We start from the raw sequence: 114,209 nt of genomic DNA on the forward strand, positions 1-114,209 counted from the left end.
GCGCCACAGCGCTTGCCGCGAGGTTTCGCCGGAGCGGGCTATGGTCTCAGTTGCTTCCTGTGGCGACACGGTCTCGTCGAGCGAGAGCACGGTTGGAGCCGGCACGGCTTCGACGGAGAAGGGGCCGCAGATTCGCAGCTTGGATCGATCGATGCGTGGCTTGTCGTAGAGCGTTTCCTGTTCTGCATGGTCGGTTATCGACTCGTCCATGCGGCGCTGCATCGCCAACCTTGCACCATGGAAGGCTGAGAAACACTGGCGAGCGGATTCTGGCCAGTTGTCACCGGCCTCAAGGCCAGGCCAGTCGAAGGGTACCTCCCATTCGTAGAGCGTGTCGCCATTTGAAAAGTTGACTAGTTCGCCCTTGCGGATCCCTTGCGGGGATTTCAGCGGTCTAGGCGGAGCGGCAAGCAATACCCGGTTCAGATCTCCGAGAGCGACGTCGATCTTCGAATGGTCCTCCTCATAGATTGTGTCGATGTCCGGATTGTTGGCGATGCTCTTCAATGTGATGTGAGAAACAGTTTCATAGTCAAAGCCGCCTTTGAGCCCCTCATGTGGATAACGCAATGCGTAGTAATCGAACGAGGCGGTCATAAGTCGCTGTTTGGTGAGCGTAATGGCTACACGAGAGGTGTCGCAGGTGATCCACCGTCGTCCCCATCTCTCAGCGACGAACGCGGTAGTGCCGGAGCCGCAAGTGGGATCGAGCACTAGATCACCAGGGTCAGTGGTCATAAGGAGGCATCGTTCCACGACTTTTTCGGATGTCTCGACAACGTACCGCTTATTAGACGCAAATCCTGCCACTCCGGTATCGCTCCAATAGTTTGTTACTGGGAACACAGGGAAGTCCTCATGAAATCGAACATAATATATCATGGCCGAAGATGCTTCTATTCGACGAGCTTGTGCTAATCGCCGAAATCCTTCTAGGTGAGTCTTCCAGTATCCTTTTGTTGGTGTGTACTCCTTTCCACGAAATGGAACGGGGAAAAAACCGGGTGGTTTCTGACTAGTGAAATCACTTATGCGGTATACTTTCGATCCTGATGGAATTTCCATCTCACCGAATTTTTCATTTCGGAATAGTGTGCGATCTGATCCATCAGAAACTCGAAGTTTGGAGTATGCTCCGCCGCCCGCACCGCCGACGACCTTGTCCGAATACAGAGTTCGAAATTTGATTTGCGACTTATCCTTTGCATACCAAACGATGTAGTCAGCTACATTCGAAACGAGCTCACTTGTTTGGCCAGAGGTTTTCGCGAACGCTATGTTCGAGACAAAATTTGCAGTGCCAAATACCTCATCCATAAGCTCTCGGACGTGGTGGAGGTTCTCGTCCGAAATCTGTACAAACACCGAGCCGCTCTCGGTCAGCAATTCCCGCGCCAGCACCAGACGGTCGCGCAGGTAGGTCATGTAGGAGTGGATTCCGAGCTCCCAGGTGTCGCGGAAGGCCTTGATCATCTCCGGTTCCTGGGTCAGATCCTCGTCGGACCGATCCTTGACGTCACGCTTGCTGGTGAAGGGCTGGAAGTTCGAGCCGTATTTGATGCCATATGGTGGGTCGATGTAGATCATCTGGACCTTGCCGGCCATGCTCTCCTTGGTCAGCAGCGAGTTCATGACGAGCAGGCTGTCGCCGGCGACCAGGCGGTTCGACCAGCCCTTTTCGTGGTGATAGAAATCCAGCGCCTGACGCAGAGGAAGATTCTCGAAGGGCGCGGCGAAGAGGTCGGGCTGGCGCCATTGGCTCGGCCCATCCTTGCCCTTCAGGCGTCTTGCAACATTGGCCAGAATGGTTGCCGGGTCTACCCGTTCGTGGACGTGCAGCGAGACGGTGTCGACCTCGAAGGATGTGCGTTCGGCCTTGCCGGTCCAGTTCAGATAGGGAGCCTGCAGCCGCTTCAGTTCCTCCAGCGCATCCTTCATGCGTTCAGGGTCGCCACTTTCGAGCGCATCGTCGATCAGGTTTTCGATACCGGCGCGGGCGCTATCGAAATTCAGGACCGGATCGAGATGCGGATCATAGGCCCAACGGGTCTTCGCGCCATCCGGGTCGGTGCCGGCATGGACCATGCCGACTTCCGGATTGTTGACGCGGGTCTCGCCATGGCGGTAACTGAGGATCTCGGCCGGTTCGCCTGACCGACGCGGGCTTGCCGAACGGGTGGTCCTTGCGCGCCTTGCGCCTTGCTGTTGCGGCTCTTCTTCCTCCTGCATTTCCAGGGTTAGGTCGGCTATGTCAGCCCTGTAGATCGAGCCGCCGCGGCCCTTGCCTCTGGCCAGCAGACCTTCGTCGACCAGCGCATCGCGTGCCGAGGCATAGTCTTCCTCGGTGAGGTCAGGCAATTGATCGAGTAGCCTTGCCAGGATTGCCGCATTCCCAATGGAAGAGCCGTCTTCAGGGGTCAAGGACAGGATCAGTTCGGAGAGGCTGTCGGACATGCGGCTCTATTCCCATGGTAGTTGAAGAATCTCATCGGACAAAGCCATAACGCGAGGAGACCGGCTTTGCACGTTTCAATCTTCAAACGGCGGATCGCGGCAGGTTGACCTGCCAATGAACTCAATCCCGTTGCGGCAGTAGGCTGATGTACTGCTACATATCTGTCGCAGATACCTTAGGCACAAACCCAACTCCGAACCCGAACAGCCGCCCGATCTTTTCCAATGTTTCAAGCGTGGGGTTCGCTGTCCCAGCTTCGATCTCGGCAACTTGCCGCCTTGTAAGCGACAGTGTCTTGGCAAACTCATCCTGCGTCATGCCGAAACCCTTTCTGATTTCCGCCACAGCGCCGGGGAGCCTTAGATCGCCATCGCGTGCACGCTCGGCTAGCGTTCTACGGTTTTCGAGAATCTCGTCTTTTGTGGGTTTCTTCCAACGAGCCATTTAGCTCTCCTCCGGCATCACTTGCACCCCGCCAGAACGCTGTCCGTTATCGCCATGCAGCGTCCGATCGCATGGTCTAGAATGTCGGGAGACGCCCCAAAATCTTTCATCGTCGCCGGCGCCTTTCGCAGGTGTTTGGCGAACTCGCAGAGGGCCGCTGCGAGGGCTTTATGCTCTTCAGGATCATGCATCAGTTCGGCGCAAATCTGCTTCCAATCGGGAAGATGATCGCGACCACCGTCACGCATCATCGCCCATCGGGTGGAGCGAACGATCCCCTCTTTGGCGAGCCGCATTGGTGCGAAATCAAAGAGCGGAGATAGGCGGATCGTGCCGTCCTGATGCTTGCTGAGTGCGGAATTTCGGCCGTGATTGTCGGGATTGCCGAGCGCCAGGTTGGCGATGTCCCGCTTCAGGTATTCAACAACGTCCGAGAAAGGTTCGGCCGAATATTGGCGCAGAACGTCGATATAGGCCTCATGCGTGCCGACATGGCCGAAATCAGCTACCCCGATCGCTGACACCAGGCTTTCTTGGCCCAGCCGCACGGTTCCGCCGCCTTCTTTCTTCTTCCGATCGAAACGGGGAATGATCAGGACGCCTTCGGCATAGGTCGATGGTTCGCTGACATTCAGACCGATCCCTTGAGCGATCCGCGAATAGAGGGCTTCGCCTTCGAGTATAAGGCGGTCCACGGGCTCGTTGCTGCGTACCAGCTTGACGATGACGTGGCGCACAGCCTCATCGTCGGTCACGAAACTGTCGGGATAATAGAGCCCGTCATTCGCCTGGGTCATCGAGACCTTCGGCCATTCGCCTTGCAGGCCGCTTGAGCCGGAGGCTAGCATTCCAAAGCGGTCGGCGACTTCCATGAAGCGATCTGACCGTTCAAGGATTTCCGCTTCTGTCACCCCTTGGCGCTCAACACCGCGCAGCCGTTCCGTTTCGGCCTCGGCCGCTTCTTTTATCCGGATATTGCCTATGCCCCCAGTCGCCGATCGCAGGAGCAGCGGGAGATCAGAAGCGCGCGAGCCTTCCGCAAGGCCGAGGTGATCGGCAAGCTTTCGCCGTGCATGTCCCTGTGGCATAAGATCCAAAAGGAACGGCGGCCAGCTGCGACTATATCGATTTTCGAGATCAACGGGATAACGGACCGACAAGGCGCGATGGTCGCGGACCGTTTTTCCGGCCGCGAATTCCGCCGATGCGACAGTGACGAAATAGTCGAGATCGTAATCGACGATGGAGGCGCCCTGGAAGCCGGCCGCGTCGTCCTTGAGTTCTAGCGTCGCGGCGTGATGCCAGTTGCTATCAAAATGAGTTTGAAGCGTCAGTCGCATCTATTGACCCCTTTAATGGATCAATTATACCGAAAATTGAAGATATTCAACCCATTAAAGTGGGCTGTAATAGTGCATACCGATCGCACCCCATCTAGTGAGACGCTTATGAGGATAGGAAAACGGGCTACCCTCGCCGAGATGGAGGCAGATGGTCGCGAAGGAGGCAGATATCGGCTTTCCTCTGCTTCGTCGTCGCATCACCCGAGCTTTGCGATAGCGCGCTGGAATTGGCTGGAAACGTGGCGGAAACGCTGGCTCACTCGTCTACCGATCCTACGGCAATTTCTGATATCGCCGATATTGGTAAAGGACCGGGCAAAGCTTGTCAGCTAAATATAAACGAACGCCAGGAATAATCGCAGAGCCGCATTGACCGGAATGTCGCAATTTGCTACATCATTTGATGAAGAAATTTGGGACATGGATATGGAAGCGGCAATCGTAGCGGACCAGCATGACGTCGATAATCATCTTGCCCATATGGGCCTAACTCGTGACGAACTTGTCCGGTCTATCCGATTCGCAGAGAGTGAGAGAGCGCTTTGCACTGACAACGATCCTGTCGGTTTCGCAAATATGATGGTGTACGCTCGTGCAGGACGTAAACTTCGGGAAATTCTCGTGCCAAAAGGCTGGGAGAAGGACGATACCAATAACCAGTGTGCCGTGAAAAACCCTAAGGCCAAGGTCAGAATTGTGCCATGCAATTTCGATGATGGCGCCGGCAATCGGTTGCAAACCCCGTCGAACAAATCCCCGAAAGGCGAAGTCAGCAGACGCAAGTCGCTGTGCAATCGTACCGCTTGGCTTCCCGGCTTGGTGCCGATTGAGGCTCCTGTAGATGCAGACGGATATGAAACCTGGCTACTTGGCATACGTATTGACGATAATTTGCCCACTGGTGCCGAACTGTCTCTCCCTGTCGATTTCGACGGAAGCTATTTCACCCAGTTTGGGAAACGCATTATCCTGTTGGATGGCTCAGAGGAGAAAATTTCTGAGCGCGCTGATGACGACGCGTTCGAGATTATCGACATCACCGTAAAACGAAAATAGCCATGCCTAATCCAGAGAGAATTGATTTGGTCAGACTGAGGCTCGGTCTGACCAAAATGGCGTTTGCCGAACGCCTAGGCGTTGATCGCAAAACAGTACAGAGAATGGAGCAAGGGGGCGAAATTAGTGAACAGCTAATGGATCGCCTGTGCGCGATCTCAGGATATAGCCGTTCGTTTTTCGAAAAGCCGGGCGTTGATTACCCATCGCCTGACGGTGTGAGCTTTCGTTCATTGCGCTCTTTAACTGCGGGCCCGCGTGACGCGGCCTTGGCGGCCGGTGCGCTTGCTTTCGAAATTGATGACTGGATTCGACACCGCTTCGAGCTTCCCGAACATTCTATTCCCCAATTAAATAATCAAACTCCGGTGGCGGCCGCTGCGGCCGTTCGTGCCGCATGGGGAATTGGTGAAAAGCCAATTGCCAACATGGTGAATCTGCTGGAAGCTCATGGGGTAAGAGTCTTCTCTCTTGTCGAGGAAACACGCCACCTCGACGCCTATTCATTTTGGAGAAATGAAAAGCCGTATGTCTTCCTAAATACGCTCAAGACCGCTGAGCACAGTCGGTTTGATGCCGCTCACGAGCTTGGTCACCTAGTTATGCATCGGCACACGGGTTCGAACCACAAAACTGCCGAAGATGAGGCAAACGCATTTGCGTCTGCCCTCCTAATTCCACCAAATGATCTGGTAGCTAAGCTCCCGCGAGCCCAGTCTTTGCGGCAGATCATCCAATGGAAAAAGCGATGGGGAGTTTCGGCGGCGGCGCTAAATTATGCACTTCGTAAAAACGAACTGATTTCCGAATGGCATTATCGCGGCAATTATATCCAACTAAACAAACTCGGCAGGGAAAACGAACCCGACGCAATGGAACGGGAAACATCTCAGGTCTGGAGAAAAATCCTTACGGCGCTTTGGTCTGAAGGAATATCAACGTCCCACATTGCGAGGGAACTTGCTATTCCTGAAAGGGAAATTTCGAATCTGCTGTTTGGAATTGCTGCGACTATTGCCACTCCCAATACTTCTGGTGGCACGCAAATGTTGTACCTTGTCAAGGGCTAACACAGCGAACGCCCTCGCATTCGATGACCGCAAAACATGACACCGGTAGTAAAAGAATAAGGAATGAATTTTAAGCGGCGATGCTTCTTTCGACGCGTGCCGGATGACCTGCTTTGCGTACCACATCAGCAATGTGGCTGGTAAGACCAATATCTCCCACGATAACTAATCCAGCTCCATCTTCAACCTGAAGCACTAGATCGCGAATGTCTTCCAATGGCAATACAGCTTCAATTCTCGTCCATTTATACGCATCCCCGGGCACAAGAACTCCAGTTATAGTTTCGGTGCCGCCACGATGCAATTGGACAACCCATGTTGTTAAGCCGTCAAAAACCCACTCGAAACGCACAGGACCAAGCAACTCGTGCAGCTTATCGAATGTAGATCTCACTTCTTCAAAGACGTTGTCAGGGAGTTTCTGAGGTAAGTCGAGACCGAGCATGAAGCGGTCTCCCTCTCCCTCCGTGCCCTCAATAATTACGCTGTTGTCACCACCCGCAATAGCTGCACCCGAATAAGTAGCCGGAACGGCTGCTTGACATAGCACAGAAGCAATAAACTCCCCGGAAGGGTCTTCTTTTGCGAGGAGCTTAAAGGGATCGATCCAACCCTTTACCGTTGTAAACCGGCCAGGTTGAGGCTCTGTTGGAGCGGTTCTAACCCACACTTCGCCACTGCGCGTTTCACTTCCGAATACGAAAGGTGCTAGTCGACGACTAATAACTGTCGTTCTCGGAACCCGAAGCCCCAATTTATGTGCGATGAGCAATCCAAATGCTTTGTCGCCAATATGCCGGCTAAACCGATTTGGCCAAGAACTCTTGGCTGTAGCTTCACCAACGACCCCAACCTCTCGTTCCCATATGAGAGTGTGAGTCTTCATCCAGCCTTGCGGGCGAGGATGTATACTGAACTCGATCCTCTCACCACGCACCGATTGAAGCTGGGGCCGGAACCCGTAAACAGTCTCCAGTACATCCATTCCCAATGTAAATGGCAGCGACGCTGTGCCTGGCTTCTCGACGCAACGGGGAGTGTCATCTGGAGCGAACTCAATGACGTCGCTCTGTACAACGCCCGATACACCACCGTCCCCGACATCGATGGTCTCATTGACGATTAGGAATAGTCCAGATGCTGAGAGCCGTCGCATCTCGGCTAGAACGGTATCGACTCTCGTCAGGCCGTATACGAATTCCTTGCTACGAGGGTCGTCAGGCAAAAAGCTCCGAATATTTACGGATCCGTCAACGCTCGTTGTAAGGAGAACCTTGATGGCGTTTTCCAGTGTCGGGAACACGTAATTTGGCTCATAACCTGCAACTCGGCAAAAACGTTGCTTGAGTGAGCCTTTAGAAGCAGGTGCAAAGCTTACGAATTGCGCGACATTACGATCGAGCGCGAGCTCATTGAGAGATTCGTCTTTATAAAAAGCCATGAAATCCTCCTCGCTCTCGTTGCCCATTTGGGCTTTTTAGACTCTTCTCCGGCAGCTTAAACGAAGTTTGCCAGATAGTGGTTATCAAGCTTCTAATATCCCCACCTTTCGCGAGAGGAATCTCCAAGCCTCTTATCCAAGACGATGCTGCGCAGCCAAGTTTGAGAGCGCCATCTCTATAGCTTGATAGAGAGGCTTAAGCCGCGGATGCTGCTGATCAGGAGCTAACCCGATACGAGCTGAGTCCAACAGTCTAAAAGCGGCTACGCTGGTTAGTTCAGTACCGTCAATGTTCTCGGTTCTCATCCCGAGCGACTTGGCAAAACTAAACTCCGTAACGCAACCGACACTATACTCCCAATCGGACATAAACATGACAATCCGCGCATGCTTCTTGATGCACTCCCTCCAAAGGTCGAGATATTCAACCTGTCCCCAACCGGTAACATGCAGGCTCGCAGGCTCCAGAACTATTTCATTCAATCGAGTACGCAGGTCATTTGCAGCCTGAATTAGCGATTCAGAATTCTTGCGGATTAGCGCTTCGCGATGGGGTGTCTTACCGAGACGAAGCGACTCGACAAATGCGCGACCCGTCGTTATCGGGCCGCTAAGGTAGATTACTTTTTTCGGACCTAACGCACAGTCCCATGCCTGGAGAACGGCGGAATGCACCGCGTTTAGATTATCAACCGTCGGTTTTACCGCGTAGACCATTGAGCCTGACCTTCAAATCGGAATAGTCGTTGTCCAGAAGACTGAGTTCTGCTTCGGCTAGTTTCTCTAGTTCGAGACACCCGCCTGCGTCCTCGGCCAGCCTAAGCAAATCAGCGAACTCTTCCACAGGAAAGTCTGCTGCGTCGTTCTTTAGGCGCCTCAGGTAAGACTTGAAACTTGTCGCTTTCGCCGCGTCTTTGAGACTTTCGATAATTTGGCTAGGATCGCCTTTTTCGGATCGGGCGGCATTCTTCAAGTCACCAAAACCAAACAACACGGAGGCCTTTTTTAACTCCGTCGAAAAAGCACCTTGAGCGAGGCCGAACTTCCCAAGTGTTAGTTCCCGTCGCTTGGAATCAGGGAGCGGCAGCAGATATCTTTTATCAATGCGGCCGGTCCGCTTAATCGCTGGATCAATTCGGTTGTCGTAGTTCGTCGCGACTATGAAGATGCAGCGCTCTGCAGCTCGCAAGTTGTTGAACTTGGGCAACATACCAGGTGTCAAAAACTGGAAGAGGCTATCCTGCTTCTTGTAGAATTCACTATCTCGGTCAAGGAGAAAACTATCGATCTCATCGAACAGAATTACCGCACGTCTTTGATGCGTTAGTGTCTGGAATATTGCCTTTGCGCGACTTTCGACATTCGCTCCGCCATCGCCAAGAAAATCACTCACGGTGACAGTTATTTGCCGCATGCCCAAATATTCGCAGAGCTTATCAGCCACGCTGGTCTTACCCGTTCCAGGAGGGCCATAAAGCATCATTGAAAAATTATTCGGTTTTTCATCTGCCCAGCCTTGAACAAAATCCTCTCCAATGCGGCGATAAACCTGGATTTTCTGCTCCCCGCCAATTGAAGGGTCCATTTCTTCTATGACTTCACTCCAATTGGAGTATTTCTTAGCGCCTGTGAGAGAAGGCATGTATTTCCATTGCAGGCCGGACAAAATTAGAGTTGTATTCTGGATTTCCCGATCTAAAAGCTCGTGGTAATTGATCATAAATTCAACTACCAAGCTGGTATCCCATGGATGTACGACCTCAGGGGAGTTGATGTGCTCAGAGTGCCAGCCGAGGCAGTCTTCACCAGCAATCTGCAGACGTACTGCTCTCGCTTGGAGCCAGCTCCAGAAGCGCTTGAGCAATGGTGCGCCTTTGGATGTGTAGGTGTCGTGGAAGCGCCCACTATCCATGATCGCTATGGAGCGCATCAGCGAATTTGCTACTTCCACACTTAGCGGAAGAAAAATCTCGCCGGTTTTTGCAGCAAGAAATGGCTTGCTTGGCCGCCAGTGGGCGCTCGTGTTCTGCTTTTCTCCCAGCACTTCCAAAACGCGATAGAATAGCTTTTCATCGACAGCTTCGCGTGCGCAAAGAACAAGCCCCTCTAGACTGAAAACGAGTTCAGCCGCATCGAATCTGCTGTCGGGAATAGCGCTAAATGACAATTGCTCATGCAACATCACTTCGAAAAAATTTCGGAGAAGTGGAAGGCGTTTATTGAGATCATCCAGCTTGCCAAGACCCGCAAAGCCTATCGCCGCGCGAACCGCGCGCATTGGCACAAATGCGTTACGATAGTAACGGGAACGTTCCCTTTCCAGAAGTTGGGTTTGGTGCTGGGACAGTGTATCGGATATCATACCATCCAATTTTGTACGTGCCGCATGAATCGAGTTCTCGATATTTTCGAGATTTCTTACAATATCGGCCTTTTTGGACGCATCAAGATCTACCAGAACCCGATCCGGCTTCAGTGAAGCAAGAAGATCAACGATATGACTAAGTGTAAGTGGATTTCCCTCACCAAAGGTACTTGATGTTGGGACTATCTTACCTTCCTTACCTTCCTTCTGCATGCTTTCGGACAACCTGAGAACATTCTTTAACAGTAAATCATCTATTGATTTATCGCTAATCAGGCGTGCGCGTGTTCCTGAGGTAGTTGAGCAGAATCCAGTCGCTCGTCCGATGGCAGTCAGCACCATAGCAGTAGTGCCGTGGGATACAGTTTGCGGAATGTCGACCGCTTCAGAGCTTTTGCACTCGTATGGCCACCCGTTGTTCGTATTCGACAGTCTTAGAAGCGATGTCGCTTCCGAAATCGCTGCGGTTAGCGTCGACATGTCCTGGCAATGAACCAGATAGTCCGACTGCAGATACTCTTCCAACGGAACCATAATTTCTCCCAGCATTTCAATCGTTTGATCACCCGGCGTCGGCACGCTTAGTATGCCCAGACACTGCTGACTTATGATCGATAGTGTTTAATCATTCAATCCTTGATGGAGTTCGGATGGAAATTTCCCGCCGAAATTTTCCTGCCTACCGATCTACATATACCTTCTGATATCGTGAGAGAGGCAATGTTACGAAAAGTAAGGCTATGGTTCATATGCTTAGAATTGCCAGCTACTGAAACGGCTATGGAAGCATCTGATCCGGCTGACCATCTTTCGGCCTCTCAGCGCGCTACCACACGCGAACAGCATCATTGAAAAGCCAAGCACGGGCGTCAACCAAGCATCGGAGCCGCTGCTTGCATCGAACAAAATGAGCGAGACAGCACCCATTGCTCCGAAGAAGACCATGCCGAAATCGTATTGCTTCGAAAGGCTCGTGAGCCGGGCCGAATGCTGGGCATAGCGCAATCGCCTCGCCAGTTTTCGCTTTTCGGATGCCAGTTGATCACGCTGGCGGCCGATCGTGTAAAAACCCTGTTCGATTTTCTGTTCAAAGCTCGACTTACTCATATCGCTGACCTCAGATATTTCTCTGCAATTTCCTCTGTGAATTCGCCGTGCTGTTCGGCGTAGTCGATCAGGAACCGGATGAGCTTCAAGCGCTTATCCGGTTCCACCTGACAGTTTTCCCGCACGATGAAGGCATCAACTTGGTTGGTGACCTCGTGATACAGATCGACCGTGTCTCGATTGTAGGAGCTGCCTTCCCCGGTCATCATCCAGACTGGATTGACGTTGAACTTCGTGTAGAGCGCGCGCAGCACGCGAACGGGGATCTCTCGTTGGCCGCGTTCATAGGTATTGTAGCCGCCCTGGGAGACCTCAAGCGCTTCCGCAAAGGGGATCTGTTTCAATCCCGAATTTTCCCGGATCATCGCCAAACGTTTGCCCATCTGAATGAGCAGCGTGCCTTGCATCGAATTATTATTTTTCTGATAATCGCGTTGCATTTTTGAGCTTGGTGTGATTCTTTCGTGTTCATATCATTCTATCATCAGTTGGAGGTGAATTTCCAATGCAGGCGCAACTCTTGTCACCCAAACAACTTGCAGACCGTTCCGGATGGCCGGTCGCACGCATACGCAATCTGATTGCGAAGCAGGAAATCCGGCATGTGCGGATCGGCGGAAGTCTGTTTCTGCCGGAAAACGCGGTGGATGAGTATCTTGCGGCGAATATGATCGAGCCCAAGCAGAAGGCTTTGGCGCTTGCTCATAGCGCCTCCAGAGCGTGAGGAGCGGCACATGAAGCAGCAAGCTGAAGCGCTGGCCCCACGCCCCATTTACAAGGTCGCAGTCAGCCGCGTCCGTGCGGCGGAACTTCTCGACGTCTCGACGGGCACCTTTGACGACTGGGTTCGCCGTGGCCTTATGCCGAAAGGCGTGAAGATCGGCGCACTGCGCCGTTGGGATGCCGAGGAAATCCGCGCGTCCTGGTACGACATCAAAGAACAGGGCTTGAGCGGAGACGAAGACGATGGCGAAAACCCGTTTGATCACGCGGTTGGGTAGCCAGCGCGTCCCCTTCAAATATTGCTCGCGGGATATCGACCGGCACGGCAATGAGCGGTTCTATCTCCGCCTGCCAAACATGCCGAAATATCGCATGACGTCCGCCTATCTGGACGAGGCTGGCAGCGTCACCCAAGCGTTTACCGAGGAATATCATCGCGTTCTGGCTGGCGATCGTGGCGAGAAAACTGTCCCGGTTTCCCGCCTAGAGCCGGGTTCGGTTCTTTGGCTGGTCGAGACCTATTATCGGTCCAAGGCGTTTCAAAGCCAGTCTCCGGCCACGCAGAAAGACAAGAAGAGCGTTCTCAATCGCTATTGCGTCAATGTGGGCGAACTGCCGTTCAAGAAGATTCGCAAATCCGACATCGAGGCCAGCCAGATGAAGCGCAGCGGCACGCCGGGCGCGGCTGACAAACTGGTGAAGTATCTAAAGGCGCTGTTCAATTGGGCTATCAGCGCCGAGCTGGCGACGTTCAACCCCGCGAATGGCGTCACCAAAATTCATAAGTCGCCCGGTTTCCACACCTGGAGCGAAGCGGAATTGGCGCGCTACCGCGCCGCCTATCCGCTCGGCTCGATGGCCCGGCTTGCAATGGAACTGATGCTGAATTTGGGGGTCAGACGCTCGGACCTTGTCAAGCTCGGCTGGCGGAACCTGATCGGCGGCCGGATCGAATTCATTCCCGAAAAGGGTTCCGGCAAATATGCGCAGTCGCTTAGCCTGCCTGTCACAGACGAGCTACGCGAGGCGTTGGACGCGATCACGCATGATCAGCCGACCTTCCTTGTCACCGAATACGGCAAGGCGTTCAGCGGGAACGGCTTCGGCAATAAGATGCGCCAGTGGTGCAATGATGCCGATTTGCCGGAATGCTCGTCGCACGGCCTCAGAAAGGCGTCCGCGACCATCCTCGCCGAGGCAGGTGCTACCGAACATCAGTTGATGGCGATCTTTGGCTGGTCTGATTCCAAGATGGCGCAGCACTACACGAAGGCCGCCCAGTCAAAACGGATTATCGATGCCGGTTTCGAGCGTCGGAAGACCTACGTGGCCCGCAAAAATGTCCCACTTTCATCGAGCCGGATTTCCGGTGAGACAAATCAAGGAAAAAATCATGGAAAAACAACGTCCGAAGACGGAAATGGTGGGCCCGGAGGGACTCGAACCCCCAACCAAGCGGTTATGAGCCGCCGGCTCTAACCATTGAGCTACAGGCCCTTGGCGCCGGGTGTCCGGCGCTTGGGTGCCGGGGCAATGGTTCCCGCGGCACGGGTTCCGCTCTAACGCAAATCGGGAAGAGCCACAAGCGGAGAGCGCACGCATCTGTGGACGATGCATATTTCGTGGGCAGCCACTGGAAGCTTCCCGCGCGGACCACAGTTATTCAAGTGACCTTCCGCATGAAAAGGGCGATCGCAGATGGTGGCTTTGAACAGTGCCGTGGTGCTCATCGTGGAGGATGAGCCGATGATCCGGTTCAATATCCTCGATGTGCTGGAGGATGTCGGCCACGTGGCGCTGGAGGCGGCGAATGCCGATGAGGCGCTGGTGGTGCTGAAGGGCAGGCAGGATGTCGATATCCTGTTCACCGACGTCAACATGGCCGGCTCGATGGACGGTCTCCAGCTTGCCAATCGGGTGAGGGCGATGCGGCCGAACATCGGCATCATCATCACCTCGGGCATGGTGCGGCTCGATCCGATGGCGCTACCCGCCAATACCGCTTTCCTGCCGAAGCCCTATATGCACGACACGTTGATTTCGACGATCAATTCCCTGATGACGTAGTAACACCGCGCAGCCGCAAAACGGGGACTGGTTTTGCGGCTGCGCGCGAGGCGCCGGGAGACATGGCTCGTCTTCAGGCACGGCGGAGGGGAACAGCGCCCTCAGCTGAAGCTGCTCTTCAGCGCCTCGTTCTCGTGATGGGCTTTCTTCTCGTAGATCGTGAACAGCGCCATCGAGAGGAGATAGGAGAGGAAGGGATCCCCTATCTGCGTAGCGAGGTCGCGGGATGCGAGAACATGGCGTTCCAGCGCGCCGATATCCTTCTGCGTGGCGGTTTCAGCGAGGCGGTTCATGCTGCCATCTCCAGGAATTGGGTCACGACCGAGCGAGCCGGCACGTGCCTGACATAAAGGGGTAGGGTGAGGCCGAGGGCGGCGCGCATCTTGCGCAGCACGCGGTCCGATACTTCGAAGGCGCCGCAGCAGACGGGATATTTGCCGTAGCCGTCGGCGCGGCCGAGTTCGTCCACTTCGGCGCCGGCGCGCTTGTAAACGCGCTTGAGGTAGGGCTCGTAGTTGGAAATCATCGTATGGATGCCGTGATCGAGCGCGCACTCGCAAAGCGCAAGCAGCATCATGGAGAAGGCGCGGCCGGCATCGATGCCGGGGAAATCCCGGGCGATCGCCTCTTCATCGATGCACATCCGCGTGCCTTCCCAGATGCCGGGGGCGATGAGATCGGCGGCATCGGGAAAGGTCTCGCGGAACACGTCGTAGAGAAGAGTCGGGCCCGTCGTCGGCATCAGGCGCATGCCGCCATAAAGACGGGTGCGGTTGTCGTTGCACCAGACGAGATAGGCGGGAGCCAGCGAATCGTAGCTGTCGCGTTCGTAAGGGCCGATGACGGGCACGTCCCAGCCGAGCGTATCGGCGAACACCTTCTTGCGCAGGCGAAACATCTGGTCGAGTACGGCAGCGTATTTCTGATACTCATGTGCCTGAATGATAACGAACATTTTGCCCTCCAGCGTTTTCAAGTTCGTGGAAGGCAGAATGGTTCAGGCGGGCCGGATCGGAAATTCCCTCAGATGGGCCCCCTCAGATGAGGGGGGCAGAGCCTGCCGCGCAAAATTGAGATCTTGCGATCACGACATGCGACGACAAACGAGCTTGAGCTTTTCCTGGTCAGCTTGAAGCATTCTGCCGGAGCAGGTTTTCGTGAGGGCAAAGGCGATTGGCGACGGGCATACCTCAAGATACGTCCGAGCCTATCGCCTCTGCCCCGGCGTAGAGATGCCCGGCCCACCGGCCGCACTGCTTCGCCATGCGAAGCAACAGGTGCGTCCGGCGATTCTAAACTCTTGCAGATTTGCCAGGCAAATCTGCCGGAGGGTTGGCTGAAACGGGCCGGCTGATCGACCGGTCGGCTTGGCCGTAGAGCCGGGCTACGCCGCGCGCCGGCGGGTCGACCATCCGACTCCGTTTGAGCCAACAGAATGCTTCAATCTGACCAGGAAAGGCTCTAGGGATTGATGATGCGCAATTGCACGGCCCGCGAGGCGGCGGCCGAGATCGTCGCGCAGCCGAGCTTGAAGCGGGCGGTCTTCAGATAATCGCGCGTGGTGTGCTCGGATATGCCCAGGATGACCGAAATATCCTTGTAGTCCTTGCCGAGCGCCGTCCAGTGCAGGCATTCGATTTCGCGCGGCGACAGTGCCGGCACCGGATCGTTCTCGCCATGCAGCTCGTAGACGGCCTTGCGGTGGATCAGGTGAGCGATCTCGAGCCATTCGTTGCGGCAAAGGCGGACGAGTTCGGCCCATTGGTCAGCCGGTATGCGGGCATTCATCGACAGGAGGGCGCGGCGCTGCGCCTTGTCGGCGACGGGAATGGAGTAGCCGTTGCCGCCGATGCCGTGCTTCTGGGCGTCGACCAGCATGGCATAGGCCTCCGGCGTCGGCTCGACCTCGCTCCAGTCGAAGGGCAGCTGGCGTTCGAAGCCCTCTTTGACGATCGGATCGACCTTCACATAGCTGTTCAGGAGGTAGCGGGAGACCCAGGCATCCGGATAGGTGGTGCGCACGAAGGGCGAATCGATCTTGCTGGCGATCGTCTGGGCGAGATGGTATGTGACGAAATCGAGGCCATATTCCGCCTGCAGAATGCGGATGGCGGCATCCACATTGGCCGCGGCCTTGATCTGTTCGAAAGCGGACTCGAACTTTTCGCTATAGGTATTCTCAATCATTTCCACTGCCCCAATTCCCTCAATCCTACCGCGAGGGCCGTCATAAATACAAGGCATCCCCACATATGCGGGGAATGACAATTCGGGTCCCATCTGCTAGCGCCTGTCATGAGGAGACCTCATATGGACAGCAAGAGACCATTCGAGATTGCCGAATGCCAACAGGCCGCCAAGGGCCTGAAATCCAGCTGGCAGGACATGGCAGGCTCCGAAGCGCTGATCCGCGCCCTCGTTGCCGAACGCAACGGCGACAGGCCACTGGCACTGTTCTGGACCGAGGTTCACCGGGCGCTCTGCCAGGAAACCAACGCTTTCTGACGATCGGCCTTCCCGAACGGCTCAGCCTTTTCTCCGCAATTCAGGCAGGACACCCACGCCGGTCGGCAGGCAAATCCCACAGCCTTTCTGCTCTGCAAAACTGCCGATGAATACGTCTTCATTCATGTCGTGATTCGATTTGGCGGTGAAAGGATCGGACTCTGCGTTCTGGATCTATGGTTAAGAAATCCGCATTATTTCATCGACTTGTTCCGAAACGAGTGATGGAGACTTTGCGGCGGGAGCGATGATGTTTGTGGAAACGGTTACGCCGTGCGGTCGCTGACGCTCTCTTGCGAAAGGCAAGCCGAGCCCTCTTTCCATCCTGAAGTGCCAGGGCTCCGAAGAGCAAGGCCGGCCACCGGGGTCCGCTCCGGCTATACATGCGGCCGCAGCACCCATCACCCGCCTCCGTCCTTCGAGGCTCCGGCCTTCGGCCTGCGCATCTCAGGATGAGGGTTGATTGGTGTGTGGCGTGGCAGCGGCTGATCGGCGGCCGTGTGGCAGGCGGGCGATCGGTATGCCGTGTGGTACTGAGTGGTGCCGTGCAGAGTCTGGCTTGCCGTTCTGCTCTCCGGGGAGGCAAGCGGCGACGCCGCTCCCCCTCATCCTGATGCGCCCCGCAGGGGCCTCTAAGGACGAGGCCGCCACGGGGGGCTCCGGCAATGGACGAGCACTGCCGAACGGCTGAAGCCGGCTTGGGATAGGGGGTCAGCCGACCATTGTGGAAGGATTGACCCAGTCTTGCCGCGGCATTTCGGGCTGCTGCGATCTCGGGCGAAACTTCACCAGCACCTCGCGGCCATCGGAAGAGGCCTTCGTGCGCTCAAGCGCATCGCGTTCGGCAACCGCCTGGCGCCAGTGTTCGTCGTCGCGGCCAATGGGCCGGCCCTGTTCTTCCCAGATCGCGTAAGCTCTTTTGCTGATCCATTCGTGGCGTCTGTCGCTCATCTATCCATTCCACTCGTCAAAGTGTTATTCGGCAATTCTGTCCGGCAGAACCGGCGACCGGCGTTTGGCTGCCATCAGCAGGTCGAGTTCGATAGAGGAGGGCCCGAAACGGGTGAACAGGCTTTCGGCCTGATCGCTCAGCAGGCCATATTTGGAAGCGAATTCATCAAGGCTATAGGGGCGGCCGCGCAGGATTCTGCTTCGGCGCTCCGGCTCACGGATTTGCGTCATTGGTGATAACCCCAGACTGTTTTGCGAATTATGAGAACAAAACAAATTACAACGACAAAGGTTCCGTGATTTTTCAGGGTTTTTTCGCCTCGTCGTACCGTTTTGGGGCGCCTGAATGCGGGTGGCATGAATTTTCCAAAAGGGTGCTGCCTGAGAAAATTTCGCCTAAAAAATGCAGGAATTTCAGCCGGTTATGAAATTGGCTTTCGCGGCGGCCGATAAATGGCTTTATCCCCGGCACGTTACTCTATAGAATCAATCGTGTTATTCGGTCCGCAGGGGCAATATTTTCCGTTCCCGCGTTGATGCCGACCGATACCGGAGGACTTGGCTTCAATCCAACAAGAGGAGACAGACATGATGAATGCACTGCCGCCACTTCATAACGGCCACGCGCCGTTTACCCTCCAGCAATTGTTCCGCGAAGCGCTCTATGCCTTCGAGGAATGGGATAGCGAATTGACCGAGCCGATCGTGACCCACGAAGGACGGATCATCCCCATCAGCTTCGTTTTCGAAGCCATGCGCGAATGCACCGACATCGTGCCGATGAATATCGTCGGCGCCGTCACCGAACGGCTGACCAAGCCGTGGGAGGGCGAAGGCCCGCTCGACCAGATGACCTTCTCGACGGCGGCACGCGTCATGCGCGTGCTGGTGCGCAAGCGCCTTCTCGCCAACGGCACGGCGGATCTCGTCGCCGTTTCGGCCCACGCGGCCGAAGACCAGAGCCGCGACTGACAGGACGAGGATCGCGGCCATGGCTGCGATCCTTTTCCGCTTTTCGGCGGAACCTCGCTCATCCCCAGCCGTTTAGTCCGCACAGCCCGCCACTACGGCGCCTCGCGTCTTCGGACGCGCAATTCTGTACGCGCAATTCTGTAGTGATGACGGCCGAGGAACGAGCATCATGCTGAAATCCATCGTTCATGAAATCATCGGCGCATCCAGGCATGAGCCGGAGCTTCCGCAATCGCTGGAGCAGTTTCGCGACAGGAAGCGGGTATTGATCATCTTCGCCGACGCGCAAGACGACCGTCCAATCATTCAGGACGAATGGCTGCGCAAGGCGCAAATGCGCCTCATCGAGGAAGACGTCGAGGTATTCACCATTGCCGGCGGCGGCGCGTTCGCGCTGTTCGACGATGACTGGGAGCTCGATGCCGACGATATTCGCGCGCGGCTGCAGGGACCGCCGGCCGGTGAGTTCGGCCTGATCCTGATTGGGCGCGACGGAACCGTCCGACTGCGGTCGAGCGAGCCGCAAACCGCGGAGGAAATTTTCGCGGCCTTCGAGACGCTGCCGAAGGAGACACCCTGGTAAGGCTTCAGCCTTCGGTCTGAAACGAAAGCGGGGGTGGCGAAAGCTGCGCTCCCCCTTTGCGTGTTCAGAGCTCGAAGGCTTCCTTGAGGCCGAGGCTCTTGCGTTCGCGCAGATCGAGGTCGGCCTCGATATGGGCGATATGATGCAGCATCAGCTGGCAGGCGCGGTCGAGTTCCTTGACTTCGATCGCCGAAATGATGTCGCCATGTTCGGAGTGGCCGCAGCTCGATGCGGTCGACTGGCCATAGAGCGCAATGACGAGGGATGAGCGGGCAACGAGTTCCTCCATGAAGCGCTGCATGATGGCATTGCCGGATATCGCCGCCAGCGTCAGGTGAAAATCGCCCGATGCCTTGATCTCGGCTCGGCGCGCCGTCTGGCCGCGCTCGCTCATCAGGCGGCCTTCTTCCAGCAGCAGCTGTCTCAGATGGGCGATGTCATCCGGCGTGATCCGGGCGGCTGCCTCGCGCAATATGCCGGGTTCGACGAGCCGGCGGGCGGAAAAGATCTGGCGCGCCTCATCAGGCGAGGGATAAGCGACGAAAGCGCCGCGGTTCTTCTCGACGCTGACGAGGCCTTCATAGGAGAGTGCCTGCAGGGCGGCGCGGGCAAGCGTGCGGCTGACATTGAAGAGATTGCCGACATCGCTTTCCGAAAGCTTGGTACCGGGCGAGAGCCTGCGCTCGACGATCGCTTCGCGAATGGCATCGCGGATCTGTTGCGCGCCGGTCTCGGCGGAGTCGTCGGCCTGCTGAGCCTTGGCAGCGGATTTCATGAAATCGATTTCCTGATGGTCGGCAAACCATATCCGTGTTCGCGGCAAAAGTTAAATAGAATTTGTGCCCGAAGTGACGCTGAAATTGTATACGATCTTTTGCACAAATCGCGCACGATAGCCTAAATCGTGAGCAGATGCGGTTCTGCCTATAATTCGCCCTTGAAACTTCTGTTGATATAAAATCCTTATTTCGCAACGGTTTGATGCAGAAAACTGCATTTGGCACGGCAGATGCATCGTCTTTTTCGAACAGGGGAAGGCATGATGTCGAAAGCGGCAGAGATCGATATAGTATCCGTTTCGAAGGTCTATGGCGCGACGACGGCCGTCCATGCGATCAGCCTGAAAATTCCGGCCGGCTCCTATTGCTGCTTCCTCGGCCCGTCGGGCTGCGGCAAGACCTCGACGCTGCGCATGATCGCCGGCCACGAGAGCATTTCGTCGGGCGATATTCGGCTCGGCAATGTCGTGGTCACCGACTTTCCGCCGGCCAGGCGTGGCACGGCGATGATGTTCCAGTCCTACGCGCTGTTCCCGCATCTCGACCTGATCGACAACGTCGCCTTCAGCCTGAAGATGAAAGGCGTCGACAAGCAGGAGCGGCGGGCGAAGGCGCGCGAGATGCTCAAACTGATGCAGATGGAGGCCTATGCCAGCAGGCGTCCGGCCCAGCTTTCCGGCGGCCAGCAACAGCGCGTGGCGCTGGCGCGCGCGCTGATCACCGATCCGGAAGCGCTGCTGCTCGATGAGCCGTTGTCGGCGCTCGATCCGTTCCTGAAGATCCGCATGCGCGCAGAAGTCGCTCGGCATCACCTTCGTGCACGTCACCCACAGCCAGGAAGAGGCGATGGCGCTCGCCGATGTCATCGTCATCATGAATGACGGCCGGATCGAGCAGGCCGCAGCACCCCGCGAGGTCTTCGAACGGCCGGCGACGGCCTTCGTCGCGCGCTTCATGGGCGATCACAATGTGCTGTCCGGCCAGGTGACATCGAGCGAAAACGGGGTGCTGGTCATGACGGTGCCGGAGGGGCAGAGCTTTTCCGTGCGCGGGACGGGCAGGGAGGTCGGCGAGCGCGTCGATATCGGCATCCGCACCGATCGCGTGCGCCTGCAGGTGGCGACCGAATGGACGCTCGGCTTCAACGGCATCGTCTCCAACATCGAATATCGCGGCTCTTCCGTGAAGATCACCGTTATCGGCGCCGGCAGCGACGATTTCACCGTCATATCAGACGACGGCGACTATTTCGCCCGGCCGGTCGCCGTCGGCGACACCGTCGCGCTCAGCTGGGCGCTCGAGGATGCCGTGCTTCTCGGCCGCTCCTCGGCGTGAGCCATCACCATCAAGAACCATGAACCTTCCATATCAAGAAAAGGGGAACTGACATGACGACTGAAACGACATCGACCAAGGCGGAGAAGGGTCTGTCCCGCCGCACACTGCTGAAGACCGGCGCTGCCGCCGTCGGCGCCATCGCCGGCTCCGGCGCTATCACCGGCTTTCCGACAATCTGGGCGCAGACGAACATCACGCTTCGCCAGTTCGGCACCGGTGTTTCCAACATCAACGCCATCGCCGAGAAGTGCAAAGCCGATCTCGGCATCACGCTGGAGATGACGGCGACCGATTCCGACGCCGCCGCCCAGCGCGCCGTCACCCAGCCCGACAGCTACGACATTGCCGATATCGAATACTGGATCGCCAAGAAGGTGTTCCCGACAGGCGTCCTGCAGCCGATGGACGTCAAGAAGCTGAAATATTACGACAAGATCGTGCCGCTGTTCATCAACGGCAAGCTGAAGCCGGAAAGCGTCATCGCCCAGGGCACGGCGCCGCACACGGTCGGCTTCGTCGAGGCTCCGGGCGCCAAGACCTTTGCCAAGGAACCGACGCAGTGGATGACGATGGTTCCGACCATCTACAATGCCGATACGCTCGGCATCCGCCCCGATCTCGTCGGCCGCGATATTTCGAGCTGGGCCGACATCATGGATCCGAAGTTCAAGGGCAAGACTTCGATCCTCAACATCCCGTCGATCGGCATCATGGATGCTGCGATGATCATGGAGGCTATGGGCAACATCAAGTATGCCGACAAGGGCAACATGACCAAGGAAGAGATCGACAAGACGATCGAATTCCTCATCAAGGCTAAGGGCGACGGCCAGTTCCGCGCCTTCTGGAAGAGCTTCGACGAATCGGTCAACCTGATGGCATCGGGTGAAGTGGTCATCCAGTCCATGTGGTCGCCGGCCGTCGCCGCCGTCCGCTCCAAGGGTATCGCCTGCAAGTATCAGCCGCTCAAGGAAGGCTACCGCGCATGGGGCGGCGGCCTCGGCCTTGCCTCGCACCTCAAGGGCGCGCAGCTCGATGCGGCTTACGAATATATCAACTGGTACACGTCGGGCTGGGTCGGCGGCTACCTCAACCGCCAGGGCTACTATTCCGCCTGCATGGAAACGGCCAAGAACTTCATGACAGCCGACGAATGGGGCTACTGGATCGAGGGCAAGCCGGCACAGGGCGATATCCTGTCGCCTGAAGGCAAGGTCATGGAAAAGGCCGGCGCCGTTCGCGACGGCGGAGCCTTCGAAGCCCGCATGGGCGCGGTCGCCTGCTGGAACTCCGTCATGGACGAGGACCGCTACATGGTCCGCCGCTGGAACGAGTTCATCGCTGCGTAATGCGATTGCCGTTTTCCCCTCCCCAACCCTCGCCACAAGGGCGAGGGAGTCCGGAGGCGGTGCGGCAGAGAACTCCCTCCCCCTTGTGGGGAGGGTTGGGGAGGGGTCTTTTTTGAGCCCTCCCTGTCGGAAAGCCGGTGGCCCGGACGCCACCGCGATTCTCTTCTCCCCAGCGGGGAGAAGGTGCCGGCAGGCGGATGGAGGGGGCGGCACGCACCTTCGTTCCACTTGACGTAATCAGAACGGAGAACCGGATATGGCGACCATCGCAGCGGAAACGGAGGAGGACGGCCAGGGCGCGCGCGGCGGGCGTGGACTGAGGCTCTCCCCATCGGCGATATCCTATCTCCAGGCGACGCCGCTGTTCGCCATTCTCGGCTTCTTCTTCCTGCTGCCGATCGCCATGATCGCGGTCGTCAGCTTCTGGGACTACGATTTCGCCGGTCTCTACCCCGATTTCCTCACCATGAACTATACCGACACGCTCGGTTCGTGGGTGACGTGGAAGACCTATCTCAACACGTTGAAATTCACCGCGATCGTCTGGTCGCTGACGCTCGTCATCGGCTTCTGGGTCGCCTATTTCCTGGCCTTCCACATCCGCAAGACCTCAACGCAGATGATCCTCTTCCTCGTCTGCACCGTGCCGTTCATGACGTCGAACATCATCCGGATGATCTCGTGGATCCCGGTGCTCGGGCGCAACGGCCTGGTCAATTCGGCGCTGATCAAAATGGGCATCATTCCGCAGCCGATCGAATGGCTGCTCTATTCCGATTTCGCCGTCGTGCTCGCCATGGTGCATCTCTATACGCTGTTCATGGTGACGCCGATCTTCAACACGCTGATGCGCATCGACCGGTCGCTGTTCGAGGCGGCGCGCGATGCCGGTGCGTCGGGCTGGCAGATATTATGGAACGTCGTCATTCCGCTCGCCAAGCCCGGCATGGCGATCGGCACGATCTTCGTCGTGACGCTCGTCATGGCCGACTTTTCGACGGTGCAGGTGATGTCCGGCGGCCAGAGCGCCTCGGTGGCGCTGATGATGAAGAACCAGATGTCGCTGCTGCAATATCCGGCAGCGGCCGCCAATGCCGTGGTGCTGCTCGCCGTCGTGCTCCTGATGGTCGCGGCCATCCTGCGCGTCGTCGACATCCGCAAGGAGCTTTGAGATGAACCACGAAAAACGCGGCCTGGAATTCTATCTGCTGGCGATCTTCTTCATCATCTTCGTACTGTTTCTCTACGGCCCGCTTTCGGCGATCCTGATCCTTTCCTTCCAGGGACCGGACGGCGGCCTGACCTTCCCGATGAACGGCGTTTCCACCCATTGGTTCTTCAACCTGTTCGAGAAGCAGGCGGTCGGCGATTTCGGCGCCTCGTTCCGCCGTTCCTTCACCCTCGGGCTGATGGTGATGGCGGTGACGGTCGTCGTGTCGCTGCTTGCCGGGCTTGCCTTCCGCCGCCGCTTCCGCGGTTCGACCGCGCTGTTTTACGCCACGGTCGCAAGCCTCGTCGTGCCGTCGATCATCATCTCGCTCGGCATCGGCGTGGTCTTCCAGCAGGGAGGGCTGAAGCCCGCCTGGTATTCGTCGGCCTTCGGCGCGCATCTCACCTGGACGCTGCCCTTCGGCGTGCTGATCATGTTTGCCGTCTTCAACCGTTTCTCGCCGGCTTACGAAGAGGCGGCGCGCGATCTCGGCGCCAGCTCCTGGCAGACGTTCCGCCATGTCGTGCTGCCGATGATCGCGCCAAGCCTGATCGGCGTCGGCTTGTTCGGCTTCACGCTCTCCTATGACGAATTTGCCCGCACGCTGATGACCTCAGGCAGCTACAACACCTTGCCGCTCGAAATCTACGGCATGACGACCAACGTCACGACGCCGGTGCTCTATGCGCTCGGCACGGTGACGACGCTGTTTTCCTTCACCATCATTCTCATCGCCCTCGGTATCATGATGATGCTCAGCCGGCGGCAGGCAAAGATAAACTGATATGCGCATCCTCATCGTCAATCCGAACACAACGGCCTCCATGACCGAGAAGGCCGCGACCGCCGCGCGTGCGGTGGCAGCCTCCGGCACTGACATCATCGCCGCGACGTCGCGCATGGGGCCGGTTTCCATCGAGGGACATTACGACGGCGCGCTGGCGATCCCCGGTCTGCTCTCTGAACTCCAGGAGCGGCAGGCGGTCGGCTATGACGCGGCTGTGATCGCCTGCTTCGACGATACCGGGCTCGAAGCGGCACGGAGCTTTGCCGATGTGCCGATCCTCGGGCTTTGCGAATCCGCCGTGGTGACGGCGGGCTTCCTGGCGCAGCGCTTCACCGTGGTGACGACGCTGGAGCGCTCGCGGGTGCTGATCGACAATCTCGTGCGCCGCTACGGCATGGGCGAGCGCGCCAAGGTGCGGGCCTCCGACATCCCGGTGCTGGAGCTGGAAGATGCGGCCTCGGGCGCAATCGGCAAGCTCAGGGCCGAGATCGAGCGGGCGCTTTCAGAGGACGGCGCCGAGGCGATCGTGCTCGGCTGTGCCGGCATGACCGATCTGGCGCGCGAGCTGCAGGAGATCTACGGCGTGCCGGTCGTCGACGGCGTTGCGGCCGCCGTCAAGCAGGCCGAGGCGCTGGTGTCGCTCGGGCTTTCCACCAGCAAGCGCGGCTCCTATGCCTCGCCGCTGCCGAAACCCTTCAGCGGGGCGATGAGCGGTTTTGCGCCAGTCCGGAAAGCCGGCTGAGCCATGTCCGTTTCCTTCGATTTCAAACAGCTCACCGAGCGCGAACGCTACAAGCTGATGATCGGCACGATCATCCCGCGGCCGATCGCGCTGGTGACGACGGTGGATGAGGACGGCCGGATCAACGCCGCGCCCTTCAGCTTCTTCAACTGCCTTTCTGCCGATCCGCCGATCCTTGCGATCGGGGTCGAGAACAATGCCGACATGTCGTTCAAGGACACCGGCCACAATATCCGCATGACCGAGGTGTTCACGGTCAATATCGTCTCCTTCGCCATCGCCGAGGCGATGCATGTCTGCGGCGCCAAATATCCGCGCGGCGTCGACGAGCTGAAGGAAGCGGGGTTGACGGCGATGCCGGGCGAGAAGGTGGCATCGCCCTTCATCGCCGAAGCGCCGGCCGCCTTCGAATGCCGGCGGCATGTGACGCTGGAACTCGGCCGCTCGCGGCAGATCGTCATGGGTGAGATCGTCTATGCGCATTACCGCGACGGGGTCGTCGATCCGCAAAGGCTGCATGTCGATCCGGCAGCGGTCGATGCGATTGCAAGGCTCGGCGGCGATACCTGCGCCACCATCCGCGACCGTTTCGAGATGCTGACGCCGAAGCTCTGACGGGTGCGATAGGCCATAGGCCCAAGTTTTGCTTTACTTTTTCGGCTCCCGCGCGAATGGTCTGCACGGATTATCGCGGCAGAGGAGCGCTTACCCATGACAATCGAGAACGATCTCAGCCGGATCGCGGAGCAGGAGAAAGCGCTGAGCTTCGACGCTTTCGACCTGACGACGGCATGGCAGCTCGGCAAGCTCCTGCAGGAACTCGCCACCGAGCGCGGCCTCGGCATCGCGATCGATGTGACCTTGCATTCGATGCCGGTGTTTTACGCGGCACTCCCTGGCGTGACGCCCGATAACGTCAATTGGGTCCGCCGCAAGCGCAACATGGTGTTGCGCTATTTCCGCAGCAGCTATGCCTCCGGCCTGAAGTTGCAGAAGGACGGCAAGACGGTCGAAGACAATGGGCTTGATGGCGCCGACTATGCGCCGCATGGCGGCAGTTTTCCGATCAACGTCAAGGGCACCGGTTGCATCGGCGCCGTCACTGTCTCCGGCCTGCCGCAGCGCGACGACCACAATCTCGCGGTCGAGGCACTGGCGCTGATGCTGGCGAAGGATCTGGATACGTTGCGGCTTGCCCCGCCGCTCTGATGCGACCTTTCCTGCCGTGATTTTGACAGAAAAAAGCCATGAAAACTGCAAAATCGTGTCGCCGCTCCGGTGACGCGGCCCTATCCTGCGGCTAAGCTGCGGCATCGCACTCCTATTTTACCCCGGGACGCCATGATCCGCTTGTTTCTTGCGCTTGCCGCCATTGTCGGCTTCGGCCTTTTCCTTGCCTCCTGCAACACGCTGTCCAAGGAGGAATGCGTCGCCGCCGACTGGCGGGTGATCGGTGAGAGTGACGGGGCGGCGGGCTACGAGCCGCAGCAGCGTTTCGCCGCCCATGCGAAATCCTGCGAACGGGTCAAGATCATCCCCGATCAGTCGATCTGGTTCCAGGGCTATCAAGCGGGCCTGGTGCGCTACTGCACGCCGCTCAGCGGGCTTTCACGCGGCCAGGCGGGCAGCGGCTATGCCAATGTCTGCCCACCGGAAACCGCGCCGGGGTTCCTGCGCGGCTTCAACCTCGGCAGCAAGCAGCACGGGCTGCAGGAACGCCTCAACTCGATGCAGAACGACTATAGCTCCAAGGAGATGAGCATTGACGAGCTTTCCGACAAGCTGAGGGATGCCAAGGATGGCGACCGGTCGGAACTGCGCCGGCGGATCGAGGATCTGGAAGACGACATGCACGACATCCGCCGCGACCAGCGCGACGTGCAGGACGATCTCGACCGCGTCAACGAGGATGTCGAATGGTTCCAGCGCAACCCGAGCGCCGAACTGCCGGCGCCGGGTTACTGAAGCTCAGAGCTTGCCATTGGCCTCGGCGATGCCCTTCGTCAGGCTGCCGGTTGCCGGGAAGAGCGGAATGAGGCAGGCCTGCAGCGCGTGGTAGATATCGCCCTTGCCGGGGAAGAGCGAGTGCGAGGGCACGAGATCTTCCGTCAGTTCCTCATGCCAGCCGCCGTTCTTGTGGTCAATGAAGGCGCGCTCGATCACGTTCCAGATCTTGCGGTAGCTCTCCTCGTGGAAATCGCTCGGCAGATGTTCGTTGAGGAAATGGGCGGCAGCCGCACCTTCGCAGGCCGGCCACCAGAGCTTGTTGCGCTTGGCGGGCTTGTCGTCCCAGTCGAGCGTATAAAAGAAGCCGCCCTTGTCGTTGTCCCAGCCGAGCGCCATGGATTGGGCAAACAGCGCCTTGGCCGCATCCGGCATCCATTCGATGCGTTTGCCGCCGAGCGCCCAGAGCTGCAGGATGAGGCGAGCCCATTCCAGCCAATGACCGGGCGTCGTGCCGGCCGGGCGGAACATTTCGTTCGGATGATAATAGGTCTTGTCGAGATTCCATTCGGCGTCGAAATGCTCGGCGACGCGCCAGTCGACCGAACCGGCCGCGCGGCGGATGACGAGATCGGCGATGCTTTCGGCCTTGGTCAGATATTGCCTGTCGCCGGTCGCTTCGAAGGCCGCCATCAGCGCTTCGGTCAGATGCATGTTGGAGTTCTGGCCGCGATAGGCGCCGCCGTCGAGCGGCTGCCAGTCGGCGGTGAATTCCTCCGCGATTGCGCCGTGCTTGGCTTCCCAGAACTTTGTGTTGAGGATCTCGGTGATATCATTGAGCATGCCGTCGGCAAGCGGATGGCCGATGGTCTTTGCGGAGGAGGCGGCGAGCAGCACGAAAGCATGGCCATAGCCCTGCTTGTTGGAATCGACCGGACCGTCATTGTTAAGCGACCAGAAATAGCCGCCGTTTTTCCGGTCGCGATGATGGTTCCAGAGATAGTTCATGCCGTGGTCGGCGACGTCGGCAGCGCCCGGACGGCCGAGCAGGGCGCCGATCGAGAAGCAATGCACGGCGCGCGCGGCAATATGGATGCCGCGAACCTGGCCCTCGGCATCGAGCGGCCGGCCTCGGTCGTCGAGATCGTAGAAGCCGCCCTTGGGGTTGACCGAATTGTGCTGGAAGAAATCGAAGAGGCCGTTCGCCTGCTTGAGCAGCCAGTCGCGATGATAGGCGCGGGTCGTCCAGTTTCCAAGCGCGGCATTGCCGGTTGCGGGTGCCATGATGCTCCTCCGATTTCGTGCACAAGCGTTGCAAACGCCTATATAGAGGTCGGGCAAGCCTGTCATCGGTCTATCGCATCGGCCGTCCATTGCACGTCTGAAAAGGCGCGCGGCGCTGTAGCCTTGCAAAGCACGAAATCGATAGGCATATATTGACATAAAGATATCTTTATGTGATTTGGAAGTCTGGTCTTATGACGTCAAGGAGCCCTCCCGTGTTTGACAATCTCTTTGGTCCGGAAACGGGCAAGCGTGACGGCAGTGAAGTTTTCGCGGCTTTGAAACAAGCCGCGAGCGAACGCATCCTTGTCCTCGACGGCGCCATGGGCACACAGATCCAGGGGCTCGGCTATGACGAAGACCAGTTCCGCGGGACACGCTTCATCGGCTGCGCCTGTCACCAGAAGGGCAATAACGACCTTCTGATCCTGACCCAGCCGGACGCGATCGAAGAGATCCATTACAAATACGCCAAGGCCGGCGCCGACATTCTCGAGACCAACACCTTCTCCTCGACCCGCATCGCGCAGGCCGATTACGAGATGGAAGGTGCGGTCTACGACCTCAACAAGGAAGGTGCCGAGATCGTGCGCCGGGCGGCACAGCGCGCTGAGCGCGAGGACGGCCGCCGCCGCTTCGTCGCCGGCGCCATCGGCCCGACCAACCGCACCGCCTCGATCTCGCCCGATGTCAACAATCCCGGCTTTCGCGCCGTCACCTTCGACGATCTGCGTTCCGCCTATGGCGAGCAGATCGACGGCTTGATCGACGGCGGCGCCGACATCATCCTCATCGAGACGATCTTCGACACGCTGAACGCCAAGGCGGCGATCTTCGCCTGCGAGGAGCGCTTCGCGGCCAAGGGCGTGCGCCTGCCGGTGATGATCTCCGGCACGATCACCGATCTGTCCGGCCGCACCCTGTCCGGCCAGACGCCGTCGGCCTTCTGGAACTCGGTGCGCCATGCCAATCCCTTTACGATCGGTCTCAACTGCGCGCTCGGCGCCAACGCCATGCGCCCGCATCTGCAGGAACTTTCGGGCGTCGCCGACACCTTCATCTGCGCATATCCGAATGCCGGCCTGCCGAACGAATTCGGTCAATATGACGAAACGCCGGAGCTGATGGCCGCGCAGATCGACAGCTTCGCCCGCGAAGGCCTCGTCAATATCGTCGGTGGCTGCTGCGGTTCGACGCCGGAACATATCAGGGCGATCGCCGAGACCGTCGCCAAGTACAAGCCGCGGCCGATCCCCGAGCATCGTCCCTTCATGTCGCTGTCAGGCCTCGAACCTTTCGAGCTGACCAAGGACATTCCCTTCGTCAATGTCGGCGAGCGTACCAACGTCACCGGCTCGGCGAAGTTCCGCAAGCTGATCACCAATGCCGATTATACGGCAGCGCTCGACGTCGCCCGCGACCAGGTCGAGAACGGCGCGCAGGTGATCGACATCAACATGGACGAGGGCCTGATCGATTCCGAAAAGGCGATGGTCGAGTTCCTCAACCTGATCGCCGCCGAGCCTGACATCGCCCGCGTGCCCGTGATGATCGATTCGTCGAAGTTCTCGATCATCGAATCCGGCCTGAAGCGCGTCCAGGGCAAGCCGATCGTCAACTCGATCTCGCTGAAGGAAGGCGAGGAGAATTTCCTCGCCCAGGCGCGGCTGTTGCACAATTACGGGGCGGCCGTCGTCGTCATGGCCTTCGACGAGACCGGACAGGCCGACAGCTATGAGCGCAAGGTGGAAATCTGCACGCGCGCCTACAAGCTGCTGACCGAGAAGATCGGCTTCCCGCCCGAGGATATCATCTTCGATCCGAACATTTTCGCGGTCGCGACCGGCATCGAAGAGCACAATAATTACGGCGTCGATTTCATCGAGGCGACGCGGACGATCCGTGAGCGCATGCCGCTGGTGCATATTTCCGGCGGCGTTTCGAACCTGTCCTTCTCGTTCCGCGGCAACGAGCCGGTGCGCGAGGCGATGCACGCCGTGTTCCTCTACCACGCCATCCAGGCGGGCATGGACATGGGCATCGTCAATGCCGGCCAGCTGGCGGTCTACGACAACATCGATCCCGAGCTGCGCGAGACCTGCGAGGACGTGGTGCTGAACCGCCGCCCCGACGGCACCGAACGGCTGCTCGAAGTGGCCGAGCGCTTCCGCGGCGCCGGCGCCCGGGAAGGCCGGGTCCAGGATCTCTCCTGGCGCGAATGGAGTGTCGAGAAGCGTCTCGAACATGCGCTGGTCAACGGCATTACCGAATATATCGAGGCCGATACCGAGGAGGCGCGCCAGCAGGCCGCCCGGCCGCTGCATGTCATCGAGGGCCCGCTGATGGCCGGCATGAATGTCGTCGGCGATCTCTTCGGTTCGGGCAAGATGTTCCTGCCGCAGGTGGTCAAGTCGGCGCGTGTCATGAAGCAGGCGGTCGCCGTGCTGCTGCCCTACATGGAAGAGGAAAAGCGCCTCAACGGCGGCGAAGAGCGCCAGTCGGCCGGCAAGATCCTGATGGCGACGGTCAAGGGCGACGTGCACGATATCGGCAAGAACATCGTCGGCGTCGTGCTGGCCTGCAACAATTACGAGATCGTCGACCTCGGCGTCATGGTGCCGGCGACGAAGATCCTCGAAACGGCGATCGCCGAGAAGGTCGATGTCATCGGCCTTTCGGGCCTGATCACGCCGTCGCTCGACGAGATGGTGCACGTTGCGGCCGAGATGGAGCGGCAGGGTTTCAAGATCCCGCTCTTGATCGGCGGGGCGACGACCAGCCGCGTGCATACGGCCGTGAAGATTCACCCCGGCTACAACAACGGGCAGACGATCTATGTGACCGATGCCAGCCGCGCTGTTGGCGTCGTCTCGGCGCTGCTCTCGCCGGAGACCCGCCAGGGCTATGTCGACGATATAAGAGCCGAATATGCCAAGGTGGCGGCCGCCCATGCGCGCAGCGAGGCCGAGAAGGTGCGCCTGCCGTTGCCCCGGGCTCGCGAGAATGCGCACAAGATCGACTGGTCTGCCTACCAGCCGGTGAAGCCGCAATTCTTCGGCACGCGGGTGTTCGAGGATTACGATCTGGCCGAACTTGCCAAATATATCGACTGGACGCCGTTCTTCCAGACCTGGGAACTGCGCGGCCGTTACCCCGCCATTCTCGAAGACGAGAAGCAGGGCGAGGCAGCGCGCGCGCTCTGGACCGATGCGCAAGCCATGCTCAAGAAGATCATCGACGAGAAGTGGTTCCGCCCGCGCGCCGTCATCGGCTTCTGGCCGGCCGGCGCCGTCGGCGACGATATCCGGTTGTTCACCGACGAGAGCAGGAAGCAGGAGCTTGAGACCTTCTATACCCTGCGCCAGCAGCTTTCGAAGCGGGACGGGCGGCCAAACGTGGCGCTCTCCGACTTCGTCGCGCCTGTCACAAGCGGGGTTCAGGATTATGTCGGCGGCTTCGTGGTGACGGCCGGCATCGAGGAAATCGCCATTGCCGAGCGTTTCGAACGGGCGAACGATGATTATTCTTCGATCCTGGTCAAGGCGCTGGCCGACCGTTTCGCCGAAGCTTTTGCCGAGCGTATGCATGAGCAGGTGCGTCGAGAATATTGGGGCTATGCCAAGAACGAGACGCTCAGCAAAGAGGATCTCATCACCGAAGCCTATGCCGGCATCCGCCCCGCGCCCGGTTATCCCGCCCAGCCTGACCACACCGAAAAGGCAACGCTCTTCAAGCTGCTCGACGCTGAAAAAGCGGCCGGCGTGAAGCTGACGGAAAGTTATGCGATGTGGCCGGGTTCCTCGGTCTCCGGCCTCTATATCGGCCACCCCGACTCCTATTATTTCGGCGTCGCCAAGGTGGAGCGCGATCAGGTGGAAGACTATGCCAAGCGTAAGGGCATGGAGGTTTCCGAAGTCGAGCGCTGGCTCGGACCGGTGCTGAACTATGTGCCGCGCAAGGCGGATGAGGAGATCGAGGACGCGGCATAACCAGCCGTTTGGCGTCTTCCGCTGATAAAATGATTCAAGAAACGATGGAGCCGGAAAGTGAATCACTTTCTGGCTCCATGCTTTTGAAAATCAGGGAGATTATTCTCCGGAGCCGATGATGCCGGCTTTGCGGTTCAAGTCACAGCGATCGTCAGTTCCGCGACGAAATCATAGGCGTCGCCGCGATAGAGCGAGCGGGTGAATTCGACGGCGCGGCCGGAGGCGAGATAGGAGATGCGCTCGATCGACAAGCCGGCCGCACCGACCGAGACGCCGAGAAGCTGGGCGTCGGCTTCCTTCATGTTGGTTGCCGAGATGCGCTGCACCGCGCGCACGGGGCGGACCTGCAGGCGTTCGAGTTCGGCATAGAGCGAATTGGTGACGGCCGAGGGATCGGGCAGGAATTCGCCAGAGACGCTGGCATTCTCGATCGCCAGCGGCTGGTCGTCGGCGATGCGTAGGCGGGAGAGGCGCGAAACTTTTACGTCGGTGCCGAGGCCGAGAATCATCATCTCGTCGGGCGAGGGGGTGTGGATGCCCTTGTGCAGCCATTCGGAGCGGGAGGACATGCCGCGGCGCGCCATATCCTCGGTGAAGGAGGTCAGCTGCGACAGGCGCTGCTCGACCTTGGAGACCGGCTTGGCGACGAAGGTGCCCGAGCCGTGGCGGCGCACCAGCAGGCCGTCGGCGACCAATTCGTCGATCGCCTTGCGGACGGTGACGCGGCTGACCGCGGCAAATTCGGCGATGTCGCGTTCCGGCGGCAGCGCATCGCCGTGGCCGAGCGTGCCGGTGCGCACGGCTTCTTCGAGCATACGGCGCAGCTTGACGTAGAGCGGACCGGTGCCGCCTGCCTGCAGGCGCTCCAGGGAAAGGATGGTGGCGAGGTCGTCGCTCATGCCACACCTCTCTCGCTGTTCCGGAGCTTGACCGCAAGTTCCACCGCCCCCTGCAGGGCATCGCCTTTCGGTTTGGCAAGCAGCGACCTGTAACGCTCCGAAAGCCAGGGCTCGTAGGCTCCCGCAAGGCCGCCGAGCAGGCAGATCGTCGGGCATTCGGGCCAGAGCAGCGCCTCGAGGCTTTCGCCGATCGCCGTCGCGGCATCCGTGACGATACTGAGCGCAACAGTATCGCCCTTGGCCGCATGTTCGAAGACAACGGGCGCGTAGCGGGCAAAGTCCGTCGGTCTTGCGGAATGCGCGAATTCGACGATGCGCTCGGGATCGTTGCCATATTCGGCCATGACCATTTCGGTGATCGGCGATGCCGGTCGCACCCCGTCATGGGCGAGCAGCGATCGTTCCATGAGGTCGCGGCCGAGGCGGGCGCCGCTTGCCTGGTCGCCAACGACGAAACCCCAGCCACCGATGCCGTTCAGCCGGCCGTCCCTACGGGTATTATAGACCGAGCCGGTGCCGAAGGCGCCGACGACGCCGTCGGCATCGCCGAGCGCGCCCTGCAGGGCAATCAGCGCATCGGTGACGACGCGACCTTCGGCAAAGGGCAGGGCCGTTTCGATTCGTCTGCCGTAATCGCCGACATTGGCGCCGGCGACGCCGACGACTGATACAACAGAGGAAATGGTTTCAGCAGCAAGCCCGGCATCGCGTAGCGCTTGCCGGGCGGATTCGACGATATTGAGAAGAGAGTTTTCCAGATCCGACAGAATGTTGGCAGGGCCTGATTTGCCGCGGCCGATGACATTGCCGTTTCTGTCCGCGACTGCGGCCCGGCAGCTCGTTCCGCCGCCGTCTATGCCGATTGCAAGCTCCGTCATCGGGCCTCCGAATACGCCGTTCCCCATGTTCTTTAATACAATACCAAAAAAATACCATTTACCAAGTGGGAATGAGAGGGAAAATCAATCTTTTTATCTCATTGATTTTGCTTGATTTAATTTTTTAACGAATTTTCTCGGGTCGAAAAGTTAAATTCGGCTGGACAATTGGTATTTTTTTGGCATTAATTTGGCAAAAGGGAACAGCACTTCGAAGCCCACGAAAACCGGCAGCAAAGCCAAGCCGGAGCCGCTTCGAGGATGATCGAGAGAATGATCTGCCGGCTTGTCAGCTCGTGGTGAATTCAGGGATCCGTCGGCTTTCCCATCGTCATTTCGCCGCGCCCGGTTGAAGGGCGGGCAGTCCGGCCGCAGGCGATCCGCCTTCGTGTCCGTCGAGCTTTCGGGACCGGCATTGCTGGCGGTCCTCCAAGGGGCGTTGGTGTTTCCTCAGACACGCCATTGCTTGTTTCAGATCGAAAACAGCGCCTTCCGGCGCTTAAAACACAGGAGAGGGAAATGAAAAACACTGCTCTGAAAAGCTTGCTGCTTGCCTCCAGTCTGCTGAGTTCAGCGGGTCTCGTCCACGCCGCCGACGTTACGCTGACGGTCGAAAGCTGGCGTAACGACGACCTGCAGATCTGGCAGGAAAAGATCATCCCGGCCTTCGAAGCGAAGAACCCGGGCATCAAGATGGTCTTCTCGCCGACCGCGCCGACTGAATACAACGCCTCGCTGAACGCCAAGCTCGATGCCGGCTCCGCAGGCGATATCATCACCTGCCGTCCGTTCGATGCCTCGCTCGAACTCTTCAACAAGAAGCAGCTCGTCGACATCACCAGCCTGCCTGGCATGGAGAATTTCTCGCCGGTCGCCAAGGCCGCCTGGAGCACGGACGACGGCAAGTCGACCTTCTGCGTGCCGATGGCTTCGGTCATCCATGGCTTCATCTACAACAAGGATGCCTTCGACAAGCTCGGCATCTCGGTGCCGAAGACGCAGGATGAGTTCTACGCAGCGCTCGACAAGATCAAGGCCGACGGCACCTACATTCCGCTCGCCATGGGCACGAAGGACCTCTGGGAAGCCGCTACCATGGGCTACCAGAATATCGGTCCGAACTACTGGAAGGGTGAGGACGGCCGCGCCGCCCTGATCGCCGGCAAGCAGAAGCTGACCGACGCCGACTGGGTCAAGCCCTATGAAGAGCTTGCCAAGTGGAAGCCCTATCTCGGCGACGGTTTCGAAGCTCAGACCTACTCCGACAGCCAGAACCTGTTCACACTCGGCCGTGCCGCGATCTATCCGGCCGGCTCGTGGGAAATCTCGCTGTTCAACAGCCAGGCTCAGTTCAAGATGGGCGCCTTCCCGCCGCCGGTTCCGAAGGCCGGCGACACGGGCTACATCTCCGACCATCCGGATATCGGTGTCGCTCTGAACACCAAGAGCACGCATGCCGAGGAAGCCAAGAAGTTCCTCAGCTGGGTCGCTTCGCCGGAGTTCGCCGATATCTATGCCAACGCGCTGCCGGGCTTCTTCAGCCTGAACTCCAACCCGGTCAAGATGTCCGATCCGCTCGCTCAGGAATTCGTTTCCTGGCGCGGCCCGTACAAGTCGACCGTGCGCTCGACCTACCAGATCCTGTCGCGCGGCACGCCGAACCTCGAAAACGAGACCTGGGTCGAATCGGCCAATGTGATCAATGGCACGGATACGCCGGCGGTTGCTGCCGAAAAGCTCCAGAAGGGCCTCGACAGCTGGTACAAACCGGCCAAGTAACCGCAAAACCCCTCCCCAACCCCTCCCCACAAGGGGGAGGGGCTTAGCCTGCCGCAATTGCGGTTCTGGTGGGGCGGGGATCGCGCCGCGAGTCTTCTTCCCCCTTGTGGGAAAGATGGCCGGCAGGCCAGAAGGGGTCTTTCGTCACGCGGAGGCATGACGGTTCGCGATAGCGAAGAGGCACCCTGCCGGGTGGATGAAACCGAATTCCTGGCCCCAGGATCTATCTGCGCTGTGCTTCGATGCCAGCCGATAACAATAAGGCAAAAGCCATGAGCGAAACCGACAACGCGGCCGATATCGTCCCGATCAAGCGCCCGGTGCGCTGGCACATTTTCGTCTTCATGCTGCCGGCCCTGATCGTCTATTCCGCCGTCATGGTGCTGCCGCTCATCGAAACGCTCCGGTTGTCGCTCTACAATATGGTCGACGGGCAGCCGGCCTTCGTCGGACTGGCGAATTTCAAAGTGCTGTTCGGCGATCCGCGCTGGGCGCATGACTTCTGGAATGCGCTCGTCAACAACCTGATCTTCTTCGCCATCCACATGTGCGTGCAGAATCCGATCGGCGTGGCGCTTGCCGCCCTGCTTTCGGTGCCGAAGCTGCGCGGTGTCGCCTTCTATCGCACGGCAATGTTCCTGCCGACGCTCTTGTCCTTCGTCATCGTTGGTTTCATCTGGAAGCTCATCCTTTCGCCGATCTGGGGCGTGGCGCCCTGGATGCTCGATCTCATCGGCTTGAAATTCCTGTTCGCGCCCTGGCTCGGTAAGTCCGGTTCGGCGCTGATCGCGGTATCGCTAATCTCCAACTGGCAATATATCGGCATTCCGATGATGCTGATCTATGCCGCACTGCTGAGCATCCCTGAAGAGGTGATCGAGGCGGCCGAATGCGACGGCATTACCGGCTGGGCGCAATTCTGGAAGATCAAGCTGCCGCTCATCCTGCCGGCGATCGGCATCATCTCGATCCTGACCTTCGTCGGCAATTTCAACGCCTTCGATCTGATCTACACCGTGCAGGGGGCGCTCGCCGGGCCTGACATGTCGACCGACATTCTCGGCACTTTACTCTACCGCACCTTCTTCGGTTTCCAGCTTCAGCTCGGCGACCGCTCGATGGGCGCGACGATCGCCACGGTGATGTTCCTCATCATCCTCGCCGGCGTCTCGCTATATCTCTTCGTCATCCAGCGGCGCATGCGTCGCTACCAGTTCTGAGGAGCGCGCATGTCCAAGGCACGCACATCTCCCGTCCGCACCGGCCTCGTGCATCTGGCGCTGAGCGCCTATACGCTGGTCGCGCTGTTTCCGGTCTTTCTGACCATCGTCAACTCGTTCAAGGATCGCGCTTCGATTTTCCGCGAGCCGCTGATGATCCCGACGCCGTCGACTTTCAGCCTCGTCGGCTACCAGACGGTGTTGGGGCAGGGCGATTTCGCCACCTATTTCCAGAACAGCTTCATCGTCACGATCGTCTCGATCCTGCTGGTGCTGCTCTTCGGCGCGATGGCCGCCTTCGCGCTCTCGGAATATCGCTTCCGCGGCAATACGCTGCTCGGGCTCTATATGGCGATCGGCATCATGATCCCGATCCGTCTCGGCACGGTGGCGATCCTGCAGGGCATGGTGGCAGCCGGGCTCGTCAATACGCTGACGGCGCTGATCCTCGTCTATACCGCGCAGGGCATACCGCTGGCGATTTTCATCCTGTCGGAATTCATGCGCACGGTTTCGGATGACCTCAAGAACGCCGGGCGCATCGACGGACTTTCCGAATACGCGATCTTCTTCCGGCTGGTGCTGCCGCTGGTGCGCCCGGCCATGGCGACGGTCGCCGTCTTCACCATGATCCCGATCTGGAACGATCTCTGGTTCCCGCTGATCCTGGCGCCCTCGGAGGCCACCAAGACGGTCACGCTCGGCTCGCAGATTTTCATCGGGCAGTTCGTCACCAACTGGAATGCAGTGCTGGCGGCGCTGTCGCTGGCGATCCTGCCGATCCTCGTCCTCTACGTCATCTTCTCGCGGCAGTTGATCCGCGGCATCACGTCAGGAGCCGTCAAGTGACCGTAAAACCGATCCGTGTCCTCGTTGCCGGTCTCGGCAATATGGGCCGCAGCCATGCGCTCGCCTATCACAACAATCCAGGCTTCGAGATCGTTGGTCTCGTCAACCGCTCGACACCGAAGCTGGAGCCCGAGCTGCAGGGCTACACGATCCATCCCGACTTCATGACGGCGCTCACTGAACTGAAGCCGGACCTCTGCTCGATCAACACCTATTCCGACAGCCATGCCGATTATGCCGTCGCCGCCTTCGAGGCCGGCTGCGACGTCTTCGTTGAAAAGCCGCTGGCGACCACCGTCGCCGATGCCGAGCGCGTCGTCGCGGCAGCTGGAAAGGCCGGGCGCAAGCTGGTGATCGGTTATATCCTTCGCCATCACCCTTCCTGGATGAAGCTGATCGAGGAGGCGCGCAAGCTCGGCCCGCCTTACGTCTTCCGCATGAACCTCAACCAACAGTCCAGCGGCCCGACCTGGGCGACGCACAAGTCGCTGATGCGCACCACCTCGCCGATCGTCGATTGCGGCGTGCATTATGTCGACGTCATGTGCCAGATCACTGATGCCAGGGCTGTCGAGGTGCGCGGCATGGGGCTGCGCATGTCCGACGAGATTGCCGCCGACATGTATAATTACGGTCACCTGCAGGTGCTGTTCGAGGACGGTTCGGTCGGCTGGTACGAAGCCGGTTGGGGACCGATGATCTCGGAGACCGCCTTCTTCGTGAAGGACGTGATGTCGCCGAAGGGTGCGGTTTCCATTGTCATGGATCCGAACGCCAAGTCCGACGATATCGACACGCACACCAAGACCTCCGTGATCCGTCTGCACACGGCCGAGACCGGCGCGGACGGCAAGTTCATCCGGCCCGACCAGGATATGAGGATGACCGGCGAGCCCGGCCATCAGGCGCTTTGCGACCTGGAACAGGCCTTCATGCTGAGGGCGATCCGCGAGGATCTGAACCTCGACCGCCATATGGCGGATGCGGTGGCATCGCTGCGCATCTGCCTTGCCGCCGACGAGAGCGTGCGTACCGGCCAGCCGGTCAGATTGTAAGGGAAAGACAGTGGGATCGCTTCAACTCAAATCCATCCGCAAGACCTACGGCACGCATGAAGTGCTGAAAGGCATCGACCTCGAAGTCAAGGACGGTGAATTCGTCATCTTCGTCGGTCCGTCGGGCTGCGGGAAGTCGACGCTGCTGCGCAGCATTGCCGGTCTCGAGGACGTCACGTCGGGCGCCGTCGTCATCAACGGCCGCGACGAGACGCTGACGCCGCCGGCCAGGCGCGGAATCGCCATGGTGTTCCAGTCCTACGCGCTCTATCCGCATCTGACGGTCAAGGACAATATGGGGCTCGGCCTCAAGCAGGCCGGCACCGCAAAGGACGAGATCGAAAAGCGTGTCAGCAAGGCATCCGGCATGCTGTCGCTGGAGCCATATCTGGCGCGGCGGCCGGCCGAGCTCTCCGGCGGCCAGCGCCAGCGTGTCGCGATCGGCCGCGCCATCGTGCGCGAACCGGAACTCTTCCTGTTCGACGAACCGTTGTCGAACCTCGATGCGGCGCTACGCGTCCAGACCCGCCTCGAAATCGCCCGGCTGCACCGCAGCCTGAAGGCAACGATGATCTATGTGACCCACGACCAGGTCGAGGCGATGACGCTTGCCGACAAGATCGTCGTGTTGAATGCCGGCGCGATCGAACAGATCGGTTCGCCGATGGAGCTTTACAACCGTCCGGCCAATGTCTTCGTCGCCGGCTTCATCGGCTCGCCGCAGATGAATTTCATCGCGGCCGAGAAGGTCGGCGATCACAGCGCCAAGACGATCGGCGTGCGGCCCGAACACATGACGCTGTCGCGTGAGCAGGGGAGTTGGGCGGCGAAGGTCGTGCATGTCGAGCATCTCGGCGCCGATACGATCATCTATCTGGAGTCCGACCAGTGCGGTCTGCTGACGGCACGCCTGTTCGGCGAGCATCAGTACGAGCCCGACGAGATCGTCTATGCGACGCCGGATCAGGCGCGTGTCCACCGCTTCGATGTCGATGACCAGGCGATTCGCTGAGGGCATGATAGAACGAAAAAGCCCCGTGTTGCGGGGCTTTTCACTTCCCGTTGGCGTGCAAGAGTTCGATCAGCCAAGCACGGGCCGCATGAAGCTACGTTCATAGCTGACGATACTGCGGTTGCGTTTGTCGAGTTCGAAAGCGGCCTGACATTCCGGATCACTCGCCATGCGCGTGCGATAGTCCTCATAGGCGGCAAGGCTCGGGAAGGAAAACAAGGCAACGGCAATGTTGTTGGCGCCTTCGGATGGCAGGAAATAACCGTGATGGGTGCCGCCCATCCTGTTGACGATCGGAATCCAGAGCCGGGCATATTCCTCGAATTCGGCAAGCTTGTACGGATCGATCACATAACGCAGGTGGCAGGTAATCATTGACATATCCCATTTCGTAAAACACCGAGCGGAGGGCTGCGGCTCATTTGGTTTGCTCACCTTCTGGCATCGCGTTGAGAGAGTTCAAGTGCTTTGCAGTGATGACAGCATCACGATTGCTGACGTGTCGGCCAGCCTGAAATGAAAAAGGCGCCGTTTCGCGGCGCCTTTTGCGTGAACGGTATCGGCGAAATCAGTCGCGGATGATCAGCAGGTCGGCCGCCATGAAGCGCAGCGTCACCGTTTCGCCGGCCTGCGGCGGGGTGATGCCCGGGCTGTTGAACATGTCGAAGGAGATGACGTTGCCGCCGACATTCATACGGGTGCGGATGACCGATCCCAGGAAGTGGGCCGAGACGACCTGGCCGGTTAGCGCCGTATCGCTTTTGACGTTGTCAGAGAGGGAACCGGCTTCCGGACGCAGCGCCAGCGAAATGGTTTCGCCAGCCTTGTGGGCGGCGACCGACTGCTTGAGCGTCACGCCCTGATCGCCGATCTGGATGCGGTTGGCGCCGGGGTCGATGACCTTGGCCTCGATGAGGTTCAACGTGCCGACGAAGGAGGCGACGAAGCGTGTCGCCGGCGTGTTGTAGATCTCGAAGGGCGAACCGATCTGGTCAGCCTTGCCGGCATTCATGACGACAATGCGGTCGGAGATCGACAGAGCTTCTTCCTGGTCGTGGGTGACGAAGACCGTGGTGATGCCGAGCTGCTGCTGGATCTGGCGGATTTCCTCGCGCAGCGACACGCGGATCTTGGCGTCGAGCGCGGAGAGCGGCTCGTCGAGCAGCAGCACCTGCGGCTTGACGGCAAGCGCGCGGGCAAGGGCGACACGCTGCTGCTGGCCGCCCGATAGCTGATAGGGGAAGCGGTCGGCCAGGTGATCGAGTTTGATCAGGCCGAGCATTTCCTTGACGCGGGCGTCAATCTCAGGCTTCGGCGCGCCGGCGACCTTGAGGCCGAAGGCGACATTGTCGTGCACGGTCATGTTGGGGAACAATGCATAGGCCTGGAAGACCATACCGATATTGCGCTGGTTCGGCTTCAGGGCGCTCTGGTCCTTGCCGTTGATGGTCAGCGTGCCGCCGGTCGGTGTCTCGAAGCCGGCGATCATGCGCAGAACAGTCGTCTTGCCGCAGCCTGACGGGCCGAGGAAGGAGATGAACTCACCCTTCTCGATGTTCATGTTGAAGTTCTTGACGACCTGAACCGGGCCGAAGGATTTCTGAATGTTGGTCAGTGTGAGAAAGGACATGAGCCAGTTACCTTAAGCCTTTGCCGGGCGGGCTTTACCGAAGCGGGAAACGAGGTTGAGCAGGCCCATGCTGAGCCAGGTGATCGAGAAGGCGATGACGGCGAGCGCCGAAGGCTCATAGGCCTTGTTTGCACCGACGAGCTGCAGATAGGGACCGAAAGCCGGACGGTTGAGCAGCGCGGCGAAGGTGAATTCGCCCATGACGATTGCCAGCGTGATGAAGGCGCCGGAGAGCACGCCGCTCATGACGTTGGGGAAAATGCACCTGAACATGATGGTCGTCCAGCGGGCGCCGAGACTTTCGGCCGCTTCCGTCAGCGTGCGGACGTCGATGGCGCGCATCGCGGTATCGACGGCGCGGTACATGTAGGGCAGGGACAGCGTGATATAGGAGAAGACCAGCAGGGCGTTGGTGCCGGTCGTCGAACCCGTCAGGGGCAGGTAGGACGACGAATTATACATCCTGAGGTAACCGAAGACGATGACGATCGCCGGAATGACAAGCGGCAGCAGCGTGATGAATTCGACGACGGGACGCATCTGCGGCAGGCGCAGCCGCACCCAATAGGCCGTCGGCACGACGAGCAGCATGCCGAAGACGATGGTGAATAACGCCATCAGCATGGAATAGCCGAAGGTCTCGCGGAACTGAATGTCTGAGAAGACCGACTCATAGGCATCGAGGCTGTATTCGCCGCGGCGCATGCGCAGCGAAAATTCGATCGTGCCGATCAACGGAATGACGAAATAGGATGCGCCCAGGATGACGGCGATCCAGGCCCCAAGACGTTGAGCTTTCATTTCTGCCACCGTTCGGCGCGCATGCGCAGCATGAGATAAAGGACGTTGGAGACGCCTGTAATGACGATCATGCCGAGCGCGATGGCGTAGCCGAGGTTGGCATTGTGCAGAACGTCGCCGCGGATCTGCGCATAAAGCAGGATCGGCACGATGTTCAGCGAGCTGCCGGTCAGCGCAAAGGCGGTGGCGATGGCGCCGAAGGCATTGGCGAAAAGCAGCAGCGTCGTGCCAAGCAGGCTCGGCCAGAGGATCGGAAGGGCAACCATCGTCCAATATTGGCGGTTGGTGGCGCCGAGGATCTGCGATGCCTCGCGCCATTCCTTCTTCATGCCGTCGAGGGCCGGCGTCAGGATCAGCACCATCAGCGGGATCTGGAAATACATGTAGGTGATGGTGAGGCCAAAGAAGGAGAGCAGGTTGAAACCGGTGCCGTAGAGATTGAAGCCGAACCATTCGCGCAGGAAGATCGTCACAAGGCCGGTACGGCCGAGCGTTGCGAGAAAGGCGAAGGCGAGCGGCACGCCGGCGAAATTCGAGGCGACGCCGGAGAAGGTCAGCAGCGTCGAGCGCACGGAGGCGGGCAGGCCGCCGAGCACGACGGCCCAGGCGAGGAAGAAGCCGATCAGCGCGCCGCCGAGAGCGGAGGCGACCGAGACGCGGATACTGATCCAGTAAGCGCTCATGATCGATGGCGTAAAGAGATCGCCGATATTCTTCAGCGTGAAATCGCCCTCGGGCGTCAGGAATGCGCCCGCCACAAGATAGAGCGTGGGGATGATCAGGAATAGCAGGGAGAAAATGATGAAGGGTGCAATGCCCAGCCAGTCGATCACACGGTCTTTGTTGATCAAGGGGGCACTGCTCGCCATCGGCGTAGAAACGGTGCTCATGGAAAAGCTCATCCTGGGGCGTCGGAGTAACAAAACCTCCCCGCCTTGCGGCGGGGAGGCAGGATCAGAGATTACTTGACGTTGGCGCCGACGACGGAATCCCAGTTCTTGGTGATGGCTTCCTTGCCGGCGGCCTGCTCTTCGAGCGTCGGGAAGACGGCCTTTTCGTAGGCCGCTGCCGGCGGCAGCTTGTCGAGCAATTCCTTCGGGATCTTGTTGTTCTTGGCAAGATCGTTGAAGCGGATCGGGTGGCAATAGCCCTTCAGCCAGCCGAGCTGACCTTCGTCGGAATAGAGGTATTCCATCCAGAGCTTGGCAGCGTTCGGGTGCGGAGCGAAGGCAGAAATCGCCTGAACGTAAACGCCGGCAACGACGCCGGTCTTCGGAACGACAACCTCGAACGGAGGATTGCCCTTCAGGCCTTCGCCCCAGGACATCGCGTTGTAGTCCCAGGCGACGATGATCGGCGTGGAGCCCTGCGCGAAGGGAGCAGCCTTGCCGACGACCGGCACGAAATTGCCGTTCTTGTTGAGCTCGGCGAAGAACTTCAGACCTTCTTCACCTGCCTTGGCTGCGTCACCGCCAGATGCGGAAAGACCGGCGGCATAGACGCCCTGGACAGCCTGGTTGGCCGTGCGCGGGTCGCCTGCCAGCGCGACGCTGTTTGCGTAGTCGCTCTTTTTCAGATCGGGCCAATCGGCCGGCGATTCCTTGACGAGATCCTTGTTCACGAGGAACGAGAGAACGCCGTAATAGTCGCCATACCAATAGCCTTCGGCGTCCTTGGCGGTATCCGGGATGGAATCCCAGGTAGAGACCTTATAAGGCTGGATCAGGCCGTCTTTCTTAGCGGACGGGCCAAAGGAGAGGCCGACGTCGATGACGTCAGGAGCCTGCGGGCCGGTATTGCCCTTGTTGGCCTTGATCGCTTCGATTTCGTCGCCGGAGCCGGCATCCGGGTTCAGTTCGTTGACCTCAAGACCGTATTTGGCCTTGAAGCCGGCAATGACGTCGCCGTAGCCGCACCAGTCGTGCGGAAGTGCGATGGTCGTCAGGGTGCCTTCCTTCTTGGCGGCGGCGATGAGTTCAGCGCTCGGCTCAGCGGCGGCAATCGCGGTCGAAGCCACGATCATCGCAGTAGAAAGCGACAGCAGTCGAGAAATGTTAGAGATCACTGTTGTTCTCCTTCGGGTTTTCAGTGTCTGGCGATGCTGTTAATGAGCTTACATGAAGCTTGTATGACGTTTGGATGACGTTCATTTCACCCTGAATATCAGGCCTTTGCGACAAATATTCTATTTGCGACAGCGCGGTCTGTTTCCGTGAAAATCCGTCATTGTCTTTCTTCTGTTTAGTCTTGTCCTCCTAACCCGGTTTACGGAAAAGCCTGGTCTGCTCAAACAGGCCTTCCAGCGTCTTCATGCGCTCCTTCGTCTCGTCCCAGGTCGAATTCTGAACGGCCTCGATCAGCGCTTCGACGATGAACAGGGTGACGACGGAGGAATCCCAGGCCGATGGCGCTTCGATCCGGACGCGGAAGGTATGTCTGGCGAGCTTGGCCGCGGGCGAGCCCCACTGGTCGGTGAAGACGACGATCTCGGCGCCGCGTTTGCGGGCGGCGGTGGCAAGGCTCACCATTTCCTGCTCGTAGCGGCGGATGTCGAAGATGATCAGGATGTCGCCGGCATTCATGTTGAGGACATATTGCGGCCAGCTGCTGGAATTCGACGACAGCAGCGTCGTTGCTGGCCGGATCACCTGCATGTGGGTGAAGAAATACTCGGCAAGCGCGCCGGTGATGCGGCCGCCGACGAAATAGAGGCCGCGTTTGCGGTCGGAGAGCAGCGAGGCGACGCTGTCGAAAGTCGCGGTGTCGAGATCGGTCAGCGTCTGGCGCAGATTGCCCATGATGGCATCGGCAAAGCGATTGAGGATATGGGTGCCCGGCGCGTTCTGCGCCCAGCGATCGTGCTTGGCGATGGGGTTCGAGATCGTCGCCTCGACCTCCTGATGCAGATGCGCCTGAAAGTCCGGATAGCCCTTGAAGCCGAGTTTCTGCACCATGCGCACGACGGTCGGCGTCGAGACGCCGGCATTCTCGGCGATCGTGGTGATGCTGCCGAGACCGGAAACCGGATAATTGTCGAGAAGGCTTTCGGCCAACTGCTTCTCGGCGCGCGTCAGCACCCCCAAATGCGAATGTATGACGTCCGAAACCGTCTTCGACGCAACTGTCACGTAACTATGCTCCCCGGGATGGTCTGGCGCCACTTTCCCACTCAAAGTTAACAACGCTGTCATAATCCATGTCAACTACTGTCATGAAAAGAAATTTTCAGTCGATGCTTGACAGTCATCGAAACCTGAAGAATTCTTTTCTTATAAGAATTTATTAATGGATAAGGAGTGGCGCTTTTGGTGCTGGCTCGACCGAACATCCTCAGCGAAGCGGACGGCGACTGCGTCGGGATCGAGCGCATCCGTGGCGGGAGCCCGGTGCTCTTCGTCTGTGAGCATGCCTCCAGCACTCTTCCTGAACGTTTCGGTGATCTCGGTCTTTCGCGTGAAGCGCTCTCCAGCCATATTGCTTGGGATCCAGGCGCACTTGCGGTTGCCCGCATCCTATCCGACGCCCTTGACGCGACGCTCATCTATCAGCGGTTTTCACGGTTGATCTATGATTGCAACCGCCCACCCAGCTCGCCGGGGGCGATGCCCGAGACAAGCGAGATCTATGCCATTCCCGGTAACAAGGATTTGACCGCGGAAGAGCGGCTGGCGCGCACCGAGGCGCTCTACGTGCCTTTTCACGATGCCGTTCGTGGATTGATCCGTGACCGTCGGGCGCGGGGCCAAGACAGCATCATCGTGACGATGCACAGTTTCACGCCGGTCTATCACGGCCGCGAGCGGGCCGTCGAACTCGGCATATTGCACGACAAGGACAGTCGGCTGGCCGACGGCATGCTGAAAGCTGCCGCTGAGGCACCGCTCTTCAGGACGGAACGCAACGAGCCTTACGGACCCGAGGATGGCGTAACCCACACGCTGATCCTGCACGGGCTTTCGAACGGGATTCGCAATGTTATGATCGAGGTCCGAAACGATCTCATCGCAAACGATGCCGGCCAAAGGGTCATGGCCGACTATCTAAAGGGGCTGCTCCAGCAAAGCCTGGACGCCCAATAAAAAGACCCGAGGGAGCAGTCTAACTGCGAACGTCTGTACGGCGCAAATGCCGCGGACAATTGGCACTGAACCGGCCCGCAATCCCGCGGCCGATCGTGAACAGGGGGAAGTCATGTCGGATTATACCGAACTGGACAAGAAGCAGGATGTGCACATCCTGCATTCCATGGGCTATGCCCAGGAACTCGAACGACGCATGAGCTCGTTCTCGAATTTTGCCGTATCATTCTCCATCATCTGCATTCTGTCCGGCGGCATCAATTCGCTGGCGCAGGCGACCTCCGGTGCCGGCGGAGCGGCCATCGGCATCGGCTGGCCGGTCGGGTGCTTCATCTCGCTGGTCTTCGCCGTTGCCATGGCGCAGATCAGCTCCGCCTATCCGACGGCCGGTGGGCTCTATCACTGGGGTTCGATCCTCGGCAACCGCTTCACCGGCTGGCTGACCGCATGGTTCAACCTGCTCGGGCTCGTCACCGTGCTCGGCGCCATCAATGTCGGCACCTACTATTTCTTCATGGGCTCCTTCGGCACCACCTATCTCGGGCTGACGGATTCGACGGTAGTACGCATCGTCTTCCTCGTCATCATCACCGGTGCGCAGGCGCTCGTGAACCACATGGGCATCGGGCTGACAGCGAAGCTGACCGACTTTTCGGGCTATCTCATCTTCGCGAGCTCGATTGCGCTGGCAGTCGTCTGCCTTCTCGCGGCACCCTCGTATGAATTCGGCCGTCTCTTCACCTTCGCCAATTATTCCGGCGAAGTCGGCGGTAACGTCTGGCCCTCCACCTCGGGTACCTGGGTCTTCCTGCTCGGTCTGCTGCTGCCGATCTACACCATCACCGGCTATGACGCCTCCGCGCATACGTCGGAAGAGACCGTCAAGGCTGCTGAATCGGTCCCGCGCGGCATGGTCGCGTCGGTGCTGTGGTCGGCGCTTTTCGGTTATATCATGCTGTGCGCCTTCGTCCTGATGCTGCCGAACATGGACGATGCGGCAAAGCAGGGCTGGAACGTGTTCTTCTGGGCGATGGACAGCCAGGTCAACCCGATCGTCAAGGACATTCTCTACCTCGCCATCCTGGTCAGCCAGTGGCTGTGCGGTCTTGCGACCGTCACCTCGGTCTCTCGCATGATCTTCGCCTTCTCGCGTGACGGCGGTCTGCCGGCATCGAAGGCATTGTCGAAGGTCAGCCCGCAGTACCGCACGCCGGTAGCTGCGATCTGGACAGGCTCGATCTTATCGGTCCTGTTCGTCTGGGGCTCTTCGCTCGTTTCGATCGGCGACACGCCGGTCTACACGATCGTCGTCTCGTGCACCGTCATCTTCCTGTTCTTCTCCTTCGCGATTCCGATCACGCTCGGCCTCTTCGCCTGGGGTACATCGAAGTGGGACAAGATGGGTCCGTGGAATCTCGGCGAAGGCGTCTTCAAGCTCTTTGCCGTGCTGACGATCATCGCGATGATCCTGATCTTCATTCTCGGCATTCAACCTCCGAATGAATGGGCGCTCTATATCACCGTCGGCTTCCTCGTGGTCACCGGGATCGTCTGGTTCGGCTTCGAAAGCCGGCGCTTCAAGGGGCCGCCGATCGGCGCCGAAGTGGCAAAGCGTCAGGCCGAGATCGCGGCCGCCGAAGCGGCGGTCGGCGAGAGCGGCGAAAAGTAAGCATCGAGGCTTCCCTCTCAAATGGCGGGGCCGCATCCTGCGGCCCCATCACCGGTTCAACGAAAAGGCATCGGGCTGGGAGGTCCGGCCGAGCGTATGCGATTTCGTTGCCCCGATTTTCTCAATCCCAATTCAGGCGGATCAATCATGAGCAGCTACACGATCGACGATCTCAGGAAGGATGTTGCCGAAGGGCGCATCGACACGGTTCTGGCCTGCCAGGTGGACATGCAGGGCCGGCTGATGGGCAAGCGGTTCCAGGCGGAGTATTTCATCGAGAGCGCCTGGAAGGAAACGCACAGCTGCAACTACCTGATTGCCACGGACATGGAGATGGAGACGGTCTCCGGCTACAAGGCGACGAGTTGGGAGAAGGGTTACGGCGACTACACCATGAAGCCGGATCTGGCGACGCTGCGCCGCATTCCCTGGCTCGAAGGCACCGCGCTGGTGCTCTGCGACGTGCTCGACCATCATACGCATGAGGAGGTCGCCCACTCGCCGCGCGCGATCCTGAAGAAGCAGGTGAAGCGCCTCGAAGATATGGGCATGAAGGCCTATATGGCCTCCGAACTCGAGTTTTTCCTGTTCGACCAGACCTATGAGGCGGCACAGGCCTCGGGCTACCGCAACCTCAAGCTCGCCAGCGCCTATAACGAGGACTACCACATCTTCCAGACCACCAAGGAGGAAGAGGTGATGCGGGCGATCCGCACCGGGCTGCAAGGCGCCGGCATCCCGGTCGAGAACTCCAAGGGCGAGGCTTCGGCCGGCCAGGAAGAGATCAACGTGCGCTACGCCGATGCGCTCGCCATGGCCGACCGGCACGCGATCATCAAGAACGGCTGCAAGGAGATCGCCTGGTCGAAGGGCAAGGCCATCACATTCCTCGCCAAGTGGAACTACAACGCCGCCGGCAGTTCCTCGCACATCCACCAGTCGCTCTGGAGCCTGGAGGAGAAGCCGCTTTTCTTCGACCATACCGGCAAATATGGCATGTCGCCGCTGATGCACAATTACGTCGCCGGGCTTCTCGCCCATGCGAGCGAGATCACCTATTTCCTGGCGCCCTACATCAACTCCTACAAGCGCTTCATGGCCGGTACCTTTGCGCCGACCAAGGCGATCTGGAGCAAGGACAACCGTACCGCCGGCTATCGGCTCTGCGGCGAGGAGACCAAGGGAATCCGTATCGAGTGCCGCGTCGGCGGCTCCGATCTCAATCCCTATCTCGCCTTCGCCGCGCTGCTTGCGGCCGGCATTGACGGCATCGAGAACAAGCTGGAGCTCGAAGCCCCCTTCGTCGGCGACGCCTATGGCGGCAAGGGTGTCCGCGAAATCCCGCGCACGCTGCGCGCAGCCACGATTGAGATGACGGAATCGGCAATGCTGCGCAAAGCCTTCGGCGACGACGTGATCGACCATTACACCCGTACTGCCGAATGGGAGCAGGAAGAATACGATCGTCGTATCACCGACTGGGAAGTGGCGCGCGGTTTCGAAAGAGCTTAATAGGCAATCAGAGGCGGCTTGCCCCTCACCCTAACCCTTGCCGGGGTCGAGCCACTGGTCTCGACCCGTCCTTCGGACCCCCGCTTGCGGGGAGAGGGGACGTGCCCTGTGCGGGGTTTGCGGTTGGGGAAAACGGTGCTGTGTATTCCCTTCTCCCCGCGAGCGGGGAGAAGGTGCCGGCAGGCGGATGAGGGGCTATGGCCCTCGACGAAATTTTTGATCAATACGAGGACGGAAATCGATCATGGCAATGATCCAATGCATTTCACCGGTTGACGGGTCGGTCTATGCCGAACGCGCCGCACTTTCTCTCGATGCCGCCAAGGACGTGGTGGCGCGCGCCCGCAAGGCGCAGAAAGCCTGGGCGAAACGGCCGCTCGAAGAGCGCGTGCAGCTGGTGCTGAAGGGTGCTGCGCGGCTGAATGAGATGTCTGATGTCGTCGTCCCGGAGCTTGCCTGGCAGATGGGCCGGCCGGTCAAGTATGGCGGCGAATACAAAGGCTTTAACGAGCGCTCCAATTATGTCGCCTCCATCGCGGCGGATGCGCTGGCGCCTCTCGTGGTCGAGGAGAGCGAGCGTTTCGAGCGCCGCATCGAGCGCGAAGCACATGGCGTCGTCTTCGTCGTCGCGCCATGGAACTATCCCTATATGACGGCGATCAACACGATCGCGCCGGCGTTGATGGCCGGCAATACCGTGGTGCTGAAACATGCCTCGCAGACGCTTCTTGTCGGTGAACGGCTGGTCCAGGCTTTCATCGAGGCCGGCGTTCCCGAGGATGTGTTCCAGAACGTCTTTCTCGACCATGAGACCACATCGGCGCTAATTGCCGCCGGCAGCTTCAATTTCGTCAATTTCACCGGATCGGTCGAAGGCGGGCGGTCGATGGAGCGGGCCGCCGCCGGCACCTTCACCGGCCTCGGTCTCGAACTCGGCGGCAAGGATCCGGGTTATGTCATGGAAGACGCCGATCTCGAGGCGGCCGTCGATACACTGATGGACGGCGCGACCTACAATTCCGGCCAGTGCTGCTGCGGCATCGAGCGTATCTATGTGCATGAATCGCTCTATGACGCTTTCGTCGAGAAATCGGTTGCCTGGGTGTCGAACTACAAGCTCGGCAATCCGCTCGATCCCGATACGTCGCTCGGGCCGATGGCAAATAAGCGCTTCGCCAAGGTGGTGCGCGAGCAGATTGCTGACGCGGTTTCCAAGGGCGCCAAGGCGCTTGTCGATTCCAGGCTTTTCCCTCAGGATGACGGCGGCGCCTATCTCGCACCGCAGATCCTCGTCAATGTCGACCACTCCATGGCCTTCATGCGCGAAGAGACGTTCGGTCCGGCAGTCGGCATCATGAAGGTGAAGAGCGACGAGGAGGCACTCGCTTTAATGAACGACAGCCAGTACGGGCTGACGGCCTCGCTCTGGACCAGGGATGTCGAGCGGGCAGCGCGGCTCGGCCGCGAAATCGAAACCGGCACCGTTTTCATGAACCGCGCGGATTATCTCGACCCGGCGCTTTGCTGGACCGGCGTCAAGGAGACCGGCCGCGGTGGCTCGCTGTCGATCATCGGCTTCCAAAATCTGACGCGTCCGAAATCTTTCCATCTGAAGAAGGTCACAGCATGAGCAGCAACATCACCGCAAACTGGAGCTACCCGACGTCGGTCAAGCTCGGCCGGGGCCGCATCACGGAACTGGCCGACGCCTGCAAGAGCCTCGGCATCAAGAAGCCACTGCTCGTCACCGACCGCGGCCTCGCCTCGATGGCGATCACCAAGACTGCGCTCGATATCCTCGAAGATGCCGGTCTCGGCCGGGCGATCTTCGCCGATGTCGATCCGAACCCCAATGAGAAGAACCTCGACGCCGGCGTCAAGGCTTTCAAGGACGGCGGACATGACGGTGTTGTCGCCTTCGGCGGCGGCTCCGGCCTCGATCTCGGCAAGTGCGTCGCCTTCATGGCCGGTCAGACGCGGCCGGTCTGGGACTTCGAAGATATTGGCGACTGGTGGACGCGTGCGAGCCTCGAGGGCATCGCCCCGATCGTCGCGGTGCCGACAACGGCCGGCACCGGTTCGGAAGTCGGGCGTGCCAGCGTCATCACCAATTCCGAAACCCATGTGAAGAAGATCATCTTCCATCCGAAGTTCCTGCCTGGCGTCGTCATCTCCGATCCGGAACTGACGGTCGGCATGCCGAAGATCATCACGGCCGGCACGGGCATGGACGCCTTTGCCCATTGCCTGGAGGCTTATTCCTCGCCCTTCTATCACCCGATGTCGGCCGGCATCGCGCTCGAAGGCATGCGGCTCGTCAAGGAGTTCCTGCCGCGCGCCTATAGGGAAGGCACAGACCTCGAAGCCCGTGCCAATATGATGTCTGCGGCCGCCATGGGCGCGGTTGCCTTCCAGAAGGGGCTCGGCGCCATCCACGCGCTGTCGCACCCGATCGGCGCCGTCTACAACACCCATCACGGCATGACCAACGCCGTGGTGATGCCGGCAGTGCTGCGCTTCAATCGCAAGGCGATCGAGGAGAAGATCGGCCGCGCCGCCGCCTATCTCGGCATTTCGGGCGGTTTCGACGGCTTTTACGACTATGTGCTGAAGCTCCGCTCCGAACTCGGGGTGCCGGAGACGCTGTCGGCGATGGGAATCGCGCCTGATCGTATCGATGAATTGTCGGCCATGGCGATCGAAGATCCGAGCGCCGGCGGCAACCCGGTCGCAATGACGCTCGAAAATACCAAAACTCTGTTCAAGGACTGCTTCTGACAATACGAGCGGACCAACTGACTGGCCGGAAAACCTTGGTTCTCCGGCCTTTTTTCATTCCGGCGGCATCCCCAATTTTAGGGATGTGAAAAATACCGGCTGCAATTTCGCCGCGCGTGTTTGGAATTTGTTAACCATGATTAGAAAGGATGGATTAACCGCACGATGCTCCCGAGGGTGCGTAAAAGAGCGATTCCGGCTCGCACCATCTCCTTCCGAGGACCGAACATGCCTGTCATCACATTCGCAAATACCAAGGGCGGCGCCGGCAAGACGACCGCTGTTCTCCTGCTCGCCACCGAGCTTGCCCGCAAAGGCTATCGCGTCACCATTCTCGACGCCGATCCGCAGCACTGGATTTCGCGCTGGCACGAAATATCGGGTCATGTTCCCAATCTTTCGGTGATCGATTTCGTGACCACCGCCTCGCTGCCGCAGCATATCAGCGAGAACAAGCACAATACCGACTATTTCATCGTCGACCTGCCGGGTGCGCGCAATCCGCTGCTTGCGACAGCCGTCGGCCTTTCCGACCATGTGCTGATCCCGATCCAGGGCTGTGCGATGGATGCACGCGGCGGCGCGCAGGTGCTCGAGCTGCTGCAATATCTGGACGAGAAGGCCGGCATCAAGATCGGCCATTCGGTGGTGCTCACCCGCGTCAACTCGATGGTGACGACGCGGGCGCTGCAACTCGTCAAGTCGCTACTCAGCGAACGGCATGTGCCGGTGCTGGACACCGCAATTATCGAACGCTCCGCCTTCCGCGACATCTTCGACTGTGGCGGCACGCTGCACACGATCGACCCCACGCGCGTCAGCAATCTCGACAAGGCGCGTGAAAACGCCACCTGTTTTGCCGAGGAAATGATGCGCAAGCTGCCGGTCAGGCTGACCGCCTCCGCCCGCATGGGAAACCCGCTGGTCCGCTCGGCGGCCTGATTTCCCCGTGATGAAACGAAAAGGCCGCCGGAGCGATCCGGCGGCCTTTTCTATCAGCGAAATGAAGCGGCTCAATCGACGAATTCGACCGTGACGCCCGGCTTGACCATCTTGGCCAGCTCGGTGGCATCCCAGTTGGTCAGTCGGATGCAGCCGTGGCTCTGGGTGCGGCCGATCTTCGAAGGCTCGGGCGTGCCGTGGATGCCGTAGGTGGGCTTGGAAAGCGCCATCCAGACGGTGCCGACGGGGCCGTTCGGGCCGGGCGGGATGTTGAGGATCTTGTCGTTTGCGCCCTGTTGGAAATTGATCTTCGGATTATAGGTGTAACCGGGATTGAGGGCGACACGCTCGACATTTACCAAGCCCGACGGAGAGGGAGTGTCGGTGGAGCCGATCGATGCCGGATAGGCGGCGAGGAGATTGCCGGCGCCGTCATAGGCGAAGACCTGCTTGCGGCCCTTGTCGGCGATGATGCGAGCGACTTCACCGGTCTTCGGCTCGCCGGGATTGACGACCTTGATCACCGTGCCTGGAACGCTGAAATCGGCGCCGGGGTTCATCTCCTTGAGGAAGGCTTCATCCATATGGAAGCGCTCGGCCAGCATTTCGGTGGTCGAGGTATAGGCAAGCGACGGCAGCAGCGCCTTCTGCGAATAATCTTCCGGGATCTGGGCGACGAAGGGACCGGCGGCATCGGCCGGCGTGATCGTGTAGCTGACGACGGGCAGGCCGCCGTTCAAGCGCAGCTCTTCGAGAATGGCATCGGTGTCGTTGGGATCGAGCTTCGACCCGGTCATCTGGTCATAGGCATAGATGCCCTTGGTGACGTTCGAGCCCATATGGCCGTCGATGACGCCGGGGGAGATGCCGGCGCGATCGAGGAAGACCTGCAGCGCGACGATCTCCGGCTTCGACTTGTTCTTCAGCGTGATGACGGGCTCTTCGGGTGCGGCCTTCGGCTGATCGGCAGGCGGGATCTGCTGGTCGGGGTCGATCGAGGCGTAGTCGTCGCCGGGCTGCGGATTGCCGATGCTGTTGTCATCAGGATAGGGCTGGTCGTCGAGCGGCTGCCGTTCGATCGCGGCATCGCGTGGAACGCCGCCGGTCACGGCGCCGCGCTCGGAATAACGCGTATCGCCATAGGGATTGTTGTCGGAATAATAGGGGTCGTTGCCGCCCTGGTCGTTATAGACTTCGCGCGGGCCGGGTCGCGGCGGATAATAGCCGCGGGCGCGCATCTCGGTGGCAACGACGTTGCCGTAGTCGTCGATCAACACACGATTGCCGCTGCGGTCGCGGGCGTAGATATAGCCGCGCGGGACATAATCGAGGATTTCGCCGCTCGGCGTCACGAGCACGACATCGCTCTGGCGGCGGTCGCGGAATTGCTGCGCGCCTGCTTCCGGCGCTGCAGCCGCAATGGCTGCCAGCACGGCCGCAAGCGAAAATGCCGACTTCAAAAAGCGATTCACGTCTCACACCTCGAACAGTGACTGGCAGACACACACCTGCGAATTTTGACGCTAGTGTGGAATTTATGAAAGCGTACTGAACAAAATATGAAAATCACTAAGATTTCCTTTTACTCATAAACGTTTGCGCCCTTGTGTCCGTTCCGCAAAATCCACGGTTGCTGCAAAAACACAAGATGAGAGCGGCGGCGATTGACGAATGGAGGCGTGAAACCTAACGCTACGGGCCGATAATTCCTCAAGGAGACCGTGATGATCGAATTTGCCGCCGCAAGCGGGCCGCGCCTGATGCTGGACGAAACATCGGTGCTCGATATCGGCGGATGCATCGTCGACGGCGTCGATATCGCGCCGAAACGCGCCATTCCCGACGACGGCGATCCGCGAATCGATCACTCGCTCGAAGGCTTCCTCTTTACCTGCGGGCCGGATCACATCCGCCACCGTCAGCCGATTCCCGACCGGGGCGACGGCAAAGTCTATCCGCTGCACGGATCGGCCTCTGGCCATGCGGCAAAGGTGCTGTGGACGAAATTCGAGAACGGCAATGCCGAATGTCGCGCCGATATCGACATCACCACTGTCGAAGGACTGCCGCAGCGCATCGAACGGCTGTGGCGGATCGACGGGGCGACGGGCGAGGTGCTGCTCGAAGACCGGGTCGTCAATACCAGCGATCGGACGGCGCCGACCTTCCTGATGTATCACATGAACGTTGGCGGCAAATGGCTGGACGACGGCACGCGGCTCGAAGGCCGGATGCTGGAGAATGGTGGTTTCCCCTGGGCATTCGGCGAGGAGCCGGGCGGCATCTTCTGCGTCGCGGCGCCGGCGGTGGAGGAAGGTTTCGCGGAGGTCCGCCTCGGGCCGATCGCCGCAATCGGCGGCAGGACGCTCAGCGTGCGTTTCCGCGCCGACACGCTGCCCTATCTTCAGGTCTGGCGGAACCAGAAGCCGCCGGCCCATATCATCGGCATCGAGCCGGTGTCGCATCGCTGGGTGCTGCGCGACGAGCTCGAGGCAGCCGGTGAGTTCAACATGCTGGCGCCAGGCGAGAGCCGCAGCTATGCGCTGACCTTTACCTTTCTGTGAGCGAAGTGTTGTTGACGCTGGCAGACCTCCGTCGTAGACCTTCACCCCACGATTTTTGAGGAGACAAGACGATGGATATTCGCCAGATCGACGATGAATATTCGGTTTCGGGCCAGATCACGCTCGAGGAACTCGACGAGATCAAGGCGCTGGGGTTCAAATCGATCGTCTGCCACCGTCCCGACCACGAAAGTCCCGACCAGACGTCGTTTTCCGTCATCGAGGCGCGCGCCAAGGAGATCGGCCTCGAGATCGCCCATGTGCCTGTCGGGCCGATGGGCGTGACCGAAGAAGCCGTGCAGGGCATGGTCGACGCGCTCGACGAATTCCCGCGGCCGATGTTGGGCTATTGCCGTTCCGGCGCACGCTCGACGGCGATTTACCAGAAGACCCACCATATCCGTAACTGAGCCCCATTCCCGGGCGCAGATTTTCCGGCGCTGACCTTCAGCGCCGCCACCTTCCATTCACTCAGGAGACTATGATGAGCATTAAGCGTATCGACGTCGGCGCGCGCATGAGCGGCGCCGTCATTCACGGCAACACGGTCTATCTCGCGGGCCAGGTCGGCGAGGGCGAAAGCGTCACCGATCAGTGCAAGTCCTCGCTTGCCGAAGTCGACCGCCTGCTGGCTGCATCAGGCAGCAACAAGTCGAAAATCCTGCAGACGATCATCTACCTTGCCGACATCGCCGATTTCGCCGAGATGAACGCCGTCTGGGAAGGCTGGATCGATCCTGCCAATCCGCCGGCCCGCGCCACCAGCGAAGCCAAGCTCGCTGCGCCGAAATACAAGGTCGAGTTCATCGTCACGGCGGCCATCGACTGAAGTCGCAGCGTCCCTATCCTTCAAGGCCGGTGAGTTTTCTCACCGGCTTTTTGTTTGCGCGATTTCCGAGAGCGTACGCGTCGGCGTGATCGCCTCAGGATCGAGCTTGACTTCGATGATCGAGGGTTTGCCGCTGGCGCGCGCCCGCTCGAAGGCCGGGGCGAATTCGTCCGTCCTTTCCACCGTCTCGCCATGGCCGCCATAGGCGCGGGCAAGGGCTGCGAAGTCGGGATTGGTCAGATCGGTGCTGCTGACACGACCCGGATATTCACGCTCCTGGTGCATGCGGATGGTGCCGTAGATGCCGTTGTTGACGACCACCGCGATGATCGGCAGATCGTGGCGGATGGCGGTGGCGAATTCCTGGCCGTGCATCAGGAAGCAGCCGTCGCCGGCAAAGCAGATGACCTCGCGCTCGGGAAAGAGACGCTTGGCGGCAACGGCGGCCGGCAGGCCGTACCCCATCGAGCCGGAGGTGGGGGCGGCTTGAGTGTTGAAGCGCCGGAAACGATGGAAGCGATGCACCCAGGTGGCGTAGTTGCCCGCACCATTGGTGAAAATCGTCTCCGGCTTCGTATTGGCCTCCAGCCATTCCATGATCGGCCCCATGTGGACGGCACCTGGCCCGGTCGCCGGCGGGGTCGACCAGGTGAGATAGGCCTGGTGCAGGCGCGCGGTGCGCTCGGTCCAGTGCGGTTCGGCGGGCGCTTCCAGGTCGGCGAGTGCTGCGACGAAATCGGCCGGCGCGGCGCAGATGGCAAGATCCGGGCGGTAGATGCGGCCAAGCTCGGAAGCGTCGGGATGGATGTGCACCAGCGATTGCTGGGGGTAGGGGATATCGATCAGCGTATAGGACGAGGACGGCATTTCCGACATGCGGCCGCCGAGGAGGATCAGCAGGTCGCTCTCCTTAATCTCCTTTGCCAATGCCGGATTGATGCCGATGCCGACATCGCCGGCATAAGAGGGATGGAGGTGATCGAACAGCATCTGCCGGCGGAAGGAGCAGCCGACGGGGAGCTGGAAACGCTCGGCGAAGCTCTGAAAATCGGCGACGGCATCGGCATCCCAGCGCGTGCCGCCAAGGATCACCATCGGCCGCTCGGCCTTCAGCAGCCTTATATAGAAATCGTCGATCTGCCGGCGGCCGGGATGGGCCTCGACATTGGCATAGTGCCTGGCGCGGGGTGCCTCGACCTCGTCGCGCAGCATGTCTTCCGGCAGCGTCAGCACGACTGGGCCGGGACGGCCGGAGGTGGCGACCGCAAAGGCGCGGGTGACGAATTCGGGAATACGGGCGGCATCGTCGATCTCGCCCACCCACTTGGCGAATTCGGTGAAGGCGCGGCGGAACTCGACCTCCTGGAAGGCCTCGCGCTCGCGTGCTTCCCGCTGCACCTGGCCGATGAACAAGATCATCGGGATCGAGTCCTGCTTGGCGATGTGCAGGCCGGCGGAAGCGTTGGTGGCGCCGGGGCCGCGAGTCACCATGCAGATGCCGGGTTCGCCGGTCAGCCTGCCCCAGCAATCCGCCATCATCGCCGCGCCCCCCTCCTGGCGGCAGACGAGAACGTCGATATCGCTGTCACGCAGCGCATCGAGAACGGCGAGGAAGCTCTCGCCGGGAACGCAGGAAAGCCGCTTGACGCCATTCGCCTTCAGCGCCTCGACGATCAGTTCTCCGCCGGTCTTCTTCATGACAATGCCTTCTTCATGATGATCTCTCCCCATCACGCTCAGCGAGTTCCGCCAGAATTTCCGCCTGGTGTTCGCCGAGGCGCGGGCTCGGCCTGTCATAACGCAGCGGCGTCTCCGACAGCACGACAGGCGTCCTCACTCCGGGGATCACGGTGCCGGCGGCGTCCGCAAGATCGATGCGCAGGCCGCGGGCCTGCACCTGCGGATCGGCGAACATTTCCTCGATCGTGTTGATTGCGCCTGATGGAACGGCATTCTCCTCGCAGGCCTTCAAGAGATCCGCCTTCTGCCATTTCAGCGTTTCGGTGGAGATGAGGCGGCGCACCTCGCCGCGATTGCCGACCCGAGCCTTGTTGGTGGCGAAACGCTCGCCGCAGGCCACGGTCTCCAGGCCGAGGAGGGTGCAGAGGCGACGGAACTGGCCGTCATTGCCGACCGCGAGGATGAGATAACCGTCCGCCGTCGGCACGACCTCATAGGGCGAGATATTGGGATGGGCATTGCCAAGGCGGGTCGGTGCGGCGCCGGAGACGAGGTAATTCATGTTCTGATTGGCGAGCACGGCCGATTGCACATCGAGCAGGGCCATGTCGATCAACTGGCCTTCGCCCGATTTGAGGGCATGGATCAGGGCGGCTTCGATTGCCGAGACGGCATAGATGCCGGTGAAGATATCGGCGATGGCGACACCCGCCTTCATCGGCTGGCCGCCCGGTTCGCCGGTGATCGACATGAAGCCCGACATGCCCTGGACGATGTAGTCATAGCCGGCGAGGCTGGCATAGGGGCCGGTCTGGCCGAAGCCGGTGATCGAACAATAGACGAGCTTCGGGTTGATCTTGCGCAGGCTGTCGTAATCGAGCCCGTATTTGACGAGGCCGCCGAGCTTGAAATTCTCGATCAACACATCGGCGGTGGAAACGAGGCGGCGGACGAGATCCTGGCCTTCGGGGCTTTTCAGGTCGGCGGTGACGGAGCGCTTGCCGCGATTGGCGGCGTGGTAATAGGCGGCCGAGAGGTTCTCGCCATCGGCGCCCTCGACGAAGGGCGGCCCCCATTGGCGCGTGTCGTCGCCGCCCTCGGGATTTTCGACCTTGATAACGTCGGCGCCGAGATCGGCGAGCATCTGTCCCGCCCAAGGGCCGGCGAGCACGCGGGCAAGCTCGATCACCCGGATTCCGGCAAGCGGCGGCTTCTTCGTCACGGTCTCTGTCATGTTCCTCCCGGCAATGTCTACGGCGCCATCGTCACCTCAGATGTATCGGATACAGGCTTTGAAGCAAAGCGGCGCTCGCGCCAGAGGATGTAGATGCCCGATGCCACGATGATGGCAATGCCGAGCCATTTGACGGCATCCGGAAAGTCGCCGAAGACCAGCCAGGCGAAGATCGTCGCCGAGACGATCTCGAAATATTGCAGCGGCGCCAGCGTCGAGGCCGGTGCTGCGCGATAGGCGTAGACGCCGACGATGCCGGTGATTGCGGCCATGGCGCCGACGCCGGCGACATAGAACCAGGCGCGGCCTTCCGGCATGACGGGATCGAAGAGGTCGGAACCGGTTCCCTGACCGAGGAAAAGCAGGAGGACACAGAAGAGCAGGCCCCAGATGCTCATCTGGAACTGCATCGACCAGGGGTCTTCCCTGCGCGAGAGGGCGCGGGTCATCAGTACGAAGATGGCGATGCAGAGCGCGCTGACGACAGGCAGAAGCGCGATGTAGCCGACCTCTTCGAAACTTGGCTGAATGATCAGCATCGCCCCGAAGAAGCCGACGCCGCAGGCGGTATAACGTCGCCAGCCAATCGTCTCCTTCAGGAAGATGCCGCCGAGGATCGTCACCATGATCGGCTCGACGAAGAAGATCGCGATCGCGTCGGCGACCGCCATATATTTCAGCGTGGTGACGAAGGAGATCATCGAGATGGTGATGATCGCGCCGCGGATGGCATGGAAGAGGCTCTGGCGCCAGGAGAAATCGGCGAAGCTGCGCCGCCATATCACAAGCGGCAGCATGCAGAGCGCCTGGACGACGAAACGGCCGGCGGTGATCTCCCCGGATGGCACGGTGGTGATGGCAAGCTTGGCGAAGATATCGATGAGCGGCGAGACCATCACCGAAAGAACCATCAGCGCAAGCCCCGTCGTCACGTCGGAGGCGGACGAAACGGGGCGGGCGGAGGTGCTGCTCATGATGAAATCCCCGTACTCAGCATATTGGTCGCTCAGGATCTTGCGACCACCTCGTCGCACCAGTCGGCGAAAGCTGCGATCGCCGCATCCGCGCCGATCTCATTCAGCGTCTCGTGTCGCAAGTCCTGATATATCTGAGTGCTGATACGGGAGAAGCCCAGGCCTTTCAAATGGTTTGACAGCCAGAGCACGGCTTTTCCCCGCTCCGTCGCCGGGTCTTTTCCGCCGCCGACCAGATGAACCGGCATATCGCGCGGCAGCCGGTCGAGATGGATTTTCTGCGGTCCGCGGAAGGTCAGCTCGAAGAGATCGAGCCAGAGAGAGACCGAGGCGTCGAAGCCGCAAAGCGGATCGGCGACATATTTGTCGACTTCATCGGGTCTGTGCGACAGCCAGTCGAACTCGGTGCGGCGGCCGGGAATGGATTTGCCCCAGGCGCCGAAGGTGAGCTTCGGCAGCAGGCCGCTCGGCACGTCGGAGCCCTTCAGCATGCGCTCGGCCAGCAGGATCGCCTGGGCGGCGCGGCCGGCGAGGCCGACGGCGAAATTCGAATTCCAGACGGCGACGGCGTCGAAGTCGGCCGGAGCGGTGACGGCTGCATTGAGGGCGATGAGGCCGCCCATCGAATGGCCGAAGAGGATGATCGGCAGGCCGGGATGGCGGGAGGCCGCATGGCCGCGCATGGCGATGAGGTCGCCGATCACCCTTTCGACGCCACCTCGTCGGGCGAAGCGGCCGATCGGCGCATCGGGCGCCGTCGTTTCGCCGTGGCCGCGGTGATCATGGGCATAGACATGATAGCGGCGCGCCGCCATCGTCTCGGCAAAGGCGCGATAGCGTTTCGAATGTTCGGCGAGGCCATGCGATATCAACAGGATGCCGCGGGCCGGACCAGTAGCTTCAGCATGGTGATAAGCCAGCGACGCCCCCACTACGGCGAGCTTCTGCGTTTCAGCAAACATATGGATCCTCCCTGCGGCAACAGACCAGATTGCCTGATAAAAGCAACATGGGGGTTTGGTTTATCCGATAACAAAATACGACGTTGCTGCGATTCAGGGTTGCGCCCGTTTGAGCTTCGTGCTTATTTGTTCCCGTATTGTTCTTTTGGGGGTTGAAATGAGCAGCATGCAATTGCGTACCCTGGCGTTTGCCTTGTCGATGGTTGTTTCCGGCGCCGCTACGGCCCAGGAGGGCGGTGGGCGCACCCGTTTCATTCTGGCGGCGAGCTGGCAGCCCGCCTTCTGCCAGACGAACCAGAAAAAGGCCGAATGCGCGACCCAGGCCGTGGAACGCCATGACGCGACGAACTTCTCGTTGCACGGGCTCTGGCCGATGCGCCAGGATTATTGCGGCGTCAGCGCCGACCAGAAGGCCGCCGATAAGGATGGCAACTGGAACACATTGCCGGAGGTCGTGCTTTCGGCCGAGACGAAGACGGCGCTGGCAAAAGCGATGCCCGGCACGCAATCCGGCCTGGAACGGCATGAATGGACGAAGCACGGCACCTGCACGAAAATGAGCGCGGACGACTATTTCGGCGTCGGCGTGCATCTGGTCGGCGCGCTCAATGCCTCGGCGGTGCGCGAGCTCTTCGCCGCCAATATCGGCAAGCCTGTCAAGGCCGACGCGATCAAGGCGGCTTTCGACAAGAGCTTCGGGCCTGGCGCCGGCGACCGCGTCAAGATGAGCTGCCGGCGGGCCGGCAACATCAGGATGATCAGCGAGCTGACGATCGGGCTTTCGGAAGCCGCCGGGGCGGCATCGGCGAAAAGTGCCGGGCTTGCCGATCTGATCCAGGGCGCGGGAAAAACCTCGTTCGGCTGCGACGAAGGTGTGGTCGACGCTGCGGGCTTTTGACCGGAAATCCGGAGTAAACCGGGTTTCGGCGTTGCCCGCAGGCGCTGTTTCGCCTACATAGCGGCACAATCGAAGTTTCCCGCCCGGAGCAGCGCAGTATGGCACGTCAGTTCATCTATCATATGTCCGGCCTCAACAAGGCCTATGGCAACAAGAAGATCCTGGAGAACATCCATCTTTCTTTCTACCCCGATGCCAAGATCGGTATCCTCGGACCGAACGGCGCGGGTAAATCCACCGTGTTGCGCATCATCGCGGGCCAGGACAAGGAGTATACCGGCGAAGCCTGGCTCGCCGAAGGTGCGACGGTCGGCTACCTCGAGCAGGAGCCGCACCTCGATCCCAACAAGACGGTGTTCGAGAACGTCATGGAGGGCGTTGCCTCGAAGACGGCGATCGTGGATCGCTACAATGAATTGATGATGAACTATTCCGACGAGACGGCGGAAGAGGGCGCCAAGCTTCAGGACGTCATCGACAGCCAGAACCTCTGGGACCTGGAAAGCCAGGTCGAAATGGCGATGGAAGCGCTGCGCTGCCCGCCGCGCGATTCCGATGTCACCAGCCTTTCCGGTGGTGAGCGCCGCCGCGTCGCGCTCTGCCGCCTGCTGCTGTCGCAGCCGGATCTGCTGCTGCTCGACGAACCGACCAACCATCTCGACGCCGAAACCATCGCCTGGCTGGAAAAGCATCTGCGCGACTATCCGGGCGCCGTGATGATGATTACCCACGATCGCTACTTCCTGGACAACGTCACCGGCTGGATCCTCGAACTCGACCGTGGCCGCGGCATTCCCTACGAAGGCAACTACTCGGCCTATCTGCAGGCGAAAGCTAAGCGCATGCTGCAGGAAAATCGCGAAGAAGCATCGCGCCAGAAGGCGATCAGCCGCGAGCAGGAATGGATCGCTTCCAGCCCGAAGGCCCGCCAGGCCAAGTCCAAGGCGCGTATCAAGTCCTACGAGCAGCTGGTGGATGCCGCCGAAAAACAGCGTCCCGGCGATGCACAGATCATCATCCCGGTCAGCGAGCGCCTCGGCCAGGTGGTCATCGAGATGGAAGGCATCACCAAGGGCTTCGAGGGCCGGACGCTGATCAATGACCTGTCGATCAAGCTGCCGCCGGGCGGCATCGTCGGCATCATCGGCCCGAACGGCGCCGGCAAGACGACGCTGTTCAGGATGATCACCGGCCAGGAAAAGCCGGATGGCGGCTCGATCCGCATCGGCGAGACCGTGCATCTCGGCTATGTCGACCAGAGCCGCGACGCGCTCGCGGCCGACAAGACGGTCTGGGAGGAAATCTCCGGTGGCGCCGAAATCATCAAGCTCGGCAAGTTCGACATGAACTCCCGCGCCTATTGCGGCGCGTTCAACTTCAAGGGTGGCGATCAGCAGCAGAAGGTCGGCAATCTCTCCGGTGGTCAGCGCAACCGCGTTCACCTCGCCAAGATGCTGAAGGCCGGCGGCAACGTTCTGCTGCTCGACGAACCGACCAACGACCTCGATACCGAAACGCTGGGTGCGTTGGAAAACGCGCTGGAGAATTTCGCCGGCTGCGCCATCATCATCAGCCACGATCGCATGTTCCTCGACCGTCTGGCGACGCATATTCTCGCTTTCGAAGGCGATGGCCATGTCGAATGGTTCGAAGGCAACTTCGAAGATTATGAACAGGACAAGGTGCGCCGCCTTGGTCCCGATGCCCTCAACCCGGGCAGCCAGGCCCATAAGCGCCTGACGCGCTGATCCATCTTTTTTCCTTGCGAAAGCCCCGGTTCGGCCGGGGCTTTTTCATGTCGATCTCTGTCGCAATTTGAGCAGGCAATTTCGCGGAGAGTGCGAATTGTCGCTTGCCACGGCATTTCAAATCACATAAAGATATCTTTATATCTTGATTGGATCGAAGATGAGCGAACCCCTGAAGCTTGGACTGGATGCGCTGGTGGATGTCTTGAAGGCGGCCGGCGAACCCACGCGCCTGCGTCTTCTGGCGCTTCTTGACGCTGGCGATCTGACGGTGACCGATCTTACCGAAATTCTCGGCCAATCCCAACCGCGCATCTCCCGTCACCTGAAGCTGCTCGGCGAGGCCGAACTGATCGAACGATACCAGGAGGGTGCCTGGGCCTATTTCCGTCTCAAGCAGGACGGCAAGGCGGCCTTGCTGGTGCGGGCGCTGCTGAAGCATGTCTCCGAGAACGATCCGACCATCCTTCGCGACGGCGAGCGGCTGTCGCAGGTCAAGCGCCAGCGGGCCGAGCGGGCGCAGGCCTATTTCAGTCGCAACGCGGCCGAATGGGACGAGCTTCGCCGCCTGCATGCCGCCGATGAGGAAGTCGACGCCGCCGTCATCCGGCTGCTCGGCAACCAGCCGATCGATTCGCTGCTCGATCTCGGCACCGGCACCGGCCGCATCCTCGAACTGCTGTCCGGGCTTTACCGCCGCGCCATCGGTGTCGATGCCAGCCGCGACATGCTGAGCGTGGCGCGCGCCAATCTCGACAAGTCCCGCATCACCAAGGCCACCGTGCGCCATGCCGATATCCTGAACCTGCCGTTCGAGGGGCAGGATTTCGACCTGGTGACGATTCACCAGGTGCTGCATTTCTTCGATCAGCCGGAAATTGCCATCGCGGAAGCGGCGCGCATGCTTCGGCCGGGCGGCCGGCTGGTGGTCATCGACCTGGCGCCGCACACGCTCGAATATCTCCGCGACGAGCATGCGCATGTCCGTCTCGGCTTTTCGCACCAGACGATGTCCGACTGGCTGCGCAAGGCCGGGCTCGACGTCGAGCAGGCCGTCGATCTTCATCCGGGTCAGCAAAGCGGGCAGGGCTTGACGGTCACCGTCTGGCTCGCGCGCGATCCGAGGCGTCTCATGGCTTCGCAGACGAACGAAGGCGCCGAACCTACATTTGCCGGGAGGGTATGACATGGCTTTGAAAAACGAAGCACGCGGCCGCAACATCAGGATCTCGTTCGAATTCTTCCCGCCGAAATCGGAAGAGATGGAAGGGCAGCTCTGGCATACCGTCAGCCAGTTGCAGGATTGGGACGCGGATTTCGTGTCGGTGACCTATGGCGCCGGCGGCACCACCAAGGCGCCGACGCTTTCGACCGTCACGCGTTTCCTGTCGCAGACGCCGTTTGCCACCGCCTCTCATCTCACCTGCGTCGGCGCGACGAAGGAGGAGACGCATCAGGTGGTCGACACCTTCCGCAAAGTCGGCGTGACGCATTTTGTGGCGCTGCGCGGCGATGCGCCCGGCGGCGCCGGCGCGCCCTACCAGCCGCATCCCGGCGGTTACGCCAATGCGGCGGAGCTGGTCGCCGGCCTGAGGGAAATCGGCGATTTCGAGATTTCGGTCTCCGCCTATCCGGAAAAACACCCGGAAAGCCGCGATACGGCCGCCGATATCGACATGCTGAAGCGCAAGGCCGACAATGGCGCCAACCGGGCGCTGACGCAGTTCTTCTTCGACAACGACAATTTCGAGCGTTACCTGGAGCGGGTGCGCGGCGCCGGCATCTCGATCCCTGTTGTGCCCGGCATCATGCCGATCCAGAACCTGACGCAGTTGAAGCGTTTTGCCGGGGCCTGCGGCACGATCATCCCCGCCTTTCTCGACGAGCGCTTCGCCGGCTTTGACGACAAGCCCGAGGAGCGGGCGAAGGTGGCAGCCGATGTCGCTGCCGAGCAGATCGAGGATCTCGTCCGGCGTGGCATCCATGATTTCCATCTCTATACGATGAACCGTGCGCCGCTGGTTTCCGCCGTGCTCGACAATCTCGGCGTGTCGCGCCGGGAAACAAAAAGTGCGGGCGCAGCCGCCTGATCCTTTCGGGATGTTCAAAAGTAAAAGCGCATGTCGGGCGGGACATGCGCTTTTTCGTTGGCGGATTGATCAGCTACTGGGGAGTTTAGGCACTATCAGTCGTTACGCTTTCGTCGGCCGGCTCAGATGAAGAGCATGGACAAAACGAAAGCAAACGCTGCACTGACCAACAGAACATTCAAGGATTGCGTGAGTCCCATGTCTGTCTCCTCGCGTTAACCGGCCAATAATATGTCTGAAATATGTCGGTTGGAAAGCGGATTTTATGCTGCGCTGCAGAAGGGATCAGTGGATAAGTCGAATGCAGTTTCGGTAAGCCTCTGAAATAAATCGATAATTTTCGATGAATTTTTGTTCACAGATTTTAACATGCCGTTAAATCAGGCGATTTCGGATTTACTTATGCGCCCAAAACATGGCGTACCGGCAACCGGTTGAAAACATGCGGAATTCGCAACCGGTTCAGGCGGTTCTCAGCAGCAGGCGATAGGCGCGGCCGTCGAGAATGACGAGGCCGAAACCGATCAGCGCCATACCGGCAAATTCGCCAACTTCAAGCCTTTCGCCAAGGAAAAGCACGCCGAGCAAGATGGCGCTCGGCGGCACCAACAGGGTGACAAGCGAGGCGTTGGTGGCGCCGGCCGCCGCCATGATCCGGAAATAGAGGATATAGCCGAAGGCGGTCGACAACAGCGCCAGCGCCAGGATGGCAAGCAGCGCTTCAAGCGGCGGTGCGGCCAGCGCCCAGGGGCGATCGGTGAGCAGCGACAGCGGCAGTGCAATCAGCGAGGACGCGGTCAACTGGCCGGCTGCGGTGACAGGGGCTGGAACATCCCTGAAGCGTTTGCCATAGGTGGCGGCGAAGCCATAGGAGATGGCGGCAAGCACGGGAAGCATCAGCGCCCAGAGCGGCGCTTCGCCACCAGCCGAGATGCCGGGGCCGATCAGCACGATCGTGCCGAGGAGGCCGACGAGGCAGCCGACGATCTTTGCCGGGGACAGTTTCTCGTCCGAGGTGAAGTGGTTGGCGATGAGCACGGTCCAGATCGGCGTCGTCGCATTCAGGATCGCCGCAAGGCCGGCGCCGATGCGGGTCTGGCCGAAGAAGATCAGCGCGTGCGGCAGAGCATTGTTGATGAGCCCGAGGATCAGGAACTCGCGCCATCGGGCCTTCAGGATCGCATAGAGGTCGAAACGGCCGGCGACATAGACATGCAGCGCCAGCGCTGCCAGCAGCAGCCTGAGGAAGACGAGGGTCAGCGGCGGCACGTGCTGGACGGCGATGCGGGCGAAGAAAAAGGAGGCGCCCCAGATCAGGCCGAGCAGGACCAGCAGGCCCCAGGTCCAGGCATTCATTCTGCTGTCCACGCCGGTTCCTCCACCGCAAGCCGTTCGTTTCGCCGAAAACCGGCACCGGTTTTCGGCGTGAAGCTTTAGCGCAGCAGGCGGATCGCGCCACCCGTTTCTTGCGAAACGGGCGGCAAGGTGTCAGCGGGGATCAGAGGGCGTTGAGAAGGGCAGGCGTCGCCCAGCCGTCGGCCGGCATGCCGAGGCGCTGCTGTTCCTTCTGGATCGCGACACGCGTGCCGGAGCCGAGGATGCCGTCGATCTCGCCGACATCATGGCCGAGCGACTGCAGCTTGGTCTGCAGCGCCTTCATCTGGTCGCTGGCGAGCCCCTGTTCCGGCACGCCCTTGAGATAGGGCTCGGCGCCGGAAAGACGCGTGCCGAAATAGGCGGCAGACGTCGTGTAGATAAACGACTTGTTCCATTCGAGATAGATTTTGAAATTCGGATAGGCGATGAAGGCCGGCCCCATGCGGCCCTGCGGCAGGACGAGGTCGCCTTCGAGGTTGCCGAAGGCGGTATTGCCGTCACGCGGCTTGACGCCCAACGCAAACCATTCTCCCGCTTTCATCGTGCCGCCGAGGCCGGATTTCTCCCAGGGCAGGTTATCGGGCAGGGTCACTTCCTGCAGCCAGGGCTGGCCGCGCTCGAAGCCGAGATGCTGGATGAATTTGGCCGCCGTCAGAATGGCGTCCGGACTGCTCTGCTTCAGGCGGATATGGCCGTCACCATCGCCGTCCATGCCATAAGCGATGATGTCGCGCGGCAGCATCTGCACCTGGCCGATCTCGCCGGCCCAAGCGCCGGTATTGGTGGCGGGGTCGAGGTCGCCGTGTTGAACCATCTCGACCAGGGCGATCAGCTGCGGGCGAAAGAGTTCCGGGCGGCGGCAGTCATGCGCCAGCGTCACCAGGGCGTTGCGGGTGTTGAAATCGCCTTGGACGGCGCCGAAATCGGTCTCCATCGCCCAGAAAGCGGTGATGACGCCCGGGGGAACGCCGAATTCCTGCTCGGCGCGGGCAAAGACGTCGGCATATTGCTTCATCTTCTGGCGGCCGATGTCGAGGCGGCCCTGGCTGACGGTGCGCTGGGAGAATTCGAGGAAGGTCTGCTTGAAGACGCCCTGGGCGCGATCCCGGCTCAGCACCTTGGGGTCGATCTCGGCGCCGGCAAAAGCCTCGTCGGCGGCCGCCGCGCTGGCGCCGGCTGCGACCGCATCTTTCTTGACACCTTCGAGGAAGGCGGAGAGATCGCCGCCGCAGGGCGCTGCCGGGGCTGCGTCCGTGGCCTGCTGGGCCGCCGCGCCGCCTGCGAGGGCGAGGGCAAACAGAAGGGCGAGTGCAGAGCGGCTTGCGAGCGAGCGGTGCATGGATACGGTCCTTATATCAAAAATATTGCCGTCGCTTTCACAGATGAATGTGACGGAAGCAAGAAACATCGCAGGACGTTACTAAGAATTTCTATCCTTGGAAACGGCCGCGACCCAGTTGTTCCAGTTCTTTGCGCTGCCGGCAAAGACATTGATATCTGTGGGACCGCTGATGCCGGGGATAACGCCGGTAGAGGTATATTGCCAGAAGGCCCAGCGGCGGTCTGTATAGGTCACCTCAGGGTGTTTTGCCACCGAACGGACCCAGAAATGATAATCCTGGAAGTAGCCGGCGAGATTGTCGCGGTGGAAATCGACCGAGGTGTAGATGATCGGGCGCTTGCCGTAATAGGCCTCCAGCCGGTCCATGAAACGCTGCATTTCGGCGCGTACGGTTTCCGGATCGGGACGGTAGCGGCAGGTCTTCGATTCGGCGTTCCATTCGACGTCGAGCACCGGCGGCAGGCGCATGGCCTCCTTCGGCACGTTGCGGATGAACCAGTCTGCCTGCTGATCGGCCGAAGAGCAGAAATAATAGAAATGATAGGGAGCGTGCGGGATGCCGGCGGCGCGGGCCTCACGCCAATATTCGTCGAAGCGCGGATCGACCCTGTCCTTGCCTTCGGTCGCCTTGATGAAGGCGAAGGCGACGCCGGAATTCTTGACCGTGCCCCAATCGATATCGCCCTGCCATTTGGAGATGTCGATGCCGTGGATCTGGTTCTGCTGCGGATGCTTCGGGCCGAAATCCTGCGGATCGGTGTCCTTGAAACGCGTCTTCGGCTTGATCGAAGCCGTTTCGAGATAGTCGTAACCGGAAGAGGTGCAGCCGGCCAGCATGATAGCCAGGGGCAAAACGCAAAACAAAAGCCGGCGCATGGGCGTCCCGTCGTAACTCGAATGATCTCTTTGCCCCACAGCCTGACCTTCGAAAAAGACGAGTCGGCAGAGGAATAACCCTCTTTTCACCATATCAACGTAAAAAATCGGTTAGTTTCAAGCGAATTATCAGCGCTTGCTGATAATGGCCGCCCGCCAGGCATAACCGCCGCCAACGGTATCGAACAGCAATGTCGCGTTGTTTTCATGGGCTTGCGCTTCCAGGACCTCGCGCAAATCGGGCCGCGGAGTGACGTGGAATTTCGCAAGCCAGGCCTGCAGCATGCGCCGGAACCAGCCCGGCAGGCCTTCCTGCTGGCCGAAATCGACGATGTGCAACTGGCCGCCGGGATTGAGTGCGGCGATTGCTGCATCGACGGCGCGCTCCCAGTCGGGGATCATCGACAGGGCATAGGAAATCAGGATGCGGTCGAAGCCGCTGACACCGAATTCGCGCGGCGTGAACGCCGTGGCGTCGGCGACGCGGAAGTCCGGGATCGTCGCCTTGGTGGCGAAGGTCTTGCGCGCCGAAATCAGCATTTCCTGAGAAATGTCGAGGCCGAACAGCTTGGCGGTCGGGAAATGCCGATGGGCGAAGGCCATGTTGCGTCCGGTGCCGCAGCCGACTTCGAGCAGCGTGCCGCCCTCCGGCACGTCGAGCTTGCGGATCGTGCTGTCGCGGCCGAGAAGGTAATATTTGCGGGTGAGGTCGTAGATATGGCGCTGATAGCGGTACATGCCATCCATCAGGCCGGCATGTTCGTCGCTCTTTGCTGCCGTCTCAGTGCCGACCTTGCTCACGCCTTCTTCCCGTAAATGTGGAAGCCACCATAGATTGCCGAGCGATCGAGCGCCGTCAACTCACGCGACTTCTCCTCGAAATAATCCCACTGGTCGCGGATCATCGGCGCCAGGCGGCCTTCGATGATGCTTTTTTCAGCGGCGGTGCGGAAGATCACGCGGGCGCCTTCGCGCGCCGTGCGAGTGATCTCCCGCCAGACGTCGTTCAACTGCTCGTCCGTCATCCAGTCCTGCGCGTCGAGCAGGATATAGCGGTCGCGCGAGGCGGCCGGTTCGCGGGCGAGCAACTCGGTGAAGCTTGCGTGGTGGACGTTGACGCGGTCGACATTGGCGCGGATCACCTGATAGTGCTCCGACTTCAGATAGGTCGGCAGCGGGCCTTCCTCTTCGGTGCCGTAGCGGCGGCCGAAGGCCTGCCAGGCGAAATAGTTGTCGCTCATCGGGAAATGACAGGCGAGCTTTTCCAGGCGGTGCTTCAGCACCGGCGCGATCGAATGATCGGCGGCAAGGCTTGCGAGTTCGTCATATTGCTGCGGCGGAATGCCGAGGCCGAAGAGCGAGCTCTTGCGGCCGGTAATCCAGCGCACGACCGGCTTTTCGAACAGCGGCGCGATCTGCTCGTCGAAGAACTGGCGCTGCTCGCGGATCGAGCGGGTCTTGGTCATCTCGCGCAGCTTGACGCCGTGCAGGCGGGCAAGAAGATGGGCCGCGCCGATGAAGCGGCCGAGCAGGCCGGTTTCGTAGATGTTGCGGTCGAAGACGGTGACGCGGCGACGGCCGAATTTGCGGCCGTTCCAGTAGCTGCGGGTCGCCTCATCGAGGCGGGCAGCGAGATGCTGGTCATAGGCGCGGCTGTTCGACTTCTCGTTCGGCATGGCCAGGAAGCGGACGAGATCGGCGTGGCCGGGAAGATGTTTGAAGGCCGCAAGCTTCAGGCGGTTCAGAGCGATATGGTGCGGGTTGAGGTCGACGACGTCGATCGAGGCCGGCGCCTTGGAGAGATAGGCGAGCATGTTGCAGCCGCCGGAGCCGATGGTGACGATGCGATGGTTGGGCTTCAGCTCCATCGCCTGCATGTCGAGATCCGGATCCTCCCAGATCTGCGGGTAGACGAGGCCGGAGAAGAGAAGACCGAAGAGACGTTCGGAAAAGCCGTCCTTCGAAAAAGCCTTGTGGCGGAGAAGGGCGTCCTTGAGTTTCCGGTTCTTGCGGAAGCCGGCATCCGGTGCAAATTCTGACATGAGTCTGTCACCTTTTTAGCGTTCAGGGCGTGTAGCGCGCCTCTGCTACAGTTTGATGACGTGGGCTGTGGGGCGCCGTTCTTCGGAGACTTCGACCGGCTCGGAAGACCGACCGGGATGGCTCTCCTGGGAAAGTGATCGGGACGACAGGCCTTCTTGGCTTTGGCCCCTTTTCGGCGCCTGCGATTCCTGCTTCTCTCCCGGCATGGAGGAATGCCATGCGATTTGTCCTGCGTATCCTGAAGGCGCTTGCTCTCCTTGTCGTTCTCGTCGTCTTCGTCGCCGCCGGCTGGCTTTTTATTCAGCCGCCGGAACTGCTGCGTGTCGGTGACGGTTACGCCGCCAAGATCGTCTGCTCCAACGTCTTCATCGCCGGTCGCGGCGCCGAGGATGTGCTCCATGACGACGTTCAGGCGCCCGGAAATCCGCTGCTGCGGCTGATACGCGTCAGCGTTGACCACGACAAGGAACGGGTGACGGCGCGCTTCATGGGGCTGTTTGCGCCAAGTTATGCGCTCTATCGCGGCGCCTTCGGCTGTACGAGCGTGCCGGACGGCGATTTCGAGGCGGCGGCGAAGGCCGTGCCCTTCGATGCGCCTGTTAAAATGGAGACGAGCGACGCCTTGTGGCCGGAGGGCGAGGGCACCGGCAATCCGGCGGACGGGAAGATTGCCGCACTGCTTGCCGATCCCGGAATTGCCGGCCCGGCAATGCGGGCGATCGTGGTGGTGCACAATGGCCGCGTCGTCGCTGAAGCCTATGGCCCCGGTTTCTCGGCGAAGACTCCGCTGATCGGCTGGTCGATGACGAAGACGGTGAACGCTGCGATTCTCGGCCGGCTGATGCTCGACGGCAAAATCTCCTTCGACGACGACGAACTGCTGGCGCAGTGGCAGAAGGATGCGCGCGCCAAGATCAAGGTGTCCGACCTGCTCGGCATGGAGAGCGGCCTTGCCTTCAACGAGGATTATGGCGATGTCGCCGATGTGACGCGCATGCTCTATCTCGATCCAGACATGGTGTCGCTGCCGGCCAATGCACCGATGGAGGCGCCGCCCGGCCAGCGCTTCCGCTATTCGAGCGGCACGGCCGTGCTGTTGTCGCGCATCTGGATGGACAGGGTCGGCAATCCACAGGCGGGCTTTTCCTATCCGCACGACGCGCTGTTTTCGCCGCTCGGCATGACGAGTGCGGTATTCGAACTCGATGCGCGCGGCACGTTTGCCGGCAGCTCCTATCTCTATGCGACGGCGCATGACTGGGCGCGCTTCGGGCAGTTCCTGCTGCAAGACGGCGTGTGGAATGACCGGCGACTGTTGCCGGAAGGGTTCGTCGGCGCCATGCGCACTCCGACGGTGGCTTCGAACGGACGTTATACGCAGGGCCAGGCCTGGCTCGCTCCTGGCGGCTCAAGCGCGGCGTTCGGACTGCCGGAGGATACGTTTTGGTTGACGGGGCATGACGGGCAGAGCATGGCGATCGTGCCCTCCGCCAATCTGGTCGTCGTCCGGCTCGGCCTGACGCCGAGCTGGCTCGGCTATCAGCCGCAGGTGCTTCTCAAGAAGATCCTGGCGGCCTTGCCGCAAGCGGGGGAGCCACAACAGCAGGCTGGGTCGCAGCAACAGGCGCAGCCGCAGCCATAGGCTGCGATCGCCGTCTCAGCAATGCTCGATGTCAGTAATTACCCTGGGCGATGTCGGTCATGCCCTTGCGCTTGGCGTCGTAATAATAGCCGCGCGCATAGAGGCGGACGGCATCGTCTTCCTTGCTGTCGGAGACGAGCCAGGCGCCACGCAGATATTTGGCGGCATATTTGATGTTGGTTTCGGCATCGAAGAGCCCGCCCGGGGCGCCGTCATAACCCATTGATTTGGCGGTGTTGTATTTGATCTGCATCAGGCCGAAATAGCCGCGCTTGTTGTAGGCCTTCGGATTGTAGCGGCTCTCGCGATGGACGATGCGGTGGAGCAGCGTCTCGGGAATTTCGTAGATCTTCGAGTATTTCTGGATGAGCTTGGTGACGAAGCTCTTCTCCACTGTCGGCGCGTCGTCTTTGTCGTCGTCGCTGAACATCGGGGGTGCCGTCGGCGGATCGATCGGCCCGGATTCGTCGAAACCGTAGTCCATGCTGGCACGCGGCGTGGTGTCGACGGCGGCAAGTGCTGCAAGCGCGCTGTTCTGCGGTGTCGCGGCAAAGGCAAGCTGCGTCGTCGGCTGTGCCGGCGTTCCCGGACGCGGCGTCGGCACGACGGACTGGATTGCCGTCATCTCGGGCGTCAGCGGGATCTGCGCATAGGCTGCAGGCTGTATGCCTGCCTGCATGGCGAGGTCGGTAGACTGAGAGGCTGTTACGGCTGGCATCGCCGTCGCAGTCAGGGAGGGGGATGGCTGGGGAATGGTGGCGCCGGCAACCGCCTGACCGGCAGCACCTTCGGCTGTCGGGATCGCGGCGAGTGTTTCATCTTCGCCGGGTTTCGGCATCGGCACCACGGTCTGGGCGGCAGTCAGTTCGGCCTGCGATGTGTATTCGACGCTCGTGCATCCCGTCATCACACCGCAGAGTATCGTGGAAACGACAAGACTGCGTTTCAGGCCGGATAATCCGATCGCTACCATTCCGCCACTTTCGTGAAATCGCGCCGCCCCGGCTGCGTATAAAAGTTACCAAAAACCTTAAGCCCTGGTGACCCCATTAACCTATTCGTGGCATTCCGGCAACCACGCAATATTTCTATGCTGCAATACGGCGATACCCGGCGGTTACGGCGCCTGCAGCGATCAGCAGGGTGCCTCCCGTTCGGTTTACGGCGCGCTGGATGCTCGCCTTGCGAATCAGTCCGCGCGCGGTATGGGCGAGAAACGCGTAGGTGGAGGCGTTGAGGATCGCCAGCACGAGGAAGGTCGCTTCCATGATCGCCATCTGGCCGACGAAGGGCAGGGCCGGATTGAGGAACTGCGGCACGAAGGCGACGAAGAAGATGATGCTCTTCGGATTGAGGGCGGTGACGACATAGGCGTGGAGGAAGATCTTGAGCGACTTTTCCTCCGGCAGATTGTCGTTGTCGGCAACCGGTTCGCCGATGATGGGAGCCCGCCAGAGCTTGACTCCCAGATAGATCAGGTAGGCGCCGCCGATCCACTTCAACACGGTGAAGAGGGTGGCGGAGGCGGCCAGAACGGCACCGAGACCGAAGAGGGAAGCCGTCATCGCGGTGAAGTCACCAAGCGCCACGCCGCTCACCGTCGCAAACGCCGTCCTGCGCCCATGACCGAGCGCATAAGAAACGACGAGCAGTATCGTCGGCCCCGGTATGGCCAGCATGATGGCCGATGCCGCCGCAAAAGCGAGCCAGGCTTCAAATGACATGGTGTCTCCTCCTATTCCTCAGGAACAAGCAAAGACATCATATTAACCATCCGTCAATCACGCTTCTTTGTATTTCTGACCTATATTGTCCATGACTTCGGCAAACCATGCCGTCGACAGGTCAAAAGCCTTGCCGCCCTTGATGCGCGGGAATTCTATAGTGCGCAACTTACCGTTCTGCGCTTCGTCATGGCCGGTGACGCCGGAGACTTTATTGAGCGCGCTTTCGACGGCGAGATCGACCATGCTCTGGATCAGCCTGAGGTCGTCGCCGTTGGCCGGCGCCGAGCGGGCGAAATAGCCTGATTTCTGCACAAGGGAACGTTCGGCATTCAGGAGGTTGGCGAACTGCTTCTGGAACCAGGCGCCGACATTGATCGTGTCGATCTTCACATGGCCGAAGGCGTCACGCTTGACGGTTTCGCCGGCGGCTTCCCGCTCGGCGACGATGGCGTCGAGGCAGGCGCCTTCCGAGACGAAGACCGTGGCGTGGCCGTTGCGGTCCATGCTTTCCTTCAGGCGGGCGGCCTCGGCGTCGAGGTCGAAGGCCATCTCAGGCAGGTAGACGGCGTCGATGCTCTTCAGATGCGCATCCATCATCAGGCCGTCGACATACTGGTTGCGGCTGGTGCGCTGGAGATAGGCGCGGGCGGTGGCGGCCGTCAGCCAGCCGCAATGGCGGCCCATGACTTCGTGGATGACGAGGGTGCGGGGTGCGGCCGTCTGCTCGTTGCTGACATTGTCGAAGAAATGCGCGCCGACTTCGGCGGCCGTCCAGGCGCCGAGCGACTGGCGGATCGGGACGACGTCGTTGTCGACCGTCTTCGGCAGGCCGACGACGGTGAGATTGTAGCCGTTGGCGGCGAGGTAGGCGGCAAGGTCGGCGGCTGTGGTGTTGGTGTCGTCGCCGCCGATCGTGTGGAGAATGGTGATGCCGTCATTGGCAAGGCGTTCGGCGGCGACCCGCAGCGGGTTCTCGCCTTCCTTGACCAGGCCGCGCTTGACGCAGTCGGCGGCATTGGTAAGCTTGACGCGGCTGTTGCCGATCGGCGAGCCGCCGTAACGGTGCAGCAGCGGCGCCTTTTCGCGCATCTCGCGGGTGATCGCGATGCTGTCGCCGGTGAGCACGCCCTGGTATCCGGACTTGTAGGCGACGATATCGAGATCGGGCGCGACGTCGCTATAGCGTTCGATGAGACCGCCGACGGCGGAAGAAAGACAGGGTGCCAGGCCTCCGGCGGTCAGCATTGCGACTTTCTGCTTGGCCATGATCCCTCCTATGGCGTTTCGGTGCGGTGGCGTTAGCTAACGCATGGATGCGGCAGGGAAAGGGGCCTGTAAAGTAAAGAATTTACGAAAAATGCGCCTTTATGCCGAGTTGGGCCGCGAAGATGGCAGGAAGTAATGATATAATCGTTTCAAGCCCGATCTGCGTGTCGGGAACTGTTGTGGAAATTTCCGTCGCGCACTCCGGATTCACCTGCACGGGCGATGCGCCGGCGATCGTCAGCCGTTGCCATACGAGATGAAAGCGGGCGCCGTGAATCGTTTGCTGCGGTGCGACAATTACCAAATCGTGAAAACTGTGTTCGGCCCTACGACCAATAGTCGCCTTGCAAAGGCTGCGATTCTTTGGTCAAGCTGTTTGCTATAAGTTGACAAGTCTGTGAGATTTTCGATGTCCTTCTGGGAAAAACTGTTGAATGCCATTGGCAATACCGCGGGCAATGCGTTGTCTGCGGTGGTCGAGGCTATCCGTACGGTTTTCGAAGGCGATCCCGAGACCCGGCGTAAGGTGGCTTTCTCCGTGGCGATCATCGCGCTGTCGGCCAAGATGGCCAAGGCCGACGGCATCGTCAGCGAGAAGGAGGTCGAAGCCTTCCGCGAAATCTTCGAATTCCCTGAGGATCAGGCCAAGAACGTCGCCAGGCTTTACAACCTCGCTCGCCAGGATGTCGCCGGCTACGAAGCCTATGCCGAACGGCTCTCCACGCTCTGCGTTACCTGTGCGGCCAATTGCCCGGTGCTGGAAGACGTGCTCGACGGCCTCTTCCACATCGCCAAAGCCGATGGGCTGATCCACGAGAAGGAACTGAATTTCCTGCACCATATCGGCGAGATCTTCCAGATGAGCGAAACCCGCTTCGAGCAGATCGCCGCCCGCCACGTCTCGTCCGGCGGCGATCCCTATAAGGTGCTCGGCGTCTCGCCTTCGGATGATTTCCCGACCATCCGCCGCCGTTACCGTGGCCTCGTCAGCGAACATCATCCCGACAGGCTGATCTCGCGCGGCGTGCCGAAGGAATTCCATGTCATCGCCAATGAACGCATGGCGGCGCTGAATGCGGCCTATGCGGCGATCGAGAAGGAACGCCGCGCCGCATGACCTCTTTCGAGGCCGATTGCAGGAGCGCCCGCGTGCAGCCTTCGCCGAACCACGGCGAGCGGGCAGACGGGCGCCGTCCGGATATGATCCTGCTGCATTATACCGGCATGCCGACGGCAGATGGTGCGCTCGACTGGCTCTGTCGCGCCGAGAGCCAGGTTTCCAGCCATTATTTCGTGCATGAGAACGGCGAGGTGGTGCAGCTCGTGCCGGAAATACGGCGTGCCTGGCACGCGGGAAAAAGCAGCTGGCACGGCGAGACGGATATCAATTCGCTGTCGATCGGCATCGAGATCGCCAATGCCGGCCATCCCGGCGGGCTCCCGGATTATCCAAAAGAGCAGATCGCCGCGGTGATTGAATTGTGTCGCGACTGTGTCAAACGTTGGTCGATCGCGCCGGAACGGGTGCTTGGGCATTCCGATGTCGCCCCGATCCGCAAGGTCGATCCGGGCGAGAAATTCCCCTGGGCCGAGCTCCACCGGGCGGGTGTCGGGCACTGGGTCGAGCCGGCAAAGATCACCGGTGGGCGGTTCTTCCAATGCGGCGATGCCGGCCAGCCTGTCGAAGCGCTGCAGTCGATGCTGTCGCTCTATGGTTACGGCACTGAAATTACAGGCGAATTTTCCGAAAAAATGGCGGGCGACGTGGAGGCTTTCCAGCGCCATTTCCGGCCCGAAAGGGTGGATGGCATCGCCGATTTCTCGACGATCGACACGCTGCACCGGCTGCTATCGACGCTGCCGCGTTATTCCTGATCGGAACAGCCTGATATCAGGAGCGGATTCCTCGCGGCCGGCGAGAAAACCGCCTCGCCACATCATTTCCCTATTATCTCCTCATTGCGATGGTCTAAGGACGCCCGCTGAACAGCGCTCACGGCTGTTTTCAAGTGTAACCATGAGCGCCAAATGAAACGATAAGAATTGCTACGGAACGCGATCAGTCCTTGCTCGCGTGTGACCGAATGACGGCGAGGCGCGCAGTCCTGCAATTCTTTGGGTCGGAGTGAAGAGACTATATGAAGAAGTTGATTGTTGGCGCTGCGGCGTGCTTCGGCATGCTGCTGGCGGGGTATAACTTTGCCTCGGCGAATGATGATTGGGGCGTCAGGGCGCAAACCATCCCGCTGAAGACCGTCGACCGCCAGAGTGGCTATGCCATGCCCGACTTTTCCGCCAGCATTCCCTATGCCGCGCTGATCAATAAATATGCCGCCGAATACGACGTGCCCGTCGCACTCGCCCAGGCTGTCGTACGCGTCGAGAGCAATTTCAATCCGAATGCCCGCGGCAGTGCCGGCGAAGTCGGCCTGATGCAGATCAAGCCGGCGACGGCGCGGATGATGGGATATTCCGGCACGAGGAAGGGCCTGTTCGATCCCGAGACCAACATCAAATACGGCATGAAATATCTGGCGGCCGCCCATCAGCTCGGCGGCGGGCAGACCTGCAACACGATCCTGAAATACAATGCCGGCCATGCCGCCACGCGCATGAACCCGGTGTCGAAGACCTATTGCGGCAAGGTCCTGGCGATGCTCGACTGAGCATAGCTCGGCGCGTCCCGGCAAAATTGCCTTGCGGCAATTTTGCCGTATGATGGAGCGCACTTGCCGTGATATTCCGCCTTGAAAACAAGGTGGGACATGGCAGTCGATTTCAGCTTCATCATCATCGGACGCGGCATGATGGGTGCCGCCGCCGCACGGCATCTCTCCTCAATGGCCGACGGCATCGCGCTGATCGGCCCGCGCGAGCCGGAAGAGCGCAAGGCCCATCATGGCGTCTTCGCCAGCCATTACGACGAAGCCCGCATCACCCGCACCTTCGATGGCAATCTGGCCTGGGGAAGCTTCGCCGCCCGCGCGCTCGACCGCTACCGCGAGATCGAGGCAAAGAGCGGCATTTCCTTCTATTCTGAGGTCGGCTGCCTTTTTGCCGGCCCGACCCCGACGGATGAGCAGGACTATATCAACCGGGCGCTGTCCGTCAGCCGGACGCTCGGCAGCGATATCGAGACCATCGCGCCGTCGGAACTTCGCCAACGTTTTCCCTATCTTGCCATCGATCCTGATTTCACAGGATATTTCGAGCGCAGACGCGCCGGCTACATCAACCCACGGGCGCTGGTGCGGGCGCAGGTTACGCTTGCCGAGCAGGGCGGCGTCTCGCTGATCGAGGCAATCGCGACATCCGTGCGTGATGCCGGTTCCCATGTCGAGGTGACAGCCGGCGGCAGATGCTACAGCGCCGAGCGCGTGCTGGTGGCCGCCGGCGGTTTCAGCAATTTCCATGCCCTGCTGCCGCGTCCGGTCGATACCAGGGTCATGGCGCGCACGGTGGCCTTCTACGAGATCGGTGAACGCGAGATGGCTGTTTTCGCGGACATGCCGTCGACGATCGTGCTCGGTGACCGGGAAGAGGATCACATCTATATCCTGCCGCCGGTGCGTTATCCCGATAGCAAAACCTATCTGAAACTCGGCGGCGACACCGAGGCGCTTTCTTTCGAGCGGTTGGAGGATGCCGGCGCGTGGTTCCGTTCCGACGGCAGCGCCGCTGAGCGCGATCATCTCTCGCGTGTCGCCTTGCAGTTGATGCCGGAGCTTGCCGGCTGCCGCGTGACCTCGGCGCCCTGCGCGGCGAATTTCACGCCGACCGGTTATCCCTATGTAGGATATACGCAGTCGCCGCGTATTGCGGTGCTGACCGGCGGCAATTTCGTTGCAGCCAAATCCTCCGACGAACTCGGGCGCCTCGGAGCGGTGCTGCTGGCGGAAGGGCAGCTCGGGGATGAGGATTTCGGCCGCGAACTGACGCCCGTTTTCGCCTAGGAGGACATTATGGCAGTCGATTTCAAATATATCGTCGTCGGCCGCGGGCTGATGGGGGCGGCGGCGGCGCGGCATCTGGCGCGGCAGGCGGACGGCGTCGCGGTGATCGGCCCGGACGAGCCTGGTGATCGCAAGGCGCATCAGGGCGTCTTCGCCAGCCACTACGACGAGGGGCGCATCACCCGCACCATCGATCCCGACCGCAATTGGGCGCTGCTCGCCAACCGCTCGATCGGCCGTTATGGCGAGATCGCCCGCGACAGTGGCGTCGACTTTTATCGCGAGGCAGGCTGTGTTGTCGTCGCGCCGAAGGCAAGCGATTATCTCGAGAGAACCCGGCAGGCGGCCGTCTCGCTCGGCGTCGAGACCCGCCTTCTCGATGGACCGGGCCTGAAGGCTGCCTTTCCCTTCTTCGCCTTTCCTGATGATGGCGCCGGTGTCTTCGAGGTGAGAGGGGCCGGCCATATCAGCCCGCGCAAGCTGGTGAAGGCGCAGTCGCTGCTGGCGGAAAAGGCGGGCGCCACCATCATTCGCGACCACGTCGTCTCGATCCGCAGCGAGGGCGGCTTTGCCGTCGTCAAGACATCAGGCGGCCTGACCTATCGTGCTGAAAAGGTGCTGCTGGCGGCGGGCGGATTTTCCATTGCCGAGAATCTGTTGTCGCGGCCGGTTGCCATGACGGTTTACGCCCGGACCGTGACGCTGTTCGAGGTGAGCGAGACGGAGGCGGCGCGCCTAGCCGCCATGCCGTCGCTCATTGTCGATACGCCCGACATCCATATCTACCTGCTGCCGCCGATCCTTTATCCCGACGGCAAATATTACCTGAAGATCGGTGGCGACCCTGACGATGTGACACTCAGCGACGATACGGAAATGCGTGCCTGGTTCAAGACGGAAGGGCGCGACAGCGTGCGCGCGCATCTTCAACGCATCGTTGCCGGTCTGGTGCCTGATCTGGCGCCGCTTTCGATATCGACGGCGGCCTGCGTCGTGTCGCAGACGGAAAGCGGCTATCCGATGATCGGCTACACCTCGTCGCCTGAGATCGCGGTGTTGACGGGCTGCGCCGGCACGTCGGCCAAGAGCTCCGACGAAATCGGCCGGCTTGGGGCTGAGCTGCTTTTGTCGGGCAGAATCAGCGAACAAGGCTACTCCACGGATTTCACACCGCAATTTCGATAAATAATTTTTGATTTCGATAGCAATTGCCATCTCTCTCGTTTATGGGACCCCTGCCAGTTGGCCGGGCAGCCGCGCTTTACCAATGCCGAAAGGCGGTAGGGTGAGGAAAGTCCGGGCTCCACGGAAACACGGTGCCGGATAACGTCCGGCGAGGGCGACCTCAGGGAAAGTGCCACAGAAAGCAAACCGCCTGTCATGACAGGTAAGGGTGAAAGGGTGGGGTAAGAGCCCACCGCATCTCCGGCAACGGAAATGGCACGGTAAACCCCACCGGGAGCAAGACCGAATAGGGATGACGCGGCGGGCCGAAAGGCCTTCCGGCCGGTTTCCAGGCCAGTCATCCGGGTGGGTTGCGCGAGGCAGCGTGCGAGCGCTGTCCCAGAGGAATGGCTGCCACGTTCCGGTTCACGCCGGAGCCATACAGAACCCGGCTTACAGGCCAACTGGCGATTAACTTTTGTGGCGCGGAAAACCCACGATTTCAGACATCACTTCCATATAAGCCTCTGAAATCGAATGATTTCAAGCGGATGCTCATGCAACCCCGCGAGTGGAAATTCTTTTTGCGAAAGTGTGGTTGCGCGCCTCCTGCGGGAGGGTGATCCTAACCCTTTGTTAAACTTAACGGCTTATAAATTTTTGATCATGCGTCTATTGCAAAACGGGCGCATCCCATTGACGCCCATATGGTCCCATGCTATCCCAAATGCGCACTGCACCAGGGCAATCATTTGCCCATTCATCGCAAAGCAAAGGCGTCTTCCTCTCCGGAAGCGTCGGACGGGTTTTTGCTCATCCGGCTTGCGAAGCTGTGTCTGATATTGGGAGTTTCGGGCGTCTTTTTGTCCGGATCCCTGCGGGAACGGATGTTTCGTGTAATGAGCCGCTTCCTATCGAACGCGACCAACAGGATCGATGCCAAGGGCCGGGTTTCCGTGCCGTCGGCGTTCCGTTCCGTGCTGGCGCAGCGCAATGTCCAGGAGCTCTATTGCTTTCAGGATTTTGTGTTTCCGGCGATCAGCGTCGGCGGTCCGGATCTTCTCGAGAGATTCGAACGGCAGATTGCTGCGGAGGATCCGTTTTCGCCGGATGCGAACGAGATGTCGCTTCTCATTCATGGAGGCGGGGTCTTCATGAAGCTCGACGCCGAGGGGCGGCTGATGGTCACGGATTTCATTCGCGGCTTTACCGGCATCTCGGACGAAGTGACTTTCGTCGGTCGGGCGGATCATTTTCAGCTGTGGCAGCCGCAGGCTTTTGTGGCTGCGCAGGCGCAGGCACGAGGGGAACGCAAGCTGGCGGGCAAGCGTTCCTGAAAGAACGAGGAAACGGAATGGTGGCGAATCCTGGCGGAGGTTCAACTGATGCCGGTGGCGGATCGGTTCGTCACATTCCCGTTCTTCTCGAAGAAGTCCTTGCGGCGCTGGCGCCGGCTTCCGGCAAACTCATCCTCGACGGTACATTCGGTGCGGGCGGTTACAGCTCGGCCATCCTGGCGGCCGGCGCCGAGGTGATCGCGCTCGACCGCGACCCCACGGCGATTGCGGCTGGTCAAGCAATGGTCGCGGCCCATGGCGGCCGTCTCAAGCTTATTCATTCGCAGTTCTCGCATCTTGCCGATCATGCGCCGCGAGGCGGGCTCGACGGCGTCGTGCTCGATATCGGCGTCTCCTCCATGCAGATCGACGAGGCGGAACGCGGCTTCTCCTTCCAGAAAAACGGACCGCTCGACATGCGCATGTCGGCGACAGGCGTTTCGGCCGCCGATGTCGTCAACCGCGCCAAGGTCGCCGATCTCATCCGCATCTTCCATTTTCTCGGCGAGGAAAGCCAGGCGCCGCGCATCGCCCATGCGATCGAGAAGCGCCGCGCCGAAAAGCCGTTCGAGACGACACGCGATCTCGCCGGTCTCATCGAATTCGTCACGCCGCGCAAGATGAAGGACAAGATCCATCCGGCAACGCGCGTCTTCCAGGCGCTGCGCATCTTCGTCAACGACGAGCTTGGCGAGCTGGCGCAAGCGCTGTTTGCGGCGGAGACGGCGCTGAAACCCGGCGGACGGCTCGTCGTCGTCACCTTTCATTCGCTCGAAGACCGCATCGTCAAGAAATTCTTCTCCGACCGCGCCGGCAAGGCGTCGGGTTCGCGGCATCTGCCGGTCGCGCATGAACGGGCGGCAACATTTGCGGCCATCGGCAAGCCGATGGTTTCGGCAAGCGAGGCGGAGGCGGAGATCAATCCGCGCGCCCGCTCCGCCAAGCTGCGCGCCGGCCTGAGGACGGACGCCGAACCCGAAGCCGCGGATATGTCGCTCTTCGGGTTTCCCAATCTTGCCAGCCTCGGAAAGCTTGGTGGTTGATATGCTGAAAACCTTTGATCTCGTGCTCATCGGCGTCATGACGGCCACCGCGGCCGTGACCTACACGATCAAACATCGCGCCGAATTGAAGCTCGAGGAGGTTCATCGCCTCGAAGCCGAGATCAAACTCGAGAAGGATACGATCGACCTCCTCAAGGCCGACTGGGCGCTGCAATCGCAGCCGAACCGGCTGGAGCGGCTGGTCAAGGCCTATAATGACGAATTGCAGCTGCAGCCGACGGCGTCGACGGCGCTGGTGCATGCCAAGGAATTGCCGATGCTGAAATCCGAGGTTCCCGTGCCCGACGTGACGGAGGCCAAAGCCAACGGCGCGGCCGGAGCGGGCGCCAAGGGCGCGACCGTGGCCAGCGCCAAAGGCGCGACTGGTACCTCCAAGATACAGCCCATTCCCCAGCCTGCGCCGCGTGGCGCGGCGGAGCCGCACGGCGCAGTGGCGCCTGATGGCGGGGCGGAGGACGACGCAGGCGCAGACGAGATCGAAACGGGGTCGGTGGAATAATGTCGTTTCTTTCCCGCATCATGGTTTTGAAGAGCCAGGCGCATTTCTCCGCCGGCGTCTATAACCGGTTCGGCGGTCCTTCGCCCGCCGGCCTGGCGATCGAGGGGTCGCGCAAGAAGAAATCAGGACAGGCGAAAAGCCGCGTCGGCCTGCTGATCCTGGGCTTCATGGGTGTCTACGTCATTATCGGCGGACGTCTCGTCGAATATGCGATGAAGGATCAGGAGGTCGTGTCCAGCATCCTGCCGCCCGACCGGCTGATGGCCTCGCGCCCCGATATTCTCGACCGCAACGGCGAGGTGCTGGCGACCGACATCCGCACCGTCTCGCTGTTTGCCGAGCCCAACAAGATCGTCGATGCCGATGAGGCGGTCGAGAAGCTTGCAACGGTGCTGCCCGAACTCGACGTCAGGGACACCTATAAGAAGCTCTCGGTCAAGACCTCGCATTTTGCCTGGCTGCGCCGGCAGCTGACGCCGAAGCAGCAGAGCCAGATCCTGGCGCTCGGCATTCCCGGCATCGGCTTCCGGCCGGAGAAGCGCCGTTTCTATCCGGGCGGCTCGACCGCCGCGCATATCCTCGGCTACGTCAACATCGACAACCGCGGCGTCGCCGGCATGGAGAAATATATCGACGACCAGGGGCTTGCCGATCTCGCCTCGGTCGGCATGACCAGCGACCAGCCGCTCGAGCCGGTGCGGCTTTCGATCGACCTGCGCGTGCAGAACATCGTCCGCGACGCGGTCGTCAACGCCGTCAACAACTTCCAGTCCAAGGGGGCGGGAGCCGCAGTCATCGACGTGCATACGGGAGAAGTGCTGGCGATGGCGTCGGCGCCGGATTTCGATCCGAACGATCCGCAGGAAGGCGCCAAGGAAGGTTGGCTCAACCGGATGACCAACGGCACCTTCGAAATGGGCTCGACGTTCAAGACCTTTTCGCTGGCCATGGCGCTCGACACCGGCAAGGTCAAGATGACCGACAGTTTCGACGCCAGCAAATCGATCTATATCGGCGGTTTCACCATCCATGATTTTCACGGGCAGCGCCGCTGGCTGACCGTTCCCGAGATTTTCCAGTATTCTTCGAATATCGGCACGGCGCGCGTCATCGACATCGTCGGCATCGACGCGCAGAAGGACTACCTGACCAAGTTCGGCCTGTTGACGAAGATGCAGACCGAGTTGCCCGAAGTGAAGATGCCGAGCCAGCCGCGTGTCTGGAAGAAGATCAATTCGATCACGATTTCCTTTGGCCACGGCGTCTCGACGACAGCCCTGCAGACAGGGGTCGCCGCCGCCGCCCTCGTCAATGGCGGCAAGCTGATCGAGCCGACGTTCCTGCCGCGCACGCGCGAACAGGCCGATCAGATCGCCACGCAGGTGATCAAGAAGTCGACCAGCGACAACATCCGCTATCTCCTCGACTTCAACGGATACAAGGGATCCGGACGTGTCGCTCGCGTGCCGGGCTTTGCCGTCGGCAGCAAGACCGGTACCGCCGACAAGGTGGTGAACGGGCGTTATTCGGCGACGCTGAATTTCAATTCCTTCATTGCCGCATTCCCGATCAATGATCCCAGATACGCCGTGATCACCTTCTGCGACGAGCCGAAGACCGGTGAGAAGCAATATGGCGGAACGATCTCTGCCGGTACTGCCGGCCCGATCGCTCGTGAGATCATCAGCCGCGCAGCCCCCATTCTCGGCATCGAGCCGAAATTCGGGGAGGGCGGTTCGGCCTTGCTGGTGTCTTATTGAGTGTGAATGAATATCGACGCCGATTCGCGAGGGGTGAACCGGCTTCAAGAGAGAAAAGTGCATTCGATGAAATTGCGAGACCTGGCCGGAGATCAGTTTCCGGAACTTGAAGCACAGCTCGAAGGCCCGGCAGGCTTGATTGATATCTCAGGCCTGTCTTCGGATAGCCGCAAGGTGACGCCGGGCAATGCCTTCGTCGCAGTCGCCGGCACCAAGGCGGACGGCGTGGGTTTCATCGCGGATGCCGCCGGCCGCGGCGCTGTTGTCGCGATCGCCTCTCAAGCTATCGATGCTTCCATCCCGGTGCTTGCGGTCAAGGAACCGCGCCGCTTCCTTTCCATCGCCGCCTCGCGTTTCCACGGCAGGCAGCCCGATACCATGGTCGCCGTCACCGGCACGGCGGGCAAGACTTCCGTTGCCTCCTTCGTCAGGCAGATCTGGGCGCATGCGGGCCATGCGGCCGCGATGATCGGTACGACGGGGGTCGTCTCGCCGACGCGCAACGAATATGGCTCGCTGACGACGCCCGATCCGGTGTCGCTGCACGAGCTGCTGGCGGAACTCGCCGAAGAAGGCGTGACGCATGCCGCCATGGAAGCTTCCAGCCACGGCCTCGACCAGTGCCGGCTCGACGGCGTCAAGCTTGCCGCCGCCGCCTTCACCAATCTCGGCCGCGACCACATGGATTATCATCCGACCGTCGAAGCCTATATGGCCGCCAAGATGCGGCTTTTCGATACGCTGTTGCCGAAGGGGTCGCCGGCGGTGATCTTCGCCGACGATCCATGGTCGGCGCAGGCGATCAAGGCGGCGACCGATGCCGGTCACGACGTTCGTACCGTCGGGCGAAAGGGCAATTATCTTTCCTTGAAGCGCGTCGAGCACTTCCGCCACAAGCAGACGGCCGAGATCCATATCGGCAGCGAGATCTTCGAGGTGGACATTCCGCTGGCCGGCGATTTCCAGGTCGCCAACGCGCTTGTTGCGGCAGGGCTTGCCATGTCGACCGGCGTGGCCGCGAAGGTTGCGATGGCGGCGCTGGAGAAGCTCGTCGGCGCGTCCGGCCGTCTCGAACTCGTCGGTCATACGAAAGACGGCGCTCTCGCCTATGTCGACTATGCCCACAAGCCGGATGCTCTGGAAAACGTGCTGGGCTCGGTGCGACCCTTCACCACCGGCCGCGTCGTCGTCGTCTTCGGCTGCGGCGGCGACCGTGACCGCGGCAAGCGGCCGATCATGGGCGAAATCGCCTGCCGGCTTGCCGACGTCGTCATCGTCACCGACGATAATCCGCGTTCGGAGGAACCGGCTTCGATCCGGGCGGAGATCATGGCGGCAGCAGGCTGCGCCTCGGAAATCGCCGATCGCGCCACGGCGATCCGCGAGGCTGTGGGCATGCTGAGATCCGGCGATACGCTGATCGTCGCCGGCAAAGGGCATGAGGAGGGGCAGACGATCGGCGGCGTCACCTTGCCGTTTTCCGATCATGCGGAGGTGCGCAAGGCCTTGGAGGAACTGAAATCTTGAGCTGGCTCTGGACGACCGAAGACATGATCGCAGCGATGGCGGGGCGCCCCTTCGGCACTCTGCCCGAAGGCATCACCGGCATTTCCATCGACAGCCGCTCGATTACTCCAGGAGAGGCTTTCTTCGCGATCAAGGGTGATCGTGTCGACGGTCACGATTACGCGTCGATGGCGATGGCGAACGGTGCCTCCCTTCTTGTCGTCAGCGAGGCGAGGCTTCCGGCCATGGGTCGGCTGACGGTGCCGATGATCGTCGTGGAAGATGTGCTTGCGGCACTCGGCCGTCTCGGCCTTGCCTCGCGCGAGCGCTCGAAGGCCCGGATCATCGCGGTGACGGGATCTGTGGGCAAGACGACCACCAAGGAAATGCTGCGGCATGTGCTGTCGCCTTCCGGCAAGGTGCATGCTTCCGTCGCCTCCTTCAACAATCATTGGGGCGTGCCGCTGACGCTGGCGCGCATGCCTGCGGATACGGATTACGGCGTCTTCGAAGTCGGAATGAACCATCCCGGCGAGATCCGGCCGCTGGTGGCGATGATCCGTCCCGATGTCGCCATCATCACGACGATCGCGCCGGCGCATCTCGGCAATTTCAAGAACATCAAGGAAATCGCCGCCGCCAAGGCCGAGATCTTTGAGGGACTTGAACCCGGCGGCCATGTTGTGCTCAACCGCGACAACGACCAGTTCAATTTCCTCGACCGCACGGCGCAGTCGCTCGGCATCGAGCATATCCATTCGTTTGGCCAGCATGCCAAGGCCGAATTCCGGCTCGCAGAGTTCAATGGCTCCGACGAGAATTCGACGCTGTGGCTGACGATCGGCGGCGAGACGCTGGAGGTCGCGATCGGCGCGCCCGGCCGCCATATCGCCGAGAATGCGCTGGCAGCCCTCGGGGTCGTCAGGATCGTCGGCGCCGACATGGAGAAGGCGATCGAAGCGCTTGCGACGCTGAAGCCGGAAAAGGGCAGGGGCAAGCGCCACCGGCTTTCGATCGGCGGCGGCAGCTTCACGCTGATCGACGAGAGCTACAATGCCAATCCGGCCTCGATGCGTGCGGCGATCGCACTCTTGGCTGCCTCCGAGCCGACCGGCCGCGGACGCCGTATCGCCGTGCTCGGCGACATGCTGGAGATGGGCGACTATGCGCAGAAGGTCCATACCGACCTCGCCGTGCCGCTGCTTGCTGCCGGCATCGAATATGTCTGGCTCGCTGGAGCCGAGATGGCTGCGCTCAAGGAATCGCTGCCGGAGAGCGTCCATGTCGAATATCGCGAGAACACGAGCGAATTGACGGATTATGTATTGAACTCGGTCGCGCCAGGCGACGTGTTGATGGTGAAATCGTCTCTGGGCATCGGTTTCGGCAAGATCGTCGCCGCGCTCCTTGACAAGTTCCCGTCATTTGCCGACACGCAACGCGAACTTTGATCGGGTAAACAAGGGGCCCTGAATGCTGATCTGGCTTGTCGAACTGTCGGAATATTTCAAATTTCTGAACTTGTTCAGATATATTACCTTCCGCACAGGGGCCGCTCTCTTCACCTCAGCGCTGATCGTCTTCCTGTTCGGACCGACGATCATCAACTCGCTGCGCATCCGGCAGGGCAAGGGCCAGCCGATCCGCGCCGACGGGCCGCAGACGCATTTCAAGAAGGCCGGCACGCCGACCATGGGCGGGCTGATGATCCTCGCCGGCATCGTCGGCGCGTCGCTGCTCTGGGCCGATCTTTCCAACGTCTACGTCGTCGCCACCTTGCTGGTGACGCTGGGCTTCGGTGCGATCGGCTTCTACGACGATTATCTGAAGGTCACGAAGCAGAGCCATATGGGCTTTTCCGGCAAGGCGCGTCTCGGCATCGAATTCGTCATTGCCGGCATCGCCGTCTATTTCATGATGCGCACCGCTCTTGCCTCGGGAATTGCCGGTTCGACCTTCGGCTCCTCGATCGCGTTTCCCTTCTTCAAGGACTTCATGATCAATATCGGCATCATGTTCGTCGTCTTCGGCGGTTTCGTCATCGTCGGCGCCGGCAATGCCGTCAACCTGACGGACGGCCTCGACGGGCTTGCCATCGTGCCTGTCATGATCGCCGCCGCCTCCTTCGGCGTCATCGCCTATCTCGCCGGCAACGTGGTGTTTGCCAACTACCTGCAGATCAATTTCGTGCCCGGCACCGGCGAGCTTGCCGTCGTGCTTGGCGCCGTCATCGGCGCCGGCCTCGGCTTTCTCTGGTTCAATGCGCCGCCGGCCGCCATCTTCATGGGTGACACCGGGTCGCTGGCGCTCGGCGGCACGATCGGCACCGTCGCCGTCGCCACCAAACACGAGATCGTCATGGCGATCATCGGCGGCCTCTTCGTCATCGAAACGCTTTCGGTCATCATCCAGGTCGGCTTCTTCAAGATGACCGGCCGGCGCGTCTTCCTGATGGCGCCGATCCATCATCACTTCGAGAAGAAGGGCTGGACCGAAAGCCAGGTGGTGATCCGCTTCTGGATCGTCGCCGTCGGCCTTGCCATGCTCGGCCTCTCGACGCTGAAGCTGCGGTGAGGCGGCGATGATCCCGGTCACGACGCTCAAGGACAGGAAGGTCGCGCTCTTCGGGCTCGGCGGCTCCGGCTTTGCCACCGCCCGGGCGCTGATATCAGGCGGCGCCGATGTGACCGCCTGGGACGACAATCCCGACAGCGTCGCCAAGGCCGCGGCCGAAGGCATCCGGACGGAAGACCTGCACACCATCGATTGGAGCCAGCAGGCGCTGTTCGTGCTGTCGCCCGGCGTGCCGCTCACCCATCCGAAGCCGCATTGGACCGTCGATCTTGCGCGCGCGGCGGGCGTCGATATCGTCGGCGACGTCGAGCTCTTCGTGCGCGAGCGCCGCGCCCATGCGCCGGATTGCCCCTTCATCGCCATAACAGGCACCAACGGCAAGTCGACCACCACGGCGCTGATCGCCCATATCCTGAAATCATCAGGCTACGACACGCAGCTCGGCGGTAATATCGGCACGGCCGTGCTGACGCTCGATCCGCCGAAGACCGGGCGTTACTACGTCGTCGAATGCTCCTCCTACCAGATCGATCTGGCGCCGACGCTGAACCCTTCGGCCGGAATCCTGCTCAACCTGACGCCCGATCATCTCGACCGTCACGGCACGATGCAGCATTATGCCGATATCAAGGAACGACTGGTCGCCGGCAGCGATGTCGCGATCGTCGGTGCCGACGACAGCCATTCTGTCTTGATCGCCGACCGCGTCGAGCGGGCGGGTGTCAAGGTGGTCCGCATTTCGCGCCGGAACGTGGTGGCTGACGGCATTTATGCCGAGGGCACGAGGCTCATCCAGGCCGCCGGCGGCGCCATGCTGCCTTTCGCCGATCTCGACGGCATCCAGACGCTGCGCGGCAGCCATAATGCGCAGAATGCCGCCGCCGCCGTCGCCGCCTGCCTTGCCGTGGGAGTTTCCGCCGCCGACATCCGCGCCGGGCTCACCTCGTTTCCGGGACTGAAACACCGCATGCAGCCGGTCGGCCAGCGTGGCCGCGTCGTTTTCGTCAACGATTCCAAAGCCACCAATGCCGATGCCGCCGCACCCGCGCTCTCGAGCTACGATCGCATCTACTGGATAGCCGGCGGTCTGCCGAAGGCAGGTGGCATTACGACGCTTGCTCCCTATTTTCCACGCATCGCCAAGGCCTATCTGATCGGTGAGGCGGCGGCGGAATTCGCTGCGACGCTCGGCGAGGCCGTGCCTTACGAGATCTCGGGTACGCTGGAGCGCGCCGTCGCGCACGCTGCAGCCGATGCCGAGCGCGACGAAAGCGGTGCTTCGGCCGTGATGTTATCCCCGGCTTGCGCAAGCTTCGATCAGTATAAGAATTTCGAAGTCAGGGGCGATGCCTTCGTCGGCCACGTGGCAGCGCTTGACGGGATTGCGATGCTGATCGGTCCGGCAACAGGAGAGAAATGACATGGTAAGCCGTGCGGAGCGTGGGCCTCTGGCCGATTGGTTCTGGACCATCGACCGCTTCTTCCTGGCGATGTTCATCTTCCTGATGGGCATCGGTTTCATGCTGTCGTTCGCGGCTTCTCCAGCGGTTGCCGAGCGCATCGGGCTCGAACCCTTCCATTTCGTCAAGCGCCACGCAGCCTTCATGATCCCCTCGATCGCCGTCATGCTCGGGCTGTCGTTCCTGACGCCACGCCAAGTGCGGCGAACCGCGATCCTGATCCTGATCATCTCGATCGCCATGATGGTGCTGGTGCTGTTCGTCGGCCAGGAGGTCAAGGGCGGCAGGCGCTGGATCTGGATCGCTGGCCTTTCCATCCAGCCGTCGGAATTCATGAAGCCGGCCTTCGTCGTCGTCTGCGCCTGGCTGTTTGCCGAACATGCGCGCCAACCGGAAATCCCCGGCAATCTCTTCGCCATCATCCTGTTCGGCATCGTCGCCGCCCTTCTCATCGCGCAACCCGACCTCGGCCAGACCATCCTGACGACGGCCGTCTGGGGCGGGATGTTCTTCATGGCCGGCATGCCGTGGATCTGGATCATGCTGCTCGGCATCGGGGGCGCCGGCGGCCTGCTCAGCGCCTATTACGTCTTCCCGCACGTCGCCGGCCGAATAGACAAGTTCATGACCGGCGAGGGGGACACGTTCCAGATCGATACCGCCCGCGAAGCGATCATCCGCGGCAGCTGGTTCGGCCAGGGACCGGGCGAAGGTATCGTCAAGCGCATCATCCCGGATGCCCATACCGACTTCATCTTCTCGGTCGCGGCCGAGGAGTTCGGCATCGTCTTCTGCATGGCGCTCGTTGCGCTGTTTACGGTGCTGGTCTTGCGCGGCCTCTCGCATGCCTATCGGGAGCGGAACGATTTCAACCGTTTCGCCGTCGCCGGCCTGGTGCTGCAGATGGGCATCCAGTCGATCATCAATATCGGCGTCAATCTCGAACTGCTGCCGGCCAAGGGCATGACGCTGCCGCTGATTTCCTACGGCGGCTCGTCCATGGTGGCGATCTGCGTCACTGCCGGCTTCATTCTGGCGCTGACGCGCCATCGACCGGAAAAGCGTGCGCAGGACCGGAGCCTCTTCCGCGTCCCGCACGGCATGCCGGCGGAGTAGAGGACTATGAGCAAAGGCATCGTGCTGCTTGCCGCCGGGGGAACCGGCGGCCATGTATTCCCGGCTGAGGCGCTGGCCTTCAAGCTGAAGGAGCGCGGCTATTCGGTGCATCTCGTCACGGATAGCCGGGCCGAGCGTTACGCCGGCAAGTTCCCGGCCGAGGAAATCCATGTCGTGCCGTCGGCGACGATCGGCTCGAAGAACCCGGTTGCCGTCGCCCGTTCGCTGTGGACGCTGTGGAGCGGCATGCGCGCGGCGAAGAAGCTGATCCAGCGGCTGCGGCCTGTGATCGTCGTCGGTTTCGGCGGTTATCCCACCGTGCCGCCGCTGCTTGCCGCCACCCGGCTCGGCGTGCCCTCGATGATCCACGAGCAGAACGCCGTGATGGGCCGCGCCAACAAGGCCTTAGCAACCCGCGTGCAGGCCATCGCCGGCGGCTTTCTGCCCGAAGGCGGCGCCGCTTTCCCGGACAAGACGGTGACGACGGGCAATCCGGTCCGCCCGGCGATCATCGCCGCGGCCGAGGTACCTTACACGCCATCGCATCCCGGTGAGGCCTTCAACCTCGTCGTCTTCGGCGGCAGCCAGGGCGCGCAATATTTCTCCAAGGCGCTGCCGACGGCGATCAGCCTGCTCGACGATGCGCTTCGCGTGCGGCTGCGTATCACCCAGCAGGTGCGTCCCGAAGATATGGAAATGGTCAGCGGCTGCGTCGCCAAGCTGGAGATGGGGGCCGATATCGCTCCCTTCTTCACCGACATGGCGGAACGGCTGGCGAAAGCGCATCTCGTCATCTGCCGTTCGGGCGCCTCGACGGTTTCGGAAATCTCGGTCATCGGCCGGCCGGCGGTGCTCGTGCCTTACCCGCATGCTCTCGATCACGATCAGGCGGCCAATGCCGCAGCACTCGCTGCGACCGGCGGGGCGAAGGTGATTGCCCAGTCGGAACTATCGCCGGAGAAAATCGCGGCGATCCTGACGGCTGTCATGAACGATCCGGAAAAGCTTTCGCACATGGCAGCGGCGGCGAAACTCGCCGGCAAACCCGATGCCGCGAACTTGCTTGCCGACATGGTTGAGGCTATTGCCGCCGGACGGACAATTGCGGAATTCAAGAGGACACGCGCATGAAACTGCCAAAGGCGATCGGTCTCGTCCATTTCATCGGCATTGGCGGCATCGGCATGAGCGGCATTGCCGAGGTGCTGCACAATCTCGGCCACAAGGTGCAGGGATCGGACCAGGCCGACAGCGCCAATGTCCAGCGCCTGCGCGAGAAGGGCATCGAGGTGTCCGTCGGCCATCGGGCGGAAAACCTGGGTGACGCCGAAGTCGTCGTCGTCTCGACGGCGATCAAGAAGAGCAATCCGGAGCTCATCGCCGCGCGCGAAAAGCTGCTGCCGGTGGTGCGCCGCGCCGAAATGCTGGCAGAGCTCATGCGCTTCCGCAATGCGATCGCCATCGGCGGAACGCATGGCAAGACGACGACCACCTCGCTGGTCGCGACGCTGCTCGAAGCCGGCGGGCTCGACCCGACCGTCATCAATGGCGGCATTATCAACGCCTACGGCACCAATGCCCGCATGGGCGAGGGCGAGTGGATGGTGGTCGAGGCCGATGAATCGGACGGCACCTTCCTGAAGCTTCCGGCCGATGTCGCCGTCATCACCAATATCGACCCGGAACATCTCGACCATTACGGCAATTTCGATGCGGTGCGCGCCGCCTTCCGGCAGTTCGTGGAGAATGTGCCGTTCTACGGTTTCGGCGTCATGTGCCTCGACCATCCGGAGGTGCAGTCGCTGGTCGGCCGCATCGAGGACCGCAAGATCATCACCTATGGCGAGAATCCGCAGGCCGACGTGCGCTTCACGAATGTGCGCATCGACGGCACGCGCTCGATCTTCGACGTCGAAATCCGCCGCCGCCGCACCGGCCAGGTGATCGAGCTCAAGGGGCTGGTCATGCCGATGCCCGGCCGGCATAATATTTCCAACGCCACGGCGGCGATTGCCGTTGCCAACCGGCTCGGCATATCGAGCGCCGATATCGCCAAGGGGCTTGCTTCCTTCGGCGGCGTCAAGCGGCGCTTCACGCTGACCGGCGAATGGAACGGAGTGCAGATCTTCGACGATTACGGCCACCATCCCGTCGAGATCAAGGCGGTGCTGCGCGCTGCCCGCGAAGCCTGCAAGGGGCGCATCATCGCGGTTCACCAGCCGCACCGTTATAGCCGTCTTGCCAGCCTCTTCGAGGAATTCGCCGCCTGCTTCAACGATGCCGACAGCATCTTCCTCGCGCCTGTTTACGCAGCGGGCGAGGATCCGATCGAGGGTATCGATTCCGTGTCGCTGGTTTCGCGCATAAAATCGGGCGGCCATCGCGACGCCCGCTTTCTCACCTCGGCGGAACTTCTGCCTCAGATGGTCTCGGAGGTTGCAAAGCCTGGCGATTTCGTGGTTCTGTTGGGGGCTGGGAGCATCACATCCTGGGCAGCGGCGCTGCCCAAACAACTGGAAGGCCTTTCGGGAAAGTCCGTATGAAACAGGTGAATGGGGAAAAGCTTCTCGCGTCTCTCGGAGACGGTGTAAAGGATATCCGCGGCCGTATCACGCCGGATGCCCCCATGGACCGCGTCACCTGGTTCAGGGCCGGCGGCCTGGCCGAATTGATGTTCCAGCCGCATGACATCGACGATCTCATCGCCTTCCTGAAAATATTGCCGGAAGAGGTGCCGCTGACCGTGGTCGGCGTCGGCTCCAACATCCTGGTTCGCGACGGCGGCATTCCCGGCGTCGTGCTGCGCCTGTCCGCCAAGGGGTTCGGCTTCGTCGAGCTTGCCGGCGAAAACCGCATCCTGGCCGGCGCCATCTGCCCTGATAAACATGTGGCGGCGATGGCGATGGATAACGGTATCGGCGGCTTCCATTTCTTCTACGGCATTCCGGGCAGCATCGGCGGCGCGGCGCGAATGAATGCCGGCGCCAACGGCGTGGAAACGCGCGAGCGGCTGATCGAGGTCCATGCATTGGATCGCAAAGGCAACAAGCATGTGCTCAGCAATGCCGAGATGGGCTATTCCTATCGCCATTCGACCGCATCCAGCGAGTTGATCTTCACCTCCGTGCTGTTCGAGGGCTATCCGGAAGAGCGGGCGCAGATTCGTGCCGAGATGGATGCTGTGCGCAATCACCGCGAGACGGTGCAGCCGGTGCGCGAAAAGACCGGCGGCTCGACCTTCAAGAACCCGCCTGGCCATTCGGCCTGGAAGCTGATCGACGAGGCAGGCTGCCGCGGCCTCGTCATCGGCGGAGCGCAGATGTCGTCGCTTCACTGCAACTTCATGATCAATATGGGGCAGGCGACCGGCTACGATCTCGAATATCTCGGCGAACAGGTGCGCCGCGAAGTCTTCGAGAAAGAGGGCATCAAGCTCGAGTGGGAAATCAAACGCTTCGGCGTCTTCATGCCCGGCCGGGAAGTGCGCCCATTCCAGGGTGTCACGAGCGAATAACGGTTAATTCACCGCAAGCTTCAGGCCCTCGCGCGGCGTGACGACGGGCGACCAGCCGAGCACGTCGCGGGCATGGGATATGTCGACCTGCAGGGAGCCGCAAAGACGCTGGTAGACGGCGCTCTTTCCCGTCACTCTCGCCCCCATCTGCAACAAGGCGGGAGGGAAGGGAAGCAGCATCGGCTTGACGCCCAAGCCTGCGGCAATTCCTTCGATAAGCCCCGGGGTCGACAGATCTTCCCCATCGCCTGCAAGAAAGGTCTGGCCGGCAGCGTCCGGATGCGTCATGCCCGTGACGATCAGATCGACGAGATTGGGAAGCGCGACCAATGTCCGGCGGTTCTTCAGCGAGGCGAAGGGGAGCGGTATCTTCTTCCGGACAAGTCCGACGAGCAGGGCGAAGTTGCCCCTGGCACCGGGCCCATAGACGAGCGGCGGTCGAATGACGACGATTTCGATGCCTGTTCGGGCGGAGATTTCATGCAGCCCGATTTCGCATTCCAGCTTCGAAATACCATAGGGATCAACCGGCATCGGCGTGTCGTCGTGCCGGAAAGGCCGGTCGTTCTCTTCACCATTGACCTTGATGCTGCTGATGAAGACGAGCCTTTTTACGCCCGCGCGGGCGGCTTGCTCGGCGAGATTCAGCGTGGCGGCAGTGTTGATTTGGCGGAATTCCGTCAGAGGATCGGCCGCGCGGTCATCCATGATGTGAACGCGGGCAGCGAGATGGACAATGACATCGACACCGTCAAGCGCTGCCGTCCAGTCGGTTTCGCTGGTTATCTCGATGGGAAAATGCCGCACATCCGCCGGGAAGCTGGCGGCGGCCGAGCGGGTGGTTACCGCAAGCTCCCATATCCGCTCTTTATGCAGCCTTTCGACGAGGGGGCCACCGACAAAGCCGGCCGCGCCGGTAATGAGGCATCGCATCATCTGTTCCCCGTTTTGCCGTGACTGCTCCGGTTAGCCTGAAGTGCCCACGGTATCAATAAAAAAGCCGCGACGGTGGCCGTCGCGGCTTTTCGTTGATTGGTTATCCGAGGCTCAGACTTCTTCGCGGCCCGACAGCAGGATGCAGACCAGCGAGATCACACCCGAGGCGGCAAGGTAGTAACCGACATAGTTCAGGCTGTAGTGGGTGGCGAGCCAGGTGGCGATATAGGGGGCGAGCGAGGCGCCGAAGATGCCACCGAGGTTGAAGGTCATCGAGGCGCCGGTGTAGCGCACCATGGTCGGGAAGGGCGCTGCAAGAGCCGCGCCGATCGGACCATAGGTGAAGCCCATCAAAGCGAGGCCGATGATCGAGCACAGGAAGGCGCCGGTCAGACCGCTGGTCAGCAGCGTCGCGTAGAAGAAGCCGAAGATTGCGATGGCAATCGTCGTCAGCGACAGAATGATGCGGCGCGAATAGAGGTCTGAAAGCCAGCCGGAAAGCGGGATCGTCAGGCCAAAGAAGACGACGCCGACAAGCTGGACGACCAGGAACTGCTCTCTGGTATAACCGAGCCCGCCCTTTTCCAAAGGTGTCGTGCCCCAGGAGAGCGTGAAGACCGTCATCAGGTAGAACAGCACGAAGGTCGCCACGGCGATGAAGGTACCGAGGATCAGGCTGCGCAGATGGCCGCGGAAGACCACCTCGATCGGCACGGCGACGCGCTCGTGCTTTTCGACGGCTTTGCGGAACTCCGGCGTTTCGGCGATCTTCAGGCGGACATAGAGGCCGACAGCGACAAGGGCGAGGCTGGCGATGAAGGGAATGCGCCATCCGTAGTCGAGGAAATCCTCGTTGCTCATCGTTTCCGCCAGGATGAGGAAAAATCCGGAGGAAAGAATAAAGCCGATCGGCGCGCCGAGTTGCGGGAACATGGCGTACCAGCTGCGCTTGCCGGGAGGAGCGTTTTCGGTGGCGAGCAGAACGGCGCCGCCCCATTCGCCGCCGAGGCCAAGCCCCTGGCCGAAGCGGCAAAGTGCCAGCAGCAAGGGTGCTGCGATGCCGATCGAATCATAGCCCGGCAGCATGCCGATCAGGACGGTCGAAAGCCCCATCGTCATCAGCGCGGCGACGAGCGTTGCTTTGCGGCCGATGCGGTCGCCGAAATGGCCGAAGACCACGGCACCGATGGGGCGGGCGAAGAAGGCTATCGAGAAGGTGACCAGCGACTGCAGCGTTGCGGCGTTCGAATCGCTTGCCGGGAAGAAGAGATGCGGGAAGACGAGGACGGCTGCCGTCGCGTAGACGTAGAAGTCGAAGAATTCGATGGTGGTGCCGACAAGGCTGGCGATGAGAACGCGAGCCGGAGAATTGACTTGCGCGCTGTTCGAGGCAGGTGTCGGCGATGCGGAGATCGCGTCTGTCATTTTCATTCCAATCGGTGTGTCTATGGAACGCCTTGGGAGGCCGGCGGGTCTTAACGCAATTTCAGATCTAAGAAAACGTCTCCTCGCGTCGCAAGCATCGCGTCTCGAACCTGCGGTTTCTCGCTCCTTGCGTGAAGCTTGCTGCGCGCATGCCGGCGCGCTTGACCGGAATCAAATTGTGGCTGAAGCATTATTAACCCTTTGGTTGAAATGGAGGAGGCGCGCATGCAAAAGAGTCTTGTTGCCGAGTTTCTTGGCACATTCTGGCTGGTCTTCGGCGGATGCGGCAGCGCCGTGCTGGCAGCGGCCTTTCCCGAACTGGGGATCGGTTTTGTCGGCGTGGCCTTTGCGTTCGGCCTGACCGTGCTCACCATGGCCTATGCCGTGGGCGGCATTTCGGGCGGTCACTTCAATCCCGCCGTTTCCCTCGGTCTGACGGTCGCCGGCCGGTTTCCCGCCGCGCGCCTGGTTCCCTATATCGTCGTCCAGGTTGTCGGCGCCGTCGCCGCGGCCGCAGTGCTCTATCTTATCGCCAGCGGCAAGGCGGGTTTCGAGCTCGGCGGTTTTGCCGCCAACGGTTATGGCGATCATTCTCCGGGCGGCTATTCAATGCTTTCGGCGCTGCTGATCGAAGTGCTGCTGACCATGTTCTTCCTGATCATCATCCTGGGATCGACCAGCAGCCGGGTGCCTGCCGGCTTCGCGCCAATTGCGATCGGCCTCGGGCTGACGCTGATCCATCTCATTTCCATCCCGGTGACGAACACCTCGGTCAATCCGGCACGTTCCACCGGCCAGGCGCTTTTCGTCGGCGGCTGGGCGCTGCAACAGCTCTGGCTGTTCTGGATTGCGCCGCTTGCGGGTGGTGCGCTCGGCGGACTGGTGTGGAAATTCCTCGACGACGCCGACTGACTGCAAGATATCGAACTATCCCATTGAGCCCGCGTGGTTTTTCCGCGCGGGCTTTTCTCTTTCCGCGGATCGGCGGGCATCCTCGCTCGACATTTCCGAAGAGGTGAAAGTTAAAAAATGAAGGGCGCAGCAAGACGGAGTTAACGAAAGTAAACACTTCATTAACCATAATGATGCTCTAGTGCGTGCAGGTCGGACAAAGGCCTGAAACGGAGCAGACAGCTTCGCGCAAGCGTCGCTTTCGAGAATGGAAGTTATTTTTGGGGGTGTTGATGAGTCGCAAGCATGTCGCTGTCCTGATGGGCGGATTTTCCTCGGAAAGGCCGGTCAGCCTTTCCTCGGGAAAGGCTTGCGCAGAAGCCCTCGAAGCTGAAGGCTTCGACGTGACGACGATCGACGTCGCGCGCGATGTTTCCGAGAAACTCGCCGCGCTGAAGCCCGATGTCGTCTTCAATGCGCTTCATGGCCCGTTCGGCGAGGACGGCACCATCCAGGGCATCCTCGAATATCTGGAAATTCCCTATACGCATTCCGGCGTGCTTGCCTCGGCGCTGGCGATGGACAAGGACAAGGCGAAGCTTGTTGCAGCCGCCGCCGGCATTCCGGTCGCCGAATCGCAGGTGGTCAATCGTTTCGCCTTCCCCGCGACGCACCCGATGAAGCCGCCCTATGTGGTGAAGCCGGTCCGCGAGGGCTCGAGCTTCGGCGTCGTCATCGTCACCGAAGACCAAGCGCATCCGCCGCAGGTCGTCAGCTCCCCCGAGTGGCGTTACGGCGAGGAAGTACTCGTCGAGCGCTATGTCTACGGCCGCGAGCTCACCTGTGGTGTCATGGGCGAAACGCCGCTCGGTGTCACGGAAGTGGTGCCGCAGGGACACAATTTTTATGATTACGACTCCAAGTACGCGGCGGGCGGTTCAAAACACGTCATCCCTGCGAAAATTTCACCGAATATTTACCAAAAAATACAAACATTGGCCCTAAGGGCGCATCAGGCAATCGGTTGTCGCGGCGTCAGTCGGTCCGACTTTCGTTACGACGATCGTTTCTCCGAAGACGGCGAAATTATCTGGCTGGAGGTCAATACCCAGCCAGGCATGACTCCAACTTCGCTCGTGCCCGAAATGGCCGGTCATGCCGGCTATTCCTTTGGTCAGTTTCTCCGGTGGATGGTGGAGGACGCGTCTTGTTTGCGTTGACGGTCAAGAGGTTAGGGCGTCCCAGCCATCATGCCGTGCTTCCGATGATGGAAGCCGAAGAGCGGTTCGTGCTGCCGCGCCCGCTGCGCCGGGTCACGCGCTTCCTGATCAGCCTCTGCAGCGGCCGCATCTACATTCCAGCCCATACCGGCACGGTCTCGGCGCTGGCTTTCCTGGCTGCGACAGGGCTTTACGGCATGTCGCTCGGCGGCCACACCGAAGCCGTCGCCCAGGCGACAACGACGGCGGCAGGCTTTGCGATCGAGGACGTGAAGGTCTCCGGCAATTCGGAGACGTCCGAAATCGAGATCCTGCAGCTGATCGGCCTCGACGGCACGACCTCGCTGGTCGCTCTCGACGTCGATGCCGCCCGCCGGAAGATCGCCCATCTTCCCTGGGTCGAAAATGTCGAGGTTCGCAAGATCTATCCGAAAACGATCGAAGTGAAGCTCAAGGAGCGCCAGGCCTATGCGATCTGGCAGCACGGGCAGGAGCTTTCCCTGATCGAGAAGAACGGCAGCGTCATTGCGCCGCTGCGCGACAACAAGTTTTCGGCGCTACCGCTGGTCGTCGGCCGCGATGCGGAAACGGCGGCGGCATCACTCGACGACGCCTTCTCGAAATGGCCCGACGTGAAGGCCCGCGTGAAGGCCTACGTCTGGATATCCGGCCGTCGCTGGGACCTGCATATGGACAACGGCGTCGTCGTCAAGCTGCCGGAAGACGGTATCGACCAGGCACTGGCGACGCTTTCGACGTTCGACAAGGAGCATCAGCTGCTCGAGCGGGACATCGCTGCGGTCGATCTGAGATTGCCTGACAGAACCGCGATCCAGCTGACGCCGGAAGCGGCGGTTCGCCGGCAGGCGGTTGTGACGGAGCGTACGAAAGAATTGAAGAAGGCGGGGCAGAATATATGAGCTTGTTCGGTTCGTCCCATTTCGGATTGCCGCGCCTGAAGCCGCTTTCGTCGAAGCGGTCGCATATCGTTTCGGTGCTCGACATCGGCTCGACCAAGGTCGTCTGCATGATCGGCCGGCTGACGCCGCGCGAGGAAAGCCAGATCCTGCCGGGCCGCACCCATAATATCGAGATCATCGGCATCGGTCATCAGCGTTCCCGCGGCATCAAGACCGGCGTCATCGCCGATCTCGACGCGCTGGAAGGCGTCATCCGTCTTGCCGTCGACGCGGCCGAGCGCATGGCGGGGCTGACCGTCGAGAGCCTGATCGTCAATCTGACGGCCGGCCGCCTCGGCAGCGATATCTACACCGCGACCATCGATCTCGGCGGTCAGGAAGTCGAACTCAACGATCTGAAGAAGGTGCTGTCGGCCGCCTGCCAGCAGTCGCTGCGTCAGGACCGTTCGGTGCTGCATTCGCTGGCGACCGGCTTCTCGCTCGACGGCGAGCGCGGCATCCGCGATCCGCTGGCGATGTACGGCGACGCGCTCGGTGTCGACATGCATGTCGTCACGGCGGAGCGCTCGGCGCTGAAGAACCTCGAACTCAGCGTCAACCGCGCGCATCTGTCGGTCGAGGGCATCGTTGCGACGCCCTATGCATCCGGCCTTGCGGCTCTCGTCGACGACGAGGTCGAGCTCGGCTGCGCGGCGATCGACATGGGCGGCGGCACGACGACGATCTCGGTTTTTGCCGAAGGCAAGCTCGTTCATACGGATGCCGTTGGCCTTGGCGGCCATCACGTGACCACGGATCTCGCGCGCGGCCTTTCGACCCGCATCGAGGATGCCGAGCGGCTGAAGGTCGTGCATGCCACGGCCCTTTCGAATTCTTCCGACGAGCGAGAGCTGATCTCGATCCCGCCGATCGGCGAGGACGATCGCGACCAGCCGTCGCAGGTGCCGCGGGCGCTGGTTTCGCGCATCGTATCGGCCCGAATCGAGGAGACGATGGAACTGATTCGCGACCGTATCCAGCGCTCCGGCTTCAGTCCGATCGTTGGCAAACGCGTCGTGCTGACGGGCGGGGCGAGCCAGCTGACCGGTCTTGCCGATGTGGCGCGGCGCATCCTTGCCCGCAACGTCCGCATCGGCCGCCCGATGGGCGTCTCGGGGCTGCCGACGGCGGCCAAGGGCCCGGCCTTTTCGACGGCCGTCGGCCTGATGATCTATCCGCAGGTCGCGGACATGGAGACACATGCGTCACAGAGCGGTCTGCTCATGTCGCTTGGGGGAAATAACAGCCGGATAGCCCGCATGGGCCAGTGGCTGAAGGAAAGCTTCTGAAATTGAGTAATTGGCCGGCGTGGCGATGCGGCCAGAGAGAGAAGGAACAGGTACCATGACCATCAAGCTGCAAAAGCCTGACATCACAGAGCTGAAGCCGCGCATCACCGTGTTCGGCGTTGGTGGCGGTGGCGGCAATGCCGTCAACAACATGATCACCGCCGGCCTCCAGGGCGTCGACTTCGTCGTCGCCAACACGGATGCGCAGGCGCTGACGATGACGAAGGCCGAGCGCATCATCCAGCTCGGCGTCAACGTCACCGAAGGCCTCGGCGCCGGCTCGCAGCCGGAAGTCGGCCGCGCGGCTGCCGAGGAGTGCATCGATGAGATCGTCGATCACCTGAACGGCACGCATATGTGCTTCGTCACCGCCGGCATGGGCGGCGGCACCGGCACGGGTGCGGCTCCCGTCGTCGCGCAGGCAGCCCGCAACAAGGGCATCCTGACGGTCGGCGTCGTCACCAAGCCGTTCCATTTCGAAGGCGGGCGCCGCATGCGTCTGGCTGAGATGGGCATTCAGGAACTGCAGAAGTCTGTCGATACGCTGATCGTCATTCCGAACCAGAACCTCTTCCGCATTGCCAACGACAAGACGACCTTTGCCGATGCCTTCGCCATGGCCGACCAGGTTCTCTATTCCGGCGTTGCCTGCATCACCGACCTGATGGTGAAGGAAGGCCTCATCAACCTCGACTTCGCCGACGTCCGCTCGGTGATGCGCGAGATGGGCCGCGCGATGATGGGCACCGGCGAAGCCTCCGGCTCCGGCCGCGCTCTCCAGGCCGCAGAGGCTGCAATCGCCAATCCGCTGCTCGACGAAACCTCGATGAAGGGCGCTCAAGGGCTGCTGATCTCCATCACCGGCGGTCGCGACCTCACCCTCTTCGAAGTCGACGAAGCCGCGACCCGCATCCGCGAGGAAGTCGATCCGGACGCCAACATCATCCTTGGCGCCACCTTCGACGAATCGCTCGAAGGCATCATCCGCGTCTCGGTCGTCGCAACCGGCATCGACCGGGCGATGAACGAAGCCGCCGAGCGCAACCTCCAGCCGGCAGCAAGGCCCGCTATCCGTCCCTCCGCGGCTGTTGCTCCGGCAGCGGCCGCAGTTCAGCCTGCCCCCGTGATGCAGGCACCGAAGGCCATGGATCCGATCGCGCAGACCATCCGCGAAGCCGAGATGGAACGCGAGCTCGAAATTCCGGCCCCGCGTGCTGCCGCACCGCTGCAGCAGCCGGCTCCACAGCAGGAAACCTTCCGTCCGCAGAGCAAGATCTTCGCGCCTGCGCCGGAAGCTCCGGCAATGCGTCCTGCCCCTGTGCAGCAGCAGGCTCCGGCACCCGTCATGAGCCAGCCGGTGATAAGCCAGCCGGTTCAGCAGCAGCCGGTCCGGCAGGAGCCGATCATCCGCCAGGCGCCCGAACCGGTGCGCATGCCGAAGGTCGAGGATTTCCCGCCGGTCGTCCAGGCCGAACTCGACCACCGCACGCAGCCGGCCTCCGCGCATGCGGCGGAAGAGCGCGGTCCGATGGGCCTGCTCAAGCGAATCACCAATTCGCTTGGCCGCCGTGACGACGACGCCGTTGCCGCCGACATGACCGCCGCACCGCCGGCTGCTTCGCAGCAGCGCCGTCCGCTGTCGCCGGAGGCGAGCCTCTATGCACCGCGTCGCGGCAACCTCGACGACCAGGGCCGCGCGGTTCCGCAGGCCCGGATGATGCAGGAAGACGACCAGCTGGAAATCCCGGCATTCCTGCGTCGCCAGTCGAACTGATACCGTGCTTCGGCACCGTTCATGCCCGGGATCAAGGTCCCGGGCATTGCCGTTTTTCTGGCTGCGATTCGCAAGTGATTTCAATTGCGTGACTTCGTAACAAAGCGAAAGAAACAGTGATTTGGATTGGAGCGCCGGCGCACGTAAGTATGGTGCAATGAAACTGCCCTAGGAGACCTTTCGACAGGCTCCTGCTGCAGAATGAACGATGACCGTGCCGATCGGACAGGCCGCCGGTACGGAAGAATAAAAGGCAGAATTTATGGCAATTGGCTTGCTGGGTTTTCAAACGACGGTATCGCGTCCCGTAACGCTTTCGGGCATCGGAGTGCATTCGGGCGCTGATGTCTCGATCACCCTGAACCCGGCCGAATCGGGCACCGGCGTCGTTTTCCAGCGCCTGCATGACAATGGCGACATCACCGAACTCAAGGCCGTCTCCTCGCAGGTCGGCAATACCGACCTCTGCACCGTGCTCGGCTTCTCGCCCGCCCATTCGGTGGCGACGATCGAGCATGTCATGGCCGCCATCTATGCGCTCGGCCTCGACAATGTGGTGATCGAGGTGCAGGGCTCCGAAATGCCGATCATGGATGGCAGCTCGCTGCCCTTCGTCGAGGCAATCGAGCAGGTCGGTCTCGTCTCGCTCGGCGTCAAGCGCCGCTATATCCGTATCACCAAGCCGGTCAGAATCGAGCATGGCGGCTCCTGGAGCGAATTCCGTCCCTATGACGGGACGCGCTTCGAAGTCGAAATCGATTTCGAGTGCCCGCTGATCGGCCGGCAGAAGTGGGCCGGCGACATGAACGCCGCCGTCTTCAAGGCAGAGCTTTCCCGCGCCCGCACCTTCGGTTTCATGCGCGATGTCGAGCGTCTCTGGGCGTCGGGCCACGCACTCGGCTCCTCGCTTGAAAATTCCGTCGTCATCTCGGACGACAACACCGTCATCAACGTCGAAGGGCTGCGTTACGCCAAGGACGAATTCGTTCGCCACAAGACGCTCGATGCCGTCGGCGATCTGTCGCTTGCCGGCGCCCAGTTCATCGGCTGCTACCGTTCCTATCGCGGCGGTCACAAGATGAACGCCAATGCGCTGAAGGCGCTGCTCGCCGACCCCTCCGCCTACGAGGTCGTGGAGACGTCGACGCCGCGCCAGCGCGTCGCTGCCCGCGAATTGATCGCAGTTAGCGCTTCGGAATTCGCTCCCTGGTCGGCATGACCTCCAGCACATTCTCAAGACCAGGCCGCCTCTTTCCCGGAGGCGGTTTTTTTATATCCGCCGCGTCGTCGGCAATAGGCAGATGCATGACTGCCACAGGTCGGGAAGAAGATGAAAAGCCCGGTCATTCTGCGGCGGCTGCCACAAAAATGCGTTAATGCCTTATCATTGCGTTGCTCTTGATGCACATTTGTGGCTAGAAACGCCAGCGAGGCGTGGCTGCCGTGGAGCGAGCGGCGGCAGTGGGGTTCTTTCGAATGGGTTATGCAGGATCTGAAGGTATGATGAAGACAGCGCGTGCTTTGTTCGCATCGCTTCTGGTGCTCAGCGCAGGCGCCGCGATCTCCGGTTGCCAGTCGGACCCTGATATCGACATCACCAAGCTCGGCCTCGAAACCGATCCGCCTGATGTGCTCTATACCCAGGGCCTTGCCAATATGAAGGCCGGCAACATGGCGGAAGCGGCGCGCAAGTTCGACGCGATCGACCGCGAAAACCCATTCTCCGAATGGGCGCGCAAGGCGCTTGTGATGAGCACCTTCGTCAAATACCGCCAGGGCCGCCTGGACGATGCGCTTGCTTCGGGCAACCGCTACATGTCGCAATATCCGAAGTCCCAGGATGCCGCCTATGTGCAGTATCTCATCGGTCTCACCTATTCCAAGCAGATCGTCGACGTGACGCAGGACCAGCGCGCCTCGGCCAAGACGATCGAGGCGATGCAGGCTGTCATCGACAACTATCCGAACTCCGAATATGTCGACGACGCGCAGGCGAAGATCCGCTTCGCGCGCGACCAGCTCGCCGGCAAGGAAATGCAGATCGGCCGCTACTACATGGAGCGGAAGGAATATCTCGCCGCGATCTCACGCTTCCGCATCGTCGTCGAGAAATATCCGAACACCAACCAGATCGAAGAGGCCCTAGCGCGTCTCGTCGAAGCTTATTACGCCATGGGCATCGTCGACGAGGCGCAGACGGCGGCTGCCGTTCTCGGTCACAATTATCCCGACAGCCAGTGGTACGCCGATTCCTACAAGCTGCTGCAGACCGGTGGTGCCGAGCCGCGTGAGAACAAGGGCTCGTGGATCGCTGCGGCAGGCAAGAAACTTCTTCTCGGTTCCTGAGGCCAATGCTGATCCAGCTTTCGATCCGCGATATCGTCCTGATCGAGCGGCTGGATCTTGCCTTCGAGACCGGCCTCTCTGTGCTGACGGGCGAGACCGGGGCGGGCAAATCCATCTTGCTCGACAGCCTGTCGCTGGCGCTCGGCGGGCGCGGCGACGGCGACCTGGTGCGCCATGGCGAGGACAAGGGCCAAGTGACGGCGGTGTTCGACGTCGGCATGGATCACGGCGCCCGCACACTCCTGCGCGAAAACGGCATCGATGACGAGGGCGATCTGATCTTCCGTCGCCAGCAATCGGCGGACGGGCGCACCAAGGCCTATGTCAACGACCAGCCGGTCAGCGTGCAGCTGATGCGCCAGGCCGGTCAGATGCTGGTCGAAATCCACGGTCAGCATGACGATCGCGCTCTTGTGGACACCAATGCCCACCGCACTCTGCTCGATGCCTTCGCCGGCCTCACCGACGAGGTTTCGGAGGTTTCCCGGCTCTATCGCCTGTGGCGCGACAGCGAGCGGACACTGAAGAAGCACCGCGAGAAGGTGGAAAGTGCGGCGCGCGAAGCCGACTATCTGCGCTCTTCCGTCGAGGAACTCGAGAAGCTCTCGCCGCAGGATGGCGAGGAGGAAGAACTCGCCGACCGCCGGCAGAAAATGATGAAGGCCGAACGAATCGCCGGCGATATCGCCGAGGCCTCCGAGTTCCTGAACGGCAATGCCTCGCCGGTGCCTCACATCGCCTCGCTGGTGCGCCGGCTGGAGCGCAAGAGCCATGAGGTGCCGGGATTGCTCGAAGACACGGTGGCGCTGCTCGATGCCGCGCTCGATCAGCTTTCCAACGCGCAGATGGAAGTCGAGGCGGCGCTGCGCAAGACCGAATATGATCCGAAGGAACTGGAGCGGGTAGAGGAGCGGCTTTTTGCGCTCCGGGCCGCCTCGCGCAAATATTCCGTGCCCGTCACCGAGCTGCCTGCGCTTGCCGTCCGCATGATCGCCGACCTTGCCGATCTCGACGCGGGTGAGGAGCGGCTGGCGCGGCTCGAAGCCGAGGTCGGCCTGGCCCGGGAAAATTACGATGCCGCGGCGCGCTCGCTCTCCGACAAGCGCCATCATGGCGGTATCGCCTTGGCTGCGGCTGTCATGGCCGAGCTGCCGGCGCTGAAGCTCGAACGCGCCCGTTTCATGGTCGAGATCACTACTGATGCGCACGAGGCTCTGGCTGAAGGCATCGATGTGGTCGAGTTCCATGTCCAGACCAATCCCGGCACGCGGCCGGGCTCGATCATGAAGGTTGCGTCCGGCGGCGAACTCTCACGTTTCCTGCTGGCGTTGAAGGTGGCGCTCGCCGATCGCGGATCTGCCCCGACGCTGGTCTTCGACGAAATCGACACCGGCGTCGGCGGTGCGGTGGCCGATGCGATCGGCCAGCGGCTGAAGCGGCTGTCGGAGCGGGTGCAGGTGCTGTCGGTCACGCATGCGCCGCAGGTCGCAGCAAGGGCGGCGACGCATCTGTTGATCTCCAAGGGACCATCGGCCGAGGGATCCGAAAAGATCGCTACGCGCGTCGCGACGATGGCGCAGAAGGACCGCACCGAGGAGATCGCCCGCATGCTGGCCGGGGCATCGGTGACCGAAGAGGCGAGGGCGGCGGCAAAGCGGCTGCTGGCCGGCAACGGCTGATCGCAACTGAGCTGTCGGTAAGGCCGACGGCGGTGACGAACATCTCGCTTTGCGCTATCCGTCACATTCCGATCCGCGCCGATCTGTTGCCATGCGCCTTTTCCATTTCAGCGATGATCCCGACATTGCGGTGTTCGAACCGCGCCCGGTTCGCGTACCCTCAATCCGCCCGGCGGGCCGGGAATGGCTGAACGGTCCACTCGTTTGGGCGGTCGATGGCGACCATGACTTCATGTATCTCTTTCCGCGCGACTGCCCGCGGATCCTGATCTGGGCGACACCCAAGACGCCGGAGGCCGAGCGGCGGCACTGGCTCAGGGATTGCCGGGCCGCGGCCTATGTCGAGCGTCACTGGTTGGAAAGGCTCTCGGCGGAGACGATCCATCGCTACGAGCTGCCGGCTGGGGATTTCGAGGATCTGGATGATGCCGGCATGTGGGTGGCCCGCAGACGCATTGTTCCCACCGAGCGCACCGCCATCTCGCGGCTCGACCGGGAGTTTGCGCCGCGCGGCGTGGAGCTCAGGGTGGTCGATAGTCTTGCGCCTTTGAAGAGCCTTTGGGACACGAGCTTGCATGTCAGCGGCATCCGGCTGCGCAATGCGCGGGATTGGGAACAGGATGGGTAGATCGATCTTCGCAGCGCGGCATGCGCGGCCTCTCTTTTCATCCGGCGATTTTGCTCTAAAAACGATCCAGATTTCTGGCCAGATTCCCTGGAGTGTTATTCCATGCCCACCGAAGGTTCCGCCGTCGACACGTTGACGATCGAAGAGGCTGCCGCCGAGCTCGAACGGCTGGCAAAGGAGATCGCGCATCACGATGCGCTCTATCACGGCAAGGACCAGCCGGAGATTTCGGATGCCGATTACGACGCGCTGAAGCGTCGCAATGATGTGCTGGAAGCACGCTTTCCCGAGTTGATCCGCGAAGACAGCCCATCGCGGCATGTCGGTGCAGCGCCCTCCGTGACGTTCTCGCCTGTCGTCCATGCGCGGCCGATGCTGTCGCTCGACAACACCTTCTCGCAGGAGGACGTGCAGGATTTCGTCGCTGGCGTCTATCGCTTCCTCGGCCGTCTGCCGGACCAGTCGATCGCCTTTACCGCCGAGCCGAAGATCGACGGTCTCTCGATGTCGATCCGTTACGAGAACGGCAGGCTGGTGACGGCTGCGACGCGCGGAGACGGGACGACGGGGGAGAACGTCACCGCCAACATCCGGACCATCGCCGAGATCCCCAACGAGCTGCCGAAGGGCGTGCCCGCTGTCGTCGAGATCCGCGGTGAAGTCTATATGGCCAAAAGCGATTTCCTGGCGCTGAACCGGCAGATGGAGGCGGAGGGCAAACAGACCTACGTCAATCCGCGCAACACCGCGGCCGGGTCGCTGCGCCAGCTCGACGCCAAAGTGACGGCGAGCCGCAAGCTGAAATTCTTCGCCTATGCCTGGGGCGAGATGTCGGAGATGCCCGCCGATACACAGTTCGCCATGGTGCAGACCTTCAGAGACTGGGGTTTTCCGGTCAACCCGCTGATGAAGCGGTTGAATTCGGTCGCCGACATCCTGGCGCATTATGACGAGATCGGCCTCGAGCGCCCGGATCTCGACTACGACATCGACGGCGTTGTTTATAAGGTTGACAGTCTCGAACTGCAGCAGCGCCTCGGCTTCCGCTCGCGTTCGCCGCGCTGGGCGACGGCGCATAAGTTTCCGGCCGAACAGGCCTTCACCGAGGTCGAGAAGATCGAGATCCAGGTCGGCCGCACCGGGGCGCTGACGCCGGTGGCGCGGCTGAAGCCGATCACGGTCGGCGGCGTCGTCGTCACCAATGCGACGCTGCACAACGAGGATTACATCAAGGGCATCGGCAATAGCGGCGAGCGCATCCGGCCGGAGGAACACGATATCCGCGAAGGCGATACCGTCATCGTCCAGCGCGCCGGCGACGTCATTCCGCAGATCCTCGATGTGGTGATGGAAAAACGCGCGGCCGACGCCCGGCCCTACGAATTCCCGAAGACATGCCCGGTCTGCGGTTCGCATGCGGTGCGCGAGGTCAACGAGAAGACCGGCAAGATGGATTCGGTGCGCCGCTGCACCGGCGGCTTCATCTGCCGAGCGCAGGCGACGGAGCATCTGAAGCACTTCGTTTCGCGCAACGCTTTCGATATTGAAGGGCTCGGTTCGAAGCAGATCGACTTCTTTTTCGAAAATGAAGATCCGTCGCTGCAGATCCGCATCGCGCCCGATATCTTCACGCTGGAGGAGCGCCAGCAGCAATCGCTGACCAAGCTCGAAAATATCGACGGCTTCGGCAAGGTCAGCGTCGGCAAGCTCTATGCGGCGATCAACGAGCGGCGCAGTATTGCGCTCCGCCGCTTCATCTACGCGCTCGGCATCCGTCATGTCGGCGAGACCACGGCGAAGCTGCTGGCGCGCTCCTATGGCACCTATGCCGCCTTTGAGACGGGGATGCGGGAGGCCGAGACGCTTGCCGGCGACGCCTGGAACGATCTCAATGCCATCGAGGGCATCGGCGAGGTCGTGGCGCGGGCTATCGTCGAATTCTACAAGGAGCCGCGCAATGTCGAGGTGATCACCCGGCTTATCGAGGAGGTGACGCCCGAGGAGGCCGAACAGCCGGTGACGGCGGGCAGCCCGGTCGCCGGCAAGACCGTCGTCTTCACCGGGTCGCTGGAAAAATTCACCCGCGACGAGGCGAAGGCGAGGGCGGAAAGCCTCGGCGCCAAGGTGGCGGGATCGGTCTCCAAGAAGACCGACATCGTCGTTGCCGGCCCCGGCGCCGGCTCCAAGCTCGACAAGGCGCGCGAGCTCGGCGTGCAGACGATGGACGAGGATGAATGGCTGGCGTTGATCAGCGGGTGAAGGGCTGAGGGCAGGCCGCCAGCCTCCCGCTCGCTCATAGCCTGAGCCGTGCCATCGTATAGGCGTCGACATATTGACCGGCGCGATATCCGAAAGCCCTTAGCAGGCCTTCCTGTTCGAAGCCGAATTTGCGGTAGAGACCGATGGCGACATCGTTGTCGGTATAGACGGTCAGTTCCAGCCGTCTGATATCGAGCCAGTCATCGGCAGCGTCGACAAATGCGCCGAGCAGGATCCGTCCGAAGCCGCGGCCGGTGAAGTCGTCATGCACGCCCATGCCGATGCTGGCGACGTGCTGCCTGCGGCCGGAAAGACGGTTGAGGCCGCCACTGCCGACGATCTTGCCATTTTGGGTGACGACGAGGTTGAGCGCGCCCGGTGACGGATTTTCCATGTGCTTACGAACCTCCTCGACTGCCTGGTATGGCGGCCGCAAGGTACCTGCCCGGTAGCCCGGCAGATTTATGAGATCGGTGATCTCCTCGGCATCGGAAAGGCGGACGGCACGCACCAGGACGCCGTCCGGCAGGGGCGCTCGGCCGCGCGATTCATTCTCTTCGTTTTCGGACATTCATGCTCTCCATCGGTTTTACGAGGAGAGCCGGTTTCCGAAAACCCTGCTCGCCTCGGCAGGGTTTCGGGATGATCGGATCGCTGCTAACGCGCCATCGCTCCCGCGTACCCTTCCAGGGTCGTGGTGTGATGAATAAGCGTTGCCATGGTCACGAAGCCGATCATGGCAGGTAGGTTTCGATATGCGGGTTAAAAAGTCAACCATGCGTCGTGCCGAATTTGCGCGGTGGGAAGCGGGGCGGTATTCCTGTGCCTGGAGAAACGATTCGGGTTGCTGCATTGAAAACCATCGCGATTGACTTCGAGACGGCGAACGAACAGCGCGGCAGCGCCTGTTCGGTCGGCCTTGCCTGGATCGAGGATGGCAGGGTGACGCGCGTCGAAGAGCGACTGATCCGGCCGCGAGACATGCGTTTTTCCGGAATGAACATCGCAATTCACGGCATCCGGCCGGAGCATGTCGAGGATGCGCCCGAATTTCCCGAGGTGATGGACGAGTTCCACGAGGATTTTCGCGGCGCCACGATGATCGCGCACAATGCCGCCTTCGATTTCAGTGTCTGGCGAGCGTGCCTCGATCTCTACCGGCAATCCTATCCGGAGCTTACCTATCTCTGCAGCCTGAAGATGGCGCAGCGGATCTGGCCGCACTTCCTCTCGCACCGGCTGAACCTGATCGCCGAGCATCTCGGCCTGCGTTTCGTGCATCACAACGCCGCCGAGGATGCCGCGGTCTGCGCGGCGGCGGCGATCGAAATGGCGAAGGCGGTCAAGGCGAACGCCGTTCACGCCATACCGGCGCTGATCGGCATGAGGCCCGGCCGGCTGACGGCGCGGGCCTACGAGCCCTGCACCTGCCGGAAAGGCTGAGCGTTCTCGCAACGGCGATTTGTCGCAAAGCATGGGTGCATGCTTATCTAGAATCCGGATCATTCAGGGAGCCGCCATGTCCAAGCTGCGCAATCTTCTCCTCGCCGCCTTCTCTTTCTCCGTTCTTTCCGCCGGGGTCGTCTCGGCCGAGGTGGTCGGCAAGGTCGGGGTCGACTGGATCGGCAACGACATCATCGTCGAGGCGGTCTCCGACCCTGAGGTCAAGGGCGTTACCTGCCACGTCACCTATTTCGACCGCAGCCTGATCGACCGGTTCAAGAACGGCAACTGGTTCGAAGACCCGTCCAACAATTCCATCGCCTGCCGGCAGACGGGGCCGATCGAGATCGGCAATATCGACCTGTCCAAGGACGGCAGCGAGGTGTTCCGCCAGGGCATGTCGCTGATCTGGAAAACGCTGGTCGTCAACCGCATCTACGACAAGACCAACGACACGCTGATCTATCTCGCCCATTCGCGCGAACTGACGGACGGTTCGGCGAAGATGTCGATCTCCACCATTCCGCTCTATGGGCAGAATGTTGTGTGGAAGA

At 60.8% G+C, this 114,209-nt stretch carries 104 protein-coding genes, 1 tRNA gene, 1 other RNA gene and 2 pseudogenes (2 of these 108 only partly in view); 67 read left to right on the forward strand and 41 right to left on the reverse strand.

The genetic code is table 11. The features are described from left to right. From ACMUVN_RS01595 to ACMUVN_RS01605, 3 genes are all read right to left on the reverse strand, one after another. Positions 1-2,454 carry the 5' portion of a site-specific DNA-methyltransferase gene (locus tag ACMUVN_RS01595; RefSeq protein ID WP_414814829.1) on the reverse strand. It extends 762 nt beyond the left edge of the window, so only the first 2,454 of its 3,216 coding nucleotides appear in the window; its start codon is at positions 2,452-2,454; its stop codon lies off the left edge, out of view. A 154-nt stretch (positions 2,455-2,608) separates the two neighbouring features. After that, a complete protein-coding gene (locus ACMUVN_RS01600) occupies positions 2,609-2,899 on the reverse strand; it encodes a helix-turn-helix transcriptional regulator (protein ID WP_414814830.1) in 291 nt (96 codons plus the stop codon). A 17-nt stretch (positions 2,900-2,916) separates the two neighbouring features. Further along, the gene (locus tag ACMUVN_RS01605; RefSeq protein ID WP_414814831.1) at positions 2,917-4,239 is read right to left on the reverse strand and encodes a type II toxin-antitoxin system HipA family toxin; all 1,323 of its coding nucleotides are present in this window, start codon (positions 4,237-4,239) and stop codon (positions 2,917-2,919) included. Between the two features lie 372 nt (positions 4,240-4,611). Between ACMUVN_RS01605 and ACMUVN_RS01610 the strand changes: the two genes are divergently transcribed. Together ACMUVN_RS01610 and ACMUVN_RS01615 are read left to right on the forward strand one after the other, a co-directional pair. Beyond that, the gene (locus ACMUVN_RS01610) at positions 4,612-5,298 is read left to right on the forward strand and encodes a hypothetical protein (RefSeq protein ID WP_414814832.1); all 687 of its coding nucleotides are present in this window, start codon (positions 4,612-4,614) and stop codon (positions 5,296-5,298) included. Between the two features lie 2 nt (positions 5,299-5,300). Continuing rightward, positions 5,301-6,368, forward strand: coding sequence for an ImmA/IrrE family metallo-endopeptidase (locus ACMUVN_RS01615; protein ID WP_414814833.1), 1,068 nt, complete (start codon positions 5,301-5,303; stop codon positions 6,366-6,368). A 70-nt stretch (positions 6,369-6,438) separates the two neighbouring features. Here the strand turns inward: ACMUVN_RS01615 and ACMUVN_RS01620 are convergent, their stop codons facing one another. The 5 genes from ACMUVN_RS01620 to ACMUVN_RS01640 form a co-directional block, all read right to left on the reverse strand. Beyond that, positions 6,439-7,809 carry a hypothetical protein gene (locus tag ACMUVN_RS01620; protein WP_414814834.1) on the reverse strand — a complete coding sequence of 457 codons (1,371 nt, stop codon included), beginning with the start codon at positions 7,807-7,809 and terminating at the stop codon, positions 6,439-6,441. A 132-nt stretch (positions 7,810-7,941) separates the two neighbouring features. Beyond that, positions 7,942-8,526, reverse strand: a complete 585-nt coding sequence (locus ACMUVN_RS01625; RefSeq protein ID WP_414814835.1) for a DUF4406 domain-containing protein — start codon at positions 8,524-8,526, stop codon at positions 7,942-7,944. Further along, positions 8,498-10,753, reverse strand: coding sequence for an AAA family ATPase (locus tag ACMUVN_RS01630; RefSeq protein ID WP_414814836.1), 2,256 nt, complete (start codon positions 10,751-10,753; stop codon positions 8,498-8,500). Before ACMUVN_RS01630 ends, ACMUVN_RS01625 begins: the two co-directional genes overlap by 29 nt. Before the next feature lie 174 nt (positions 10,754-10,927). Then, the gene (locus ACMUVN_RS01635) at positions 10,928-11,281 is read right to left on the reverse strand and encodes a hypothetical protein (RefSeq protein WP_414814837.1); all 354 of its coding nucleotides are present in this window, start codon (positions 11,279-11,281) and stop codon (positions 10,928-10,930) included. Continuing rightward, complete coding sequence (locus ACMUVN_RS01640; protein ID WP_414814838.1) at positions 11,278-11,721, reverse strand: helix-turn-helix domain-containing protein; 444 nt, start codon at positions 11,719-11,721, stop codon at positions 11,278-11,280. Before ACMUVN_RS01640 ends, ACMUVN_RS01635 begins: the two co-directional genes overlap by 4 nt. Before the next feature lie 65 nt (positions 11,722-11,786). Between ACMUVN_RS01640 and ACMUVN_RS01645 the strand changes: the two genes are divergently transcribed. Together ACMUVN_RS01645 and ACMUVN_RS01650 are read left to right on the forward strand one after the other, a co-directional pair. Next, entirely contained in the window at positions 11,787-12,005 is a 219-nt protein-coding gene (locus ACMUVN_RS01645) for a helix-turn-helix domain-containing protein (protein WP_414814839.1), read from the forward strand. 10 nt (positions 12,006-12,015) lie between these two features. Further along, positions 12,016-12,282: a helix-turn-helix transcriptional regulator gene (locus ACMUVN_RS01650; RefSeq protein WP_044458832.1), complete on the forward strand. Its 267-nt coding sequence runs from the start codon at positions 12,016-12,018 to the stop codon at positions 12,280-12,282. A gap of 312 nt (positions 12,283-12,594) precedes the next feature. On the opposite strand, the gene ACMUVN_RS01655 is transcribed toward ACMUVN_RS01650, so the two are convergent. After that, entirely contained in the window at positions 12,595-12,777 is a 183-nt protein-coding gene (locus ACMUVN_RS01655; protein ID WP_414814840.1) for a hypothetical protein, read from the reverse strand. A 106-nt stretch (positions 12,778-12,883) separates the two neighbouring features. Between ACMUVN_RS01655 and ACMUVN_RS01660 the strand changes: the two are divergent. Continuing rightward, a pseudogene (locus ACMUVN_RS01660) lies at positions 12,884-13,225 on the forward strand (tyrosine-type recombinase/integrase); the annotation flags it as partial. 200 nt (positions 13,226-13,425) lie between these two features. Here ACMUVN_RS01660 and ACMUVN_RS01665 read toward each other — a convergent pair. Then, positions 13,426-13,501, reverse strand: a tRNA-Ile gene (locus tag ACMUVN_RS01665). A gap of 201 nt (positions 13,502-13,702) precedes the next feature. Between ACMUVN_RS01665 and ACMUVN_RS01670 the strand changes: the two genes are divergently transcribed. Continuing rightward, positions 13,703-14,071, forward strand: a complete 369-nt coding sequence (locus ACMUVN_RS01670; protein WP_028756002.1) for a response regulator — start codon at positions 13,703-13,705, stop codon at positions 14,069-14,071. 101 nt (positions 14,072-14,172) lie between these two features. On the opposite strand, the gene ACMUVN_RS01675 is transcribed toward ACMUVN_RS01670, so the two are convergent. The 3 genes from ACMUVN_RS01675 to ACMUVN_RS01685 form a co-directional block, all read right to left on the reverse strand. Further along, a complete protein-coding gene (locus ACMUVN_RS01675) occupies positions 14,173-14,364 on the reverse strand; it encodes a hypothetical protein (protein ID WP_028756001.1) in 192 nt (63 codons plus the stop codon). Next, complete coding sequence (locus ACMUVN_RS01680; protein ID WP_063474578.1) at positions 14,361-15,026, reverse strand: acyl-homoserine-lactone synthase; 666 nt, start codon at positions 15,024-15,026, stop codon at positions 14,361-14,363. The genes ACMUVN_RS01675 and ACMUVN_RS01680 overlap by 4 nt, the downstream gene beginning before the upstream one ends. A 506-nt stretch (positions 15,027-15,532) precedes the next feature. Continuing rightward, the gene (locus tag ACMUVN_RS01685; RefSeq protein ID WP_063474579.1) at positions 15,533-16,258 is read right to left on the reverse strand and encodes a LuxR family transcriptional regulator; all 726 of its coding nucleotides are present in this window, start codon (positions 16,256-16,258) and stop codon (positions 15,533-15,535) included. Between the two features lie 123 nt (positions 16,259-16,381). On the opposite strand from ACMUVN_RS01685, the gene ACMUVN_RS01690 reads away from it, so the two are divergent. Beyond that, complete coding sequence (locus ACMUVN_RS01690) at positions 16,382-16,576, forward strand: hypothetical protein (RefSeq protein WP_018242928.1); 195 nt, start codon at positions 16,382-16,384, stop codon at positions 16,574-16,576. Between the two features lie 711 nt (positions 16,577-17,287). Here the strand turns inward: ACMUVN_RS01690 and ACMUVN_RS01695 are convergent. Both ACMUVN_RS01695 and ACMUVN_RS01700 read right to left on the reverse strand, forming a co-directional pair. After that, positions 17,288-17,527 (reverse strand): DUF2934 domain-containing protein, encoded by a 240-nt coding sequence (locus tag ACMUVN_RS01695; protein WP_028755998.1) that lies wholly within the window; start codon positions 17,525-17,527, stop codon positions 17,288-17,290. A gap of 24 nt (positions 17,528-17,551) precedes the next feature. Next, complete coding sequence (locus ACMUVN_RS01700; protein ID WP_028756342.1) at positions 17,552-17,758, reverse strand: hypothetical protein; 207 nt, start codon at positions 17,756-17,758, stop codon at positions 17,552-17,554. 357 nt (positions 17,759-18,115) lie between these two features. Between ACMUVN_RS01700 and ACMUVN_RS01705 the strand changes: the two genes are divergently transcribed. Together ACMUVN_RS01705 and ACMUVN_RS01710 are read left to right on the forward strand one after the other, a co-directional pair. Beyond that, a complete protein-coding gene (locus ACMUVN_RS01705) occupies positions 18,116-18,499 on the forward strand; it encodes a hypothetical protein (RefSeq protein WP_028756343.1) in 384 nt (127 codons plus the stop codon). Between the two features lie 169 nt (positions 18,500-18,668). Further along, a complete protein-coding gene (locus tag ACMUVN_RS01710; RefSeq protein ID WP_028756344.1) occupies positions 18,669-19,082 on the forward strand; it encodes a DUF4174 domain-containing protein in 414 nt (137 codons plus the stop codon). A 64-nt stretch (positions 19,083-19,146) separates the two neighbouring features. Here the strand turns inward: ACMUVN_RS01710 and ACMUVN_RS01715 are convergent, their stop codons facing one another. Then, the gene (locus tag ACMUVN_RS01715) at positions 19,147-19,857 is read right to left on the reverse strand and encodes a GntR family transcriptional regulator (protein ID WP_047611771.1); all 711 of its coding nucleotides are present in this window, start codon (positions 19,855-19,857) and stop codon (positions 19,147-19,149) included. 267 nt (positions 19,858-20,124) lie between these two features. Here ACMUVN_RS01715 and ACMUVN_RS01720 point away from each other — a divergent pair. The 8 genes and pseudogenes from ACMUVN_RS01720 (at position 20,125) to ACMUVN_RS01755 (ending at position 27,252) form a co-directional block, all read left to right on the forward strand. Further along, positions 20,125-21,196: pseudogene (locus ACMUVN_RS01720) on the forward strand (ABC transporter ATP-binding protein). Between the two features lie 53 nt (positions 21,197-21,249). Next, positions 21,250-22,548 (forward strand): ABC transporter substrate-binding protein, encoded by a 1,299-nt coding sequence (locus ACMUVN_RS01725; protein ID WP_047611023.1) that lies wholly within the window; start codon positions 21,250-21,252, stop codon positions 22,546-22,548. A 256-nt stretch (positions 22,549-22,804) separates the two neighbouring features. Then, positions 22,805-23,719, forward strand: coding sequence for an ABC transporter permease (locus ACMUVN_RS01730; RefSeq protein WP_028756356.1), 915 nt, complete (start codon positions 22,805-22,807; stop codon positions 23,717-23,719). 1 nt (position 23,720) lies between these two features. Further along, entirely contained in the window at positions 23,721-24,542 is an 822-nt protein-coding gene (locus ACMUVN_RS01735) for an ABC transporter permease (RefSeq protein ID WP_047614207.1), read from the forward strand. A gap of 1 nt (position 24,543) precedes the next feature. Beyond that, positions 24,544-25,287 (forward strand): aspartate/glutamate racemase family protein, encoded by a 744-nt coding sequence (locus ACMUVN_RS01740; protein ID WP_047611020.1) that lies wholly within the window; start codon positions 24,544-24,546, stop codon positions 25,285-25,287. Positions 25,288-25,290: 3 nt separating this feature from the next. After that, positions 25,291-25,902 carry a flavin reductase family protein gene (locus ACMUVN_RS01745; protein WP_184389070.1) on the forward strand — a complete coding sequence of 204 codons (612 nt, stop codon included), beginning with the start codon at positions 25,291-25,293 and terminating at the stop codon, positions 25,900-25,902. Positions 25,903-25,998: 96 nt separating this feature from the next. Continuing rightward, positions 25,999-26,496, forward strand: a complete 498-nt coding sequence (locus ACMUVN_RS01750) for a heme-degrading domain-containing protein (RefSeq protein ID WP_028756352.1) — start codon at positions 25,999-26,001, stop codon at positions 26,494-26,496. 132 nt (positions 26,497-26,628) lie between these two features. After that, positions 26,629-27,252, forward strand: coding sequence for a DUF2799 domain-containing protein (locus tag ACMUVN_RS01755; protein WP_028756351.1), 624 nt, complete (start codon positions 26,629-26,631; stop codon positions 27,250-27,252). A gap of 3 nt (positions 27,253-27,255) precedes the next feature. Here ACMUVN_RS01755 and ACMUVN_RS01760 read toward each other — a convergent pair whose 3' ends face one another. Next, on the reverse strand, positions 27,256-28,515 hold the full coding sequence (locus tag ACMUVN_RS01760; RefSeq protein ID WP_184389073.1) for an AGE family epimerase/isomerase: 1,260 nt from the start codon (positions 28,513-28,515) through the stop codon (positions 27,256-27,258). 215 nt (positions 28,516-28,730) lie between these two features. Here ACMUVN_RS01760 and metH point away from each other — a divergent pair, with 215 nt between their 5' ends. Further along, the gene (metH, locus tag ACMUVN_RS01765) at positions 28,731-32,504 is read left to right on the forward strand and encodes a methionine synthase (RefSeq protein ID WP_414814841.1); all 3,774 of its coding nucleotides are present in this window, start codon (positions 28,731-28,733) and stop codon (positions 32,502-32,504) included. A 134-nt stretch (positions 32,505-32,638) separates the two neighbouring features. Here the strand turns inward: metH and ACMUVN_RS01770 are convergent, their stop codons facing one another. Continuing rightward, the gene (locus tag ACMUVN_RS01770) at positions 32,639-33,403 is read right to left on the reverse strand and encodes a GntR family transcriptional regulator (protein WP_414814842.1); all 765 of its coding nucleotides are present in this window, start codon (positions 33,401-33,403) and stop codon (positions 32,639-32,641) included. Further along, positions 33,400-34,281 carry a BadF/BadG/BcrA/BcrD ATPase family protein gene (locus ACMUVN_RS01775; protein WP_414814843.1) on the reverse strand — a complete coding sequence of 294 codons (882 nt, stop codon included), beginning with the start codon at positions 34,279-34,281 and terminating at the stop codon, positions 33,400-33,402. Before ACMUVN_RS01775 ends, ACMUVN_RS01770 begins: the two co-directional genes overlap by 4 nt. A 519-nt stretch (positions 34,282-34,800) precedes the next feature. Between ACMUVN_RS01775 and ACMUVN_RS01780 the strand changes: the two genes are divergently transcribed. From ACMUVN_RS01780 to ACMUVN_RS01800, 5 genes are all read left to right on the forward strand, one after another. Next, positions 34,801-36,060 carry an ABC transporter substrate-binding protein gene (locus tag ACMUVN_RS01780; protein WP_414814844.1) on the forward strand — a complete coding sequence of 420 codons (1,260 nt, stop codon included), beginning with the start codon at positions 34,801-34,803 and terminating at the stop codon, positions 36,058-36,060. A gap of 272 nt (positions 36,061-36,332) precedes the next feature. After that, positions 36,333-37,280, forward strand: coding sequence for a carbohydrate ABC transporter permease (locus tag ACMUVN_RS01785; protein WP_414814845.1), 948 nt, complete (start codon positions 36,333-36,335; stop codon positions 37,278-37,280). Between the two features lie 9 nt (positions 37,281-37,289). Further along, positions 37,290-38,129: a carbohydrate ABC transporter permease gene (locus ACMUVN_RS01790; protein WP_414814846.1), complete on the forward strand. Its 840-nt coding sequence runs from the start codon at positions 37,290-37,292 to the stop codon at positions 38,127-38,129. Continuing rightward, positions 38,126-39,184, forward strand: a complete 1,059-nt coding sequence (locus ACMUVN_RS01795) for a Gfo/Idh/MocA family protein (protein WP_414814847.1) — start codon at positions 38,126-38,128, stop codon at positions 39,182-39,184. Before ACMUVN_RS01790 ends, ACMUVN_RS01795 begins: the two co-directional genes overlap by 4 nt. 10 nt (positions 39,185-39,194) lie before the next feature. Beyond that, a complete protein-coding gene (locus ACMUVN_RS01800) occupies positions 39,195-40,196 on the forward strand; it encodes an ABC transporter ATP-binding protein (RefSeq protein WP_028755807.1) in 1,002 nt (333 codons plus the stop codon). Between the two features lie 69 nt (positions 40,197-40,265). Here ACMUVN_RS01800 and ACMUVN_RS01805 read toward each other — a convergent pair whose 3' ends face one another. The 6 genes from ACMUVN_RS01805 to ACMUVN_RS01830 form a co-directional block, all read right to left on the reverse strand. Further along, on the reverse strand, positions 40,266-40,571 hold the full coding sequence (locus ACMUVN_RS01805) for an NIPSNAP family protein (protein WP_012758329.1): 306 nt from the start codon (positions 40,569-40,571) through the stop codon (positions 40,266-40,268). 193 nt (positions 40,572-40,764) lie between these two features. Further along, on the reverse strand, positions 40,765-41,826 hold the full coding sequence (locus ACMUVN_RS01810) for an ABC transporter ATP-binding protein (protein ID WP_028755809.1): 1,062 nt from the start codon (positions 41,824-41,826) through the stop codon (positions 40,765-40,767). Positions 41,827-41,838: 12 nt separating this feature from the next. Then, on the reverse strand, positions 41,839-42,627 hold the full coding sequence (locus ACMUVN_RS01815; RefSeq protein WP_029867940.1) for an ABC transporter permease: 789 nt from the start codon (positions 42,625-42,627) through the stop codon (positions 41,839-41,841). After that, complete coding sequence (locus ACMUVN_RS01820; protein ID WP_028755810.1) at positions 42,624-43,517, reverse strand: ABC transporter permease; 894 nt, start codon at positions 43,515-43,517, stop codon at positions 42,624-42,626. Before ACMUVN_RS01820 ends, ACMUVN_RS01815 begins: the two co-directional genes overlap by 4 nt. 71 nt (positions 43,518-43,588) lie before the next feature. Beyond that, positions 43,589-44,692, reverse strand: coding sequence for an ABC transporter substrate-binding protein (locus ACMUVN_RS01825; protein WP_028755811.1), 1,104 nt, complete (start codon positions 44,690-44,692; stop codon positions 43,589-43,591). A gap of 190 nt (positions 44,693-44,882) precedes the next feature. Then, on the reverse strand, positions 44,883-45,755 hold the full coding sequence (locus ACMUVN_RS01830; RefSeq protein ID WP_028755812.1) for a MurR/RpiR family transcriptional regulator: 873 nt from the start codon (positions 45,753-45,755) through the stop codon (positions 44,883-44,885). A 177-nt stretch (positions 45,756-45,932) separates the two neighbouring features. On the opposite strand from ACMUVN_RS01830, the gene ACMUVN_RS01835 reads away from it, so the two are divergent. From ACMUVN_RS01835 to ACMUVN_RS01860, 6 genes are all read left to right on the forward strand, one after another. Further along, positions 45,933-46,706, forward strand: a complete 774-nt coding sequence (locus tag ACMUVN_RS01835; protein WP_028755813.1) for an N-formylglutamate amidohydrolase — start codon at positions 45,933-45,935, stop codon at positions 46,704-46,706. 112 nt (positions 46,707-46,818) lie between these two features. Further along, the gene (locus tag ACMUVN_RS01840) at positions 46,819-48,375 is read left to right on the forward strand and encodes an amino acid permease (RefSeq protein ID WP_028755814.1); all 1,557 of its coding nucleotides are present in this window, start codon (positions 46,819-46,821) and stop codon (positions 48,373-48,375) included. Between the two features lie 147 nt (positions 48,376-48,522). After that, positions 48,523-49,887 (forward strand): glutamine synthetase family protein, encoded by a 1,365-nt coding sequence (locus ACMUVN_RS01845; RefSeq protein ID WP_028755815.1) that lies wholly within the window; start codon positions 48,523-48,525, stop codon positions 49,885-49,887. Positions 49,888-50,131: 244 nt separating this feature from the next. Further along, entirely contained in the window at positions 50,132-51,517 is a 1,386-nt protein-coding gene (locus ACMUVN_RS01850; RefSeq protein WP_414814848.1) for an aldehyde dehydrogenase family protein, read from the forward strand. Beyond that, positions 51,514-52,665 carry an iron-containing alcohol dehydrogenase gene (locus ACMUVN_RS01855; RefSeq protein WP_029867941.1) on the forward strand — a complete coding sequence of 384 codons (1,152 nt, stop codon included), beginning with the start codon at positions 51,514-51,516 and terminating at the stop codon, positions 52,663-52,665. The genes ACMUVN_RS01850 and ACMUVN_RS01855 overlap by 4 nt, the downstream gene beginning before the upstream one ends. 228 nt (positions 52,666-52,893) lie before the next feature. Next, positions 52,894-53,607 (forward strand): ParA family protein, encoded by a 714-nt coding sequence (locus tag ACMUVN_RS01860; RefSeq protein ID WP_028755818.1) that lies wholly within the window; start codon positions 52,894-52,896, stop codon positions 53,605-53,607. Positions 53,608-53,678: 71 nt separating this feature from the next. Here the strand turns inward: ACMUVN_RS01860 and ACMUVN_RS01865 are convergent, their stop codons facing one another. Next, complete coding sequence (locus tag ACMUVN_RS01865) at positions 53,679-55,079, reverse strand: L,D-transpeptidase (RefSeq protein WP_029867942.1); 1,401 nt, start codon at positions 55,077-55,079, stop codon at positions 53,679-53,681. Positions 55,080-55,331: 252 nt separating this feature from the next. Between ACMUVN_RS01865 and ACMUVN_RS01870 the strand changes: the two genes are divergently transcribed. From ACMUVN_RS01870 to ACMUVN_RS01880, 3 genes are all read left to right on the forward strand, one after another. Further along, positions 55,332-56,171, forward strand: coding sequence for an aldose 1-epimerase family protein (locus ACMUVN_RS01870; RefSeq protein WP_414814849.1), 840 nt, complete (start codon positions 55,332-55,334; stop codon positions 56,169-56,171). A 71-nt stretch (positions 56,172-56,242) separates the two neighbouring features. Then, positions 56,243-56,581, forward strand: coding sequence for a TIGR01244 family sulfur transferase (locus ACMUVN_RS01875; RefSeq protein ID WP_047610991.1), 339 nt, complete (start codon positions 56,243-56,245; stop codon positions 56,579-56,581). A gap of 74 nt (positions 56,582-56,655) precedes the next feature. Beyond that, on the forward strand, positions 56,656-57,000 hold the full coding sequence (locus ACMUVN_RS01880) for a RidA family protein (protein WP_028755822.1): 345 nt from the start codon (positions 56,656-56,658) through the stop codon (positions 56,998-57,000). A gap of 39 nt (positions 57,001-57,039) precedes the next feature. Here the strand turns inward: ACMUVN_RS01880 and ACMUVN_RS01885 are convergent, their stop codons facing one another. Genes ACMUVN_RS01885 through ACMUVN_RS01900 form a run of 4 tightly spaced genes read right to left on the reverse strand, consistent with a single transcriptional unit; the run spans position 57,040 to position 61,850 of the window. Next, positions 57,040-58,698 (reverse strand): thiamine pyrophosphate-binding protein, encoded by a 1,659-nt coding sequence (locus ACMUVN_RS01885; protein ID WP_029867943.1) that lies wholly within the window; start codon positions 58,696-58,698, stop codon positions 57,040-57,042. Positions 58,699-58,711: 13 nt separating this feature from the next. Continuing rightward, positions 58,712-59,914 carry a CaiB/BaiF CoA transferase family protein gene (locus tag ACMUVN_RS01890; RefSeq protein WP_414814850.1) on the reverse strand — a complete coding sequence of 401 codons (1,203 nt, stop codon included), beginning with the start codon at positions 59,912-59,914 and terminating at the stop codon, positions 58,712-58,714. 17 nt (positions 59,915-59,931) lie between these two features. Next, the gene (locus tag ACMUVN_RS01895; protein ID WP_028755825.1) at positions 59,932-60,888 is read right to left on the reverse strand and encodes a DMT family transporter; all 957 of its coding nucleotides are present in this window, start codon (positions 60,886-60,888) and stop codon (positions 59,932-59,934) included. Positions 60,889-60,920: 32 nt separating this feature from the next. Continuing rightward, complete coding sequence (locus tag ACMUVN_RS01900; protein ID WP_414814851.1) at positions 60,921-61,850, reverse strand: alpha/beta fold hydrolase; 930 nt, start codon at positions 61,848-61,850, stop codon at positions 60,921-60,923. 157 nt (positions 61,851-62,007) lie between these two features. Here ACMUVN_RS01900 and ACMUVN_RS01905 point away from each other — a divergent pair, with 157 nt between their 5' ends. The 4 genes from ACMUVN_RS01905 (at position 62,008) to metF (ending at position 66,586) form a co-directional block, all read left to right on the forward strand. Then, a complete protein-coding gene (locus ACMUVN_RS01905) occupies positions 62,008-62,748 on the forward strand; it encodes a ribonuclease T2 family protein (RefSeq protein WP_028755827.1) in 741 nt (246 codons plus the stop codon). A 98-nt stretch (positions 62,749-62,846) separates the two neighbouring features. Continuing rightward, on the forward strand, positions 62,847-64,496 hold the full coding sequence (gene ettA / locus ACMUVN_RS01910) for an energy-dependent translational throttle protein EttA (RefSeq protein ID WP_028755828.1): 1,650 nt from the start codon (positions 62,847-62,849) through the stop codon (positions 64,494-64,496). A 160-nt stretch (positions 64,497-64,656) separates the two neighbouring features. Beyond that, positions 64,657-65,682: an ArsR/SmtB family transcription factor gene (locus ACMUVN_RS01915; RefSeq protein WP_029867944.1), complete on the forward strand. Its 1,026-nt coding sequence runs from the start codon at positions 64,657-64,659 to the stop codon at positions 65,680-65,682. Between the two features lies 1 nt (position 65,683). Further along, positions 65,684-66,586 (forward strand): methylenetetrahydrofolate reductase [NAD(P)H], encoded by a 903-nt coding sequence (metF, locus tag ACMUVN_RS01920; RefSeq protein WP_028756318.1) that lies wholly within the window; start codon positions 65,684-65,686, stop codon positions 66,584-66,586. A 462-nt stretch (positions 66,587-67,048) separates the two neighbouring features. Here metF and ACMUVN_RS01925 read toward each other — a convergent pair whose 3' ends face one another. The 5 genes from ACMUVN_RS01925 to ACMUVN_RS01945 form a co-directional block, all read right to left on the reverse strand. After that, positions 67,049-67,954 carry a DMT family transporter gene (locus ACMUVN_RS01925; RefSeq protein ID WP_097630461.1) on the reverse strand — a complete coding sequence of 302 codons (906 nt, stop codon included), beginning with the start codon at positions 67,952-67,954 and terminating at the stop codon, positions 67,049-67,051. Between the two features lie 130 nt (positions 67,955-68,084). Next, on the reverse strand, positions 68,085-69,302 hold the full coding sequence (locus ACMUVN_RS01930) for a lytic murein transglycosylase (protein WP_028756316.1): 1,218 nt from the start codon (positions 69,300-69,302) through the stop codon (positions 68,085-68,087). Between the two features lie 81 nt (positions 69,303-69,383). Then, positions 69,384-70,181 carry a GH25 family lysozyme gene (locus ACMUVN_RS01935; protein ID WP_047610975.1) on the reverse strand — a complete coding sequence of 266 codons (798 nt, stop codon included), beginning with the start codon at positions 70,179-70,181 and terminating at the stop codon, positions 69,384-69,386. 129 nt (positions 70,182-70,310) lie between these two features. Further along, positions 70,311-70,982: a class I SAM-dependent methyltransferase gene (locus tag ACMUVN_RS01940; RefSeq protein ID WP_029867945.1), complete on the reverse strand. Its 672-nt coding sequence runs from the start codon at positions 70,980-70,982 to the stop codon at positions 70,311-70,313. After that, positions 70,979-72,223 carry a DUF3419 family protein gene (locus ACMUVN_RS01945; RefSeq protein WP_029867946.1) on the reverse strand — a complete coding sequence of 415 codons (1,245 nt, stop codon included), beginning with the start codon at positions 72,221-72,223 and terminating at the stop codon, positions 70,979-70,981. Before ACMUVN_RS01945 ends, ACMUVN_RS01940 begins: the two co-directional genes overlap by 4 nt. 218 nt (positions 72,224-72,441) lie before the next feature. Between ACMUVN_RS01945 and ACMUVN_RS01950 the strand changes: the two genes are divergently transcribed. Then, positions 72,442-73,866 (forward strand): serine hydrolase domain-containing protein, encoded by a 1,425-nt coding sequence (locus ACMUVN_RS01950; RefSeq protein WP_132572600.1) that lies wholly within the window; start codon positions 72,442-72,444, stop codon positions 73,864-73,866. Between the two features lie 31 nt (positions 73,867-73,897). Here ACMUVN_RS01950 and ACMUVN_RS01955 read toward each other — a convergent pair whose 3' ends face one another. The 3 genes from ACMUVN_RS01955 to ACMUVN_RS01965 all read right to left on the reverse strand — a co-directional run bounded on the left by ACMUVN_RS01955 (position 73,898) and on the right by ACMUVN_RS01965 (position 76,859). Then, a complete protein-coding gene (locus tag ACMUVN_RS01955) occupies positions 73,898-74,839 on the reverse strand; it encodes a transglycosylase SLT domain-containing protein (RefSeq protein ID WP_414814852.1) in 942 nt (313 codons plus the stop codon). Between the two features lie 115 nt (positions 74,840-74,954). Further along, positions 74,955-75,590, reverse strand: a complete 636-nt coding sequence (locus ACMUVN_RS01960) for a LysE family translocator (protein WP_029867949.1) — start codon at positions 75,588-75,590, stop codon at positions 74,955-74,957. Between the two features lie 57 nt (positions 75,591-75,647). Beyond that, a complete protein-coding gene (locus ACMUVN_RS01965) occupies positions 75,648-76,859 on the reverse strand; it encodes a pyrophosphate--fructose-6-phosphate 1-phosphotransferase (protein WP_029867950.1) in 1,212 nt (403 codons plus the stop codon). Positions 76,860-77,268: 409 nt separating this feature from the next. Here ACMUVN_RS01965 and ACMUVN_RS01970 point away from each other — a divergent pair, with 409 nt between their 5' ends. The 18 genes from ACMUVN_RS01970 to murB all read left to right on the forward strand — a co-directional run bounded on the left by ACMUVN_RS01970 (position 77,269) and on the right by murB (position 96,806). Then, complete coding sequence (locus tag ACMUVN_RS01970) at positions 77,269-77,976, forward strand: J domain-containing protein (RefSeq protein WP_029867953.1); 708 nt, start codon at positions 77,269-77,271, stop codon at positions 77,974-77,976. Continuing rightward, on the forward strand, positions 77,973-78,734 hold the full coding sequence (locus ACMUVN_RS01975; RefSeq protein ID WP_029867954.1) for an N-acetylmuramoyl-L-alanine amidase: 762 nt from the start codon (positions 77,973-77,975) through the stop codon (positions 78,732-78,734). Before ACMUVN_RS01970 ends, ACMUVN_RS01975 begins: the two co-directional genes overlap by 4 nt. A 263-nt stretch (positions 78,735-78,997) precedes the next feature. Further along, positions 78,998-79,525, forward strand: coding sequence for a lytic transglycosylase domain-containing protein (locus ACMUVN_RS01980; RefSeq protein WP_029868443.1), 528 nt, complete (start codon positions 78,998-79,000; stop codon positions 79,523-79,525). Between the two features lie 99 nt (positions 79,526-79,624). Continuing rightward, positions 79,625-80,812, forward strand: coding sequence for an NAD(P)/FAD-dependent oxidoreductase (locus tag ACMUVN_RS01985; protein ID WP_414814853.1), 1,188 nt, complete (start codon positions 79,625-79,627; stop codon positions 80,810-80,812). Between the two features lie 9 nt (positions 80,813-80,821). Further along, the gene (locus ACMUVN_RS01990; RefSeq protein WP_414814854.1) at positions 80,822-81,997 is read left to right on the forward strand and encodes an NAD(P)/FAD-dependent oxidoreductase; all 1,176 of its coding nucleotides are present in this window, start codon (positions 80,822-80,824) and stop codon (positions 81,995-81,997) included. 53 nt (positions 81,998-82,050) lie between these two features. Continuing rightward, positions 82,051-82,448, forward strand: an RNA gene (rnpB, locus tag ACMUVN_RS01995) — RNase P RNA component class A. A 427-nt stretch (positions 82,449-82,875) separates the two neighbouring features. Then, positions 82,876-83,313: a division/cell wall cluster transcriptional repressor MraZ gene (mraZ, locus tag ACMUVN_RS02000; protein WP_024320776.1), complete on the forward strand. Its 438-nt coding sequence runs from the start codon at positions 82,876-82,878 to the stop codon at positions 83,311-83,313. 17 nt (positions 83,314-83,330) lie between these two features. After that, positions 83,331-84,356 (forward strand): 16S rRNA (cytosine(1402)-N(4))-methyltransferase RsmH, encoded by a 1,026-nt coding sequence (rsmH, locus tag ACMUVN_RS02005; protein ID WP_097542144.1) that lies wholly within the window; start codon positions 83,331-83,333, stop codon positions 84,354-84,356. A 1-nt stretch (position 84,357) separates the two neighbouring features. Then, entirely contained in the window at positions 84,358-84,876 is a 519-nt protein-coding gene (locus ACMUVN_RS02010; protein ID WP_063474585.1) for a hypothetical protein, read from the forward strand. Beyond that, positions 84,876-86,636: a peptidoglycan D,D-transpeptidase FtsI family protein gene (locus ACMUVN_RS02015; protein ID WP_047610954.1), complete on the forward strand. Its 1,761-nt coding sequence runs from the start codon at positions 84,876-84,878 to the stop codon at positions 86,634-86,636. Before ACMUVN_RS02010 ends, ACMUVN_RS02015 begins: the two co-directional genes overlap by 1 nt. Positions 86,637-86,642: 6 nt before the next feature. After that, a complete protein-coding gene (locus tag ACMUVN_RS02020) occupies positions 86,643-88,163 on the forward strand; it encodes a UDP-N-acetylmuramoyl-L-alanyl-D-glutamate--2,6-diaminopimelate ligase (protein ID WP_254958730.1) in 1,521 nt (506 codons plus the stop codon). Beyond that, entirely contained in the window at positions 88,160-89,593 is a 1,434-nt protein-coding gene (locus tag ACMUVN_RS02025; RefSeq protein WP_063474587.1) for a UDP-N-acetylmuramoylalanyl-D-glutamyl-2,6-diaminopimelate--D-alanyl-D-alanine ligase, read from the forward strand. Before ACMUVN_RS02020 ends, ACMUVN_RS02025 begins: the two co-directional genes overlap by 4 nt. Positions 89,594-89,615: 22 nt before the next feature. Beyond that, on the forward strand, positions 89,616-90,716 hold the full coding sequence (mraY, locus tag ACMUVN_RS02030; RefSeq protein ID WP_003541415.1) for a phospho-N-acetylmuramoyl-pentapeptide-transferase: 1,101 nt from the start codon (positions 89,616-89,618) through the stop codon (positions 90,714-90,716). Between the two features lie 7 nt (positions 90,717-90,723). After that, positions 90,724-92,136, forward strand: coding sequence for a UDP-N-acetylmuramoyl-L-alanine--D-glutamate ligase (gene murD / locus ACMUVN_RS02035; protein WP_063474588.1), 1,413 nt, complete (start codon positions 90,724-90,726; stop codon positions 92,134-92,136). Between the two features lies 1 nt (position 92,137). Then, positions 92,138-93,292 (forward strand): putative lipid II flippase FtsW, encoded by a 1,155-nt coding sequence (gene ftsW, locus ACMUVN_RS02040; RefSeq protein WP_047610942.1) that lies wholly within the window; start codon positions 92,138-92,140, stop codon positions 93,290-93,292. 6 nt (positions 93,293-93,298) lie between these two features. Beyond that, entirely contained in the window at positions 93,299-94,423 is a 1,125-nt protein-coding gene (gene murG, locus ACMUVN_RS02045) for an undecaprenyldiphospho-muramoylpentapeptide beta-N-acetylglucosaminyltransferase (RefSeq protein ID WP_047610941.1), read from the forward strand. Continuing rightward, positions 94,420-95,835: a UDP-N-acetylmuramate--L-alanine ligase gene (gene murC / locus ACMUVN_RS02050; RefSeq protein WP_063474589.1), complete on the forward strand. Its 1,416-nt coding sequence runs from the start codon at positions 94,420-94,422 to the stop codon at positions 95,833-95,835. The genes murG and murC overlap by 4 nt, the downstream gene beginning before the upstream one ends. Then, on the forward strand, positions 95,832-96,806 hold the full coding sequence (gene murB, locus ACMUVN_RS02055) for a UDP-N-acetylmuramate dehydrogenase (RefSeq protein WP_063474590.1): 975 nt from the start codon (positions 95,832-95,834) through the stop codon (positions 96,804-96,806). The genes murC and murB overlap by 4 nt, the downstream gene beginning before the upstream one ends. A gap of 3 nt (positions 96,807-96,809) precedes the next feature. Here the strand turns inward: murB and ACMUVN_RS02060 are convergent, their stop codons facing one another. Further along, complete coding sequence (locus tag ACMUVN_RS02060) at positions 96,810-97,739, reverse strand: UDP-glucose 4-epimerase family protein (RefSeq protein WP_097542150.1); 930 nt, start codon at positions 97,737-97,739, stop codon at positions 96,810-96,812. 114 nt (positions 97,740-97,853) lie between these two features. Further along, entirely contained in the window at positions 97,854-99,167 is a 1,314-nt protein-coding gene (locus ACMUVN_RS02065; RefSeq protein WP_414814855.1) for an MFS transporter, read from the reverse strand. Positions 99,168-99,377: 210 nt separating this feature from the next. Between ACMUVN_RS02065 and aqpZ the strand changes: the two genes are divergently transcribed. From aqpZ to ligA, 10 genes are all read left to right on the forward strand, one after another. Further along, positions 99,378-100,079 (forward strand): aquaporin Z, encoded by a 702-nt coding sequence (gene aqpZ / locus ACMUVN_RS02070; RefSeq protein WP_280178063.1) that lies wholly within the window; start codon positions 99,378-99,380, stop codon positions 100,077-100,079. A gap of 272 nt (positions 100,080-100,351) precedes the next feature. Then, positions 100,352-101,278: a D-alanine--D-alanine ligase gene (locus ACMUVN_RS02075; protein WP_047610935.1), complete on the forward strand. Its 927-nt coding sequence runs from the start codon at positions 100,352-100,354 to the stop codon at positions 101,276-101,278. After that, positions 101,266-102,198 carry a cell division protein FtsQ/DivIB gene (locus ACMUVN_RS02080; RefSeq protein WP_063474594.1) on the forward strand — a complete coding sequence of 311 codons (933 nt, stop codon included), beginning with the start codon at positions 101,266-101,268 and terminating at the stop codon, positions 102,196-102,198. The genes ACMUVN_RS02075 and ACMUVN_RS02080 overlap by 13 nt, the downstream gene beginning before the upstream one ends. Then, a complete protein-coding gene (gene ftsA, locus ACMUVN_RS02085; protein WP_047610931.1) occupies positions 102,195-103,526 on the forward strand; it encodes a cell division protein FtsA in 1,332 nt (443 codons plus the stop codon). The genes ACMUVN_RS02080 and ftsA overlap by 4 nt, the downstream gene beginning before the upstream one ends. 55 nt (positions 103,527-103,581) lie before the next feature. Further along, positions 103,582-105,300: a cell division protein FtsZ gene (gene ftsZ, locus ACMUVN_RS02090; protein ID WP_047610929.1), complete on the forward strand. Its 1,719-nt coding sequence runs from the start codon at positions 103,582-103,584 to the stop codon at positions 105,298-105,300. Between the two features lie 262 nt (positions 105,301-105,562). Then, a complete protein-coding gene (gene lpxC / locus ACMUVN_RS02095; protein ID WP_097542152.1) occupies positions 105,563-106,519 on the forward strand; it encodes a UDP-3-O-acyl-N-acetylglucosamine deacetylase in 957 nt (318 codons plus the stop codon). Positions 106,520-106,776: 257 nt separating this feature from the next. Beyond that, the gene (locus ACMUVN_RS02100) at positions 106,777-107,646 is read left to right on the forward strand and encodes an outer membrane protein assembly factor BamD (RefSeq protein WP_174824440.1); all 870 of its coding nucleotides are present in this window, start codon (positions 106,777-106,779) and stop codon (positions 107,644-107,646) included. 5 nt (positions 107,647-107,651) lie between these two features. After that, positions 107,652-109,325, forward strand: coding sequence for a DNA repair protein RecN (recN, locus tag ACMUVN_RS02105; protein WP_414814856.1), 1,674 nt, complete (start codon positions 107,652-107,654; stop codon positions 109,323-109,325). Between the two features lie 91 nt (positions 109,326-109,416). Then, complete coding sequence (locus ACMUVN_RS02110; RefSeq protein WP_414814857.1) at positions 109,417-109,953, forward strand: DUF6886 family protein; 537 nt, start codon at positions 109,417-109,419, stop codon at positions 109,951-109,953. Positions 109,954-110,055: 102 nt separating this feature from the next. Next, a complete protein-coding gene (ligA, locus tag ACMUVN_RS02115; RefSeq protein WP_414814858.1) occupies positions 110,056-112,212 on the forward strand; it encodes an NAD-dependent DNA ligase LigA in 2,157 nt (718 codons plus the stop codon). 34 nt (positions 112,213-112,246) lie between these two features. Here ligA and ACMUVN_RS02120 read toward each other — a convergent pair whose 3' ends face one another. After that, positions 112,247-112,783 (reverse strand): GNAT family N-acetyltransferase, encoded by a 537-nt coding sequence (locus tag ACMUVN_RS02120; protein ID WP_047610919.1) that lies wholly within the window; start codon positions 112,781-112,783, stop codon positions 112,247-112,249. Positions 112,784-113,064: 281 nt separating this feature from the next. Here ACMUVN_RS02120 and ACMUVN_RS02125 point away from each other — a divergent pair, with 281 nt between their 5' ends. Together ACMUVN_RS02125 and ACMUVN_RS02130 are read left to right on the forward strand one after the other, a co-directional pair. Beyond that, positions 113,065-113,655, forward strand: coding sequence for a 3'-5' exonuclease (locus ACMUVN_RS02125; RefSeq protein WP_047610917.1), 591 nt, complete (start codon positions 113,065-113,067; stop codon positions 113,653-113,655). A 76-nt stretch (positions 113,656-113,731) separates the two neighbouring features. Further along, on the forward strand, positions 113,732-114,209 hold the 5' portion of the coding sequence (locus ACMUVN_RS02130; protein WP_047610915.1) for a CreA family protein. Its footprint extends 14 nt past the window's final position; only the first 478 of its 492 coding nucleotides appear in the window; the start codon lies at positions 113,732-113,734; its stop codon lies beyond the right edge, outside the window.

It is taken from the genome of Rhizobium sp. IY2 (genome assembly GCF_047532935.1).
GTDB lineage: Bacteria > Pseudomonadota > Alphaproteobacteria > Rhizobiales > Rhizobiaceae > Rhizobium > Rhizobium anhuiense.

Excerpts from the sequence above, each read along its gene's own strand:
- ACMUVN_RS01625 (WP_414814835.1), bottom strand. The coding sequence starts at position 8,526 with ATGGTCTACGCGGTAAAACCGACGGTTGATAATCTAAACGCGGTGCAT.
- murB (WP_063474590.1), top strand. The coding sequence starts at position 95,832 with ATGAAACAGGTGAATGGGGAAAAGCTTCTCGCGTCTCTCGGAGACGGT.
- ACMUVN_RS01745 (WP_184389070.1), top strand. The coding sequence starts at position 25,291 with ATGTCCGTTTCCTTCGATTTCAAACAGCTCACCGAGCGCGAACGCTAC.
- ACMUVN_RS02015 (WP_047610954.1), top strand. The coding sequence starts at position 84,876 with ATGTCGTTTCTTTCCCGCATCATGGTTTTGAAGAGCCAGGCGCATTTC.
- ACMUVN_RS01685 (WP_063474579.1), bottom strand. The coding sequence starts at position 16,258 with ATGATTGAGAATACCTATAGCGAAAAGTTCGAGTCCGCTTTCGAACAG.
- ACMUVN_RS01760 (WP_184389073.1), bottom strand. The coding sequence starts at position 28,515 with ATGGCACCCGCAACCGGCAATGCCGCGCTTGGAAACTGGACGACCCGC.
- ftsA (WP_047610931.1), top strand. The coding sequence starts at position 102,195 with ATGAGCTTGTTCGGTTCGTCCCATTTCGGATTGCCGCGCCTGAAGCCG.
- ACMUVN_RS01710 (WP_028756344.1), top strand. The coding sequence starts at position 18,669 with ATGCTGAAATCCATCGTTCATGAAATCATCGGCGCATCCAGGCATGAG.
- ACMUVN_RS01870 (WP_414814849.1), top strand. The coding sequence starts at position 55,332 with ATGATCGAATTTGCCGCCGCAAGCGGGCCGCGCCTGATGCTGGACGAA.
- mraY (WP_003541415.1), top strand. The coding sequence starts at position 89,616 with ATGCTGATCTGGCTTGTCGAACTGTCGGAATATTTCAAATTTCTGAAC.
- ACMUVN_RS02120 (WP_047610919.1), bottom strand. The coding sequence starts at position 112,783 with ATGTCCGAAAACGAAGAGAATGAATCGCGCGGCCGAGCGCCCCTGCCG.
- ACMUVN_RS01635 (WP_414814837.1), bottom strand. The coding sequence starts at position 11,281 with ATGAGTAAGTCGAGCTTTGAACAGAAAATCGAACAGGGTTTTTACACG.
- metF (WP_028756318.1), top strand. The coding sequence starts at position 65,684 with ATGGCTTTGAAAAACGAAGCACGCGGCCGCAACATCAGGATCTCGTTC.
- ACMUVN_RS02060 (WP_097542150.1), bottom strand. The coding sequence starts at position 97,739 with ATGCGATGCCTCATTACCGGCGCGGCCGGCTTTGTCGGTGGCCCCCTC.
- ACMUVN_RS01690 (WP_018242928.1), top strand. The coding sequence starts at position 16,382 with ATGGACAGCAAGAGACCATTCGAGATTGCCGAATGCCAACAGGCCGCC.
- ACMUVN_RS01605 (WP_414814831.1), bottom strand. The coding sequence starts at position 4,239 with ATGCGACTGACGCTTCAAACTCATTTTGATAGCAACTGGCATCACGCC.
- ACMUVN_RS01700 (WP_028756342.1), bottom strand. The coding sequence starts at position 17,758 with ATGACGCAAATCCGTGAGCCGGAGCGCCGAAGCAGAATCCTGCGCGGC.
- ACMUVN_RS01715 (WP_047611771.1), bottom strand. The coding sequence starts at position 19,857 with ATGAAATCCGCTGCCAAGGCTCAGCAGGCCGACGACTCCGCCGAGACC.
- rsmH (WP_097542144.1), top strand. The coding sequence starts at position 83,331 with ATGGTGGCGAATCCTGGCGGAGGTTCAACTGATGCCGGTGGCGGATCG.
- ACMUVN_RS01670 (WP_028756002.1), top strand. The coding sequence starts at position 13,703 with ATGGTGGCTTTGAACAGTGCCGTGGTGCTCATCGTGGAGGATGAGCCG.
- ACMUVN_RS01675 (WP_028756001.1), bottom strand. The coding sequence starts at position 14,364 with ATGAACCGCCTCGCTGAAACCGCCACGCAGAAGGATATCGGCGCGCTG.
- ACMUVN_RS01955 (WP_414814852.1), bottom strand. The coding sequence starts at position 74,839 with ATGGTAGCGATCGGATTATCCGGCCTGAAACGCAGTCTTGTCGTTTCC.
- ACMUVN_RS01785 (WP_414814845.1), top strand. The coding sequence starts at position 36,333 with ATGAGCGAAACCGACAACGCGGCCGATATCGTCCCGATCAAGCGCCCG.
- ACMUVN_RS01975 (WP_029867954.1), top strand. The coding sequence starts at position 77,973 with ATGACCTCTTTCGAGGCCGATTGCAGGAGCGCCCGCGTGCAGCCTTCG.
- ACMUVN_RS01935 (WP_047610975.1), bottom strand. The coding sequence starts at position 70,181 with ATGCGCCGGCTTTTGTTTTGCGTTTTGCCCCTGGCTATCATGCTGGCC.
- ACMUVN_RS02010 (WP_063474585.1), top strand. The coding sequence starts at position 84,358 with ATGCTGAAAACCTTTGATCTCGTGCTCATCGGCGTCATGACGGCCACC.
- ACMUVN_RS01950 (WP_132572600.1), top strand. The coding sequence starts at position 72,442 with ATGCGATTTGTCCTGCGTATCCTGAAGGCGCTTGCTCTCCTTGTCGTT.
- ACMUVN_RS01875 (WP_047610991.1), top strand. The coding sequence starts at position 56,243 with ATGGATATTCGCCAGATCGACGATGAATATTCGGTTTCGGGCCAGATC.
- ACMUVN_RS01885 (WP_029867943.1), bottom strand. The coding sequence starts at position 58,698 with ATGAAGAAGACCGGCGGAGAACTGATCGTCGAGGCGCTGAAGGCGAAT.
- ACMUVN_RS01860 (WP_028755818.1), top strand. The coding sequence starts at position 52,894 with ATGCCTGTCATCACATTCGCAAATACCAAGGGCGGCGCCGGCAAGACG.
- ACMUVN_RS02100 (WP_174824440.1), top strand. The coding sequence starts at position 106,777 with ATGGGTTATGCAGGATCTGAAGGTATGATGAAGACAGCGCGTGCTTTG.
- ACMUVN_RS01820 (WP_028755810.1), bottom strand. The coding sequence starts at position 43,517 with ATGAGCACCGTTTCTACGCCGATGGCGAGCAGTGCCCCCTTGATCAAC.
- ACMUVN_RS01970 (WP_029867953.1), top strand. The coding sequence starts at position 77,269 with ATGTCCTTCTGGGAAAAACTGTTGAATGCCATTGGCAATACCGCGGGC.
- ACMUVN_RS01680 (WP_063474578.1), bottom strand. The coding sequence starts at position 15,026 with ATGTTCGTTATCATTCAGGCACATGAGTATCAGAAATACGCTGCCGTA.
- ACMUVN_RS01645 (WP_414814839.1), top strand. The coding sequence starts at position 11,787 with ATGCAGGCGCAACTCTTGTCACCCAAACAACTTGCAGACCGTTCCGGA.
- ACMUVN_RS01780 (WP_414814844.1), top strand. The coding sequence starts at position 34,801 with ATGAAAAACACTGCTCTGAAAAGCTTGCTGCTTGCCTCCAGTCTGCTG.
- ettA (WP_028755828.1), top strand. The coding sequence starts at position 62,847 with ATGGCACGTCAGTTCATCTATCATATGTCCGGCCTCAACAAGGCCTAT.
- ftsZ (WP_047610929.1), top strand. The coding sequence starts at position 103,582 with ATGACCATCAAGCTGCAAAAGCCTGACATCACAGAGCTGAAGCCGCGC.
- ACMUVN_RS01985 (WP_414814853.1), top strand. The coding sequence starts at position 79,625 with ATGGCAGTCGATTTCAGCTTCATCATCATCGGACGCGGCATGATGGGT.
- murG (WP_047610941.1), top strand. The coding sequence starts at position 93,299 with ATGAGCAAAGGCATCGTGCTGCTTGCCGCCGGGGGAACCGGCGGCCAT.
- ACMUVN_RS01725 (WP_047611023.1), top strand. The coding sequence starts at position 21,250 with ATGACGACTGAAACGACATCGACCAAGGCGGAGAAGGGTCTGTCCCGC.
- ACMUVN_RS01845 (WP_028755815.1), top strand. The coding sequence starts at position 48,523 with ATGAGCAGCTACACGATCGACGATCTCAGGAAGGATGTTGCCGAAGGG.
- ftsW (WP_047610942.1), top strand. The coding sequence starts at position 92,138 with ATGGTAAGCCGTGCGGAGCGTGGGCCTCTGGCCGATTGGTTCTGGACC.
- ACMUVN_RS01945 (WP_029867946.1), bottom strand. The coding sequence starts at position 72,223 with ATGTCAGAATTTGCACCGGATGCCGGCTTCCGCAAGAACCGGAAACTC.
- ACMUVN_RS01900 (WP_414814851.1), bottom strand. The coding sequence starts at position 61,850 with ATGTTTGCTGAAACGCAGAAGCTCGCCGTAGTGGGGGCGTCGCTGGCT.
- lpxC (WP_097542152.1), top strand. The coding sequence starts at position 105,563 with ATGGCAATTGGCTTGCTGGGTTTTCAAACGACGGTATCGCGTCCCGTA.
- mraZ (WP_024320776.1), top strand. The coding sequence starts at position 82,876 with ATGAGCCGCTTCCTATCGAACGCGACCAACAGGATCGATGCCAAGGGC.
- recN (WP_414814856.1), top strand. The coding sequence starts at position 107,652 with ATGCTGATCCAGCTTTCGATCCGCGATATCGTCCTGATCGAGCGGCTG.
- ACMUVN_RS01905 (WP_028755827.1), top strand. The coding sequence starts at position 62,008 with ATGAGCAGCATGCAATTGCGTACCCTGGCGTTTGCCTTGTCGATGGTT.
- ligA (WP_414814858.1), top strand. The coding sequence starts at position 110,056 with ATGCCCACCGAAGGTTCCGCCGTCGACACGTTGACGATCGAAGAGGCT.
- ACMUVN_RS02110 (WP_414814857.1), top strand. The coding sequence starts at position 109,417 with ATGCGCCTTTTCCATTTCAGCGATGATCCCGACATTGCGGTGTTCGAA.
- ACMUVN_RS01755 (WP_028756351.1), top strand. The coding sequence starts at position 26,629 with ATGATCCGCTTGTTTCTTGCGCTTGCCGCCATTGTCGGCTTCGGCCTT.
- ACMUVN_RS01730 (WP_028756356.1), top strand. The coding sequence starts at position 22,805 with ATGGCGACCATCGCAGCGGAAACGGAGGAGGACGGCCAGGGCGCGCGC.
- ACMUVN_RS01980 (WP_029868443.1), top strand. The coding sequence starts at position 78,998 with ATGAAGAAGTTGATTGTTGGCGCTGCGGCGTGCTTCGGCATGCTGCTG.
- ACMUVN_RS01705 (WP_028756343.1), top strand. The coding sequence starts at position 18,116 with ATGATGAATGCACTGCCGCCACTTCATAACGGCCACGCGCCGTTTACC.
- ACMUVN_RS01740 (WP_047611020.1), top strand. The coding sequence starts at position 24,544 with ATGCGCATCCTCATCGTCAATCCGAACACAACGGCCTCCATGACCGAG.
- murD (WP_063474588.1), top strand. The coding sequence starts at position 90,724 with ATGATCCCGGTCACGACGCTCAAGGACAGGAAGGTCGCGCTCTTCGGG.
- ACMUVN_RS01650 (WP_044458832.1), top strand. The coding sequence starts at position 12,016 with ATGAAGCAGCAAGCTGAAGCGCTGGCCCCACGCCCCATTTACAAGGTC.
- ACMUVN_RS02020 (WP_254958730.1), top strand. The coding sequence starts at position 86,643 with ATGAATATCGACGCCGATTCGCGAGGGGTGAACCGGCTTCAAGAGAGA.
- ACMUVN_RS01915 (WP_029867944.1), top strand. The coding sequence starts at position 64,657 with ATGAGCGAACCCCTGAAGCTTGGACTGGATGCGCTGGTGGATGTCTTG.
- ACMUVN_RS01810 (WP_028755809.1), bottom strand. The coding sequence starts at position 41,826 with ATGTCCTTTCTCACACTGACCAACATTCAGAAATCCTTCGGCCCGGTT.
- ACMUVN_RS01880 (WP_028755822.1), top strand. The coding sequence starts at position 56,656 with ATGAGCATTAAGCGTATCGACGTCGGCGCGCGCATGAGCGGCGCCGTC.
- ACMUVN_RS01930 (WP_028756316.1), bottom strand. The coding sequence starts at position 69,302 with ATGCACCGCTCGCTCGCAAGCCGCTCTGCACTCGCCCTTCTGTTTGCC.
- ACMUVN_RS01815 (WP_029867940.1), bottom strand. The coding sequence starts at position 42,627 with ATGAAAGCTCAACGTCTTGGGGCCTGGATCGCCGTCATCCTGGGCGCA.
- ACMUVN_RS01960 (WP_029867949.1), bottom strand. The coding sequence starts at position 75,590 with ATGTCATTTGAAGCCTGGCTCGCTTTTGCGGCGGCATCGGCCATCATG.
- ACMUVN_RS01840 (WP_028755814.1), top strand. The coding sequence starts at position 46,819 with ATGTCGGATTATACCGAACTGGACAAGAAGCAGGATGTGCACATCCTG.
- ACMUVN_RS01805 (WP_012758329.1), bottom strand. The coding sequence starts at position 40,571 with ATGATTACCTGCCACCTGCGTTATGTGATCGATCCGTACAAGCTTGCC.
- ACMUVN_RS01965 (WP_029867950.1), bottom strand. The coding sequence starts at position 76,859 with ATGGCCAAGCAGAAAGTCGCAATGCTGACCGCCGGAGGCCTGGCACCC.
- ACMUVN_RS02075 (WP_047610935.1), top strand. The coding sequence starts at position 100,352 with ATGAGTCGCAAGCATGTCGCTGTCCTGATGGGCGGATTTTCCTCGGAA.
- ACMUVN_RS01620 (WP_414814834.1), bottom strand. The coding sequence starts at position 7,809 with ATGGCTTTTTATAAAGACGAATCTCTCAATGAGCTCGCGCTCGATCGT.
- ACMUVN_RS01775 (WP_414814843.1), bottom strand. The coding sequence starts at position 34,281 with ATGACGGAGCTTGCAATCGGCATAGACGGCGGCGGAACGAGCTGCCGG.
- ACMUVN_RS01615 (WP_414814833.1), top strand. The coding sequence starts at position 5,301 with ATGCCTAATCCAGAGAGAATTGATTTGGTCAGACTGAGGCTCGGTCTG.
- ACMUVN_RS01695 (WP_028755998.1), bottom strand. The coding sequence starts at position 17,527 with ATGAGCGACAGACGCCACGAATGGATCAGCAAAAGAGCTTACGCGATC.
- ACMUVN_RS01850 (WP_414814848.1), top strand. The coding sequence starts at position 50,132 with ATGGCAATGATCCAATGCATTTCACCGGTTGACGGGTCGGTCTATGCC.
- ACMUVN_RS01600 (WP_414814830.1), bottom strand. The coding sequence starts at position 2,899 with ATGGCTCGTTGGAAGAAACCCACAAAAGACGAGATTCTCGAAAACCGT.
- ACMUVN_RS01770 (WP_414814842.1), bottom strand. The coding sequence starts at position 33,403 with ATGAGCGACGACCTCGCCACCATCCTTTCCCTGGAGCGCCTGCAGGCA.
- ACMUVN_RS02065 (WP_414814855.1), bottom strand. The coding sequence starts at position 99,167 with ATGACAGACGCGATCTCCGCATCGCCGACACCTGCCTCGAACAGCGCG.
- ACMUVN_RS01855 (WP_029867941.1), top strand. The coding sequence starts at position 51,514 with ATGAGCAGCAACATCACCGCAAACTGGAGCTACCCGACGTCGGTCAAG.
- ACMUVN_RS01750 (WP_028756352.1), top strand. The coding sequence starts at position 25,999 with ATGACAATCGAGAACGATCTCAGCCGGATCGCGGAGCAGGAGAAAGCG.
- ACMUVN_RS01990 (WP_414814854.1), top strand. The coding sequence starts at position 80,822 with ATGGCAGTCGATTTCAAATATATCGTCGTCGGCCGCGGGCTGATGGGG.
- ACMUVN_RS01890 (WP_414814850.1), bottom strand. The coding sequence starts at position 59,914 with ATGACAGAGACCGTGACGAAGAAGCCGCCGCTTGCCGGAATCCGGGTG.
- ACMUVN_RS01790 (WP_414814846.1), top strand. The coding sequence starts at position 37,290 with ATGTCCAAGGCACGCACATCTCCCGTCCGCACCGGCCTCGTGCATCTG.
- ACMUVN_RS01640 (WP_414814838.1), bottom strand. The coding sequence starts at position 11,721 with ATGCAACGCGATTATCAGAAAAATAATAATTCGATGCAAGGCACGCTG.
- ACMUVN_RS01735 (WP_047614207.1), top strand. The coding sequence starts at position 23,721 with ATGAACCACGAAAAACGCGGCCTGGAATTCTATCTGCTGGCGATCTTC.
- ACMUVN_RS01895 (WP_028755825.1), bottom strand. The coding sequence starts at position 60,888 with ATGAGCAGCACCTCCGCCCGCCCCGTTTCGTCCGCCTCCGACGTGACG.
- aqpZ (WP_280178063.1), top strand. The coding sequence starts at position 99,378 with ATGGAGGAGGCGCGCATGCAAAAGAGTCTTGTTGCCGAGTTTCTTGGC.
- murC (WP_063474589.1), top strand. The coding sequence starts at position 94,420 with ATGAAACTGCCAAAGGCGATCGGTCTCGTCCATTTCATCGGCATTGGC.